Origin of the sequence: Streptomyces sp. NPDC002619, from assembly GCF_042889305.1 — a bacterium.
Taxonomy (GTDB): Bacteria; Actinomycetota; Actinomycetes; order Streptomycetales; family Streptomycetaceae; genus Streptomyces.
Genome location: NZ_JBIAQV010000006.1, coordinates 223,521 through 323,881 on the forward strand (window position 1 = coordinate 223,521; position 100,361 = coordinate 323,881).

At 70.9% G+C, this 100,361-nt stretch carries 92 protein-coding genes and 5 pseudogenes; 37 read left to right on the forward strand and 60 right to left on the reverse strand.

What is annotated here, in order from left to right; translation table 11 throughout:
• Window positions 1-30 precede the first annotated feature (30 nt).
• From ACFYXB_RS13795 to ACFYXB_RS13825, 7 genes and pseudogenes are all read right to left on the reverse strand, one after another.
• Entirely contained in the window at window positions 31-474 is a 444-nt protein-coding gene (locus ACFYXB_RS13795; RefSeq protein WP_351347532.1) for a DUF3574 domain-containing protein, read from the reverse strand.
• Window positions 475-484: 10 nt separating this feature from the next.
• A pseudogene (locus ACFYXB_RS13800) lies at window positions 485-764 on the reverse strand (sugar ABC transporter ATP-binding protein); the annotation flags it as partial.
• An 85-nt stretch (window positions 765-849) separates the two neighbouring features.
• Window positions 850-2,070 carry an MFS transporter gene (locus ACFYXB_RS13805; protein ID WP_389581336.1) on the reverse strand — a complete coding sequence of 407 codons (1,221 nt, stop codon included), beginning with the start codon at window positions 2,068-2,070 and terminating at the stop codon, window positions 850-852.
• Window positions 2,071-2,092: 22 nt separating this feature from the next.
• Window positions 2,093-3,478, reverse strand: coding sequence for a CitMHS family transporter (locus ACFYXB_RS13810; RefSeq protein WP_389581339.1), 1,386 nt, complete (start codon window positions 3,476-3,478; stop codon window positions 2,093-2,095).
• A 121-nt stretch (window positions 3,479-3,599) separates the two neighbouring features.
• Window positions 3,600-5,831: a molybdopterin oxidoreductase family protein gene (locus ACFYXB_RS13815; protein WP_389581342.1), complete on the reverse strand. Its 2,232-nt coding sequence runs from the start codon at window positions 5,829-5,831 to the stop codon at window positions 3,600-3,602.
• A 179-nt stretch (window positions 5,832-6,010) separates the two neighbouring features.
• Window positions 6,011-6,628 carry a TetR family transcriptional regulator gene (locus tag ACFYXB_RS13820; RefSeq protein WP_389581345.1) on the reverse strand — a complete coding sequence of 206 codons (618 nt, stop codon included), beginning with the start codon at window positions 6,626-6,628 and terminating at the stop codon, window positions 6,011-6,013.
• Entirely contained in the window at window positions 6,625-7,239 is a 615-nt protein-coding gene (locus tag ACFYXB_RS13825; RefSeq protein WP_389581347.1) for a hypothetical protein, read from the reverse strand. The genes ACFYXB_RS13820 and ACFYXB_RS13825 overlap by 4 nt, the downstream gene beginning before the upstream one ends.
• 151 nt (window positions 7,240-7,390) lie before the next feature.
• On the opposite strand from ACFYXB_RS13825, the gene hmgA reads away from it, so the two are divergent.
• The 4 genes from hmgA (at window position 7,391) to ACFYXB_RS13845 (ending at window position 12,122) form a co-directional block, all read left to right on the forward strand.
• Entirely contained in the window at window positions 7,391-8,716 is a 1,326-nt protein-coding gene (hmgA, locus tag ACFYXB_RS13830; RefSeq protein ID WP_389581349.1) for a homogentisate 1,2-dioxygenase, read from the forward strand.
• Window positions 8,717-8,930: 214 nt separating this feature from the next.
• Complete coding sequence (locus ACFYXB_RS13835; protein WP_389581351.1) at window positions 8,931-9,680, forward strand: GntR family transcriptional regulator; 750 nt, start codon at window positions 8,931-8,933, stop codon at window positions 9,678-9,680.
• Window positions 9,681-9,705: 25 nt separating this feature from the next.
• Window positions 9,706-10,866, forward strand: a complete 1,161-nt coding sequence (locus ACFYXB_RS13840) for a type ISP restriction/modification enzyme (protein WP_389581353.1) — start codon at window positions 9,706-9,708, stop codon at window positions 10,864-10,866.
• Window positions 10,867-10,925: 59 nt separating this feature from the next.
• Window positions 10,926-12,122 (forward strand): CaiB/BaiF CoA transferase family protein, encoded by a 1,197-nt coding sequence (locus ACFYXB_RS13845; protein WP_388499694.1) that lies wholly within the window; start codon window positions 10,926-10,928, stop codon window positions 12,120-12,122.
• Between the two features lie 24 nt (window positions 12,123-12,146).
• Here ACFYXB_RS13845 and ACFYXB_RS13850 read toward each other — a convergent pair whose 3' ends face one another.
• The 3 genes from ACFYXB_RS13850 to ACFYXB_RS13860 all read right to left on the reverse strand — a co-directional run bounded on the left by ACFYXB_RS13850 (window position 12,147) and on the right by ACFYXB_RS13860 (window position 13,901).
• A complete protein-coding gene (locus tag ACFYXB_RS13850; protein ID WP_351347513.1) occupies window positions 12,147-12,422 on the reverse strand; it encodes a hypothetical protein in 276 nt (91 codons plus the stop codon).
• Between the two features lie 127 nt (window positions 12,423-12,549).
• Entirely contained in the window at window positions 12,550-13,362 is an 813-nt protein-coding gene (locus tag ACFYXB_RS13855; RefSeq protein WP_389581356.1) for an anti-sigma factor domain-containing protein, read from the reverse strand.
• A complete protein-coding gene (locus ACFYXB_RS13860) occupies window positions 13,359-13,901 on the reverse strand; it encodes a sigma-70 family RNA polymerase sigma factor (protein WP_389581359.1) in 543 nt (180 codons plus the stop codon). The genes ACFYXB_RS13855 and ACFYXB_RS13860 overlap by 4 nt, the downstream gene beginning before the upstream one ends.
• A gap of 205 nt (window positions 13,902-14,106) precedes the next feature.
• Here ACFYXB_RS13860 and ACFYXB_RS13865 point away from each other — a divergent pair, with 205 nt between their 5' ends.
• The 4 genes from ACFYXB_RS13865 to ACFYXB_RS13880 all read left to right on the forward strand — a co-directional run bounded on the left by ACFYXB_RS13865 (window position 14,107) and on the right by ACFYXB_RS13880 (window position 20,382).
• Complete coding sequence (locus tag ACFYXB_RS13865; RefSeq protein ID WP_389581361.1) at window positions 14,107-15,648, forward strand: DUF4331 domain-containing protein; 1,542 nt, start codon at window positions 14,107-14,109, stop codon at window positions 15,646-15,648.
• Between the two features lie 118 nt (window positions 15,649-15,766).
• On the forward strand, window positions 15,767-17,206 hold the full coding sequence (locus ACFYXB_RS13870) for a tetratricopeptide repeat protein (RefSeq protein WP_389581363.1): 1,440 nt from the start codon (window positions 15,767-15,769) through the stop codon (window positions 17,204-17,206).
• Window positions 17,203-18,732 (forward strand): nickel transporter, encoded by a 1,530-nt coding sequence (locus ACFYXB_RS13875; RefSeq protein ID WP_389581366.1) that lies wholly within the window; start codon window positions 17,203-17,205, stop codon window positions 18,730-18,732. Before ACFYXB_RS13870 ends, ACFYXB_RS13875 begins: the two co-directional genes overlap by 4 nt.
• 45 nt (window positions 18,733-18,777) lie before the next feature.
• Window positions 18,778-20,382: a serine/threonine-protein kinase gene (locus ACFYXB_RS13880; RefSeq protein WP_389581368.1), complete on the forward strand. Its 1,605-nt coding sequence runs from the start codon at window positions 18,778-18,780 to the stop codon at window positions 20,380-20,382.
• Between the two features lie 4 nt (window positions 20,383-20,386).
• On the opposite strand, the gene ACFYXB_RS13885 is transcribed toward ACFYXB_RS13880, so the two are convergent.
• Complete coding sequence (locus ACFYXB_RS13885) at window positions 20,387-21,184, reverse strand: SGNH/GDSL hydrolase family protein (RefSeq protein WP_389581371.1); 798 nt, start codon at window positions 21,182-21,184, stop codon at window positions 20,387-20,389.
• A gap of 326 nt (window positions 21,185-21,510) precedes the next feature.
• Between ACFYXB_RS13885 and ACFYXB_RS13890 the strand changes: the two are divergent.
• A pseudogene (locus ACFYXB_RS13890) lies at window positions 21,511-22,319 on the forward strand (lipopolysaccharide biosynthesis protein); the annotation flags it as partial.
• Between the two features lie 22 nt (window positions 22,320-22,341).
• Here ACFYXB_RS13890 and ACFYXB_RS13895 read toward each other — a convergent pair.
• Window positions 22,342-23,775 (reverse strand): xylan 1,4-beta-xylosidase, encoded by a 1,434-nt coding sequence (locus ACFYXB_RS13895; RefSeq protein WP_389581374.1) that lies wholly within the window; start codon window positions 23,773-23,775, stop codon window positions 22,342-22,344.
• Window positions 23,776-23,882: 107 nt separating this feature from the next.
• Between ACFYXB_RS13895 and ACFYXB_RS13900 the strand changes: the two genes are divergently transcribed.
• Both ACFYXB_RS13900 and ACFYXB_RS13905 read left to right on the forward strand, forming a co-directional pair.
• Entirely contained in the window at window positions 23,883-24,977 is a 1,095-nt protein-coding gene (locus tag ACFYXB_RS13900) for a DUF5925 domain-containing protein (RefSeq protein WP_389581377.1), read from the forward strand.
• A 15-nt stretch (window positions 24,978-24,992) separates the two neighbouring features.
• Window positions 24,993-25,763, forward strand: coding sequence for a DUF72 domain-containing protein (locus tag ACFYXB_RS13905; RefSeq protein ID WP_389581379.1), 771 nt, complete (start codon window positions 24,993-24,995; stop codon window positions 25,761-25,763).
• A 1-nt stretch (window position 25,764) separates the two neighbouring features.
• Here the strand turns inward: ACFYXB_RS13905 and ACFYXB_RS13910 are convergent, their stop codons facing one another.
• A complete protein-coding gene (locus ACFYXB_RS13910) occupies window positions 25,765-26,142 on the reverse strand; it encodes a GntR family transcriptional regulator (RefSeq protein ID WP_389581383.1) in 378 nt (125 codons plus the stop codon).
• 71 nt (window positions 26,143-26,213) lie between these two features.
• Here ACFYXB_RS13910 and ACFYXB_RS13915 point away from each other — a divergent pair, with 71 nt between their 5' ends.
• Window positions 26,214-27,143: a GNAT family N-acetyltransferase gene (locus ACFYXB_RS13915; RefSeq protein ID WP_389581386.1), complete on the forward strand. Its 930-nt coding sequence runs from the start codon at window positions 26,214-26,216 to the stop codon at window positions 27,141-27,143.
• Entirely contained in the window at window positions 27,124-27,624 is a 501-nt protein-coding gene (locus tag ACFYXB_RS13920) for a DUF402 domain-containing protein (RefSeq protein WP_389581388.1), read from the forward strand. The genes ACFYXB_RS13915 and ACFYXB_RS13920 overlap by 20 nt, the downstream gene beginning before the upstream one ends.
• Window positions 27,625-27,637: 13 nt before the next feature.
• Here the strand turns inward: ACFYXB_RS13920 and ACFYXB_RS13925 are convergent, their stop codons facing one another.
• Entirely contained in the window at window positions 27,638-28,252 is a 615-nt protein-coding gene (locus ACFYXB_RS13925) for a class I SAM-dependent methyltransferase (protein WP_351366943.1), read from the reverse strand.
• Window positions 28,253-28,398: 146 nt separating this feature from the next.
• On the opposite strand from ACFYXB_RS13925, the gene ACFYXB_RS13930 reads away from it, so the two are divergent.
• Complete coding sequence (locus ACFYXB_RS13930; protein ID WP_389581390.1) at window positions 28,399-28,542, forward strand: hypothetical protein; 144 nt, start codon at window positions 28,399-28,401, stop codon at window positions 28,540-28,542.
• Between the two features lie 20 nt (window positions 28,543-28,562).
• Here ACFYXB_RS13930 and ACFYXB_RS13935 read toward each other — a convergent pair whose 3' ends face one another.
• Complete coding sequence (locus ACFYXB_RS13935; protein ID WP_389581393.1) at window positions 28,563-29,012, reverse strand: GNAT family N-acetyltransferase; 450 nt, start codon at window positions 29,010-29,012, stop codon at window positions 28,563-28,565.
• Window positions 29,013-29,283: 271 nt separating this feature from the next.
• Here ACFYXB_RS13935 and ACFYXB_RS13940 point away from each other — a divergent pair, with 271 nt between their 5' ends.
• From ACFYXB_RS13940 to ACFYXB_RS13980, 9 genes are all read left to right on the forward strand, one after another.
• Window positions 29,284-29,421 (forward strand): hypothetical protein, encoded by a 138-nt coding sequence (locus ACFYXB_RS13940; protein ID WP_389581394.1) that lies wholly within the window; start codon window positions 29,284-29,286, stop codon window positions 29,419-29,421.
• A gap of 672 nt (window positions 29,422-30,093) precedes the next feature.
• Window positions 30,094-31,221 carry an alpha/beta fold hydrolase gene (locus ACFYXB_RS13945; RefSeq protein ID WP_389581534.1) on the forward strand — a complete coding sequence of 376 codons (1,128 nt, stop codon included), beginning with the start codon at window positions 30,094-30,096 and terminating at the stop codon, window positions 31,219-31,221.
• The gene (locus ACFYXB_RS13950) at window positions 31,218-31,472 is read left to right on the forward strand and encodes a hypothetical protein (protein WP_389581397.1); all 255 of its coding nucleotides are present in this window, start codon (window positions 31,218-31,220) and stop codon (window positions 31,470-31,472) included. Before ACFYXB_RS13945 ends, ACFYXB_RS13950 begins: the two co-directional genes overlap by 4 nt.
• Window positions 31,473-32,977: 1,505 nt before the next feature.
• Window positions 32,978-33,649, forward strand: a complete 672-nt coding sequence (locus ACFYXB_RS13955; protein ID WP_389581401.1) for an enoyl-CoA hydratase-related protein — start codon at window positions 32,978-32,980, stop codon at window positions 33,647-33,649.
• Between the two features lie 7 nt (window positions 33,650-33,656).
• Entirely contained in the window at window positions 33,657-33,980 is a 324-nt protein-coding gene (locus ACFYXB_RS13960; protein WP_389581403.1) for a redoxin family protein, read from the forward strand.
• A gap of 471 nt (window positions 33,981-34,451) precedes the next feature.
• Window positions 34,452-34,586: a hypothetical protein gene (locus tag ACFYXB_RS13965; protein ID WP_389581406.1), complete on the forward strand. Its 135-nt coding sequence runs from the start codon at window positions 34,452-34,454 to the stop codon at window positions 34,584-34,586.
• Window positions 34,583-34,765 carry a hypothetical protein gene (locus ACFYXB_RS13970; protein WP_389581408.1) on the forward strand — a complete coding sequence of 61 codons (183 nt, stop codon included), beginning with the start codon at window positions 34,583-34,585 and terminating at the stop codon, window positions 34,763-34,765. Before ACFYXB_RS13965 ends, ACFYXB_RS13970 begins: the two co-directional genes overlap by 4 nt.
• Before the next feature lie 76 nt (window positions 34,766-34,841).
• Window positions 34,842-35,018: a hypothetical protein gene (locus ACFYXB_RS13975; RefSeq protein ID WP_389581411.1), complete on the forward strand. Its 177-nt coding sequence runs from the start codon at window positions 34,842-34,844 to the stop codon at window positions 35,016-35,018.
• 468 nt (window positions 35,019-35,486) lie between these two features.
• A complete protein-coding gene (locus ACFYXB_RS13980; protein WP_389581414.1) occupies window positions 35,487-36,665 on the forward strand; it encodes a N(5)-(carboxyethyl)ornithine synthase in 1,179 nt (392 codons plus the stop codon).
• A gap of 393 nt (window positions 36,666-37,058) precedes the next feature.
• Here the strand turns inward: ACFYXB_RS13980 and ACFYXB_RS13985 are convergent, their stop codons facing one another.
• Entirely contained in the window at window positions 37,059-37,322 is a 264-nt protein-coding gene (locus ACFYXB_RS13985) for a hypothetical protein (protein WP_389581417.1), read from the reverse strand.
• The gene (locus ACFYXB_RS13990) at window positions 37,319-37,624 is read right to left on the reverse strand and encodes a DUF6247 family protein (protein WP_389581419.1); all 306 of its coding nucleotides are present in this window, start codon (window positions 37,622-37,624) and stop codon (window positions 37,319-37,321) included. The genes ACFYXB_RS13985 and ACFYXB_RS13990 overlap by 4 nt, the downstream gene beginning before the upstream one ends.
• 72 nt (window positions 37,625-37,696) lie before the next feature.
• On the opposite strand from ACFYXB_RS13990, the pseudogene ACFYXB_RS13995 reads away from it, so the two are divergent.
• Together ACFYXB_RS13995 and ACFYXB_RS14000 are read left to right on the forward strand one after the other, a co-directional pair.
• Window positions 37,697-38,233: pseudogene (locus tag ACFYXB_RS13995) on the forward strand (ISAs1 family transposase); the annotation flags it as partial.
• A gap of 275 nt (window positions 38,234-38,508) precedes the next feature.
• Window positions 38,509-39,438 (forward strand): lytic polysaccharide monooxygenase, encoded by a 930-nt coding sequence (locus tag ACFYXB_RS14000; RefSeq protein WP_389581422.1) that lies wholly within the window; start codon window positions 38,509-38,511, stop codon window positions 39,436-39,438.
• A 66-nt stretch (window positions 39,439-39,504) separates the two neighbouring features.
• On the opposite strand, the gene ACFYXB_RS14005 is transcribed toward ACFYXB_RS14000, so the two are convergent.
• Both ACFYXB_RS14005 and ACFYXB_RS14010 read right to left on the reverse strand, forming a co-directional pair.
• Window positions 39,505-40,365, reverse strand: a complete 861-nt coding sequence (locus tag ACFYXB_RS14005; RefSeq protein ID WP_389581424.1) for an esterase/lipase family protein — start codon at window positions 40,363-40,365, stop codon at window positions 39,505-39,507.
• 170 nt (window positions 40,366-40,535) lie between these two features.
• Window positions 40,536-40,979, reverse strand: a complete 444-nt coding sequence (locus ACFYXB_RS14010) for a MarR family winged helix-turn-helix transcriptional regulator (protein ID WP_389581426.1) — start codon at window positions 40,977-40,979, stop codon at window positions 40,536-40,538.
• Window positions 40,980-41,086: 107 nt separating this feature from the next.
• On the opposite strand from ACFYXB_RS14010, the gene ACFYXB_RS14015 reads away from it, so the two are divergent.
• Window positions 41,087-41,461: a cupin domain-containing protein gene (locus ACFYXB_RS14015; RefSeq protein WP_351359968.1), complete on the forward strand. Its 375-nt coding sequence runs from the start codon at window positions 41,087-41,089 to the stop codon at window positions 41,459-41,461.
• Window positions 41,462-41,478: 17 nt separating this feature from the next.
• Here ACFYXB_RS14015 and ACFYXB_RS14020 read toward each other — a convergent pair whose 3' ends face one another.
• The 11 genes from ACFYXB_RS14020 to ACFYXB_RS14070 all read right to left on the reverse strand — a co-directional run bounded on the left by ACFYXB_RS14020 (window position 41,479) and on the right by ACFYXB_RS14070 (window position 54,553).
• Window positions 41,479-42,447 (reverse strand): hypothetical protein, encoded by a 969-nt coding sequence (locus ACFYXB_RS14020; protein ID WP_389581430.1) that lies wholly within the window; start codon window positions 42,445-42,447, stop codon window positions 41,479-41,481.
• The gene (locus ACFYXB_RS14025) at window positions 42,444-45,884 is read right to left on the reverse strand and encodes a DNA polymerase III subunit alpha (RefSeq protein WP_389581432.1); all 3,441 of its coding nucleotides are present in this window, start codon (window positions 45,882-45,884) and stop codon (window positions 42,444-42,446) included. Before ACFYXB_RS14025 ends, ACFYXB_RS14020 begins: the two co-directional genes overlap by 4 nt.
• A 216-nt stretch (window positions 45,885-46,100) precedes the next feature.
• Window positions 46,101-47,180 (reverse strand): S1 family peptidase, encoded by a 1,080-nt coding sequence (locus tag ACFYXB_RS14030; protein ID WP_389581434.1) that lies wholly within the window; start codon window positions 47,178-47,180, stop codon window positions 46,101-46,103.
• A gap of 232 nt (window positions 47,181-47,412) precedes the next feature.
• A complete protein-coding gene (locus ACFYXB_RS14035; protein WP_389581436.1) occupies window positions 47,413-48,219 on the reverse strand; it encodes a slipin family protein in 807 nt (268 codons plus the stop codon).
• Window positions 48,220-48,368: 149 nt separating this feature from the next.
• Window positions 48,369-49,271, reverse strand: a complete 903-nt coding sequence (locus ACFYXB_RS14040; protein WP_351360613.1) for a S1 family peptidase — start codon at window positions 49,269-49,271, stop codon at window positions 48,369-48,371.
• 240 nt (window positions 49,272-49,511) lie between these two features.
• Entirely contained in the window at window positions 49,512-50,363 is an 852-nt protein-coding gene (locus tag ACFYXB_RS14045; RefSeq protein ID WP_389581440.1) for a S1 family peptidase, read from the reverse strand.
• 208 nt (window positions 50,364-50,571) lie between these two features.
• Window positions 50,572-51,348 carry a DUF1684 domain-containing protein gene (locus ACFYXB_RS14050; RefSeq protein WP_389581442.1) on the reverse strand — a complete coding sequence of 259 codons (777 nt, stop codon included), beginning with the start codon at window positions 51,346-51,348 and terminating at the stop codon, window positions 50,572-50,574.
• A 2-nt stretch (window positions 51,349-51,350) separates the two neighbouring features.
• On the reverse strand, window positions 51,351-52,376 hold the full coding sequence (locus ACFYXB_RS14055) for an LLM class flavin-dependent oxidoreductase (protein WP_389581445.1): 1,026 nt from the start codon (window positions 52,374-52,376) through the stop codon (window positions 51,351-51,353).
• Window positions 52,373-53,350 (reverse strand): LLM class flavin-dependent oxidoreductase, encoded by a 978-nt coding sequence (locus tag ACFYXB_RS14060; protein ID WP_389581446.1) that lies wholly within the window; start codon window positions 53,348-53,350, stop codon window positions 52,373-52,375. The genes ACFYXB_RS14055 and ACFYXB_RS14060 overlap by 4 nt, the downstream gene beginning before the upstream one ends.
• Before the next feature lie 71 nt (window positions 53,351-53,421).
• The gene (locus tag ACFYXB_RS14065; protein WP_389581536.1) at window positions 53,422-53,736 is read right to left on the reverse strand and encodes an ATP-binding cassette domain-containing protein; all 315 of its coding nucleotides are present in this window, start codon (window positions 53,734-53,736) and stop codon (window positions 53,422-53,424) included.
• On the reverse strand, window positions 53,624-54,553 hold the full coding sequence (locus tag ACFYXB_RS14070) for an amino acid ABC transporter permease (protein ID WP_389581448.1): 930 nt from the start codon (window positions 54,551-54,553) through the stop codon (window positions 53,624-53,626). Before ACFYXB_RS14070 ends, ACFYXB_RS14065 begins: the two co-directional genes overlap by 113 nt.
• A gap of 454 nt (window positions 54,554-55,007) precedes the next feature.
• On the opposite strand from ACFYXB_RS14070, the gene ACFYXB_RS14075 reads away from it, so the two are divergent.
• Window positions 55,008-55,496 carry a transporter substrate-binding domain-containing protein gene (locus ACFYXB_RS14075; protein ID WP_389581451.1) on the forward strand — a complete coding sequence of 163 codons (489 nt, stop codon included), beginning with the start codon at window positions 55,008-55,010 and terminating at the stop codon, window positions 55,494-55,496.
• A gap of 3 nt (window positions 55,497-55,499) precedes the next feature.
• Here ACFYXB_RS14075 and ACFYXB_RS14080 read toward each other — a convergent pair whose 3' ends face one another.
• Entirely contained in the window at window positions 55,500-56,582 is a 1,083-nt protein-coding gene (locus ACFYXB_RS14080; protein WP_389581453.1) for a DUF5685 family protein, read from the reverse strand.
• Window positions 56,583-56,894: 312 nt separating this feature from the next.
• Here ACFYXB_RS14080 and ACFYXB_RS14085 point away from each other — a divergent pair, with 312 nt between their 5' ends.
• Window positions 56,895-57,332, forward strand: coding sequence for a cell division protein SepF (locus ACFYXB_RS14085; protein ID WP_351360584.1), 438 nt, complete (start codon window positions 56,895-56,897; stop codon window positions 57,330-57,332).
• 38 nt (window positions 57,333-57,370) lie between these two features.
• Here ACFYXB_RS14085 and ACFYXB_RS14090 read toward each other — a convergent pair whose 3' ends face one another.
• Both ACFYXB_RS14090 and ACFYXB_RS14095 read right to left on the reverse strand, forming a co-directional pair.
• Entirely contained in the window at window positions 57,371-58,561 is a 1,191-nt protein-coding gene (locus ACFYXB_RS14090; protein WP_351360581.1) for an acyl-CoA dehydrogenase family protein, read from the reverse strand.
• A gap of 333 nt (window positions 58,562-58,894) precedes the next feature.
• Window positions 58,895-60,496 (reverse strand): MFS transporter, encoded by a 1,602-nt coding sequence (locus ACFYXB_RS14095; RefSeq protein ID WP_389581456.1) that lies wholly within the window; start codon window positions 60,494-60,496, stop codon window positions 58,895-58,897.
• A gap of 262 nt (window positions 60,497-60,758) precedes the next feature.
• On the opposite strand from ACFYXB_RS14095, the gene ACFYXB_RS14100 reads away from it, so the two are divergent.
• Together ACFYXB_RS14100 and ACFYXB_RS14105 are read left to right on the forward strand one after the other, a co-directional pair.
• Complete coding sequence (locus tag ACFYXB_RS14100; RefSeq protein WP_389581459.1) at window positions 60,759-62,036, forward strand: glycosyltransferase family 39 protein; 1,278 nt, start codon at window positions 60,759-60,761, stop codon at window positions 62,034-62,036.
• A gap of 237 nt (window positions 62,037-62,273) precedes the next feature.
• The gene (locus tag ACFYXB_RS14105) at window positions 62,274-63,296 is read left to right on the forward strand and encodes a phosphatase PAP2 family protein (protein ID WP_389581462.1); all 1,023 of its coding nucleotides are present in this window, start codon (window positions 62,274-62,276) and stop codon (window positions 63,294-63,296) included.
• Between the two features lie 131 nt (window positions 63,297-63,427).
• Here ACFYXB_RS14105 and ACFYXB_RS14110 read toward each other — a convergent pair whose 3' ends face one another.
• On the reverse strand, window positions 63,428-63,643 hold the full coding sequence (locus tag ACFYXB_RS14110; protein WP_389581464.1) for an I78 family peptidase inhibitor: 216 nt from the start codon (window positions 63,641-63,643) through the stop codon (window positions 63,428-63,430).
• Window positions 63,644-64,052: 409 nt separating this feature from the next.
• On the opposite strand from ACFYXB_RS14110, the pseudogene ctaD reads away from it, so the two are divergent.
• Window positions 64,053-65,744, forward strand: a pseudogene (gene ctaD, locus ACFYXB_RS14115) (cytochrome c oxidase subunit I); the annotation flags it as partial.
• Here ctaD and ACFYXB_RS14120 read toward each other — a convergent pair.
• Complete coding sequence (locus ACFYXB_RS14120; protein ID WP_389581466.1) at window positions 65,626-66,666, reverse strand: helix-turn-helix transcriptional regulator; 1,041 nt, start codon at window positions 66,664-66,666, stop codon at window positions 65,626-65,628. The pseudogene ctaD and the gene ACFYXB_RS14120 overlap by 119 nt on opposite strands.
• A gap of 116 nt (window positions 66,667-66,782) precedes the next feature.
• Window positions 66,783-67,496, reverse strand: coding sequence for a transglycosylase family protein (locus ACFYXB_RS14125; RefSeq protein ID WP_389581467.1), 714 nt, complete (start codon window positions 67,494-67,496; stop codon window positions 66,783-66,785).
• Window positions 67,497-68,036: 540 nt separating this feature from the next.
• On the opposite strand from ACFYXB_RS14125, the gene ACFYXB_RS14130 reads away from it, so the two are divergent.
• Window positions 68,037-68,822: a hypothetical protein gene (locus ACFYXB_RS14130; RefSeq protein ID WP_389581469.1), complete on the forward strand. Its 786-nt coding sequence runs from the start codon at window positions 68,037-68,039 to the stop codon at window positions 68,820-68,822.
• 171 nt (window positions 68,823-68,993) lie between these two features.
• Window positions 68,994-69,410, forward strand: coding sequence for a hypothetical protein (locus ACFYXB_RS14135; protein ID WP_389581471.1), 417 nt, complete (start codon window positions 68,994-68,996; stop codon window positions 69,408-69,410).
• 61 nt (window positions 69,411-69,471) lie between these two features.
• Here the strand turns inward: ACFYXB_RS14135 and der are convergent, their stop codons facing one another.
• The 6 genes from der to ACFYXB_RS14165 form a co-directional block, all read right to left on the reverse strand.
• On the reverse strand, window positions 69,472-70,956 hold the full coding sequence (gene der / locus ACFYXB_RS14140; protein WP_351352991.1) for a ribosome biogenesis GTPase Der: 1,485 nt from the start codon (window positions 70,954-70,956) through the stop codon (window positions 69,472-69,474).
• A 77-nt stretch (window positions 70,957-71,033) separates the two neighbouring features.
• Entirely contained in the window at window positions 71,034-71,621 is a 588-nt protein-coding gene (locus ACFYXB_RS14145) for a lysophospholipid acyltransferase family protein (RefSeq protein ID WP_389581539.1), read from the reverse strand.
• Window positions 71,622-71,680: 59 nt separating this feature from the next.
• The gene (gene cmk, locus ACFYXB_RS14150; protein WP_389581473.1) at window positions 71,681-72,367 is read right to left on the reverse strand and encodes a (d)CMP kinase; all 687 of its coding nucleotides are present in this window, start codon (window positions 72,365-72,367) and stop codon (window positions 71,681-71,683) included.
• A 130-nt stretch (window positions 72,368-72,497) separates the two neighbouring features.
• On the reverse strand, window positions 72,498-73,583 hold the full coding sequence (locus tag ACFYXB_RS14155; RefSeq protein ID WP_389581476.1) for a prephenate dehydrogenase: 1,086 nt from the start codon (window positions 73,581-73,583) through the stop codon (window positions 72,498-72,500).
• Window positions 73,580-73,942, reverse strand: a complete 363-nt coding sequence (aroH, locus tag ACFYXB_RS14160) for a chorismate mutase (protein WP_351352982.1) — start codon at window positions 73,940-73,942, stop codon at window positions 73,580-73,582. The genes ACFYXB_RS14155 and aroH overlap by 4 nt, the downstream gene beginning before the upstream one ends.
• Before the next feature lie 120 nt (window positions 73,943-74,062).
• Window positions 74,063-74,455, reverse strand: a complete 393-nt coding sequence (locus ACFYXB_RS14165; RefSeq protein WP_389581480.1) for a YidB family protein — start codon at window positions 74,453-74,455, stop codon at window positions 74,063-74,065.
• 254 nt (window positions 74,456-74,709) lie between these two features.
• Between ACFYXB_RS14165 and ACFYXB_RS14170 the strand changes: the two genes are divergently transcribed.
• Entirely contained in the window at window positions 74,710-75,189 is a 480-nt protein-coding gene (locus tag ACFYXB_RS14170; RefSeq protein ID WP_389581482.1) for a Rieske (2Fe-2S) protein, read from the forward strand.
• A 22-nt stretch (window positions 75,190-75,211) separates the two neighbouring features.
• Window positions 75,212-75,970, forward strand: coding sequence for a DNA polymerase beta superfamily protein (locus ACFYXB_RS14175; RefSeq protein WP_388502391.1), 759 nt, complete (start codon window positions 75,212-75,214; stop codon window positions 75,968-75,970).
• Here the strand turns inward: ACFYXB_RS14175 and ACFYXB_RS14180 are convergent.
• The 15 genes from ACFYXB_RS14180 to ACFYXB_RS14250 all read right to left on the reverse strand — a co-directional run bounded on the left by ACFYXB_RS14180 (window position 75,881) and on the right by ACFYXB_RS14250 (window position 92,828).
• Window positions 75,881-76,648, reverse strand: coding sequence for a DNA polymerase beta superfamily protein (locus tag ACFYXB_RS14180; protein WP_351352970.1), 768 nt, complete (start codon window positions 76,646-76,648; stop codon window positions 75,881-75,883). The two genes, ACFYXB_RS14175 and ACFYXB_RS14180, sit on opposite strands and share 90 nt — an antisense overlap.
• Window positions 76,649-76,651: 3 nt before the next feature.
• The gene (locus tag ACFYXB_RS14185; protein ID WP_389581487.1) at window positions 76,652-77,671 is read right to left on the reverse strand and encodes an ADP-ribosylglycohydrolase family protein; all 1,020 of its coding nucleotides are present in this window, start codon (window positions 77,669-77,671) and stop codon (window positions 76,652-76,654) included.
• Window positions 77,668-78,396, reverse strand: a complete 729-nt coding sequence (locus tag ACFYXB_RS14190; protein WP_389581489.1) for an NUDIX domain-containing protein — start codon at window positions 78,394-78,396, stop codon at window positions 77,668-77,670. Before ACFYXB_RS14190 ends, ACFYXB_RS14185 begins: the two co-directional genes overlap by 4 nt.
• 84 nt (window positions 78,397-78,480) lie before the next feature.
• Entirely contained in the window at window positions 78,481-79,932 is a 1,452-nt protein-coding gene (locus tag ACFYXB_RS14195) for an MFS transporter (RefSeq protein ID WP_389581491.1), read from the reverse strand.
• A 52-nt stretch (window positions 79,933-79,984) separates the two neighbouring features.
• The gene (locus tag ACFYXB_RS14200; protein WP_351352958.1) at window positions 79,985-80,539 is read right to left on the reverse strand and encodes a TIGR03086 family metal-binding protein; all 555 of its coding nucleotides are present in this window, start codon (window positions 80,537-80,539) and stop codon (window positions 79,985-79,987) included.
• On the reverse strand, window positions 80,536-81,501 hold the full coding sequence (locus tag ACFYXB_RS14205) for a sigma-70 family RNA polymerase sigma factor (protein ID WP_389581494.1): 966 nt from the start codon (window positions 81,499-81,501) through the stop codon (window positions 80,536-80,538). The genes ACFYXB_RS14200 and ACFYXB_RS14205 overlap by 4 nt, the downstream gene beginning before the upstream one ends.
• Window positions 81,502-81,605: 104 nt before the next feature.
• A complete protein-coding gene (locus ACFYXB_RS14210; RefSeq protein ID WP_351352952.1) occupies window positions 81,606-82,670 on the reverse strand; it encodes a pseudouridine synthase in 1,065 nt (354 codons plus the stop codon).
• Window positions 82,670-83,344 (reverse strand): SMC-Scp complex subunit ScpB, encoded by a 675-nt coding sequence (gene scpB, locus ACFYXB_RS14215; protein WP_351352949.1) that lies wholly within the window; start codon window positions 83,342-83,344, stop codon window positions 82,670-82,672. The genes ACFYXB_RS14210 and scpB overlap by 1 nt, the downstream gene beginning before the upstream one ends.
• Window positions 83,341-84,282 (reverse strand): segregation and condensation protein A, encoded by a 942-nt coding sequence (locus tag ACFYXB_RS14220; RefSeq protein ID WP_389581541.1) that lies wholly within the window; start codon window positions 84,280-84,282, stop codon window positions 83,341-83,343. The genes scpB and ACFYXB_RS14220 overlap by 4 nt, the downstream gene beginning before the upstream one ends.
• Before the next feature lie 554 nt (window positions 84,283-84,836).
• Window positions 84,837-85,424: a hypothetical protein gene (locus ACFYXB_RS14225; protein WP_351352943.1), complete on the reverse strand. Its 588-nt coding sequence runs from the start codon at window positions 85,422-85,424 to the stop codon at window positions 84,837-84,839.
• Window positions 85,409-86,545 carry a ParA family protein gene (locus tag ACFYXB_RS14230; protein ID WP_389581497.1) on the reverse strand — a complete coding sequence of 379 codons (1,137 nt, stop codon included), beginning with the start codon at window positions 86,543-86,545 and terminating at the stop codon, window positions 85,409-85,411. The genes ACFYXB_RS14225 and ACFYXB_RS14230 overlap by 16 nt, the downstream gene beginning before the upstream one ends.
• A gap of 400 nt (window positions 86,546-86,945) precedes the next feature.
• Window positions 86,946-88,070 carry an alanine dehydrogenase gene (gene ald, locus ACFYXB_RS14235; protein WP_351352937.1) on the reverse strand — a complete coding sequence of 375 codons (1,125 nt, stop codon included), beginning with the start codon at window positions 88,068-88,070 and terminating at the stop codon, window positions 86,946-86,948.
• Window positions 88,071-88,205: 135 nt separating this feature from the next.
• Window positions 88,206-90,275 (reverse strand): tetratricopeptide repeat protein, encoded by a 2,070-nt coding sequence (locus ACFYXB_RS14240; RefSeq protein ID WP_389581500.1) that lies wholly within the window; start codon window positions 90,273-90,275, stop codon window positions 88,206-88,208.
• Window positions 90,276-90,465: 190 nt separating this feature from the next.
• Window positions 90,466-91,092 (reverse strand): NUDIX domain-containing protein, encoded by a 627-nt coding sequence (locus ACFYXB_RS14245; protein ID WP_389581544.1) that lies wholly within the window; start codon window positions 91,090-91,092, stop codon window positions 90,466-90,468.
• 86 nt (window positions 91,093-91,178) lie between these two features.
• Window positions 91,179-92,828 carry a CTP synthase gene (locus tag ACFYXB_RS14250; RefSeq protein ID WP_351352931.1) on the reverse strand — a complete coding sequence of 550 codons (1,650 nt, stop codon included), beginning with the start codon at window positions 92,826-92,828 and terminating at the stop codon, window positions 91,179-91,181.
• Window positions 92,829-93,361: 533 nt separating this feature from the next.
• Here ACFYXB_RS14250 and ACFYXB_RS14255 point away from each other — a divergent pair.
• Window positions 93,362-95,164 (forward strand): glycoside hydrolase family 15 protein, encoded by a 1,803-nt coding sequence (locus tag ACFYXB_RS14255; RefSeq protein WP_351352928.1) that lies wholly within the window; start codon window positions 93,362-93,364, stop codon window positions 95,162-95,164.
• Between the two features lie 23 nt (window positions 95,165-95,187).
• Here the strand turns inward: ACFYXB_RS14255 and ACFYXB_RS14260 are convergent, their stop codons facing one another.
• A complete protein-coding gene (locus tag ACFYXB_RS14260) occupies window positions 95,188-96,057 on the reverse strand; it encodes a LysR family transcriptional regulator (RefSeq protein WP_389581503.1) in 870 nt (289 codons plus the stop codon).
• A 202-nt stretch (window positions 96,058-96,259) separates the two neighbouring features.
• Here ACFYXB_RS14260 and ACFYXB_RS14265 point away from each other — a divergent pair, with 202 nt between their 5' ends.
• The gene (locus tag ACFYXB_RS14265; RefSeq protein WP_389581505.1) at window positions 96,260-97,927 is read left to right on the forward strand and encodes a PucR family transcriptional regulator; all 1,668 of its coding nucleotides are present in this window, start codon (window positions 96,260-96,262) and stop codon (window positions 97,925-97,927) included.
• Here the strand turns inward: ACFYXB_RS14265 and ACFYXB_RS14270 are convergent.
• Complete coding sequence (locus ACFYXB_RS14270; RefSeq protein ID WP_389581508.1) at window positions 97,924-99,057, reverse strand: glycosyltransferase family 4 protein; 1,134 nt, start codon at window positions 99,055-99,057, stop codon at window positions 97,924-97,926. The genes ACFYXB_RS14265 and ACFYXB_RS14270 overlap by 4 nt on opposite strands.
• Before the next feature lie 349 nt (window positions 99,058-99,406).
• Window positions 99,407-99,847 (reverse strand): annotated as a pseudogene (locus ACFYXB_RS14275) (hypothetical protein); the annotation flags it as partial.
• Between the last annotated feature and the right edge of the window lie 514 nt (window positions 99,848-100,361).

Below are 100,361 nucleotides of genomic sequence, written 5' to 3' on the forward strand. Positions count from 1 at the left end.
AGAGGGCTCCGGGCCGAAGCTCCGGGGACGTCAGAAGTCGACCTGCGCCTGTTCGTCCACCCTGCCCACGGACTCCTGCGCGAAAGCCTTCTCGTACGCGCGCCGGATCTCCTCGATCTTCCGGTCGCTCGCATCGGCCCGTGCCACGGGATACAGCAGGATCAGCTCGTACGACCGCTCCTTCTCGATCGCGCCGTGCACGTCCCGCCACTGCCCGCGTCCGCTCTGCACGGTGAGCCCGTCCGGGAAGTCCGGGGTGACCTCCCGGCCGACGAACGACATGAACTGCCGGTCGGTGACGGCCGGGCCGCCGTCCGGCCGTGCGGTGCCGAAGAAGAGACGGGTCTCGACGTACGGGTTCCCGCGCTTCGGGGTCTCCTCGGTGAGGTTGGCATAGGCGGTCGGAGCGGCGGCGGCCAGCAGGACTCCGGCGGCGGTGAGGCCCGCCCGGGTCCGGGTGAGGTGCTTGGTCATGCACCTTTCCCTAGCGCCCCCATTCCTCCAGGTCGGGCAGCCGCGCCGGGGACGGGCAGATGCGTTCGCCGTGCTGGTCGAACACGAACAGGTGGGCGAGGTCGACGAGGAGGGGGGACGTGTATGCCGTGGCGTAGGTGGAGGTCGGGGGTGGTACGCACGACCAGGTCGCCCGGCAGTCGGCCCTCCGGCGGCGCCGGTTCTGGGTCGGCGTCCGCCGGGTGCTCGAGGAGCACCACCGGCCCGGCGCGCAGGGCGCCGGCCTTCTCCCGGAGCCCGTGAGTCACGGAAGTTGACGGAATGTGCCCGGCCGGGGGAAGACACGTGCCGGGCACCCATGACGCTGCTGGTGGGAGGGGAAACGGACGCCGGCGTTCAGCGCCGGGCGCGCGGTCGCGTCGTCCCGGACACGGGTTCCGGCCGCGCGGCCGGCTTCGCCGGTGACCGCACCGCGACACCCGACGACAGCAGCAACAGCACGCCCAGCATCACGAACGGCGCGGCCACGCCCGCCACTCCGGCGACCAGGCCGGCGGCGGCCGGCGCGGCGACCTGGCCGAGGCGGTTGCCGGTGAGACGTAGCGCGAGGGCGGTGGAGCGGGCGCTGTCGGGGGCGGCCTGGACGACGGTCGTCATGGACAGCGGCTGGCCGACGCCCAGGCAGAAGCCGAGGGCGGTGAGCAGCAGGCCGAGCGCCCACACGGGAACCGGCAGCGCGATGCCCGCGCACAGCAGCGCCGCCAGGAAGCAGGTCACGGTGAGCAGCGCGGGCCGGCCGAGCAGCCTGAGCAACGGGGTGAGGACGAGCCGGCAGGCGATGGTGGCCCCGGCGCGCAGGCTGAGCAGGACGCCGATCACCGAGGGAGCGATGCCCCGATGCTCGCCGACCACCGGGAGATAGGCGGTGAGGATGTCGGTGGCGGAGAGCACGGACAGGCTGATCAGCATGCCCGCCGGCACGCCCCGGGCACGCAGGATGCCGCCGACGGCGACCCGTTCACCGGATGCGGTACGGGACGTGACGGCCGTACGGTCCTCGATGCGCCACAGCGAGGTGAACGCGACCGCCGCGCCCGCCCCCGCGACGATCAGCGCGAGCGCGCTGGTGCCGGCCATGTCGGGACCGCCGATCAGAACGCCGGCCGCGATCGGGCCGACGAGCTGGCCGAGGGAGGCGCCGATGGTGAAGTGGCCGAAGTTGCGGTCCTGTTCGTGCGGAGCGGACTGGCGGGCCACCAGCGACTGGGCGCCGATCACGAAGCAGAGGTGGCCGAGCCCCATCACCCCGCTCCACAGGGCCATCGTCCACAGGGAGTCGGCAATGCCGCTGAGCGCGCAGCCGGCGGCGATGAGGACGACGCCGATCGGGAGGAGCGGTGCGCAGCGGCCGTGGTCGATGCGCCGGCCGAGCGGTACGGCGGCGAAGAGCGGCAGCAGCGCGAACACGCCCGCGATGACGCCGACCGCCCGCTCGTCGGCGCCGAGGGCGAGGGCCCGGTAGGAGACGGCGGGGCGGGCCATCGACACCGCCCCCTGCGCGAAGCCGAAGGCGATGACGAGGCGCAGCAGCCAGCCGCGGTTCCTCCCGGGCTCCATGGTGTTGACCTCCGTCGGGTGATCAGATGATGCCGAACAGGATTCCTGCCCCGAGTACGACGAGTGAAGTCAGCGCCGCCCACTTCACCACGAAGCGCGTGTGGTCGCCGAACTCGACCTTGGCCATGCCGACGAGGACGTACACGGCGGGCACGAGCGGGCTGGACATGTGCAGGGGCTGGCCGACGAGCGAGGCGCGGGCGATCTCCAAGGCGGAGACTCCGTGCGCCTGGCCGGCCTCGGCGAGCACCGGCACGATGCCGAAGTAGAAGCCGTCGTTGGACATGAAGTACGTGAGCGGGATGCTCAGTACACCCGTGACGAGGGCCATGTGCGGGCCCATGCCGGCGGGGATGTTGTCCACCAGCCACTTGGCCATGTGGTCGACCATGCCGGTGCCCTGCAGGACGCCCGTGAAGACGGCGGCGGCGAAGACCATGCCGGAGACGTTGAGGACGTTCTCGGCGTGCGCGGCGATGCGGGCCTTCTGATCAGGCATGTGCGGGAAGTTGACGGTGAGCGCGAGCGCGGCGCCGAGCAGGAAGAGCACCGGGATCGGCAGCCACTCCATGATCATGGCGGTGAGCAGGGCGAGGGTGAGCAGCGCGTTGAACCAGTAGAGCTTCGGGCGCAGGGTCTCGCGGTTCGGGTCGAGGCCCCGGAAGCCGTCGTCCTCGGGGAGTTCCGCGTCGGTGCCGGAGCCCGAACCGCCCGTGCGCACAGGGGACTTGCCCGAGCCAGCACCGACCAGCACCGTCTCCGTCTCCTCCACCAACACCTCGTCCAGCGTCAGCACCCCGAGCCGCTTGCGCTCGCGGCGGCCGAGGACGTACGCGAGGGCGAGGACGGCGACGAGGCCCACCGCGAGCGCCGGGATCATCGGCACGAAGATGTCACTCGCGTCGACCTTCAGCGCGGTGGCGGCGCGGGCGGTCGGGCCGCCCCACGGCAGGGTGTTCATCACGCCGTTGGCCATGGCGGCGACACCGGTCATCACGACCAGGGACATCTTCAGGCGCTTGTACAGCGGGTACATCGCCGAGACGGTGATCATGAAGGTGGTCGAGCCGTCGCCGTCCAGGGAGACGATCGCGGCGAGGAGCGCGGTACCGACGACGATGCGCAGCGGGTCGGCCCTGCAGAAGCGCAGGATGGCGCGCACGACCGGGTCGAAGAGGCCGACGTCGATCATCACACCGAAGTAGACGATCGCGAACATGAGCATCGCCGCGGTGGGCGCGAGGCTGGTGACGCCGTCGATGACGTAGTCGCCGAGCTCGGCGCCCTTGCCGACGAACACGCAGAACAGCGCGGGAATCAGCACGAGCGCCGCGATCGGCGACATCTTCTTCAGCATGATCAGGACCAGGAAGGTCGCGATCATGGCGAAGCCGAGGATGGTCAGCATGAATGGATACCTAACGTTCGCCCTTGAACATTCCACCGGGCAGGCGGTGCGACGACGTTAGGTCGCGTCAAACGGCGTTAACAAGACGTTGACGCGCGAGCAATAAGCGCAAAACTCCAGGTCACAGCAGTGCGGTCAGTTCGACGGGGAATCCGTTGAGGACGGCGTTGCCCGACAGCGGGTCGAGGAGGCTGCCGTCGAGGAGCTGGTTGACGTTGACGCCGGGGGTCTCGTGGGCGTGGTTCAGCCGGGTGCCGGGACGGTCGTGGCCCCAGCCGTGCGGCAGGCTCACCACGCCCGGCCGGACGCCGTCGGTGACCTCGGCCGGGGCGGTCACCTCTCCCCCGGCGCCCTTCACACGGACGTCGGCGCCGTCGCGGACGCCGAGGCGCTCGGCGTCGTCCGGGTGGATGTGCAGGGTGCAGCGGTTGGAGCCGCCGGTGAGGGCGGGCACGTTGTGCATCCAGCTGTTGTTGGAGCGCAGATGGCGGCGGCCGACGAGGAGGAGACCGGTGGGGTGCTCCCGCAGGGCGGCCCGCAGCCGGGGCAGGTCGTCGGCGATCGGCTGCGGCAGCAACTCGGCCTTGCCGCTGGGGGTCTTGAGCGGCTGCGGGAGGCGGGGGCGCAGCGGGCCCAGGTCGATGCCGTGCGGGTGGGCCAGGAGTTCGGCCAGGGTCAGTCCGTCGGGTCGTACGCCGAAGCCGTCGCCGTAGGGGCCGAGGCGCAGCATCATGTCGAGCCGCCGTTCGGGGCCGGTGTCGCCGGTGAGCTGCGCGGCGAGTTCCTTCGGGTCGCGGCCGTGGACCGGTGAGTGTGCCTCGCGGACCGCCTTGCCCAGAGTCTGGTCGATCACCATCGCGTCGACGGCGGCCGGGTCGGCGCCGTGCATGCCGGTCGCGGCGAGGATCAGCCGGGCCAGGATCTCGGTCTCGGCCATCCTGCCGGGTTCGAGGGGGACTGCGGGACGTGTGTAACGGACCTGGTTGCGTACGGCGAGGGTGTTGAAGGCGAAGTCGTGGTGCGGACTCTGCGCGGGCGGCGGCGGGGGAAGTACGACGGTGGCGTGCCGCGAGGTCTCGTTCAGGTACGGGTCGACGCTGACCATGAAGTCGAGGGAGTCCAGGGCCTTGTCGAGCCGGTCGCCGTCGGGCGCGGAGAGCACGGGGTTGGCGGCGACGGAGATCAACGCCCGCACCGGCACGCCCTGTTCGGTCGCGGTGTCGATCTCCTCGGCGAGCGCGGCCAGCGGCAACTCGCCCTTGGCCTCGGGGTGCCGGCTCACGCGGGAGTGCCAGCGGCCGAGCGCGAAGCCGTGGCCGGGTCCGGCGGGCCGGGGTGTCCGGTCGGTGGCGGCCTGTGGGAAGAGGGCGCCGCCGGGCCGGTCGAGGTTGCCGGTGAGGATGTTGAGGACGTCCACGAGCCAGTTGGCGAGGGTGCCGTGCGGGACGGTGCAGCTTCCGATGCGGGCGTAGACGGCGGCGGTGGGGGCGGCGGCGAGTTCGCGGGCGAGGGTGCGGATCGTGCCCGCGTCCACGTCGCAGGCTTCGGCGACCGCCTCGGGGGTGAAATCCCGTACAGCCGAGCGCAGTTCGTCGATGCCCTGGACGTGCGGTGCCAACTCGCCCAGGGAAACGAGATCTTCGTCGAACAGCACGTACGCCGTCGCCGCGAGCAGCAGCGCGTCGGCGCCGGGGCGGATCGCGAGGTGCCGGTCGGCGAGACGGGCGGTGCGGGTGCGGCGCGGGTCGATGACGGTGAGGGTGCCGCCGCGGGCCTTGAGCGCCTTGAGCTTGCCCGGGAAGTCCGGAGCGGTGCACAGACTTCCATTGGATTCAAGGGGGTTGGCGCCGATCAGGAGCAGGTGGTCGGTGTGGTCCAGGTCGGGGACCGGTATCGCGTTGGCGTCGCCGTACAGCAGCCCGCTGGAGACGTGCTTGGGCATCTGGTCGACCGTGGAGGCGGTGAACAGGCTGTGGGTGCGCAGCGCGCCGAGCAGCACGGTCGGGTAAAGGGCGCCGGCCATGGTGTGGACGTTGGGGTTGCCGAGGACGACACCGACTGCGTGGGGGCCGTACCGCTCGACGACGGGCCGGATACCGGCGGCCACGGCGTCGAAGGCCTCATCCCAGGTGGCCTCCCGCAGTTCGCCGTCCCTGCGGACGAGCGGGGTGCGCAGCCGGTCGGGGTCGCCGTCGACGGCGCCGAAGGCGGCACCCTTGGGGCAGATGAACCCGTGGCTGAACACGTCGTCGCGGTCGCCGCGGGCGCCGGTGACAGTGGTCCCCTCGATAGTGAGGGTCAGCCCGCAGGTGGCCTCGCACAGGGGGCAGATACGCAGGGCGGTGCGGGACACGGGTCCTCCCGGAGGGCGGCGGCTGCGGTGGTGCTCGGACTGAGGGGGAGCATACCGACCGGTATGGACGGAGGGGAGGGGGCGCCGGGGTTCCGTCGCAAATCCGCCTGTCCGCCTGTGGTCCGCGGGCCGGCCACCACTGGTTATCGGGGCGGCCGCCGATGGTCCTCGTGCTCGGGTCAGTCCAGCACGCGGCCCAGGTACGCGCGCAGCAGCTCCCGGGTCTCCGCGATGATCGCCTCGTCGCCCTGCGGGTCCATCCGGAAGGCCAGGTGCACCAGTGTGTCGGCGGTCTCGACGGCTATCAGGAAGGTGCGCCGCAGCGCGTCGTCGGGCGCGCGGCCGAGGTAGCCGGAGAGCAGTTCGGTGAGCTGGTCGGCGACCCGGTGGTTGGGCTCGGCGTCCCGGGCACCGACCGGAATCTGGTTGCCGAAGTCCACGAGGGAGAAGCCGGGCGCGGTGTGCTTCATCGCCAGGTACTCGTCGAGCACGGCGTCCATGGCCGCCCGCCAGTCGCCCGCTCCCGCACCTGCCAGCCGCTCGGTGACGCGCTCGGTGTACCGCTCCAGGTTGCGCTGGGCGAGCGCGTCGGCCATCGCCCGCTTGTTGCCGAAGAAGCGGTAGACCGAGCCGATGGGCACTCCGGCGCGCACGGCCACGGCCCGGGTGCTCAGGGCGTCGTAGCCGACCTCGTCGAGGAGATCGGCGCAGGCGTCGAGGATCCTGGTCAGCCGTTCTGCACTGCGCCGTTGGACGGGTGCGCGGCGGAGCGATGTGGCGTGGGGCACGGGCTTCATGATGCCTTTCCGGCCGGATCACGTGAACCTCGTCCCACAGTACGGAGGCGGACGACCTGCGCACTCATCGCGCCCGTGCCGCTCCGCCCGGCGGCTGTGCCCGGTGACGACTCCGTCTCCGAGGCGGTGACGTCGGCCGTGCTCTCGACGGGTTTGCCGTGTACGGCCCACACCGTGCCGTCGTCGGCGTACAGGCGGGCGGTGATGTGGTGGGTGCCGTGCGGGACGAGGCGGGCGGCGAGGTGGTACGCCGGGGTGCGCAGCCGGGCGACCGGGTCGCCGTCGACGAAGAGGTGGGCGAGGCCGCGCCCCGCCGTCGCCACCGGTCTCGTGCCGGCCGGTGAGAAGCGGAAGTGGCGGGGCGTCAGCCGGACGTCCCAGCCGCCGGCGCTGTCCGGGGTCACCTCGATGCGGACGGCGGGTGCGCCGTCCTTGGCGACCTGACGGTAGCGCCGCCCGGCGTCGTCCCTCTGGTCGAGGAGCTCGCCCACCGGCGAGGGCGACTTCCCGTCCCTCCGCTCGTGCGCCTCGCCGGTTCCGCACCCCGCGGGCGCGACCAGCAGCAGGACGCAGACCGCGAGCGCGGCACGGAGTCCATGCGTCCACGACATGCCGGGGAGCGTAGAACACGGGTCAGACAGCCGAATCCCCCTGGAGTCGGGTTCTCCTCGTACGTCATGAGGAGCATGCGAGATCCTCTTGCGCCCGGGAAACCGCAATCCTACGGTGTTGCATAGGAATCTGGTTCGCAAGGGAGCGATCATGAGCGGGGACGCGCGGAAGACCGCCGAGGGACTGGTGTATCTCTCCGGGTTCGGCAACGAACACACCTCGGAGGCGGTGCCGGGCGCCCTGCCCGAGGGCCGCAACTCACCGCAGCGCGCGCCGCTCGGGCTGTACGCGGAGCAGCTCAGCGGTTCGGCGTTCACCGAGCCCCGGGCGCACAACCGCCGCTCCTGGCTGTACCGGATCCGCCCGTCGGCCGCGCACCCGGCCTTCACCCGCACCGGCAACGGCACGCTCCGTACGGCCCCCTTCACCCAGACCGCGCCCGACCCGAACCGGCTGCGCTGGAACCCGCTGCCCGGGCCCGCGCCCGAGACGGACTTCCTGGACGGCCTCTGGACGCTGGGCGGCAACGGCGACGCGACCCAGCGCACCGGTATGGCCGTGCACCTCTACCACGCCAATTCCTCGATGGAGCGGGTCTTCAGCGACGCCGACGGTGAGCTGCTGATCGTGCCGGAGCTCGGGGGGCTGCTGCTGCACACGGAGTTCGGGCTGCTGCATGTGGAGCCGGGACATGTGGCGCTCATTCCACGTGGGGTGCGCTTCCGTGTAGAGCTGCTGGACGATTCAGCCCGCGGTTATGTGTGCGAGAACTATGGGGCGCCCTTCCAGCTCCCCGACCTCGGGCCCATCGGCGCCAATGGGCTCGCCAACGCCCGGGACTTCCGGGCGCCGGTCGCCGCTTACGAGGACGTCGAGGGCCCGGTGGAGGTGGTGAACAAGTTCTGCGGCAACCTGTGGCGGGCGACGTACGACCACTCGCCGCTCGATGTCGTCGCCTGGCACGGCAACCATGTGCCTTACATCTATGATCTGCGCCGTTTCAATGTGATCGGCACCATCTCGTACGACCACCCCGACCCGTCGATCTTCACCGTGCTGACGTCGCCGAGCGACACCCCCGGCCTCGCGGGCGTCGACTTCGTGGTGTTCGCGCCGCGCTGGTTGGTGGGCGAGGACACGTTCCGGCCGCCGTACTTCCATCGGAACGTGATGAGCGAGTACATGGGGCTCATCGAGGGGGCGTACGACGCGAAGACGGCCGGAGAAGGGGGTTTCGTGCCGGGCGGGGGCTCGCTGCACAACATGATGTCGGCGCACGGACCGGACCGGGAGACCTTCGACCGGGCGAGCGCCGCCGAGCTGAAGCCGCAGAAGATCGACGACGGCCTGGCGTTCATGTTCGAGACACGCTGGCCCGTCACCCTCACCCCGCACGCGGCACGCGCGCAGCACCTGCAGCACGGGTACGACGACGTGTGGCAGGGCCTCGAACGTAACTACCGCGCGCTTTCATGACTCCGTTCGCCTCCGGGGCGCCGCAGTGCCAGACATGCGGCTACCGCCGCGTGGCGGTGTCGAGAGCCCGACCGTGCTCAGCCCTTCGGGCCTCCGCGCTCCCCCACTCTCGGCTTCGCTCGAGCGGGGGGACCCCCATGCCCCCTCGACACCGGCGCGCCCCTTCGGCTCACTCCGTTGCACTGAACGCTCATACACAGGTACGGATAGCCCCGTGACCTCCTTCGCTCCGGACTCGATCGTCCTGAACCGCAAGCTGCCGCTCTGGTACCAGGTGTCGCAGTCGCTGCGTGCCTCGATACTCGGCCGCTCGGCCCGGGAGCCGCTGCGGCTGCCCACCGAGGAGCAGCTGGCGGAGCACTACGGGGTGAGCGTGCTGACCATGCGACAGGCGCTGAAGGAGCTGGAGGACGAGGGGCTGATCAGCCGGCACCGGCGGCGCGGCACGTTCATCGAGCCGGGGGTGCGGCGCGGCGCTCCCGTGCGGCTCCTCGGCTCGGTGGACGCGATCGTGGCCCAGCAGTCCGGTATGACGACGGAACTGCTCGACCGGGGCCGGGGACCGGTTCCGGCGGAGGTCGCCGAGCACTTCCCGGATCTGGCCGAGGTGGCGACGTACCACCGGCTGCGCTTCGACGAGAAGAGCGGCGAGCCGACCAACCACGCCCACAACTACGTGCGTCCCGCGCTGGCCCGGCGCATCGACCCGGACGATCTGGTGCGCTGGCCGATGACCAAGGTGCTGCGGGACGTCGTGGGCGCGGACATCAGCCGCATCACGGACACCGTGGAGGCCCGGCTGGCCGACCCGGAGACGTCGCGGCTGCTTCAGGTACCGCTGCTCAGCCCGATCCTGCACTACACCGGCGTGACGTACGACGGGGACGGCCGGGTCCTCGACGTGGCCGTCATCCACTACCGCGGTGACCGTTTCTCGTTCACGGTCACGCTCGACGCCACCTGACCCCGGCCCGCCGGCAGGTCGTACGATGCCCAGCGTGACGCACGACGACGCTCCGCTGCTCGCGGACCTCATTCCGTGGTCCGTCGCACCGCTGCGGCCGGGCCGCGCCTGGCCGACGGCGCCCGACGCGGCCTCCCTGAAGGCTCGTTGGGACGCCCTGCTGAAGGCGGACGGACCCGACCGCGAGGCCCTGTTCGAACCGACGCGCGCCCGTACGTTGTACTCGGCGGTCGGCCAGCTGCCCGGCCGGTCCACCGGTACGGAGAAGCTGGTGCGCGCGTCGGGACCGTGCCCGGAGCCGGTGCGCGTGCTGGCGGCGCCCTTCGACGAGCAGTGGCTGATCCCCGACCACCGGCTGATCGACACGGCACGGCCGGAGTTGTGGCGGGTGGCGGAGGAACGGCAGGTGTTCGTGGTGGAGTCCGCGGAGGACGGTCAGGGCCCCCTGCTGCTGGCGACGTCGCTCCTGCCCACGTTCCGCCCCGGCCACATCCGCCCCCTCTTCCGCCGCCCCGGCGGCGCGGAACCCAACCTGGCGCCGGGGCTGCTGGACCACCTGACCGCCCGCCTGGGCCTGTCCCCCACTCCCCTGGACGTCCTGGCCTGGGTCATGGCGACGGTCCGCCTGGGGCTCTCCGTCCCGCTCACCGAGGACCCCGAACTCTGGTCACGGGGAGTCGACTTGGGCCACCGCATCCTGTGGCTGATGCGCCGCGACGGTGAGCGTCCCAAGTTGCCCGGCGGCCGCCGTCCCTACGTCCGAGCCCCACTCCCGTCGCGGCCGCGCACCCTCGACTACGACCGCGACGAGGAGACCCTCCAGGTGGACGAGGGCCGCATCTCACCGGTACCGCCGGAGGCGTGGGACTTCGAGGTGGCGGGGGTCCGGGTCCTGGAGCAGTGGCTCACCGCGCGCACGGCCGAGGCGGCCCCCGGCACCCTGGCGGCGATCCGCCCGGCGACCTGGCCGCAGACCTGGACGTCGGAACTGCTCGAGCTGATCACGGTCCTGGCGCTGCTGGCGGAACTGCGGCCGCGGCAGTCCGAGTTGACCGTCACGTCCGCCATCACCACAGCCGAACTCCGCCGGGCGGGCGTCCTGCCGGTACCGCCCGCCGCCCGGCGCCCGGCATCGGTCCTGGACCACCAGGAAGAGGGTCCGGAGGGCCAGTTCGCCCTCCTGTGAAACGGCGGACGCCTGCCGAAGGCTGACAAAACCGCAGGGTGCGGGTCATGATCCGGTCCATGGACCGACTCCCCCTGCCCCTGGAGGGCATCACCGTCGTCGCCGTCGAACAGGCCGTGGCCGCGCCCTTCGCGACCCGGCAGCTCGCCGATCTGGGCGCCCGGGTCGTCAAGGTCGAGCGGATCGACGGCGGCGACTTCGCGCGCGGCTACGACACCGCGGCCCGCGGCCTCGCCTCGCACTTCGTGTGGTGCAACCGAGGCAAGGAGTCGATCGCGCTCGATCTCAAGGACCCGCGCGGCCTGGACGTCGTACGGCGGCTGGTCGCGGACGCGGACGTGTTCGTGCAGAACCTCGCCCACGGCGCCGCCGCGCGGCTGGGGCTCGACGCGGCCACGCTGTGCGCCGCGCATCCGCGGCTGGTCGCCGTGGACATCTCGGGGTACGGGGCGTCCGGGCCGTACGCAGACAAGCGGGCCTACGACATGCTCGTGCAGTGCGAGGCGGGGCTCGTGTCGGTCACCGGGACGCCGGAACAGCCGGTGAAGGCGGGGATCCCGGCGGCGGACATCGCGGCGGCCATGTACGCCTTCTCGGGCGTTCTTGCGGCGCTCGTGCGGCGCGGGAACACGGGGCGCGGCGGGCCGGTCGAGGTGTCGATGCTGGAGGCCCTGGCCGAGTGGCTGGGTCACCCGCTGCATCATGCGATGCACGGCGGCACTCCCCCGGCGCGCACCGGGCTCGCGCACGCCGTCATCGCGCCGTACGACGCCTACCCGACGGCGGACGGCGGTCGGGTGCTGCTGTCGGTGCAGAACGACCGGGAGTGGGGGCGGCTGGCCGAATGGGTGCTCGGGCGGCCGGAGTTGGGGACGGACCCGGACTTCGCGACGAACGCGGCTCGGGTCGCCCACCGGGAGCGCACCGACGAGCTGGTCGCCGGGGCGCTGGGCGTGCTGGACGCCGACGAGGCGCTGGCACGTCTGGAGGCCGCGGGCATCGCGTGCGCGCGGCTGAGGGACCTGCACGAGCTGGCGGAGCATCCGCAGCTGGCGGCCCGGGACCGGTGGCGGGAGGTGGGGTCGCCGGTCGGACCGCTGCGCGCGCTGCTGCCGCCGATCACCATGCCGGGCGGGGACGAGGCACGGATGGGGGACGTGCCCGCGCTCGGACAGCACACCGGGGCGCTGCTGCGTGCCGTGGGGATGACGGACGACGAGATCGCAGCGTTGCGCCGGGACGGCGTGGCGGCCTGAGCGCGGGCCTTCGGGCCCGAGCTCTCAGTGCTTGTGGTTGCCGCCGAACAGCGAACGGCGCAGCCGACGCAGCGGCGCGAACAGCGAGACGCGGCTCACGCGCGTACCCCTGTCGCTGGGCTCGTGCGTCGTGTCACGCGCGGTCAGCTCACGCATCAGCGAGGTCGCCTCGGCCGTCTTCTGCTCCGGTACGGCGGGACCCGCCAGCACCGCGAGATGGCGGTCGAGGCGCGAACTGCTCGCGCTGCTCCCGTAGGTGATCGCAGGGACCCTCGCCCTGCTCCGCACTATCTGCTCCATGTCACTCCCCACCCGTAACGAGTCCACCCGGCCCGGGCAGGGTAACCCTACCGTCCCATCCGGGCACTCGTGTATCGCCGTCACAGGATTCACCTTCCCCGCAAGGATGTTGACGATTCCTCGATGGTTACTCTCCGAATCCGACCGATTTCAGGGTGAGTTGCGCAATCGGCTGGGTGGTGGGCTGCGCTGACCCTCCGGCGGGCTCGACGGTCACGGCGAGTGACGACGCCGTTTTCCCGAAGCCGGTCGCGACCAGGGGCGTGTCGCCCTCGAACAGACCGAGGGAACGCGGTTGCACATCGGGGCGCATGAGCCAGAGCTGGCGCACATGTCCGCTGGGCGGGGCGTCGTATCCGCTGAGCGTGACGACGGCCTGCCCCTCGGAGACGGAAGCGATCACTCCGATTCCGCGGCCGCGGGCGTCCTTGCTGCTGGTCGCGCGGGCATCGGGGGCGGCCAGAACGTGGGCGATCTCACGCGACTGTGCCCTTTCCGCGTCCAGCCGGTCCTGGGTCTGATTCGCCTGGACCGCAAACAAGGCGGCGACGACCAGCGCCGCCGCGGCCGTCACCGTGGCGAACGGGACGAGGAGAGGGCGCACCCGGGGCGTACGGGTGCGTGCCGGCGGGGGCTCGGTGCCCCAGACGTGCGGCGGCAGTTGGGGCGCGCGCTCACGGGCGGGGGCGGGCTCCTGCGGCATGGTCCGTACGGCGGTCAGCACCCGCTCGCGCAGCGCCGCCGGCGCCGGGGCGGCCGTGGACCAGGCGAGGCGCACCGCGTCCTCGGACAGGGCACGGACCTCGGCGGCACACCGGTCGCAGCCCGCGAGGTGCTTCTCGAACCTGCGCCGCTCGCCCGGTTCCAGGGCGTCCAGCGCATAGGGGGCGGCGAGGGAGTGCGGATCCTCGCGGTTCAGCAGCCGGCCGAGGACGCTCATGCGGCACCTCCCAGGCACTCGCGCAGCCGGGTCAGTCCGTCGCGCATCCTCGTCTTCACCGTGCCCAGCGGCAGGGAGAGCCGCTCGGCCACTTCACGGTACGTGTAGCCGTCGTAGTAGGCGAGGGTCACGGACTGGCGCTGGAGTGCGGTGAGGCGGTCCAGGCAGCGGCGCACCCATTCGCGTTCCAGTCCCGCCTCGACCTCTTCGGACACCTGGTCGAAGGCGGGGCGATGGGCGCGCCGGGCCTCGCGCTCCTCGCGTTCGCCGGCCGCGCGGGCGCTGCGCACCCGGTCGACGGCGCGGCGGTGGGCGAGGTTGAGGATCCAGGAGAGGGCGCTGCCCCGGCCGGGGTCGAACCGCGGGGCGGAGCGCCAGAGTTCGAGCAGCACCTCCTGGGCCACCTCCTCCGACTGGGCCGGATCGCGCACCACGCGGCGCACCAGACCGAACACCGGCCCGGACACCAGCCCGTACAACTCCTCGAATGCCTTCTGGTCGCCGTCTGCCACGAGCACCAGAAGCTCGTCCGCGTCCACGCGGTCCCCCTCTCCCCGGCCGCACCCGGCCCATCCCGTCACACCAGGCATTCGCAACGAACGCACCTCCGGATGGGGTTACGGATCAGCGGTCCGAAAACGCGGGTCGAGCAGCCGCAAAAGAATTTTCCCGACCGACCAATCCGCCCCCCGGCCGGCTCCGAATCCCGGTGCGTCAGGCAAGTTGGCATCGAGGACGGACGGCATGACACCTCACATATCCAGGAGCGGTGCGGGGCGCAAGGGCCTCGTCACCCTCATCTGTGGTGCGCTGGCCGCCGGGGGGCTCGCAGCCGCCGGTGTGGCCACGCTGGAACCGGGGGCGGCCTCCGCCTCCTCCCACCGGGAGGCCCCGCTGATCTCGGGGACCCCCCAGTACGACAACACGGACGTGTACGCGTTCGTCAGCCCGGACAAGCCCGACACGACGACCGTCGTGGCGGACTGGATCCCGTTCGAGGAGCCGGCGGGCGGACCGAACTTCTACACGTTCGCGGACGACGCCCAGTACGACATCCACATCGACAACAACGGTGACGCCCAGGGTGAGCTGCTCTTCCGCTACACCTTCAAGACGCACAGGAAGAACGGGAACACGTTCCTGTTCAACACCGGCCCGGTCACCAGCCTCGACGACCCGGACCTCAACATCACGCAGACGTACGACATCGACCTCATCCGGCTGAAGAACCAGCACGTGGTGTCCACGACGAAGGTCGCGGACGACGTGCCCGTGGCGCCGTCGAACGTGGGCAAGGCGTCGATGCCGGACTACGGCAAGCTGCGTTCGCAGGCCATCCACAGGACGGCGGGCGGCACCACCACCTTCGCCGGTCAGGCCGACGACCCGTTCTTCCTGGACCTGCGCGTCTTCGACCTCCTCTACGGCGGGAACCTGTCCGAGGTCGGCTGGGACACGCTCAAGGGCTACAACGTCAACACGATCGCCCTGCAGGTGCCGAACGACCTGATCACCCAGTCGGCGAAGCAGCCGGTCGTCGGCATCTGGTCGACCACGCAGCGCAAGAACGCGCAGGGTTACTACACGCAGGTCTCGCGCCTGGGCAACCCGCTGGTCAACGAGGTCGTCAACCCGCAGAAGGACAAGGACAAGTTCAACGCGTCCGCGCCGTGGAACGACGGGCAGTTCCTGAAGAACGTCACGAACCCCGAGCTGCCGAAGCTCATCGAGGCGATCTACAAGATCAAGGCGCCCGCCGAGCCCCGCAACGACCTGGTCGACGTCTTCCTCAAGGGCGTCAAGGGCCTCAACCAGCCGCCGAACGTACGTCCGGCGGAGGAGCTGCGGCTCAACACCTCGATCAAGCCGACCGCGAACCCCAAGCGGCTCGGTGTCCTCGACGGTGACAACGCGGGCTTCCCGAACGGCCGCCGGCTGACCGACGACGTCGTGGACGCCTCGCTCCAGGTGGTCGAGGGCGAACTGGTCGGTTCCAAGAACGATCTGGGCGACGCGGTGGACGCCAACGACAAGAAGTTCGAGAAGAGCTTCCCGTACGTGGCACAGCCGACGGCCGGTTCGCGCGGTCCGCTCGCCAAGGGGACGACCAGCGGCGCGGACGTGCGCAACGAGCTGGGTGACGCGCTGAAGCCGGCGGGTGCGTCCTCCGGCGGCTCCGACGACACCGTCCTGATCGCCGGGTCGGCGGCCGCCGGCGCGGCGGGGATCCTGCTGATCGGCACCGCGCTCACCTGGTGGCGCCGGCGGATGCAGCGCCCGTACTGACACACCGACCCCTCGACCGGCGCGGCCCGCTCCCACTTCATCCCCCACGGCGCGGGCCGCGCCTCCCCACGACTTCCAGCACCGACCAGGCGACCGACCATGCGACCGAGGAGAGGCCATGTCCTCCCGCACGAACGACAAGAAGGCCACCGCCCATGTGGCGAACCGACCGGACACCGAACCCGTCCCCGAAGAGCGTGTCGCCGCCGTGCGGAGGGTTTCCACGGCCCGGCGGCTGTGGCGGGTCGCCGGGTGCGCTCTGTTGCTGGCCGTCGCGATGACCGGTGGGGCCATCGCATTGGGGGCCGTACGCGACGGGGGATCGGGGTCCGTGGCGACCGCCTCCAGTGCCGTGCCGCCCGGGCTGCTGGGCGGTGGTGACCTCGATACGAGCATCGCCGCCGTACAGGCCCATCTCCGCACACAGCCCAAGGACTTCGGCGGCTGGGCCACCCTCGGGCTCGCGTACGTCGAGCAGGCGCGGACCAAGGGCGACCCGTCCCGCTACCCGCAGGCGGACAAGGCCCTGGGGCGCTCCCTCGAACTGGCCCCGCACAACGAGCAGGCCCTGTCCGGCCGCGCCGCGCTCGCCGCCGCCCGGCACGACTTCAAGGACGCCCTCACCTACGCGGACGAGGTCCTGCAGCAGAACCCGTACAGCGAACGCGCGCTGTCCTCCCGCATCGACGCCCTGGTCGAACTCGGCCGGTACGCCGAGGCGTCGAAGGCAGCCGACATCGCCGATGAACGCCGCCCCGGCGTCCCGGTCTTCACGCGCTACGCCTACGTCCACGAGCTGCGCGGAGACGTGACCACCGCACAACGCGTTCTGAAGCAGGCGCTGTCCACCGCCACCTCCCCCGGCGATGTGGCGTACGTCGCCGCGGCGCTCGGTCAACTCGCCTGGAACCAGGGCGACTACAAGACCGCGCTCACCTATTACTCCCGCGCCCTCGGCGCCGACGAGGACTACCTCCCTGCCCTCGAGGGACGCGCCCGCGCGCAGGCCGCGACCGGTGACCGGGCCGGCGCGATCAAGGGCATGGAACTCGTCGTCTCCCGCTACCCGTTGCCCGGCCCGCTCGTCGAACTCGGCGAGTTGTACGAGGCGCGTGGCACGGAGGGCGACAGGGCCAAGGCCTCCGACCAGTACGCGCTCGTCGACGCCTGGACCGCCCTCGCCCGCGCCAACGGCGTCAACGCCGACCTGGACACCGCGCTCGCCGCCGCCGACCACGGCGACAAGGCCTCCGCCCTTCGCGCGGCCCGCGCCGAGTGGGCCCGCCGACACACCGTGCACACCGCGGACGCCCTCGCCTGGGCCCTGCATGTCAACGGCCACGACCAGGAGGCTCTCCTCTACGCCCGGCGGGCCACCGCCACCGGCTACCGCAACGCGTCCTTCCTCTATCACCGCGGCATGGTCGAACTCGCCACCGGTCACCGGCAGGACGCCCGCGCCCGGCTCACGGCGGCCCTGAAGCTGAACCCCGGCTTCTCCCCGCTGGGCGCGAGCAAGGCCCGTACGGCACTGAAGAACGTGGAGGCGGCCAAGTGAAAGCCCGTCGATCGCTCGCCTCCGTCACGGCCGTGTTCACGGCCGCCTGCGCGCTCGCGCTCCTCCCCTCCACGAGCGCCGGCGCGCACCCCCTCGGCAACTTCACCGTCAACCGGTACGACGGTCTGGTCGCCGCCCCCGGCGGGCTGCGCCTCGACCACATCGAGGACCTCGCCGAGATCCCGGCGACCCAGGCGCGGCCCGACATCGAACGGCTGGGCATGACCGAATGGGCGCGGCAGCGGTGTGCGGACGCCGCGTCGGGCAGCAGGCTCACCGTCGACGGCCGTACGACCGATCTGACCGTGGCCGGCAGCACCGCGCACCTGCGCCCCGGTCAGGCCGGGCTCCACACGCTCCGCGTCGAGTGCCGGCTCACCGCGCCGCTGCCCGAAGGTGACACCGTCACCATCGGCTTCCACAGCGCGGGCGCGTCCTTTGGGCCCGGCTGGCGGGAGATCACGGCACGTGGTGACCGTACGACGCTCACCACGTCGGACGTCCCGGAGAAGTCCGTCTCGCACGAACTATCCAGCTATCCCCGGGAGTTGCTCTCCTCACCGGCCGACACGGCCACCGCGTCCGTGCGCGTGCGCCCCGGCGGTCCGGCCCTCGCCGAGCAGCGCCAGGACGCCCCGGCCGCCTCCGTACTGCCGCGCGGCGCCGACCGCTGGACCCGCGCCCTGGACGGCCTCGTGGCCCGCCACGACCTCACCCTCGGCTTCGCCGTCCTCGCGCTGGTCATCGCGATCGGCCTCGGTGCCCTGCACGCGCTGGCCCCGGGCCACGGCAAGACCCTGATGGCCGCGACGGCGGCGGCGCGTGGCGGCCGGGTACGGCTGAAGGACGTCCTGCCGCTCGCCGCGTCGGTCACGGTCACGCACACCCTCGGCGTCGTCGCCCTGGGGCTGCTGGTCACGGCCGGCTCGGCGGCGACGCCCTCGGTGATCGCCTGGCTGGGCATCGCGAGCGGCGCCCTGGTGCTCCTGGCGGGCGCGAGTCTCGTACGACGGGCCTGGCACAACCGCACTCATACGCAAGCTCATGTGCGACAGCAGGCACCGGAACGCGAGTTGGCCATGGCGGGCGCCCATACCGGGCACACACACCACCATCACCACGACCACCACCACGCTGTGGAGCACACCCACGGCGGCCACACCCACACCCACCCGACCGCCCCCACCGTCCGCGGCACGATCCTCCTCGGCTTCGCCGGCGGGCTCGTGCCGAGTCCGTCCGCCGTGGTCGTCCTCGTCGGCGCCGCGGCGCTCGGCCAGGCGTGGTTCGGGCTGCTGCTCGTCGTCGCGTACGGCGTCGGGCTGGCCCTGACCCTGACCGCGGCCGGGTTCGCCGTCGTCAAGATCGGTACGGGCATGACCCGGATGATGGACCGGCGTCCGCGCTGGACCACTCACCCGGTGGCAGCCCTGGTGCGTCGGTCGGTTCCGCTGGCGTCCGCGTGTCTCGTCGTGGCACTCGGGGTCGGATTGGTGTTCAAGGGGGCTGCATCCGCACTCGGCTGAGCTACTTTTGTGAGGAATTCGCGCGAGATGCCGTGGGGGGCGCCGGTGTCCGAAGAACAGGGCAGTGAACGAGTGATCGCGGGCCGCTATCGACTCCTGTCCCCGCTCGGCGAGGGTGGCATGGGGACCGTGTGGCGGGCCCGTGACGAGGTGCTGCAACGCGATGTGGCGGTCAAGGAGGTGCGGGCCCCGGCCGGGCTGCCCGCACCTGAGGTCGAGCGGATGTACGCCCGCCTGGAGCGCGAGGCGTGGGCGGCGGCCCGGGTCTCGAACCGGAACGTGGTGACGGTGTACGACGTGGCGGTGGAGGGCGGCCGGCCGTGGATCGTCATGGAGTTGATCCGCGGTCTGTCGCTGGCCGACCTGCTGGAGGCGGAGGGTCCGCTGTCCCCGCAGCGGGCCGCGCACATCGGCGCCGAGGTGCTGGCCGCGCTGCGCGCCGCGCACGGGGCCGGGGTGCTGCACCGGGACGTGAAGCCGGGCAACGTGCTGATGGCGAACGACGGCCGGGTGGTGCTCACGGACTTCGGCATCGCGACGGTCGAGGGCAGCTCCGCGCTGACCATGACCGGCGAGGTCATAGGCTCGCCCGAATTCCTCGCTCCGGAACGGGCGTTGGGGCGTACGCCCGGTCCCGAGTCCGACCTGTGGTCCCTCGGTGTGCTGCTGTACGCGGCCGTCGAGGGCAGCTCGCCGTTCCGTCAGGACACCCCGCTCTCCACCCTGCGTGCCGTGGTCGACGAGGAGTTGCCGCCGCCGCTGCGGGCGGGGCCGCTCGCGCCGGTCATCGAGGGGCTGTTGCGCAAGGACCCGGCCGAGCGGCTGCGGGGTGACGTGGCCGAGCGGGACCTGCGGCTCGTCGCGGCGGGCGGTGCCTTGCGGGCCGGCACCGTGCTGGCGTCGTCGCCGTACACCGCCCGGACAGTCGCGGCCCAGCCCCAACAGCTCTCTCCGACACCGCCGTTGCCGCTGCCGACGCGGGCCGCTGTGCCGCCGGAAACGGCGCCGCAGGAGCGCAACCGCAGGGCCGCGGTGGTCCTGGTGGCGGGCCTGGTCGCCGTCGCGCTCGCGCTGGCCGGGCTGACGTACGCGCTGCTCAACCGCGAGAACGGCAGGGGCGACGGCGGCTCGTACGGCAGCACCCGCGCGACGGGCGGCGCGAGTTCACCCGCGGCGTCGCAGACCACGGAGTCGAACACCGCCTCCCAGCCTGCCGCCCCCGGCACGACCGAGGCCAGCAGCCAGGCGGCCCAGACCGTGCACGTCACGCTGACGGGCGTGCACACGGATTACTCCGGCACGTGTCCGCCGCCGGACGCGCAGGCACCCGCATTCACGGCGACGTTCACCGTGGGGCGGGTGCCGGAGCGGGTCGAGTACCGATGGGTCCTCAGGGACGGGTCGGTCTCCGATCCCGGATGGAAGACGCTGTCGTTCCCGGCCGGTGGCGGGAAGTCGCAGCAGGACAAGGTGACCGTGACGACGTACTCCACCGGCGGGACGGTCGAGAACGCGGTCAGTGTGGAGGTGCGCAGTCCCGTGCGGACGACCTCGGACACGGTTCCGTTCTCGGTGACCTGCGCGACGACAGAGACCCCGACGGAGACCCCGACGGACGGGGCCTCCGCTTCGCCTTCGAACTCGCCCTGAAGACTCAGTCGTTGTTGTTGAGCACCGGCAGGTAGCCGCTGGAGTGACCGGTGGCGGTCGGGTGGTAGGACTCGCCGATGTCCAGCCAGTTGACGCTGTGCAGCCAGGAGGAGCCGGAGCAGATCTCGTGGCCGGTGAACGTGGTGCGCACGTCACCGAAGACGAAGCCACTGGCGGCGACACGGCCCGCGATCGTGCTGTTCAGCAGGTCGGACGCGCTGTTGATCGCGGCGCGCTTGGTGTCGGAGAGACCGATGCAGGTCGTCGACAGTTCGTAGAAGCGGGGGTAACCGAGCACGACCACGCGGGCGCTCGGCGCCTTGGACCGGATCGCCGAGTACACGCTGTCCAGCCGGCCGGGCAGGGTGTTGGAGATGTAGCTGCGCGCGGTGTTGATCCGGGAGATGCACGTGCTGTCGGAGCTCGTCACACAGGTCGTCATGACGTCGGCGAAGCCCGCGTCGTTGCCGCCGATGGTGAGGGAGACGAGGGCGGTCGAGGAACTGAGCGAGCCCAGCTGGTTGTTGATGACGTCCGTCGTCACCGCGCCCGAGCAGGCGTTGAAGGCGAACGAGGACGGGGCGTGCGCGGCGTTCCAGAGGTACGGGTACGCCTTGGTGCTGCGGTCGCAGGAGCCGCTGGAGTCGATGTAGCTGCCTGCGCCGACGCCGGATGAGTAGGAGTCACCGAGGGCCACATAGCCGCCGGTTGCGGCCTGTGCAGTCGCCGCCGCCCCGGTAAGGGCCGCGCTGACGGCGAGGAGGGTTGCTATGACATAAGCCGTAAGTCTGGAACGTCTCATGGAACCTCCCTTTAGCAGGATCACTGCGGCAACCATGGTGACTACTACGCGCGTTGAATGGAAGTGTCCATGCCAAAACTTTTTAGCGATCAACCAAATGGATCGCGGGCCTTGACGGTCCGTTGATTACGTGTTCATGCCATGCCTATTGACGGAACGTCAACTCCCTCTTCACGCCCGCAGCTGGCCGCACATCCGCGCGAGGCCGGTCCGCGTCTTGGCGCCCCCAGCGGCGCTGCGCCACATTGAAGCCCGGCATCCGGGGCTTCAGGGGGCAGGACGAGATGGGCGGCCTGGGCCTGATCTCGGTGCTGCCGCTGCCGACGCTGGTCGGGGCCGCCCTGCTGGCCGCGCTCGCCCTCTTCCCGCGCGTCGGCGTCACCGCCAAGGAGCGCGACAAGGACCGGATCAGCCTGGCCCCGGTGGCCGCACTGATGGCCGGGCTGCTGCTCATGGGCGGTTTCCCGGTGGCCCGGTGGGGCAACGAGCCGTTCGAGCGGATCCGGCCCGGCGAGGTCACCGCGATGGACTACGTGCACGCCCACGACAAGCCGACCGTACGGCTGCTGTGGCTGAGCAACGACACGGTGAACAACGTGACGCCGGCGATGCCGTGGGGCGCGAAGGACATGGAGCAGGTCGACTACGTACCCACTCTGGCGCCGACCGAGCCGGTGCTGGTGTCCGGCCTGGTCAAGGCGCTCAAGGACGCGGGCCCGAACTCGTATCTGATGATCAACAAGAGTCAGGTCACCTACCTCCGGATGGACGTGGGCTACTCGGCGGCCTGGCCGTCCCGGTTGGTCCAGAACCTGGACAGCCGAAAGGGGTTGACGAAGGTCCTGGCCAACGACGACGTCACGATGTACGCGATGCGCGACCAGCCCGCCGGGCCGGTGCCGAGCCGAATCCCGGACCGATCGGGCCGCAGGTGACCTGGACGCCGTGGTCGGTGGTCGGCGGTCTCGCGGCACTCGTGCTGATCCTGCTGCTCACCGCCCGCGAGATGGTCCGGGTCGCGGTACGGCCCGGCGTGCGTCAACTGCGATGGCTGCAGGGCAGGTTCTGGTTCTCGCTGCCCCTGCTGGCGGTGTTGCTCGCCTCCCCGGTGCAACGGTTCCTGACGATGAAGTGAGGTCGGTGAGGTTCGAAGTGGCTCACCTGGTGAGCCACTTCACCTCGTACGCCCGCAGGTCGAACCGCTTCCCGTCGATGTTCACGCTGATCGAACGGTCGAGGGTGTTGACCACCAGGACGATCCTGTCGCTCGCCAGGACCCGCACGTGGGGCACGTCGTCCGCGGCGACGGACACCGTCTCGTACCCGGTCCCCGGCGGGAACGCCTTGCCGAACCGGGAGACCAGGCCGTACATGGGCAGTTCCTCGCCCCCGCCGCCACCGCCGGTCGGCGTCCACAGACAGCCGGCGCAGTCGGTGCCCTTCTCGTTCTCCGGGTTCCAGTAGAAGCCGGAGTCGGCGCCGCCCCTGGCCATGGCGATCATCCCGGCGGCCTGGACGGCGACATGGTGGGGCTCGGACCAGCCCTCGCGCTCGTCCTTTCCGTCGGCCGGCTCGACGTAGTACTCGGCCCACCACAGCGGCAGGTCGCGGGTCTGCCGCCGCACCCACTCGCTGACGGCCGTGAGCTTGTCGGTGGCCGCGAACTCATTGGGCAGCGTCTCGTCGTCGTTGGTGTAGCTGGAGCCGTCGACGACCACGAAATCGGCGCCCACTTTGTGCGAGTTCCAGTAGGAGAAGGCGTCGAGGACCCGCTGGTCCATCGCTCCCCAGGGGCCCTTGAACGTCGTGGAGGCGTTCTCCGTCTGCCGCGGGTCGACGCTGTCCATCACCAGGTACGGCCCGCCGACCATGATGTCCTTGTTCACGTTCTTCAACGCCCGGTAGACGAGGTTGTACAGCTTCGTGTAGCCCTCGTAGTCCCAGCGGGCCTCGGCGTTGTTCCAGAAGCCCTTGAACTCGTTCCAGACGATGAAGTGGCGTACGTCCGGATAGCGCTTGGCAACGGTCGCGGCGAGGTCCGCGAAGTCCTGGTAGTGGTCGGGAGTGGGGGCGGTCTCCAGGGCGGCCCGGCTCCAGTCCGTGTTGTCGACGCCGGCCTTGCCGCCCTTCATCCAGTCCGGGGAGCAGCACAGGGAGATCACCGGGGTGGCGCCGGACGCGCGCATGAAGTCGATGCGCCGATCCAGGGCGCCGAAGTCGTAGCGCCCCTTCACCGGCTCGGGGTTGTCGGCCCCCCAGCCCATGATGTGCTGGTTCTGTGGCAGCCCGCGGCTCGCGGCCAGCCGCTGCTCGACCCGCTCGGTGGCCGCGCCGCTGCCCTCGTCGGCGCTGTACTGGGTGTGGGTGAAGCCCCAGCCCACATACGGCTGCGAACGGCCTCGCGGGGTGGCCGGTGTGCCGTGCACCTTGTCGCCGTCGCGCGAGGTGCCCGCGGTGCTCCCGCCGCCCCCCGAAAGCGTGTTGGTCAGGGTCACCATCAGGGCCAGCGCGGCCACGCCCACACCGAGCAGGGCGGTGAGCCGCCACCGCAGTGTGCCTCCAGCACCCGAATTCCACCCATGACGTCCCATCAAGGACAACAGTAACGGCGATTTTCGTACGGCAGGGAGGTCTTGGACAGGGGAACAACCGGCGGAAATGCTGTGCGCGGAGCGCGTCGGTGACGGATCATGGCGGCATGTCTGCCAACCCGCATGACGCGCTGCCGATCCGGCTGAACGTCGACGACTCCGACTCGCCGTCCGACGTCGTCGACGCGCTGTTCCTCGGCCGCTTCGCGACGGGCGAACAGCCGTACTCGCACGCGGCGAACATCGACCGCGTGCGCTCCGGCGCGACCTTGCTGCCCCAGGGCGCCCGGGTGCTGCGCATCGCCCGTGACGACGACCGCAGCGCGACGCTCGCGGAGGGCGACGGCTGGACCATGCTGATCTCCCGCTGGAACCGGGGCGCCGACGTCACCGTGACCGCGACCAGCGCCGAGCTGGCGAAGAAGGTCCTCGACCAGGCCACCGAGGGCGCGGCGGACGAGCCCGAGCCGCAGCCGGAGAACGTGACGATGGGCTTCTGGTACGTCTCCCCGAGGCGCGGTCCGCACCGCACGACCCGCCAGATCTCCGCGGGTACGTGGGACGAGGTGCGGGCCAACTACACGGCACCGGTGGCCCAGGCGATGGACCGCCTGATGAAGACGACCCCCGAGGACATCGCGGGCCGGCTGCTGCTCCTGCACGGCCCACCGGGCACCGGCAAGACCTCGGCCCTGCGCACGCTGGCCCGCTCCTGGCGCGACTGGTGCCAGGTGGACTGCGTCCTGGACCCGGAGCGGCTGTTCAGCGACGTCGGCTATCTCATGGACATCGCGATCGGCGAGGACGACTCGACCGGCAAGGGCCGCTGGCGGCTTCTCCTGCTCGAGGACTGCGACGAACTGATCCGCGGCGAGGCCAAGCACACGGCAGGCCAGGCCCTCTCCCGGCTGCTGAACCTCACCGACGGCCTGCTCGGCCAGGGCCGCAATGTCCTGGTCGGCGTCACCACCAACGAGGACCTGGAGCGCCTCCACCCCGCCGTGGTCCGCCCCGGCCGCTGCCTGGCCCGCATCGAGGTCGGCCCGCTGACCCGCCGGGAGGCGGTGACATGGCTCGGCAGCGAGGAGGGTGTGGGCCGCGAGGGGGCCACGCTGGCGGAGCTGTACGCGCTGCGCCGGGGCACGTCACCGACGTCGGTGCCGGGGGCGCGGGACGGGGCGGACGCGGGGCTCTACCTGTAGTGCTTTGATGGACGTATGACCCTGTTCGTCGGGACGTCGGGGTGGCAGTACAAGGACTGGCGGGGCGTGCTGTACCCGGCCGACCGTCCGATGCGGCTGTGGCTGGAGGAGTACGCGGCACGCTTCGCCACGGTGGAACTCAACAACGCGTTCTACCGGCTGCCGACGAGGGAGAACTTCGAGGCGTGGGGCGAGCGTGTGCCGCAGGACTTCGTGGTCGCGGTGAAGGCGAGCCGCTATCTCACGCACATCAAGCGCCTGCGTGACCCCGAGGAGCCGGTGCACCGCCTGATGAGCCACGCGGCGGGCCTGGCCGACCGCCTGGGCCCGGTCCTCCTTCAACTCCCCCCGACTCTCCGCGCCGACGCCGGCCTCCTCGACACGTGCCTGTCCTTCTTCCCGCCGGGCACTCGAATCGCGGTGGAACCCCGGCACGACTCATGGTGGACACGCGAGATCCGCGAGGTCCTGACGGCCCGGGGGGCGGCGCTGTGCTGGGCGGACGTCCAGGCCCACCCGGTGACCCCGCTGTGGCGCACGGCCGACTGGGGCTACGTCCGCTTCCACGAGGGCCGAGCCCACCCGTGGCCGCGCTACGGCCGACAGTCCCTGGACACATGGGTGGACCGGATCGCGACGACCTGGTCCGACGGGGAGGACGTGTACGCGTACTTCAACAACGACCCGGGCGGGGCGGCGGTGGAGGACGCGGTGACGTTCGGGGGGAGGGCGAGACGGGCCGGCTTGACGGTGACGCGCACTCCGGAACTCACGGCACAGCGCTGACTCACGTCACGGCATCTCCATAAGCGGCCCGCAGGGCATCCCGAACCGCCACCAACGCCTCCCCCTCGTCCAACCCCAGCCGCCGCACCCTCTCGGCGTAAGCCTGCGCAGCAACAGCCGCCGCACGCTCCGCGGCCGAGCCGGCGGCAGCCACAAACGTTCCGTTGCGCCCCCGTGTCTCGATCACCCCGTCCGTCTCCAGCGCCCGGTACGCCTTGGCCACCGTGTTCACCGCCAGGCCCAGCGACTCGGCGAGCCCCCGCACGGTCGGCAGCCGGTACCCCACCGGCAGCCCCCCGGACCGCGCCTGCTCGGAGATCTGGGCCCGCACCTGCTCGTACGGCGGCGCGCTGTCGTCGATGTGGATCTTCAAAGTCACGGGGTGATTGTCCCGCACCCGCCGGAAAATGAGAGGCATCCCGGCCCGGATCCCGCATAGCGTGCGGCCCCATGACCGTGATCGTGCGGGACCTGCGTCCCGAAGTCCGGGCCGACGTCGAGGGCTTCGCCCGCGTCCGGCATCGCGCCCTCCCGTTCATGCTGTTCACCGCCGACTCCATCGCCTACGACCTCGCACACTCCCATCCGGACGCCCATTCCCGCCTGCTCGTCGCCGAGGAGGACGGTGAGATCATCGGCACGGCCCAGGTCGGCTTCGCGTACGACAGCCCGCAGCCCGGCCAGGGCTACGTGAACGTCTACACGGACCCGGTGACAAGGCGCCGCGGTGCGGGCGCGCTGCTCACGGCCGTGGCCGAGGAGCACCTGGCCGCGAACGGCGCGCGGAAGCTGTTCGCCTGGGTCCTCGACGAGCCCGACAACCGCGCGTTCGCCGAGCGCCGCGGCTACCTCGCGAGCCGCAGCGCACACTTCCTGCGCCTGGACCTGGCACACGGCACCCTGCCCCCGCGCGAACCGCTCCCGCCGGACGTGGAACTCCGGACCGGCGCCGACTTCGCGGACGATCCGCGCCCGCTGTTCGAGCTGGACGCGGGGACGATGTCCGACGAACCGAGTGACATCGCCCACGAGTTCACGGACTACGAGGCCTGGCTGGCGGAGACCTGGCGGCATCCGCTCCTCAGCCACGAACTGACGTCGGTCGCCGTGGTGGACGGCCGCCCCGCCGCGTTCAGCGCCGCCCGCACCGACGGCGGCGCCCGCTACGGCACCGTCATGACCGGCACCGCCCGCGCCTTCCGCGGCCGCGGCCTGGCCAAGCTCGCCAAGAACGACTCCCTGCACCGCGCCCGCGCCGCCGGCTGCACCGAGGCGTTCACCGGCAACGACGCGGGCAACGGTCCGATGCTCGCGATCAACAAGTGGTTCGGGTACGAGATCTGCGCGACGGAGGTGCGCTATGCCCGCGAACTCGGCTGACGAAGCCCGCCAGGTGGACGTGGTCCTGGTGAAAGGCGGCCGTACGAAGATCCGTTATCCGGCCGAGCTGCTCCAGGACGACGGCACCAGGATCGTCGTGCGCGCCGCCTTCGCCGGTGGCACCGTCCGGGATTTCGGGTTCGTACGCTTCGAGCCCGGTGACGTCTTCACCGAGTACTACTGGCGGGATCGCTGGTACGCGGTGATGGAGGTCCGCGATCCCGCAGGCAGTCTCAAGGGGTGGTACTGCGACGTCGCCCGCCCGGCGACCTTCTCCGGCACGGAGCTGGTCGTCGAGGATCTCGACCTGGACCTGTGGCGCTCCGCCGACGGCACGGACGTACGGCGGCTGGACGAGGACGAGTTCGAGGAGAGCGGCCTCAGGGAGTCGGACCCCGAGGCCGCGGCCGCCGCCGAGGTCGCGCTCAACGAGCTGGAGGCACTGGCCCGCGACGGAGGCTTCGACGACCTGCTGGTCTGAACGGAAGCCGGACTCACACGGTCGCGACCACCGCGTACCGCTCGTCCTCGACCTCCCGCCCCCACAGCAGCGCCTCGTCCGACAGCCGCTCCACGCGCACGTGCCCGGCGAGCGGCTCCAGGAGCGCGGTGAGCCGGTCGGCCGGTACGCCGACCGGGCTGACCGTCCCCCACACGCCCTCGACCAGCACGAGCCGGCCTCCCGGCCGCAGCAGGCCCCACCAGTGCCGCAGGACACGGGCGGGGTCGGGCAGCGTCCACAGCACGTGTCGTACCAGCACGACGTCGTAGCGCTCCTCCCCCACCGGCGGCGCCGCCGCGTCACCGACCAGGAACGCCGCGTCACGCCCGGCGAGCTTGGCGCGGGCCCGCTCCACCATCGCCGGGGACAGGTCGACGCCGGTGACGCGGTGTCCGCACTCGGCGGCAAGGAGCGACAGGCTGCCGGTGCCGCAGCCGAGGTCGAGGACATCGGAGGGGTGTTCGGGCAGCCAGGTACGGAGTCTGGCCGCCCAGGCGGCGCGCACTTCGGGGTCGCGCAGACCGTGGTCCGGTTCGTCGTCGAAGGCGGCGGCCTCGGCGTCCCAGTCGACACCCGGCGCGGTCGTACGGTCACTCTCGTAGGTCATGGTGCCAAGAGTGACACCCGCCACTGACAGTCGAATCGTGACAGCCGCCACTGACAGGGCGGCGCCGATGAGTGACCCTCCCCAAAAGGGTCTACCTCCGTGGGAACCGTTGACCACGGAACTCGGTGGCCCTGAAGGAGGCAGCCATGCGCCGCTCGACCGTGCAGAAGCCGCTGAAGAACCTGAAGAAGACGACGGCCCGCCGACTCCGCGAGGAGACCGACGAACGGCTCGCCGAGCGCCCCGAGGTGCGCAAGGACATCGCACGCACCTGGTGGCCTGACGGCTGATCCGACGCGCGTCCGGTCCCTCAGTCCAGCCTCTTGCGGTAGTGGATGCGGTCGTAGGGGCCGTCCACGCGGCGTTCCAGCACCTCGTATCCGTACTTCGGATAGATCTTCTGGTTCTCCCACATCAACGCGTTGGTGTAGAGCCTGACCTCGGTCAGCCCGAGCTCACGCGCGCGTGCGTCCACGAACCGCAGCAGCCGTCCCCCGACGCCCCTGCCGTGCGCGTCGGGGTGGACGGCGATGCTGTCCAGGAAGAGATGATCGGCGCGCGCCCCGATCACCACGAGACCGATCACGGGCTCCCCGGTGACGAACACCTTCCCCGCGGCCACGTTCGCCGTGTGGTCGGCCTCCATGGGCCGCGGCACCACCCCGATGCGCGCGATGTAGGGGCGGTACGCCGCGTCGGTCACCGTCTTCACGGCCGGTACGTCTGCGGCGACGGCCGGTCGGATCCCGTCGTTCGTCATGCCCCGCACGGTACCTATCTGAGCGCAGTCTCAGTGCTCCCTTAACGAGGTCGAAAAGTGCCAACACACCGCGACGCTACGCGACAGGTGGGCGGTCTCAAGGCAGTGGCAGAGGTACTGAGGGCAGGAACAGACTTCGACGGCACCGAGCGCTCGGCGATGCACAATGCGGAAGCGCGGGTCACGCTCGGAGTCGCGACGGCACGTGAGGGCGACCTGGAGCAGGCGCTCACGATGGGGGGAACATGCCCTCGAAGGAGACCGGCAGTCGGTGCCGTCGCTCATCATGACCAGCCGTGAACTCGCTGCCGAGATGCGGCGGCGCTACGCCACAGAACCTGCGGCGCAGGACTACCTCAACCGCCTCCACTCGCTCGCTGAGCAGAAGCCCGGATTCATGCCCCGCTGAGGGGTGTAGGTTCCCCGCGACCGTGGCCAATTGGCCTTGAATGAACTGCGGTTTTGCCGGATCACCTTTGTGGGCGGTGAGCAGATCTTCCGCGTGACGAGGCCACTACTGGCTGGTAGTCATCAGGGCAGTGGTTCCTGTGTCTCCATCAGCCGGACCGTATCTCTTCCTCCGCGTTCTTGCGATCGTCCTTGCTGGTGTGATCGCACGGTAGGCCCAGCAGCAGGCTGCCGGGCCTACCGTCTGTCCGGGCGTCGGTGCCCCCGCGTGTGCCCCACGGGGGCACCGACGCGGGAGGATGCGGGTAGATCCCGGGAGATGGTTCAAGTCGGGCTTCGGGCACCCGCATCCCCGGCGCGTCACCTGTCACAGTGAGGTGGCGGCTCCGTGAGCCCGAAGGGCACCGACGCCTGAGCGGCGGCGCGTGCGCTTCTGTGCCGTATGCCACATGAGTCGTCTTGTGATGAGCCGCACTCGCGCCCAGAAGTGCAGGTCGCGACGGTACTCCGATGTCTCCGGGGCGGATCTGGCCGAGGCGGGGTGTGATGTAGCCAATTCCAACAAATCGACTTGTCGATTTAGATTTCTCCAGCGCGCATGAGGTTACGAGCGCGTTAACCGGCGAGTCGCCGAGGGCGCGTGCGCCCCTGGAGAGGAGTCACTGTGGCGAGCATCCCCCCACAGCCTGGCGAGTGCGCGCAGCTGCGTGTGATCCATAAGTCCATCCCGCGCCAGTACCGGGTCGTGCACGGCCACCGCTGGGCGTTCCGCATGGCCGGCAAGGGCCCGGCCGTGCTGCTGATCCATGGCATCGGTGACTCGTCCGACACCTGGGCCGATCTGATTCCCGAGCTGGCTCGCCACTACACGGTGATCGCTCCCGACCTGCTGGGCCACGGGTCCTCCGACAAACCCCGCGGCGACTACTCGGTGCCCGCCTATGCCAACGGGATGCGGGACCTGCTGTCAGTGCTGGACATCGACAAGGTGACGCTCGTCGGGCACTCCCTGGGCGGCGGGGTGGCCATGCAGTTCGCCTACCAGTTCCCCGAGCGCACCGAGCGGCTGGCACTGGTGAGTACCGGCGGGGTGGGCCGCGGCGTCACCCCGGCGTTGCGCGCGGCCTCGCTGCCCGGAGCCCATCTGGTCCTGTCCTCGCTGCGGCTTCCGACGGTGCGGACGCAGACCGCCATAGCGATCCAGCTGCTGAAACTGCTCGATACCGGGCTCGGCCAGGACGCCCCGGATCTGCTGCGGCTGGTGGACGCGCTGCCCGATGCCGCCTCGCGCGATGCGTTCATCCGCACGCTGCGCGCAGTGGTCGACTGGCGCGGCCAGGTGGTGACCATGCTCGACCGCTGCTATCTGACTGCCGGCATGCCGACCCTGCTGGTCTGGGGCTCGCGCGACCAGGTGGTCCCCGCCCGGCACGCCGAGGTGGCGCACGCGGCGATGCCCGGCAGCCGCCTGGAGGTTTTCGAGGGCGCGGGCCACTTCCCCTTCCACACCGATCCGCAGCGGTTCCTGGCCGTACTGGAGGACTTCATCGCCACGACGGAGCCGGTCACCTGGAGCGCGGAGGAGTGGCGGGAGCTGCTGCGCTCGGGCGGCCCTGATGCAGGGGCGCCGACGCCCCCGCGCACGGCGGTTCCTGCGGCCAGGCGCGAGAGGTCGGCCTCCGCGAGGCTGAGGACCATCCGTATCCCGGTCCAGCGCGGGGAGCCGACGCGCTCCACACCCAGCGCGACCACGCCCGCTTCCTCGTCGACACCAAGAAGGCGCACTACGCGTTCACCGTGAAGAAAAATCAGAAGAAATTTGTACGAGCGGCTGCGGACGCTGCCCTGGGAGAAAGCCACGGCGAGGACACAGCCTTACGCGAGGACGCCTCCAAGATCCGCACCGGACACGGACCGGAGAACATGGCCACCCTCCGCAGCTTCGCCATCAACCAACTCCGCCAAGCCGGACACGCCAACATCGCCGCCGGCCTCCGCAGGATGGCACTCCAGCCCTACGAGCGACCGCTGACCCTCCTCGGCCTCAACTGACCTGGGCCGATCCAAGATCATGAGACTTTGCAATCGCCCTGGACATCACCGGCGCCAACCCCGCACACGACAGCAGGTTCGGGTCATCGAAACGAGCAGAAACAACGTGCGAGACTTGCACATCTACCGGGTGCCCTCCTGAGCGCGGCCAATCGTTGCTTCGACAACACCGATTGTCCTTGCACAGCAGGGCATTCCGGCCCTACGACCGGCGAACGAGCGCACCTCACCGGTGGATCCGGGTTCAGCCACCAGGACGCTGCCTGCCCGACGGCTATCACCGTCGCCAAAGCGGCACCGTAAACCTGGATCAACCGATGCAGACGCACCACCCGCGACTACGAACGCCTCCCCGAACATCACGCCGCCATGGTCCAGTGGTCGATGGTCATCATCATGACCCGACGACTGGCCCGCCAACAGCGCCACCATCATCGGCAGATACCACAACGTCGAGCCGGATAACCAAGTCCTTCAACAGGCTCTTAGTTCAGCAGCTGATCGAGGCCGAGCGTCAGGCCGACTCGACTGGGACGGCTCGAATCGCGATTAGTGTTCCGGCGATGTGCGGCGCTGGGCCTTCGCCCGCGTCGTGACGGATCGTGAGACGTTCGCCGTCGGCGGCAAAGACGGCAGTCAAGTCCCAGGACGTGGTGTAACTCGTCGCCGCTTGCCTGCGGAAGGCCCCCGACGAACGACCAACCCCAGAGGAGCTGTTGCGCGCCCTCACCTCCGGACCCCGGCGCAGCACTGCGTCCCGCATATCGATGCACGCGCTCCGTGCCGTGATGACCCGCTAGCTGCACCGGCGCGTGCCCGCGTGGTTGATGATTTTCACGATCCTGGCATCCGCTGCAGCAGGTATCGCGACTCTGCTCTGCCTCACGAGGCGTGAAACGCAGGACGCGAAACTTCCCCTACCTGATCAAGGCGCGCGCACGGCGCGGGCGCGCGCCGCCTCTGCGGCGCGGCCTGCCTCTGTCTCCGCCCCGGCTGCCCGCGCCCGGCGGCGCGCTACGTGCAGCGGGCGGAGCAGAGAAATCCCGCTGAGGCTGAGGCTGGTCGGCTCCACGGCTTTAGCCACCTCCCCGGTCCGGGTCCCGCGTCAAGCAAGACCAGGGGGCCACTCGTGCACATTGCGGGCAGGTCCAAAGTCAGGTCCACAGTCTGCCCGAGTTGCCAACTAGCGTACGGCCCCCTGATCATGCTCGACCCCAGAGTGGGCAGGCCACCGGCCAATCCCGCTCCGCCGACCTCACGTGAGTGCTGGCGCAACGATCAAACGGCGATTTAATCCACTTTTGAAATGTGCCTGCCGGCAGGCGTCAAGCGTGGGCGGCCACTGCTTCACCGCAAGCGGAAATTGATCGACGGATATGCGTTTGACCGCTGCGGTCACACTGATATGGGCGAATCGATAATTCCGTTCCGCGTCGGAAGCACACAGACTTGATTCATCAAGGTCCGACCTAGACATGAGGTTGGCACAACCTCCAGGAGCGCACATGCCTACCCTTGATCGCCAGGACAACGTCTTCGTGCTCGATCTCGGAGATGGTGAGAACCGCTTCCACCCCGACTGGATCGCGTCTGTCAACACCGCCCTGAATGAGGTGGAGAAGGCAAAAGGGCCGCGTGCCCTCGTGACCGCCGCGACGGGCAAGTTCTACTCCAACGGCCTTGACCTGGAGTGGCTGGGCGCCCACGCCGACCAGGAGGAGAGCTACCGCAGCTCCGTCCATGAGCTCTTCGCCCGCATGCTGTCCCTGCCGGTGATCACCGTGGCGGCCCTGCAGGGGCACACCTTCGCCGCCGGCGCGATGTTCTCCCTCGCGCACGACTTCCGTGTCATGCGCGCGGACCGCGGCTTCTGGTGTCTGCCCGAGGCCGACATCAACATCCCCTTCACGCCCGGCATGTCCGCCCTGATCCGGTCCCGGCTGGCGCCGCAGACCGCGCACGAGGCCATGGTCACCGCCCGCCGCTACGGTGGGTCGGACGCTGAGGACGTCGGCATCGTCGACCGGGCGGTGGACGAGGACGCCGTGCGTTCCACGGCCATAAAGATCGCCGAGACACAGCTCAGCAAGGCCGGCGACACCCTCGGCACCATCAAGGCGCGCATGTACGGCTCGGTCCTGGCCACCCTGCGTGATGCGGCCAACCCGCTCAGCTGACACCGCCGTGCGGCATAACCAGCACGGCCCAAGCCCAGAGCAATCGCGGGACTCCGATGGCGGCGCCACCGCCGAGGCAACCACCGGACTGTCCACCCAGGACACCGGTTACCAGCAGGAAGCCGTTCAGCGGCTCCACCTGCCCTACTCGTTGCTCAGCGATGCGGCCCTGGAACTCATCAGGGCTCTTCGTCTGCCCACCTTCGAAGCCGCCGGACAGACCCGGCTGCGCCGGTTCACGCTCGTGATCAGCAACGGAGTGATCGAGCACACTTTTTTTACCCGGTCTTCCCGCCCGACCGGCACCCCGAGGAAGTACTCGCCTGGCTGAGACAGCACAGCATGGGATGATCCCGGCATGCGCGCTGGGCGTCGCCGAGCTGGTCGACGAGGTGCTCGGCCTGTCCCCGGTCACTGAGACACGCTCCTAGCGTCCGGCCCATCCGGCAGGTCACGGATTCACGAGCGAAGCCGCAGTTCCAAGGCATGTTGCGTGACATCAGTAGCTGACATCAACAGAGGCGTACAACTGCGCACGGTGGCACGCCCGTAATCGGTGGACGAGCCAACAGATTCCAGCAGGCGAGCCGTTCGTGATGGTGCTGCACGCGCCTACGGATCAGGTGGTCGTGGGCGATGCGTGGGCCAACATTAGGAGAGAGGCCCCCGGCGATCAGCCGTGGACCTCTCTCAATGGCCGTACGTCAGCAGGGCACAGCATGCGTTGGGCCGTCTGTGGGCCGTCCGAGGGTGGCCAGCGACGACAGGTAACGACAGACGCCGACGCGCCTACGGGATCTTGATGATGTACCGGCGCCTCGTACGCGAATACGACCACCGCCCCAAGAGCGCGGAGTCCCGCGTGTACTGGGCGATGACCGACGTGATGACGCGTCGGCTGACCGGCACCACCGCCCCGACCTGGCGGGACACATGACCGGTGCCGACGCCGTGAAGCCGCTCCTGGAACGGCTCGACGCCCGCGAGCAGGCCATGACCGACCAGGCCGAGCGGGTGCGGGCACAGATCGAGGAGCTCACCGCGCGACTCGGTGAACTCGACGAGCACCTCGAACACCTACGGATCACCCGCAAGACGATCCTCGCCCTTCGCTGACGAATCCGACACCGGGCAGACCAGGGGCAGTTCACCGGTCCCCGAGCTGCCGGAACACCCCGCCTACCAGCAGATCATGACCGCCTTCGCCGACAGCGACGACCCGCTGCGAGCCCGCGACCTGTGCCTCGCCCTCGACCTGCCCCTGCTGCCCAAGCACACCGAAGGCATCCGCTCCAAGCTCAAACGCCTGGTCAGCCGCGGCATCCTCACGGAGATCGAGCCCGGCCTGTTCGCCCAGCCCCGTCCGTAACCGCGCACCGAACCCCACGAGCAGTAAGCCTTAGCCAACGCCAATCCCGTAACGGATATCAAGCCTCATAACGTCCTCTAACGGGCCTGGCATTGCGTCAGGACCGGGTGGCGGGTTGGCCGGAGTGGGCGGGGGCGGAGCGAACCAGGTGTTCCGCAGCCCGTAGATCCGGACGATCTCGGCGAGGGCGGCGGGCGGGTAGGGCGATTCGGCGGCACTTGCTGCTTGTCCTCGGGGCGCAGCACCGTTCAGGCCCGCGGGCGTCGACCAAGGCCGCACCCGACAGAGCTGACCAGTACTGTGCGACCCGATCGCGCAGAGACCGATGCCGCCGCCCGGAAGTGCCCGGGGCCACGCGGAGTCGCCCGGACCCTGCTCCCGCCCGTGCGCCCGCCCCTGGCCCCGCCCGTCGCGACCGGCTGCCGGACTGCCCCGGTGTGCTAAACAGGGAGCAACCAAAGGGGCATTTTGCAGCAGCTCACGCTCGGAATCATGTCGCAGACCCGCAAGGAAAACGAGCATCGTCTGCCCGTTCACCCCGCTCATTTCGACCGCATCAACGCCGGTCTCCGCAAGCGCATCTACCTCCAGGAAAACTACGGAGAGTATTTCGGCGTCCCAGACAGCCAGCTCGCCCCGCTCGTCGCGGGCTTCCGCACGCGCGAGGAACTCATCGCCGGCTGCGATGTCATCCTGCTGGCCAAACCGCTCCACGAAGACCTGGCGGAACTGCGCGAGGGCCAGGTTTTGTGGGGCTGGCCGCACTGTGTCCAGGACAAGAAGGTCACCCAGACCGCCATCGACCGGCGGCTGACCCTGATCGCCTTCGAGGCGATGAACCACTGGACCCGCAGCGGCGCCTTCAACCTGCATGTCTTCCACAAGAACAACGAGCTGGCCGGGTACTCCTCGGTCCTGCACGCCATGCAGCTGACCGGCGTGACAGGCGACTACGGGCGGCGGCAGCGCGCAGTCGTCATCGGCTTCGGCGCGACCGCCCGCGGCGCAGTGACCGCGCTCAGCGCCCTGGGCGTGCACGACGTCGACGTGCTCACCGCGCGTGGCGTCACCGCCGTCAGCTCCCCCATCCACTCCGCGCGGATCGTCCACTTCGACCACGACAAGGCCGACGACACCCTCAACCCACGACGCAGTGTTGCCCTCACCGAGGACGGCCCGCTGCCGCTGGCCGAGTTCCTCGCCGGGCACAACATCATCGTCAACTGCGTGCTGCAGGACACCGACGCGCCGCTGATGTTCCTGATAGACGAGGACCTGCCCAAGCTGGCCCCCGGCACCCTGGTCATCGACGTCTCCTGCGACGAGGGCATGGGCTTCGACTGGGCCCGGCCCACCACCTTCACCGACCCGATGTTCACCGTCGGCAACCACGTCAGGTACTACGGGGTGGACCACAGCCCCTCCTACCTGTGGAACTCCGCGACCTGGGAGAACAGCGAGGCCCTCCTGCCGTATCTGGACGCCGTGCTTCAGGGCCCCGACGGCTGGGACGCCGACGACACGATCCGGCGCGCCATCGAGATCCGCCGGGGCGTCGTCCAGAACCTCAAGGTGCTCGCCTTCCAGCACCGCACCGCGGAGTACCCGCACGCCCACGAGGAGACCCGGGCGGCGTCGCGGCCCTAGCGGCGGGACATCCGGCGTTCAGTCGTCCTCGGACCACCGTCCTGAGTCGCCGCGCGGCGGGCGCCGGTCGCCTTCCGTGCCCGGCCGCAGCCCAAACACCATGTCGGAGAGTTCGCCCGCACAGGTGCTTGATCTCCAGGTAGGTGCGGTTCCGCTCGGTGACGGCAGCGGCGGGCACCAGCGCGGTGAGTGCCGCGGCGGTGTTGAACGCCTGGGCGTGACCATGTTGGCCAGCAGGTCATGGTTGGCGACCGGACCTGGCCCGCCTCCTCGACCCGTTCCCGTTCGCGTTCGCGTTCTTCGGGGGTGCGCCACCTCAGGACGGTTCCACCGGGCAACTGTCTGCTCACGCCCGATGCCGGGGAACGGGGCGCTGTTCGTACGGGAAGCAGGTCAGCCGAGCCAGACGATGTCCAGGACGGACAGATGCCACAGGGGCCGGTTGACGAAGTAGACGACGGAGAGCTGTCCGACGGATGCGGCCCGGACGTCTTCTCCTTCGGGGTCGCCGGGGTTCCACTGGGGCCAGCCCCACGGGGTACGGGTGGCGATGTTGAGGACGTCGCGGACCATCTCCACCGCGTGCTCTGGGAGTTCTGCGAGCACCTTCGCGGCCTGCGGGGACAGCCGGACCGCCCACGGCGGCGTACCGGTCACTGGCGGGCTCCCAGGATGTCCTCCAGGGCGACGAAGCCGGTCTCGTCACGGCCGGTGTCGACGAACGTGTCCACGGCCGGGGCCGCGGCGAGGCGCAGCTGCCAGGTGCGCACGACGTCGTGCAGCGGGGTGAGGCTGTAGGTGTGGCGGGAGTCTTCCAGGGCCTTGGCCCAGTCCCGCTCGAAGGCCGGCACCCAGGTGTCGGCGCGACGGTCGGCGCGCAGTTCGGTGAGCAGCTCGGCGGCGGCGGTCGGCGCGGGCGCGGCGGGCGGAGCGGAGGCGTGATCGGGCTGGGCGCTCATGGGCTCAGGCTCCTTCAAGCAGGTCTTTCACGTCACGGTACGCCGCCGTTCACAGCGTCAGGGGCGGTTCATGCCGTCCACTGCCAGGGCCTGCGCGGGGCTCGCCGCCCGGACGGCAGCCGCGTGTTCGTACTGTCCGCGGTCCGCCACGGCGACGGCATCACCCTGGCCTCCCGCGAGATCGGCGCGAAGACCAACGAAATCCCCGAGTTCGCATCCCTGCTGGACCAGATCGACGACGCCGACCTGCGCGGCTGCGTAATCACCGTGGACGCCCTGCATGCCCAACGCGCCCACGCCGCCTACGTCGTCGAACAACGCGGCGCCCACTACCTGTTCACCGTCAAGGCCAACCAGAAGAACCTCGCCAAGCAGCTGAGGGACCTGCCCTGGAAGGACATCCCCGTCCTCCACCGCGACGACGCAGCCGGCCATGGCCGCACCGAACAACGCCACATCCAGGTCGTCACCGTCAACAACCTGCTCTTCCCGCACGCGGCCCAGGTCCTGCGGATCCGCCGCAAGCACCACGCTCCCGGCGCGAAGCGGTGGAGCACCGAGACCGTCTACGCGATCACCGACCTGCCCGCCGAGCAGGCGCCCCCGGCCGGGAGCCATTCGGGGAGCCAACCGAGACATCTCACCGCGGACGAACGCGGACTGTCGCGGACAGTTCCGCCGCTCGCCCGCAGGTGAGACAGGGCTACCCAACCGTCCTTCCTGAGCCCCCCGTTAGCCCCGCCTTAACAGCGCCATAAGGATCTCCTCCGCCCGCCTCCAGCAGGCGATTTCACGGTCTCCTGGGGCTAGTTTCTGATCACCCCCACGGGATCCGCCCCTTATGGGATCCGCCTTCACTAGGACCGTTGCGAGGAGTTCCCCCCATGCCCGCACGCCACAAGGCCGTCGCCGTCGCCGTCCTCGGTACGGCGCCGCTCGCCCTGACCGCCCTCGGCGCCGCGCCCGCCGCCGCCCACGGCTCGCCGGGCGACCCGGTCAGCCGCGTGTCGCAGTGCTACGCGGAGGGTCCTGAGCACCCGAGGTCGGCGGCCTGCGGGGCGGCGGTCGCGGCCGGCGGCACCCAGGCGCTCTACGACTGGAATGGCATCCGCATCGGTGACGCCGCCGGCCGGCACCGGGCGCTGATCCCGGACGGCAAGCTGTGCAGCGCGGGCAACGCGGAGTTCAAGGGGCTGGACCTGGCCCGCGCCCACTGGCCGACGACGAGCGTGCGCGGCGGCTCGTACACCTTCAAGTACCGCATGAGTGCCCCGCACAAGGGCACGTTCAAGGTCTACCTCACCAAGCCCGGCTACGACCCGGCGAGGCCACTGGCCTGGGCCGACCTGGACTTGGCGCACCCGGTCGCGACGGCCACCGACCCGGTCGCCGCGGGCGGCTTCTACACGTTCACGGGCACGCTTCCCGAGCGCTCGGGCAGGCAGCTGTTGTATGCGATCTGGCAGCGCTCGGACAGCCCGGAGGCCTTCTGCTCCTGCTCGGACGTCGACTTCGGCGGCGGCGGTACGGCCACTTCTCCGGCCCCGGCTCCCACCGCCTCCGCGCCCGTCGAGCACCACGGTCACGGGGACGACGACGCGAGCACGTCGGTGGAGCCGAGCGGCGGCACGGCGGACACCCCGGCCAACACACCCGAAGCCGCAGGCAGTTCGGCGAACCTCGCCGAGACCGGCAGTGACGGCAGCACGCCGTATCTGGCGATGGGCGGCGCTGCGGTCCTGGCACTGGGCTCCGCCGTGCTGTTCGGCTCGCTGCGGCGGAGCCCGCAGCGTGGCCGCCGCCGCGGGCGGTGACGGGCTCCGGGGCCTGACCGGCGGCTCAGGCCGGTCAGGCCCCGGTGATGTCAGTTGAACACCCTGTCAGCTGAACACCGACGCGCAGGTGGTGGCGGTGGCGTGCGCCGAGTCGAGCGCGTTGGCCACCTCGTGGAAGGCGATGCGGTCGGTGAGTCCGATCGCCAGGTGCTCGGCGAGGTCGAGCGGGCACAGGTCCTGGAGGTGGACGTTGTGGACGTCCGAGCCGCTCAGGTACTGAGTGCGCCACGGCGTGACCACCTCGTCGTACTGGGTGGCGATGACCGTGTAGTGGACTCCGGGGACGGTGTCGCCGCCCGCGTTGAGCTTGGTGAGGAAGGCGGACCCGGTGATCTGGTCGGCGAGACCGGGGGTGGTGGCGTTGAGCAGGTCCTCGGCGCCGGGGAAGTACGGCAGCAGGTTGGTGAAGCCGTTCAGGTCGGTGCCGTGGTTGTCGGGGGCGAGGGCGACGAGGGCGTTCACCTTGGCGGCTCCGCCGAGGAACTTGAGGTAGTAGCGGGGCATCATGCCGCCCTGCGAGTGACCGACGAGGTCGGCCTTGGCGGCGCCGGTCGCGGCGAGCACCTTGTCGACATAGGCGGCGAGTTGCTCTGCCGACTTGTCGATCGGACCGAGACCGTAGAAGAGGGGGACACCGGGCAGCTGCCCGTAGTCGAGGGAGAAGACGCAGTACCCGCGGTCCTTCAGGTACGGCGCGAGGACCAGCCAGTTGTCGACGGAGTTCCCGAACGTCCCGTGGACCAGGACGACGGGGCGGGGGTGGGCGGCCGAGGGCTTGCAGGAGTAGTCGTTCCAACCGCTTGTGGGAGCGGTGGCGGCGTGGGCGGTGGCGGCGGGTACGGTGGCCACGGCGGCGGTCAGAAGCAGCGCGGCGAGGGGTCTGAGCACTCGCTTCCAGGGCAGCATCGTGTGATCTCCTTGCGGCTCAAGGGAGGTGCGACGGCCTTACCCTGTGATCCGGATCACGAGGATGCTGTTCACTCGTCAAGTTACGGACGAGTAGTCGAACTGTGAAGTTACGCGTCAGTAAAAACTTCCAGTGGTAACCAACGGTCCGCTCGATCGCCGACGAACCATCACCAGGCGGGCCTGATCGGACCGTAGGGCGCGATCCGCACCAACCGATCACGCAACGCCCGCACTTCACCCTCGCCCAGCAGTTCGACCCACCCCGCCACAGCCTCGGCGGCAGCCTCCTCCGCCGCACGGGTACAGGCCCACCCACGCTCGGTCAGCACGACCAGCCGGGCACGCGCATCCCCGGGATGCGGCCGCCGCTCGGCATACCCCTTGCGCACGATCTCGTCGACGAGCTGACTGGCGGCCTGCTTGGTGACGCCGAGATGGGCCGCGAGGTCGGTCACCGTCGCACCGTCCGGCGCGAGCCGCGTGAAGGCGAAGCCGTACGCCGGCCGCCCCTCGAATCCACGGGCCACCACACCGTCGTTGATGCGCCGGGTCAGATCGCCCGCGGCGGCGAGCAGGGCGGCGGTCAGGCCCAGGGCCTCGGAGTTCTCCACGCCTGCATTGAAACATCCTTGACGCGAAGGTCAAGTTGCTTGACCATGTAGTCAAGCAGCTTGACTACATGGACCGAAAGAATACCGAAGGAACCCGGAGGTCACCCATGCCCGTCATCCGCTCGTCCGACGCCGTCACCCACGAGATCCACGGCGCCCGCTTCGTCTCGTACGTCACCCCGCGCACCGGCAGCAAGGAGCTGTGCGCCTGGCGCGGGGAGGTCCCGGCAGGGACCAGGGCCCCCGCCCACACCGTCAACCGCGAGGAGGTCATCCATCTGCTCGACGGCGAGCTCCTGGTCACCCTCGACGGACACACCGACCGCGTCCACGCGGGCGACACCGTGCTCGTCAACCCCGGCGCGACCCTCGCCGTGGAGAACCCCACCGACGGCACCGCGGTCACCTGGGTCACCACGTCCATCGGGCTGGAGGCGGACCTGGCCGACGGTACGCGCATCGTGCCGCCGTGGGCCAACTGACCACCACAGAAAAGTAGTTACGCGGCCAGCGCCCCCGGCATCACCGCCCTCGGCCCGAACTTCGCTCGCGCGCGGTCCGCGACCTCCTCGATACGGCGGACCTTCTCGTCCACGGGGTCGAAGGTGAGCTGGTGGGAGGCCTGTTCGGCGGGGGTGAGGCCCTCGGCGCGCAGTACGACCGCGCGGACCCGGGCGCGCTGGAGGCCTAGCGCCTCGTACATGCCGTACGCCGTCCTCGTCAGCGCGCCGGAGTGCGCGGTCGGCTCCTTGAGCGTGCGGCTGCGAGTGGTCGAGGTGCGGTCGGCGTAACGCACGGTGAGGGTCAGGGTGCGGCAGACCTTCTCCAGGGCGCGCAGCCGGGCGCCGATCTCCTCGGCGGCCGACAGCAGGGCGCGGCGGTGCCGGTCGGGGTCCAACTCGTCGAGGTCGAAGGGTCGTTCGGCGGCCAGCGAGCGGGACACCCCGTTCGGTACGACCCGACCGCGGTCGACACCGTTCGCCCTCTCGTGCAGCTCGCGGCCCGCCTTGGCGCCGACCAGGCGCTGGAGTGTGGACAGCGGTGCGGCGGCGACCCGGCCGAGGGTGTCGAGGCCGTACTCGCACAGAGTGCGGGCGGTGGCGGTGCCGACGCCGGGGAGCGCGGCGACGGGCTTGTCGGCGAGGAACTCCGTGACGGCGTCCGCGGGCACCGCGCGGGTCACCCCGGGCCGGGCGTCGCGCAGTGCCATACGTGCCAGCATCGGGCCGGGTCCGGCACCGATCAGACAGTCAACACCGTGCAACGCGAGGGCGCGGACCCGGATCACCGACGCCAGTTCGACGGCGTCGCGCCCGAAGTACCGCTCCGCGCCCCGCAGATCGGCCAGTGCCCCGTCCGGCGGCAGCGCCTCCACGACCGGGGTGAACTCCTCGAGCAGGCCGAGCAGCCCCGGCAGGGCCGCCTCGTACATCGGCGGCAGCTGGAAACGTACACAGAGGATGGTCATCCCGCACTCCCCGGGCTCTGGTGCCACAACTTCCGTACCTGTGAAGGCTCTTGACCCGCCGGACGCAGATCGGCCCACGGGTGCATTTCGTATCCGGTGGGCATCTGGATTCGCCGTCCGCCCGTCGAATCCCCGTTCCCTTCCGGCACCGGCGCCGCGAGCTGGGCCGCCACCTCGTCGAGGCCGCCCTCGGCACGCAGTTCGACCAGTTCGGCGAGGTTCCAGGCGGCGGCGCCCACCACGCTGAGGCTGCGCGGGCCGCGCCGCTGCACCACTCCGCGCACCAGCAGCAGCCAGGAGTGGAAGACGGTGTGCGCGCAGGCGTCGTGGGAGTCGTCGAAGAAGGCGAGGTCGACCAGGCCCGTGCCGTCGTCCAGGGTGGTGAAGATGACCCGCTTGCCGGAGCGGATCGGCGGGGTCTGGGTGGCCACCTTGGTGCCCGCGACGAGGACCACCTCGCCGTGCCGGGTCTCGCGCAGCCGCCGCGCCGACACCACGCCCAACTCCTCCAGGAACTCCCGGTGGTCGTCCATCAGGTTGCGCGAGGCGTCCATGGACAGCACACCCAGTTCGGCACTGAGCTTCTCCGCCGAGGACAGATCCGGCAGCCCGGCCGGCGCGGTCTTCCGGCCCCCGGCCAGGGGGAGTTGGCCACCGCCCGCGCCTCGCGCGCCCCGGTGCAGTTCGGTCAGGTGCAGTTGCAGATCACGGCGGTTGGCGCCGAAGGCGTCCAACGCGCCCACCTGCGCAAGTCGTTGCGCAAGCGGCCGACTCGGGCGGGCCCGTTCCCAGAAGTCCAGCAGGGAGGCGTACGACTGCCCGGCCTCGATCCGCTCCGCCTCGGCCTCACTGATGCCGTGCACGTCGGAGAGGGCCAGGCGCAGTCCCCAGACACTCGGCGACCCCTGTGATTCAGACACCAGTTCGATATGATGGGCGACCGCCGACCGGTTCACATCCAATGGCAGGATCGGCACCCCGCGCCGCCGAGCGTCCGCCAGCAGTAGCCGCTTCGGGTACATCCCGGGGTCGTGGGTGAGCAGCCCGGCGTAGAAGGCGGCCGGATGGTGCGCCTTCAGCCACGCCGACTGGTACGTCGGTACGGCGAAGGCGACCGCGTGCGCCTTGCAGAAGCCGTAACTGCCGAACCCCTCAAGGATCGCCCAGGTCCGCTGAATCGTTTCCGCGTCGTATCCGTTGGCCGCCGCGTGCTGCGCGAACCAGTACCGGATCCGCCCCTGCGACTCCAGGTCCGACAGCCCGCGCCGCACCCGGTCCGCCTCGCCGCGTCCGCAGCCGGTCATGATGGCGACGATGTCGATGATCTGCTCGTGGAAGACGACCACCCCGTAGGTGTCGCGCAGCGGCTCCTCCAGATCGGGGTGCGGATAGCGGACGGGCGCCCGTCCGTGCCGCGCCTCGATGAACGGCCGCACCATGTCGGCGGCGACCGGACCGGGCCTGAAGAGGGAGATGTCGACGACGAGATCGTGGAAAGTGGCCGGCTGGAGTCGCCCGACCAGGTCCCGCTGGCCCGGCGACTCGATCTGGAAGCAGCCCAGTGTCTCGGCGGACTGGACGAGCCCGTACGTCGCCGGGTCGCCCTCCGGCACGGAGTCCAGGTCGAGCCGCTCCCCCGTCGCCCGCTCCACCTCGGCGACCGCGTGCGCCATCGCCGACTGCATCCGCACGCCCAGCACGTCGAGTTTGAGCAGTCCGAGGTCCTCCACGTCCTCCTTGTCGAACTGCGACATGGGAAACCCCTCGCCACTGGTCGGCACGACCGGCGTACGGGAGAGCAGGGAGGCGTCGGACAGGAGCACCCCGCACGGGTGCATGGCGATGCCGCGCGGCAGGGCGTCGAGGGACTCGACCAGCTCCCACAGCCGTTCGTACTTCCCTTTCTCTCCCGCCAGTTGTCTGAGCTCGGGCAGTTCCTCGAGGGCCGCGCGGGCGTCGCGGGCACGGATGTGCGGGAAGGACTTGGCGATGCGGTCGATCTCGGCGGGGTCCATGGACAGGGCGGCGCCGACGTCCCGGACGGCGTGCCGCACGCGGTACGTCTCCGGCATGGAGACGGTCGCGACCCGCTCGGTGCCGAACCGGTCGATGATCGCCCGGTAGACCTCGAGCCGGCGCGCGGACTCCACGTCGATGTCGATGTCGGGCAGCACGACCCGCTCCTTGGACAGGAAGCGCTCCATCAGCAGCCCGTGCTCCAGCGGGTCGGCGTGGGCGATGCCGAGGAGGTGGTTGACGAGGGAGCCCGCGCCGGAGCCGCGCGCGGCGACCCGGATGCCCATCTCCCGTACATCGTCGACCACTTGAGTGACCGTCAGGAAGTAGGAGGCGAAGCCGTGGTGGGCGATGATGTCCAGCTCGTGGTGCATCCGCTCCCAGTACTCCCGCTTTCCGCAGTGGCCGCGCAGCACCATGCCCGCCGCCGCCCGCGAGGCCAGCGCCCGCTGGGCGGTGCGCCGACCGGCACCGACGAGGTGCGGCTCGGGGAAATGGACGGTACCGATGCCGAGGTCGTCCTCGGGGTCGACCAGACACTCGGCGGCCGTCGCCCAGGTCTGCTCCAGCAGGCGGTGGGCGGTGTCGCGCCTGAAGCCCGCGGCCTCCACGATCCGCTCGGCCGCCTGGAGCATGGCGCCCGCGTCCTTGAGCCAGGCCTCGCCGGAGTCCAGCTCCTTGGCCGGGTCGATCGGGACCAGCCGGCGGGCGGCGTCCAGGACGTCGGCGACCTGCCTCTGGCCGGGGTCGGCGTAGCGGACGGCGTTGCTGAGCACCGGCCGGATCCGCTGCTCGGCGGCGAAGCCGACGGTGCGGGCGGCCAGGCGCAGGGAGCCGGGGCCGGTGCCCTTGCGGTCGTGCCAGACGGCTTCGAGGCGCAGCGCGTCGCCGTAGACCTCGCGCCAGGGGGCGAGGAGCTTCGCGGCGCGGTCCGGGCGTCCGGCGGCCAGTGCACGGCCGACGTCGGAGCCGGGGCCGAGCAGGACGGTCAGGCCGTCGCCGTGGTTGCCGGACCAGGGCAGCAGGGGGGTGTCCTCGGCGGTGTGGGCAGCGGTGACCAGGCGGCACAGGTCCGCCCAGCCGCGGGCGCCGTCCCGGGCGAGGTAGGTCACCCGGGGTGTCGACTCATCGATGAAGGCACCGCCGCGCACGGGGATACGGCGCCTCTCCCGGAGTACGGACTCGTCCCGCCGTACGCTCTCCGGCTTGCCCACCGCCAGCTCGACGCCGAACAACGGCCGCACGCCCGCCTTCGCGCAGGCCTTGGCGAAGCGGACCGCGCCGGCGAGGGAGTCGCGGTCGGTGAGGGCGAGGGCGTCCATGCCTCGTTCGGAGGCGCGCTCGGCGAGGCGCTCCGGGTGCGAGGCCCCGTACCGCAGGGAGAACCCGGAGACGGTACGCAGATGCGTGAAGCCCGGCACCCGCACCTCCCGCACTCGTGAGCCCCGATCGACTCTCGAACATCTGTTCCCTACCCGCGACTCCCCACCATACCTCCATTCTCGAACTAGTGTGCGACACCCACCGGGGCGCCTCTCACCTGCATAAACACCGGCCCACCGGTCCACGGGGCCCTGACACACGGAAGTCCCGCCCCTCGCGCGCGGGGCGGGACTCCGTGGACTGTGACGTGATGGTCAGCCGATCTCGGTGCCCGTCGCCGAGAGGGCCTCCGTGACCGGCTGGAAGAAGGTCTCGCCGCCGGAGGTGCAGTCGCCGCTGCCGCCGGAGGTCAGGCCGATCGCGCTGTTGCCGGAGAAGAGGGAGCCGCCGCTGTCACCGGGCTCGGCGCACACGTCCGTCTGGATGAGACCGCTGACCGTGCCCTCCTGGTAGTTCACGGTGGCGTTCAGACCGGTGACCGTGCCGTCGTGCACCTGGGTCGTCGAGCCGCTGCGGGAGACCTGCATGCCGACGGTGGCCTCGGCCGCGCCCGTGATCTGCCGGGCGGAGCCGTTGTAGAGGTCGACCTCGCTCGGGTGGTCGACGTCGGCGGTGTACTTGACCAGGCCGTAGTCGTTGCCCGGGAAGCTGGACTGCTCGTTCTCGCCGATGACGTTGCCCGACGAGTCCGACCAGCTGGAGATGGCCTCGGTGCAGTGTCCGGCGGTCAGGAAGTACGGCTGCCCGTCCTTGACCACGTTGAAGCCGAGCGAGCAGCGCCCGCCCGAGCCGGTGATGGCGTCGCCGCCCGCGATGAAGGGCTTGAACTCCCCCTTCGAGCGTTGGAGTTCGGCCTTGCCGCCGAGCCCGTCGACCACGTCGGTGAGCTTGGCCCACTCGGCCTTCGACACGGTCTTGTCCGCGGTGACGACGACCTTGTTGGTGACCGGGTCGGTCGACCACGAGGTGCCGGCGATGGTCGCGTCCTTCGTCAGCGTCGTCCGGGCGCCGGCGAGTTCGGCGAGGGAGTTCGCAACGACCCTGGCCTTGGCTCCGGCCGCCTCGGCGGTGCTGGCGGCAGCCTCGTCGAGCACATTGACGACGAGGTTCTTCGTCTTCGCGTCGTAGTAGGTGCCCGCCGCGTCCGTTCCGAGGTCCTTGACGAGCGTGGAGGCGAGCTTTCCGGCCGCCGGGACCGACAGGGTCTCGGGTGCGGCGGTCTTCGGCGCCTCGCTGGCGTTCGCACTCTGGAAGGTGACTCCCGCTGCGACCAGTGCGGCGATTCCCGCACCCGCCACGGCGGCCCGCCGCCTGGGTATGCGTCGGTGCTTCAACTCACGTCCTCCTGTGGGGGGTCGGTCCGGGAGGTTGTGGGGACCTCGCGGACCGGAAGGCTGGTTGACGGGCGCCTACTATTCCGAGACCCACAGGGAGCACACAAGGGAGACTTCAGGACGCGCGTACGGCGACGTCACGCGCCCCTCCACCCACGACCGTTCGCTGTCACCCCTGGAAATTCGCACTGCAAACACTACGAGCGAGTAACCGATGGGCGGACAGTGACCTTTAGTCCTGGCCGGAATTCGACTCTCGGGCGGCCGGGGGCAGTTGCTGCTGTTGCGCCTTCTCCAGGAACCGCAGCAGCTCCACCGGGAACGGCAGCACCAGCGTGGAGTTCTTCTCGGCCGCCACCGCCACCACCGTCTGCAGCAGCCGCAGTTGCAGCGCCGCGGGCTGCTCGGACATCTCTTTGGCCGCCTCCGCCAGCTTCTTCGACGCCTGCAACTCGGCGTCGGCGTTGATGACCCGGGCCCGGCGCTCCCGGTCGGCCTCGGCCTGCCGCGCCATCGAGCGCTTCATGGTCTCGGGCAGGGAGACGTCCTTGATCTCGACGCGGTCGATGGTGACGCCCCACTCCACGGCCGGGCTGTCGATCATCAACTCCAGCCCCTGGTTGAGCTTTTCGCGGTTGGACAGCAGGTCGTCCAGCTCGCTCTTGCCGATGATCGAACGCAGCGAGGTCTGCGCCATCTGCGAGACCGCGAACCGGTAGTCCTCGACCCGGACGACGGCCTCGGCCGGTGCGGTCACCTTGAAGTAGACGACGGCGTCCACCCGTACGGTCACGTTGTCGCGGGTGATGCCCTCCTGGGCGGGCACGGGCATCGTGACGATCTGCATGTTCACCTTGCGAAGCTTGTCCACGAACGGGACGATCATGGTGAACCCGGGATCGCGCACCTCGGAGCGGAGTTTGCCGAGCCGGAACACGACGCCCCGCTCGTACTGTTTGACGACCCGCGCCGCCGCCATCACGTACACCGTTCCGGCGGCCACGAGGCTCGCTCCCGCCGCCACCAGCAACTCGACCATGCCGGCCCCCAGGGGTCCGAAGTGGGAGTGTTCGGGAGAGCACTTCCTGTACTTCGAAGGTAACTCCGCGGCCGGACAAGAGGGAGCCCCCGCACGCCGGTTGCGCGCGGGGGCCGCTGCGTGCGGGGACCGATGCCGAGGAGCGGACGTCAGTAGACGTGGACGCCGTAGACGCTCAGCGCCTCGGTGACCGGCTGGAAGAAGGTCGTGCCGCCGGAGGTGCAGTTGCCGCTGCCGCCGGAGGTCAGACCGTAGGCGGTGGTGCCGCCGTACAGCGGGCCGCCGGAGTCGCCGGGCTCGGCGCAGACGGTGGTCTGGATCAGGCCGGAGACGATATCGCCGCCGCCGTAGTTGACCGTCGCGTTGAGCGCGGTGACGCGGCCGCTGTGGGTGCCGGTCGTGGAGCCGCGGCGGAAGACCGTGGTGCCGACGGAGGGCGTGGCGGCGCTGATGATGTCCTGGCTGCCCACGGTGCCCGACTTGGCCACCGAGCTGTTGGTGTAGCGCACGATGCCGTAGTCGTTGCCCGGGAAGGAGGAGCCGGCGGTGGTGCCGAGGGTGGTCGAGTGGGACGAGTTCGACCACCAGGTGCCCGCGCCGTCGGTGCAGTGACCGGCGGTCAGGAAGTAGTAGTTCCCGCTGTTGTCCTGGACGTTGAAGCCCAGCGAGCAGCGCCAGCTACTCGCATAGATGGCGTCGCCGCCGGAGATCAGCTTCTTGAACGTGCCCGGGGTGCGCTTGATGGTGAGCGCGCCGGAGTTGCCGCCCGCCTGCTTCTTGATCTTGGCGATCTCGGCCTGCGAGACGGTGCTGTCGACGGTGACGACGACACGGTTGCTCTTGCTGTCCACCGCCCAGGCCGTGCCGGGTACGTCGGCCTTGAGGACCGAGTTCCGTGCGCTGGTGAGCTGGTTGGCGCTGAACGTCTGGGCGTCGCTGGCGTTCGCGTTGGGGACGGCGAACGCGGCGGCGGCCACGAATCCGGTGGCCACGGCGATCAGCCTGGTCCGTCTCGCGATACCGCTGCGGGGGGTGGTGCGCTTGATCCTCACGTTTCGTTCCCTCCCAGGGGAAGTCGGGGGCCCGCGTGGGGTTGGGGCCCGTGAGGCGCAGCCAGGGGGCACGACCGCCCGGATTCGGATATGCCGTGCCCCTGACAAGCGCTGAGGGGGAGTATTCGGCCGAACGGCCGGTCGGCACAAGGGCGCCTTTCGGCCGTCAACCTTTGAACTACCTTTGCGAGTTGTTGCCCATTTCGTGTCCCCCCACAGCGCGCCGGCGGTGCGGACGGCCTAGTAGATGCTCACGCCGTAGGCGCTCAGCGCCTCGGGGACGGGCTGGTAGAAGGTCGTCCCGCCGCTCGTGCAGTCGCCGCTGCCGCCGGAGGTGATACCGAGGGCCTTCGTGCCGTCGTAGAGCGGGCCGCCGGAGTCGCCGGGCTCGGCGCACACCGTGGTCTGGATCATGCCGCTGACCGTGCCGCCGCCCTGGTAGCGCACGCTGACGTTGAGCGCGGTGACGGTGCCGCTGTGGGTGCCCGTGGTGGAGCCGGTGCGCTTCACGTTCTCGCCGACGACCGCGTTCGCCGCGCTGTAGCCGCCGGGGTGGCTGAGTGCCGTGTTGTCGTAGCGGACAAGGGCGTAGTCGTTGCCGGGGAAGTCGTAGTCGACCGTGGCGCCGATGAGGGTGTTGTGGGCCTGGTCGGTGTACCAGGTCTTGGCGACCTTGCCGCAGTGCCCCGCGGTGAGGAAGTAGTACGTGCTGCCGCTGACCACGTTAAAGCCGAGCGAACAGCGGTACTGGCCGCCGTAGATGGCGTTCCCGGCGGAGAGCAGCGGCCGGAAGACACCGGAGGCGCGCTGGACCCGCACGGCACCGGCGTCGGTGCCCGCGGCCTTCTGGAGACGGGCGATATTCGCCTGGGAGACCGTGCTGTCCGCGGTGACGACGACGCGTCCGGACGCCTGGTCCGTGTACCAGGCGGTGCCGTCGACCCCGGCCCTGGCCACACTGTCCGAAACCTGTGCGAGCCGCGCGGCGTCGCGGGCGGGGGCGTTCGCCGCGCCCGCGGTGGGGGCCATGGCCAGGGCGGCGGCGACGAGACCCGCGGCGACGGCGAGCAGCCGGGTGCGCTTGATTCTCACTGTTCCTCCTCGTGGGAAGCGGAAGGCCCGACGGGGTGGGGGCCCGTGAGACGCTGCCGGAATGGCGTGTTCCTGACATACACCGCAGTGAGAATGACGCCGTGCCCCCGCGCGCGCAAGGGTGCGTGGAAAAGGAAACCCGAGGGCCACGAGAACGCAACGCGCGCCGCCGGCAGGGCCGTCGGCATGCGTCGTCGCGGGCGGGTGGTCAGACCAGGGTGCGCTCCCCCGCCTCGATCGCCACGGCCAGGGTGTTCCCCGGCGGCGGGAAGGGGCAGATGAAGTGGTCGGCGAAGGCACACGGCGGCAGTTGCGCCCGGTTGAAGTCGACCGTCGTACGGCCGTCCGCGTCGGGCGCGGCCGGGTACAGGAAGCGGAACCGGAAGCTGGTGTCGCCGCTGGTGGCGTCGGCGAACACGCCCCACAGCCGCCCGTCGGCCAACTGCGCCACCTGGAGCGTTTGTTCCTGTCCGCCGAGGGTGAAGGCGAGTTCACCGGCGAGGGCGAGCCCGCGCTCGCGTCCGTCCGCGTTCCCGACACGCACGGTGCGCGTCGCGTCGTACGGCGTGAAGCGCCCCGGCACCGACCAGCCCGCCGCGTACGGGGTGGCGTCGATGCCCCGGAACGTTCGGCGGGCCTCGGCCTGCGGGTCGTAGTCCCGCACACCCCACACGCCCTCGCGGACCAGCACGACCAGCCGGCGTTCGCCGAGCGTGACCCGGGCCGCGGGCTCGCTGTCGGCGCCGAGGCGGACCTCGCCGGTGGAGGGCTCCCCGTCCAGGACCAGGCCGTCGGACCCGGTGGCGGTGAGCACGACCGCGTCGCCGTCGACCGTCCAGCTCCCGGGAATGTCCGGAAGTCGCCCCTCCGGATGGTCCTCGATCCAGTGGGTGCCCGCCAGCGCGAGCGGCCCGTAGGCCGCCGAGACCGTCTCCGTGCGGTGCTCGTGCCACCGCTTCCAGTCGTCGGATGCGTCCGTCGTCATGGTCAACCCTTCCCTGCCGGAGCATGCAGCCCGAGATGGGAGCGCAACGTGGCTCCCGTGTATTCCGTGCGGAAGGCGCCGCGCTCCTGGAGCAACGGCACCACCCGGTCGACGAACTCGTCGAGTCCGCCCGGTGCGAGGTACGGGAGCAGGACGAATCCGTCGGCCGCGTCGTCCCGTACGAGCGCGTCGAGTTCGGCGGCGACCGACTCGGGGGTGCCGACGAGGAAGTGGCCGCCGCCCGCCCCGCTCACGGACCGCCGGACGGACAGTTCCCTCTCCCGCGCCCCGGTGGTGGTGTCGCCGAGGACGACGGTGACACCGGCCATGATCTTCAGGTCGTCGGGGGCGCGGCCGTACGTCGCCAGACGCCGCTTCACGTCGGCGTAGAAGGCACGCCCCGCTTCCGGCGAGCCGTGCCGGCCGAGGAGCACGTCGGCCGTGGACGCGGCGAACTCGCGGCACTCGTCCGAGTCCCCGGCGTGGATCACCACCGGGTGGCCCTGTGGTGAGCGCGGCACGCCGAACTCGCCCGCGATGTCGAAGTGCGCGCCCCGGTGCGCGAACGGCCGGGACGCCCCGTCGGGGGTCCACGTGTCCCACAACTCCTGTGCCGTGGCGACGAGTTCGGTGGCCCGGCCGTACCGGTCGGCTTGGTCGCGGGAGGTCGCCACGTGCCAGGCGGCCCGGCCCCCGCTGAGATGGTCGAGGGTGGCAAGGCGGCGAGCGAGGTCGTACGGCTCGGTGCGCGTCGCGTCGACCGTGGCGGCGAGCCCCACCCGCTCGGTCACGGCGGCGAGCGCGCTCAGCACGGTGACCGGCTCGGGCCGCGGTCCCCCGGAGAGGAACAGGAAGTCGAACCTGCCGCGTTCGGCGGTGCGCGCGAGGTGCTCGAAGGCGGGGAGGGCGAGCGGCGACTTCCCGCGCGGACCGGCGTACGTCGCACGCGGACCGGCGTACGCGGTGACGCTGCCGGCGCCGGGGAGGCGCACCGCGAGGCACATCTGTTTCCGGCGCCGTACGGTCATGAGGTTCCCCCGCTCACGGCATACTGGTGGGCCGGCCGGGGCAGGCCCAGGTGCTCGCGCAGTGTGCTGCCCGGGTAGAAGGTGCGGAACAGGCCGCGGTGCTGGAGCAGCGCGACGGTGCCGTTGACGAGCCGTTCCAGGTCACGGCGCGGCTCGACGGGGGTGAGGTGGAAGCCGTCGGCGGTGCCAGCCGCGTGCCAGGAGGCGATCAGCTCGGCGAGGTCGACGGGGCCGCCCCGGTACAGCGGGCCGTGCGGGGTCTGCCGGGGGCCGCCCCCGCCGTGTCCCGGCTCGGCCGCGTGCTCGCCGTCCCCGAGGTCGACGACGAGAGACACCAGGACCCGGAGCGTGTCCGGATTCCTGCCGAACTCGACTGCCTGGCCTCGCAGTTGATCTCGTACGGCGGTCGCCTGCGCGGCGGTCGCGGCGCGCACCAGCGCCACGTCGGCGTACCGGGCCGCCGTCGGCCGGGCCTGTCCCTCGGTGGCGTCGACCACGCGGACGGGGTGGCCCTGCGGGGGCCGGGTCACCTCGTCCTCCCAGCCGTCCCACGACCGCGCCGCCGCGTCGGCGACCTCACCGGCCTCCCGCCACAGCGCGTCGGCGGGCGCGGCGTGCCGGCGGCCGAAGAGTCGGGCCTCACCCTCGCCGGTCGAGACGTCGAGCTGCCATCCGGCGCGGCCGCGGCTGACCCAGTCGAGGGTCGCCACGGCCGCCTGGACGTGGGAGGGCTCGGTGTGGGTGGTGGTCACCGTCGGCACGAGGCCGATGCGGGACGTCTGCGGCGCCACCCGGGACAGCACGGCGAGCGCGTCGGGCCCGGGGCGGGCGAAGCTGTCGCCCAGTGTCACGAAGTCGAGGCCGCCGCTCTCGGCGAGCCGCGCCAGCTCGGCGTACGGGGCGGCGTCGTACGCCGACTGCTGGTCGACGGCCGCGGCCAGGTGCAGCAGCCCCCGGCCGTGCGATGAGGTCATGTGGGGAACCCTTTCGGAGAACCTTCCGGAGGAGCCTTCGGTGAAGCTTTCGGAGAACCTCGGAGAAGCTTTCAGAGAACCTTGGAGAGGAACGCCCGCGTCCGCTCGTGCCGCGGCCGGTCCAGTACGTCACCGGGTGCGCCCTGCTCGACGATCCTTCCGTCGGCCATGAAGACCACCGTGTCGGCGACCTCGCGGGCGAAGCCGATCTCGTGCGTGACGACGATCATCGTGGTGCCCTGGTGGGCCAAGTCCTTGATGACGTCGAGTACTTCACCGACCAGCTCGGGGTCGAGCGCGGAGGTCGGTTCGTCGAACAGCAGCAGCTTCGGCTCCAGGGCGAGGGCCCGCGCTATGGCGACCCGCTGTTGCTGGCCACCGGACAGCTGCCGGGGGTAGGCGTCCGAGCACCGAAGTGACGACGGTGTACCAGAGCGTGGCGACCATCAGCAGCGGGATGACCTGGTAGGTGCGGTGGTAGACGAGCTGCACCGAGAAGAGCAGGTCGCTGACGGCGATGACGCTGACGATGGAGGTGCCCTTGAGGGTGCCGATCAGCATGTTGCCGGCGGGCGGCACGATGGAGCGCATCGCCTGCGGCAGCACGATCCGCCACAGCCGGCGCCACCGGCTCAGCCCGAGTGCCTGCGCGGCCTCGATCTGGCCGCGGTCGACGGAGAGGATGCCACCGCGCACCACCTCGGCGGCGTACGCGGCCTCGTGCAGGGTGAGGCCGACGATCGCGACGGCGACCGGGCTGAGCAGATCGACGGTCCTCACGCCGAAGACGTGCGGGTACAACGCCCCGATGTTGAACCACAGCAGTAGCTGCACCAGGATCGGGATCGACCCGAACAGCCAGACGTACGCCCAACTCACCGCCCGCAGCACGGGGTTGGCGGAGAGCCGGAAGACGGCGAGCAGGGTGCCCAGGGCGAAGCCGAGAACCATGACCACCGCGGTCAGCCACAGCGTGAGCCACAGTCCGCGCAGCATCGAGTCCGAGGTGAAGTAGTCGGCGACGACGTTCCACTGGAACGCCTCGTTGCGCAGGACGGAGTTGACCGCGAATCCGAGCAGGACGAGGACGGCGATGGCGGTCGTCCACTGCCCCAGCCGGCGGTGCGGGACGATCCGGAGGGTGTCCGCGCGCTCGGGTATCTCTGGGGCTGCGGGGACTTTGGCGAGGGTGTCGGATGACATGCGAAGGCTCCGTGGCGTTCGTCGAGCACGGGTGGGTGCCTTCACACGGAGCGCCGCGCGGCGCCGTACGGCCGAGCCCCTCAGCAGGGCCGTCCACCGAGAGTACGTGGGCGTTTCCGCTCGCTGTCAAGGCTGTCCACACTGTGAGCGGTACGTCTCAGGTCAGTTGACGCGGATCCGGAGACCTGTTCCACTTGGCCCATGCATCCACAGCAGTGGCTGGTCACCCGCTCCCACATCGACTTCGGTCGCGTGTGGTCCTGTTCCTGTTGAGCTGACCCACTGCGCGCGCTGCCCACTGCAGGCGCTTCTCTCGTTTTCGCTCGTTCTTCGCATCGCCGCCTTCACACGCGCACCCCTCCCCTCGCGCTCCGCACGCCTCCTGCTCCCAGGAGACAGCTACCCGATGCGTACGCCCACTCGTGCCCGTTATTTTCTTTTTGCACCCTCTGTCATGATCACCTCGGCCGCCCTGCTGCTCACCGGATGTGGCTTCGGGCGACGACTCGTCCGGGGCGGGCGCCGCCGACGTGGCCGCCAGGTCCGACAAGATCCCCACCACGGACGTGGTCTCCGGCATCCCGAAGGACAAGGCGGCCGCCGAACTCCTCTCCCCCCGGGCACGACGCACCTCACCGTCGCGGTCGCTGTCGGCGGCACCCCGCCCGGCACCACCTACCTCGACGACGGCAAGACGCTGACCGGCCAGGACGTCGACTTCACCAAGGCCGTGGCCAACGTCCTCGGCCTCAGGCTCACCGTGGAACAAGCCGGCTTCGAGGCGATCCTGCCCGCGCTCGACAGCGGCAAGTACGACTTCGGCGTGACCGACGAGCGCCGCAAGACGATCGACTTCGTCTACGACAAGATTCTGAGGAAGTGGGGCACGACCGGCTCGGCAATAGCAAAGTCCCAGATCAGCCCACCGGAACTGAAAAACTAAGGCTCACACCCCACAGTCGCAACACTCGCAACATTCACAGCACTCGCAGCACTCACACGCGTCACAGCAGTTGCCGTCACAGTTGCAGCAACCCTCCCGTCGCCGACGAGACCACGGCCCCTCGAACTCATCGGCACAACACACCTTGCACGTACAGCACAGCCCGACGGCAACAGCACACCCCGCCCAGAACCCCCGCTTCTCGAGCCGCGGCGGCTCACCCCCGTAGGGATGCGTGCCGAACGCCCGGTCCACCGACCTCCCCAGCTCATGCGCGAGCAACAGATGCGCCAGCTTGCCGTCGGTGAACTCAACTTCCCGCAACCCCAGCCGAATGCCGCGCAGCGCATCGTCGGCGAGTCGGCGCGCCTCACCGAGGGACGTCCCCGTCGCGGTGAGCGGGTTCCACGCACCCGAGGCGGCGTCAGCTTCCTTGTCCTCCACGGCGTCCAGCAGGTGGGCGAGACGACCGAACAGCCGCCCCACCTCCGCGAGCGGCTCGGCGTTGCCCGGCCGCCCGGCCAGCACCGCGGTGTGCGCGAAGGCGGCGGCCGTCGCGGTCTCGGTCGGCTCTGTGACCGTCAGGATCGGCGTCTCCGGCCCCGCAAGGGCCTCGATGCCGACCTGCCGGTCGACGGCGTCCACGAGAAGCGCCGTGTCGAACCCCACGGCGGAACCGCTCCGCTCGCCCGCCCGGCCCCAGCCGTCCGCGACCCGGCGCGCGGCGAGCGCCACCGGTCTGCGCGCCAGCAGCCCGTCCCCGTCGGCGACATGGTCGCGCACCTTGGCCGAGGCGAGCACCAGCGAGACGGCCGCCGCGAGCCGCGCGCCCTCGCCCTGTGCGACGGACGCGGTGCGCATACCGCGCAACAGACACGGCCCGGCCGTACGCCGCCGCCATCCCGCCCGTTCGGCCTGAGCCTCCATCAGAACCGATATGAGAAGCCCGTCGTAGTTCGTCACGATGCGTGCGAACTGGCCGTGGTCCCCGCGCAGCGCGAGACACAGCCCACACAAATGCGCCATCCACTGGGTCTTGAGATTCTCACCGAGCCGATGGCTGCAGGGCCTGACGATTCCGAACATCACGATCCCCCGTGCTGTGATCCGACGTTGAGCTGCGGCGTCGTATCGACCGACCGTCAGCTCGTATCAATGGTTCCGCTCACCCGGACGCGCCATTCGTCACCCATACGCCGTGAAGAATCATATTTCACTCACAGTCAGCAGCCGTACGTGGTACGACCCTTGGGGGACAAGGGCTCTCGACGGAATGGCTGTGCACCAGTAACGTCACAAACCCCCCGCGCGGCGTCTATCCACTTGGCGCGCAGTCCGCATCATGGATGACCATAGGGGTGCGGAAAGCAAAAAGGACCGCTGTGAGAGGAGGCGTCCATGGGATCGGTACGCAAGGCGAGTGCCTGGCTTGGCCTCGTCGACGACAACGATGACGAGCGCTACTACGACGACGACTACTCCGAAGGGACCGAGCCCAGGGATGCCTGGGTCACGGACCCGCGGGTCAAGGTGGCGTCGGACACCGCCGAGGAGAAGGGCCGCCGCATCGGCACGGTCACCCCGGACAGCTTCCGGGACGCGCGCGCCATCGGCGAACTGTTCCGGGACGGGGTCCCGGTCATCATGAACCTCACCGCCATGGAGGCCGCTGACGCCAAGCGCGTGGTGGACTTCGCGGCCGGGCTCATCTTCGGCCTGCGCGGTTCGATCGAGCGGGTGTCCAACCGGGTGTTCCTGCTGACTCCCGCCGACACCGAGATCATCAGCGGCGACGCGGCCGCGCACCGCTCGGACGGCTTCTTCAACCAGAGCTGAGGCAGGGCCGCTCGCCGGCCCTGCCTCGCTTCTGGGGGTCAGCGGAAGGCGTCGAGCCCGGTGAGCGCCTTGCCCAGCACGAGCTGGTGCATCTCGACGGTCCCCTCGTAGGTGAGCACCGACTCGAGGTTGGTCGCGTGCCGCATCACGGGGTACTCGAGCGAGATCCCGTTGGCACCGAGGATCGTCCGCGCCGTGCGGCAGATCTCGATGGCCTCCCGTACGTTGTTGAGCTTGCCGAAGCTGACCTGCTCGGGACGCAGTCGGCCGGCGTCCATACGCCGCCCCAGGTGATGGGCGAGCAGAATCCCCTTGTGCAGTTCGACCGCCATGTCGGCGAGTTTGGCCTGGGTGAGCTGGAAGCCCCCGATGGGCCGACCGAACTGCTCCCGAGTCTTCGCGTACTCGACGGCCGCCTCGAAGCTGCTGCGGGCCGCGCCCATGGCGCCCCAGACAATGCCGTAGCGGGCGTGGGACAGACAGCTGAGCGGGCCGCGGAGTCCTGTGACGCCGGGGAGTACGGCGTCGGCAGGCAGCCGTACGTCATCCAGGACCAGCTCGCTGGTGACGCTGGCGCGCAGGGACCACTTGTGCTTGATCTCCGGCGCGGAGAAGCCGGGGGTGTCGGTGGGTACGGCGAACCCGCGGATCCCGTCGTCGGTCTGCGCCCAGACGACGGCGACGCCGGCGACGGAACCGTTGGTGATCCACATCTTGCGGCCGTTGAGGACCCAGTCGGTGCCGTCGCGCTTGGCATGGGTGCGCATGTTGGCGGGGTCGGAGCCGTGGTCGGGCTCGGTGAGCCCGAAGCAGCCGATGACGTCGCCGGCGGCCATGCGGGGCAGCCAGTGCTGCTTCTGTTCCTCGCTGCCGAAGCGGTGGATGGCATACATGGCGAGGGAGCCCTGTACGGAGACGAGGGACCTGATGCCGGAGTCCGCGGCCTCGAGTTCGAGGCAGGCGAGGCCGTACTGTACGGCGGAGGCGCCGGCGCAGCCGTAGCCCGTGAGGGACATGCCGAGGGCGCCGATGTCGCCGAGTTCACGGGCGAGTTCTCTGATGCCGGGCAGTTCGCCGTTCTCGTACCACTCGGCGATGTACGGCAGGACGCGGTCCGTCGCCCAGGTCCGCACGGTGTCGCGGATGGCGAGGTCCTCGGGGGCCAGGAGGTCGTCGAGGCCGAGGGGGTCGGCCGGGTCGAACGGGGGTGGCTTCTGGGACGCGGACATGGGGACCCTCCGGCTCCGGCGAGCTAAAACTAGCGGCGCTAGGTACGGCGCGGGGCTGAGGCTACGGGGCGCTGCGCTGTGCGTCCACCCCACTCTCCCACCCCGCCCGCCCGTGATCGCCAGCCGAGAGGCTGGACTTTCCCGTGGGGGTTGCTCGTCGTCGGCAGCTGCGGGACGTTCCCTCGTCGGCGGCGAGCCGTTGGGTGTGCGCTCGGCTTCGGGGCCGCTAGTGGCCACCCGCGACCGGTGGCCGCCGACGGCGATGTAGCCCCACGGGAAAGCTCGGCCTCCTGGCCAAGTCGTACGAGTGGTGCGTGGGTGGGCAGAGGTCGGTTACACCGAGACCCGCGGCCTCGAGGGTTCCCGGGGTGACGGCAGCTCCAGCGGAGCGTCCTCGCACTGCATCACCCGCGGCAGCCGCAGCGCCATCACCGCCCCGAGCAACAACAACCCCGCGCTCACCAGCAACGTGACATGGAGTCCGTGCACGAAGGAATCCCGCGCCGCCCTGCGCAGCGCAGCGCCGGGCGCCCCGCCGAGCCGCGCAGCCACCTCGTACGCCTCGCCCAGCGAATGCCCCGCCGACGCCGACGCCGATGCCGGAACGCCGGGCACGGACGTGAGTCCAGGCGCGTAGGCCGCGTTCATCACGCTTCCGAGGAGCGCGATGCCGATTCCGGCGCCGAGTTGGTACGACGTCTCCCCGATCGCCGCGGCCCCGCCCGACTGTTCGGCCGGTGCCTCGCTCAGCATCGACTCGTACGCGCCGAAGAGCGTCGTCTCCAGGCCGAACCCCAGCAGCACGAACCCGAACAGCAGCAGCCCCGCGTTGTCGTCCCCGCCCATCGCGGTCAGCGTCAGCACCGCCACCGCGGTCAGAGAGAAGCCGAAGCACACCATCCGGCGCGGGCCCAGGCGGCGCAGCATTCGCGCACCCGCCAGCCCCGACGCCATCGCCGCGATCGTCAGCGGCAGCAGGCGCAGGCCCGTCCCCAGGGGGGACAGGCCCAGCACCAGTTGCAGGTACTGTGCCGCGATCAGCTCCAGGCCGACCAGCGCCAGCATCGCCAGCACGATGCACCCCACCGACGTACTGAACGCCCGTCGTCCGAACATCCGCAGGTCCACCAGGGGGTACGGCCGCCGCCGTTGACGCCGTACGAACAACACCAGCAGCAGCGCGCCCAGAAGCAGCGGCACCAGCGTGAACGCGTTGAACACCGGCTCCCCGCCGCCGAGCCGCTTCACACCCAACACCACCCCGAACAGCCCGGCCGCCGCCATCAGCGCGCCGACCACGTCCCAGGGTCCGTTGCGCTCGCCCCGCGACTCGGGCAGCAGCAGCCGCCCGACCGGCAGGCTGACCAGCATCAGCGGGATGTTGACGAGGAAGACCGCGCCCCACCAGAAGTGTTCGAGGAGGAATCCGCCGAGCAGGGGGCCGACGGCCGCGCCCACCGCGGCGACCGCGCTCCAGATGCCGATCGCCAGCGCGCGCTCCCGCCGGTCGGGGAAGACCTGTCGCAGGATCGACAACGTCGCGGGCATGATCATCGCGCCGCCGACACCGAGCAGCGCCCGCGCCAGGATCAGCACCTCGGCGCTCGGCGCGAAGGCCGCCACGGCGGACGCGACGCCGAACAGGGCGTAACCGAGCAGGAGGACACGTCTGCGGCCGACGCGGTCGCCCAGCGTGCCGAACAGGATCAGCAGCGAGGCGCAGACCAGCGGATAGACGTCGACGATCCAGAGCAGCTCTATGGCACCGGGCCTGAGGTCCTCGGTGACGGCGGGCACCGCCACGTGCAGCACGGTCGCGTCAACGGCGACGAGCAGCAGACTGACGCAGAGGACGACGAGGACCACCCAGCGGTTGGTCCCGGCCCCGGCCGCCCGACGGCGCAGCGCAGCGGAGGCCGTGGTCGTCCCGGACATGTACGTACCTCCCAGAAGTTCCCTCGCGTGCGGCGGCTCGGCGGGGTGGGGACGCCCCGTCGTTCGGCCGGAGAGGAGCGGGGTCTCCGGCGTCGTTCGAGACGAACGCGAGTGACACGTCAATGTACGCGAGTTCGTTCCGCCCGCACGTGGCGGACCTCTCACACTCCCCACGGAACTCATGTGGCGTACGCCACTCCTCCATGTCTTGACCACGCCATGGCGAACCAGCCGGTTCCGAGCACCGTCGATAATCGAGCCCGTGACCGATCTTGCGACGCGCGTGGCGCCGTCCCACGCCACCCCTCTGCGCCGGGCGGCCCCGGCCCTCCTCGGGTACGCCGCCGTCCGCGCCCTGGGCCTGGTGGTGCTGGCGGTGTGGAGCGCGGCGCGCGGCACGAGTGCGCACACGCTGCTGACCGCCCGCTGGGACGCGCTGTGGTACACCCGGGTCGCCGGTCTCGGGTACGGCTACGAGGTGCGCCTGCCGAACGGCGACATCCACTCCAACCTCGCCTTCTTCCCGCTGCTGCCCTGGCTCGAGCGGCTGCTGCACGCGCTCACGCCACTGTCGTACGCCGACGCCGGCTTCGTCGTGAGCCTGCTCGCCTCGCTCGCGGCGGCCTGGGGGATCTTCGCGGTCGCGGACCACGTGTACGGGGGCCGGGTCGGCGTCTGCGCGGTCCTGCTGTGGGCCGTACTGCCCGTCGGGATCGTGCAGTCGATGGCGTACAGCGAGTCGCTGTTCACGGCGCTCGCCGCCTGGTCGCTGTACGCGGTGCTGACCGGCCGCTGGGTGAGTGCGGGTGCGCTGGCCGCGCTGGCGGGCCTGACCCGGCCGGTGGGGCTCGCCGTCGTGGCGGCGGTGTGGGTGTCGGGCATTGCCCCGTTCGTGCGAGATCGGCGCACACTCGCATCGCACGGCGCGCGGGACGGCGAACGCGCCCCCGATGCGGCAAGCGCCGCCCACGCCCGGCGCGTTCCGGCAACGGACGGCGCGCGCGGCGAAACACGCGCCCCTTCCGTCACTCTCGGCGCATCCGGTCGGCGCCGCGCCCTCGGCATGCTCATCGCCCCCCTCGGCGCCGCCTCCTATGTCCTGTGGGTCGGCCATCGCACCGGCAAAGGCCCACTGGGTTATCTCGACGTGCAGGCGGGCTGGCGCAACGGCTTCGACGGCGGGTACGCCTTCGCCCGGTTTGTCGCCGACAAGTTCACGTCATTTCCGTCGGCCCTCGCCGGACTGGGGCTGATCATCGGTGTGGGACTGGTGATCTGGCTGTACGTGATCGGCGCACGGCAGCGTCAGCCGCTTCCGCTGCTGGTGTACACAGGTGTCGTCGTCGCTCTCGCCCTGTGCGCGTCAAGCTACTTCGGCTCCAAGCCGCGACTGCTGCAGCCCGCCTTCCCGCTGCTGCTGCCCCTCGCACTCGCCCTGGCCCGGCTGCGCACCTCACGAACGGCCCTGGTCACGGTCGGTGTGGCGGTCGCGTCGGCGGTGTACGGCGCGTTCTGGCTGAATGGCTCCGGTCCACCGTGAGCCCCCTGTACTGCCGGTGAGCGACGGGAGAATTCCACCCCATGTTCCGGTGAACGAATTCATAAGCGCGCTATAACGAACACCCGGCATGATCAAAGGAATTGAAGGGCGCGCCCGCCACGGATTGCGGAATCATGAGAAATTGGAGACCTCCTGAGAGGTTTCCCACATCACATCGTCATCACAAAGCCGGTGATTCGACCGGTTCATGAGCTCACTCGCTGTAACGTCGATTGGGTGCGTACCGAACGAAACCTCGCCCGTCTGGACCGGGTGTTCGTCAGGCTTGACCGTGAGCCGGAACGACCGGCCGACATCGATGTGCCGAAGATGAGCCGACACCGGGTCGTTCTGTTCTCCGGGACCCTGGCTTTCTACTTGGCGATCGTGTGGGCCGTGGTGACCACTTCCTGGCTGGTCCGGCTCGACTGGCAGGTCATGTTCTTCCGCCCCTACCAGCAATGGCCGGAGATCCACGCCTTCCTCGACTACTACGTGGTGCTCGGCCAGCGCGGCCCCACCGCCGTGATGGTCGCGGCCTGGCTGGGCTGGCGCTCCTGGCGGCAGCACACACTCCGCCCGATGCTGACCCTCGGCGCCTCCCTGCTGCTGCTGAACATCACGGTCGGTGCCGCCAAGCTCGGCATGGGCCGGCTCGGACCGCACTACGCCACCGTGATCGGCTCGAACGAGATGGGTCTGGGCGGCGATATATTTCCCAGCGGCCACACCGCCAACGCGGTGGTCACCTGGGGCATTCTGGCCTATCTGGCCTCCAGCCCCGCGGCGCGCCGCTGGCTGTCCGCGGTGTCGGCGGTGACCTCGCTCGGCGTCGGCCTCACCACCGTCTACCTCGGTACGCACTGGCTGAGCGACGTGCTCCTCGGCTGGGCCGCGGGTCTGCTGATCCTGCTGGCGCTGCCGTGGTTCGAGCCGCTGATCGCCAAGGCCGAGATCGCGCTCTTCGACCTGCGCGACCACTGGCGCTCCCGCCGCGGTCGTACGGTGCCCGTACCCGCCGTACCGGTCACGCCCGTTGTGCTCCAGCCGCGCACCACGCACGCCGACGGGGCGGCACCGGCCCGCGAGCCGGTCTCCTCGGTCCGCTCGCCCCGGGCGCCGATCCACCTGGCGCCGGGCCCGCACACCGCCCGCTCGGAGCGCACGCCGGTCACCCCAGCGGGCAGCCGCCGCCCCCCGCACTCGGACCGCGCCCCGCGCGGCACAGCCCCGACGGCCCGCCCCCTGACGGGCGGCTGACGCGGTCACATCAGCGGGGCCGGTACGCACAGACCACCCCGCGAACGTTCGAAGGCCCGGTCCTGGATTCAGGACCGGGCCTTCGCCGTTGTAGGCGTACGACGGGGTACGGGTCGTACGTGGGGGGCGGCTCAGCCCTTCCAGGCGCGGGCCACGCTGCCGTTCCGCACCTCGAAGTTCAGCCGCCCCACGCGGTACTCCATGGTGATGATCGCGCCCGGCGGCAGCGACCGTACCGTCGACCATCCGCGCTCCCGCGCGAGCCGCTCGGCGTGCGCCGCGTCGAGGCCGACGTACCCGTCCGGACTGTCCTGCGGCTCCGGCGGCGGAGTGGGAATCTGTGCCATGCGGCCACGCTAGGCCCTCTTGGGCGAGGGGGGAAGGCAAAGCCGTGGCGGCCGGTCCCGTATGCCTCTCCGGTCACACTTCTGTCACAGGATCACGACATGCGTTTTGGTCGAACTCCGTCACACGACCGGGCGGTTCCGTACGCCTTACCGGCGCATTCGAACGTAGTTTTCGCGTGTTGCGACGCCCCTTCGAAAAGCCCGCTGGAAAGTTCCGGGAGTGCCGCCCGGGGAGGGCCGAGCGACCGCATTCCCGGGCCGAATCCAACGGAAAGCCCGGGAACTGACGTCGCATAAGAATTCACCGCGTCGACACAGAACCCCCGTATGCCCCCTGTCGGGCCCACCGAGAGGCGAGCATCATGGCTGCGGCGGGCCCGGGCGCGACGACCGAAGGGGCGAGCGAGCGATGGGGACCGAGACCGTAGGGACGGCGGTGCGGCCCGTGCCGCGTCCGCGGGGCGGGCGGCTGGTGGTGGACTGGCTCACCACCACCGACCACAAGAAGATCGGCCATCTCTATCTGATCACGTCGTTCGGCTTCTTCCTGGTCGGCGGCGTCATGGCGCTGCTGATGCGGGCCGAACTCGCCCGTCCCGGGCTGCAGATCGTCGACAACAACCAGTTCAACCAGCTGTTCACAATGCACGGCACGATCATGCTGCTGCTGTTCGCGACCCCGAGCTTCGCGGGGTTCGCCAACGAGCTGATGCCGCTGCAGATCGGCGCCCCCGACGTCGCCTTCCCTCGGTTGAACATGCTGTCGTACTGGTTCTTCCTGTTCGGCGGTCTGATCGTGCTCGGCTCGCTCGCCGTGCCCGAGGGACCCGCCGCCTTCGGCTGGTTCGCCTACGCGCCGCTCAACAACGCCGTGCACTCCCCCGGCGTCGGACCCGACCTGTGGATCATGGGGCTCGCGCTGGCCGGCTTCGGGACGATCCTGGGCGCGGTCAACTTCATCACGACGATCATCGGGATGCGCGCGCCCGGCATGACGATGTTCCGGATGCCGATCTTCACCTGGAACACGTTGTTCACGTCGGTCCTGATCCTGATGGCGTTCCCGGTGCTCGCGGCGGCCCTGCTGGTGCTCGAGGCGGACCGGCGGTTCGGCTCCCAGGTGTTCGAGGCCGCCAACGGCGGTGCGCTGCTGTGGCAGCACCTGTTCTGGTTCTTCGGCCATCCCGAGGTGTACATCATCGCGCTGCCGTTCTTCGGGATCATCACGGAGATCATCCCGGTGTTCAGCCGCAAGCCGATCTTCGGCTACCTGACGCTGGTCGCCGCGACGATGACGATCACCGGTCTGTCGATCGTGGTGTGGGCGCACCATATGTTCGCCACGGGTGCGGTGTTGCTGCCGTACTTCTCCTTCATGTCGTTCCTGATCTCGGTGCCGACGGGCGTGAAGTTCTTCAACTGGACCGGGACCATGCTGAAGGGTTCGCTGTCCTTCGAGACGCCGATGCTGTGGGCGAGCGGCTTCCTGGTGACGTTCCTGTTCGGCGGGCTGACCGGGGTGATCCTCGCGTCACCGCCGATGGACTTCCACGTCACGGACTCGTACTTCGTCGTGGCGCACTTCCACTACGTCGTGTTCGGCACCGTCGTCTTCGCGATCTTCGGCGGCTTCTACTTCTGGTGGCCGAAGTTCACGGGGAAGATGCTCGACGAACGGCTCGGGAAGATCCAGTTCTGGACACTGTTCGTGGGTTTCCACACCACGTTCCTGGTGCAGCACTGGCTGGGCGCGGAGGGCATGCCGCGCCGCTACGCCGACTATCTGGCCGCCGACGGCTTCACGGCGCTGAACACCGTCTCGACGATCGGCGCCTTCCTGCTCGGCCTGTCGACGCTGCCGTTCGTCTACAACGTCTGGAAGACCGCCAAGTACGCCGAGAAGGTCGAGGTCGACGACCCCTGGGGCTACGGGCGTTCCCTGGAGTGGGCGACCTCGTGCCCGCCGCCGCGGCACAACTTCATCACGCTGCCCCGGATCCGTTCCGAGGCCCCCGCGTTCGATCTGCATCATCCCGAGTACGCGGCCCTGGAGAGCGAACATCCCGCTCCAGCGCCCGGGACAGCCGGTCCCGGGCCGACCGGATCGCCTCGGTGAGCTCCGAGGGCTCCACCACTTCGAACTCGAAGCCCATCATCATGACGTGGATCACCAGCACGTCGAGCCCGTGCGCCCCGGTGTGCAGCAGACAGGCGTCGTCGCCGTCGGGCTCCAGCGTGCCCGCGGAGGGCGAGATGCGTTCGACGGCCTCGTGCAGGGGCACCAGCAGCCGGACGACGCCGTGGTCGCTGTACGCGCGCGTGGAGACGCCCTTGGATACATAGGCGGCGAGGTCGTCGGCGGGCGGCTCGCGCGGGGTGAAGCGAGGGCCGTGCGGGGGCGTGGGGGTGATGCGGTCGGCCCGGAAGGTACGCCAGTCCTCGCGGTCGGTGTCCCAGGCGACCAGATACCAGCGGCGCTCGGTGCACACCAGACGGTGCGGTTCGACGGTGCGGCGCGTGGTCGTACCGTCGTGGCCGCGGTACTCGAAGCGCAGGCGTTCCGCGTCCCGGCACAGATGGGCGAGTTCCGTCAGGACGGCGGGGTCGACGGGTGAGGGCAGCGGTCCGCGCAGCATCGGCACGGTGAAGGCGTTGAGGGCGGCCACGCGGCGGCGCAGCCGGTGCGGAAGCACGTGCTCCAGCTTGGCCAGGGCGCGTACGGAGGTCTCGCCGATGCCCTCGATGCCCTGCCCGGCGGCGGTGCGCAGGCCCACGGCGACGGCGACCGCCTCGTCGTCGTCCAGGAGCAGCGGCGGCAGTTCGGCGCCGGCGCCCAGCTGGTAGCCGCCGCCGGTGCCGGGGCTGGCGTTGACGGGGTAGCCGAGTTCGCGCAGCCGGTCCACGTCCCGGCGTACGGTGCGCGGCGTGACGCCGAGCCGGTCGGCCAGTTCGGCCCCGGACCACTCGCGGTGGGCCTGGAGGAGCGAGAGCAGGCGCAGCAGTCGTGCCGAGGTCTCCAGCATGAGACCGAGTCTGCCAGCAGTTGCAGACAGCGGCTGTCCTGAACTATCAGGAACGGGCCGGCCCCGCCCGGTCGGGTGACCGGGCGGGGCCGCGTGCCCGGGACAGGGAGAGCGGCTCAGAGCGCGAGGCGCTGTCCGGGCACGATCAGGTCGGGATCACCGCCGATGACGGCCTTGTTGGCGGCGTAGATCCGCTGCCAGGTGGTCCCGTGCCGGGCTGCGATGCCGCTCAGGGTGTCGCCCGTCCGCACGGTGTAGTCGCCGCGGGACGAGCCCCGGGTGGTGTGCCCCGTCGTACGCTCCGGCGCCTTGGCCGGCTTCCGTGGGGTCGCCTTGGTGGTGTTCGTGGTGCTCTTGGGGCTCGCGGTCTTCTTGCCCGCCGTACCGGACGTGGCCGCCGCCGGTGCGGCGCCGTACGCTCCGGCCCGTGCCGAGCAGACCGGCCAGGCGCCCCACCCCTGCGCCTGCTGGACCTTGGTGGCGACGGCGATCTGCTCGGTCCTGCCGGCCCGGTCGGCCCTCGGCGCGTACGCCGTGCCCCCGTACGCGCGCCAGGTGCCGGCGGAGAACTGGAGTCCGCCGTAGTAGCCGTTGCCGGTGTTGATGTGCCAGTTGCCGCCGCTCTCGCACTGGGCGATGCGGTCCCACACTCCGTTGTCGGCCGCCGCGGCGTTGCCGGTCGCGGCCAGCAGTCCGAGCGGGGCGAGCAGCGCCGCGCCGGCGAGGACCGCCGTCGTACGCGCCTTGCGGGCGCCGTCGTGGCGCGCGCTTTCACGGGTGGTGTGTGTGATGTCGGTGGTGGCGGCGTACGTATCGGCACATTCAGACATGTAATTCCCTCTCCACTGACCCGGGATCCCCCAGACCGGAACGCGGGCGCCGCGTATGGACGCGGTGCGTCGCGCTCCTGCCCGTCCGCCTGAGCCGGTGCTGCGTTGGTGCTTGCCTGGTGCGGCCGGCGGACGTACCCGAGCGGTGCTCGTTGCACACGGCGGAGGAATGTAGGGAGCCGAGCGGGTCGATTTCAACCAACTCCCTGTCATTCCAGGCCAGTTCGCAGTTACCCCGGGTATCAGCGATTTTCGGCCACCCATTTCATTCGCCGATTTCAGGATTTGTCGACCAACCGCTCAGTCGATCTGTGACTCACTTCACCGGCCCAATTTCCTTTGCTTTTCAAAGAGTTGACATGGAGTGTCCGATTCCGTACCAGCCGTGACGCTGTGCGGTGGATGGTTCGATTCCGTTCGCCCCCGGGCGTGACTCCCGCCACAGATCACCCGTTGTCTTCTTCATGAGCCCGGAACCCCCGGGGCTCATTGGGCCGGGAGCCACCTGGTCGCACCGCACCGCATCCCGAGGGAGCCACCGTGCCGCGCATGCTCGACGTCAGTGACGCCGTACGCGCCGAGATCGGCGACGAAGAAGCCGACCGGCTGCTCGCCGGAGAGAACGCCCCGGGCAGTTACGACTGCACGTCCTGTCGCACCCCGGGCGACTCCGAGCAGGAGCGCACCAGCACCGTCCTGTTCATCGGGGACGAGACCGCCGTCCTCGCCTTCGCCCACGCCGGCTGCCTGCCCTCACAGGTCGTCCAGGTCACCGAGGAGCAACTGCGGGGCGCCGTCCGCTCCATCAACGGCGACAGCGCCTCCGCCGGCGCCGCGCACCAGCCCGCACCCGAGCAGGCCGTCCTCGGGGTGACCAGCGGACTCGTCCTGATCGCCGGGGAGTTGCACCCGGCACTCGTCGTGGAGCCGACCGCGCCGATCGTGCGCCCCGGCACGACCGGGGCCGGTGACGACTTCCTGCCGCTGCTCATCGAGCAGGGGTTCATGCCGATGACCGAGCTGAGCACGGTGCCGCCGGTGCTGCACGGCTGGTCGGTGCTGCTCGCCGTGGGCCAGCTGCACGCGGTCCTGCAGCCCGGCGGCAACGGCGGGCAGCCGGTCGCCTGGTGGCAGGCCCACCAGCCGCTCCAGGTGACGGACAGCTGGCGCGCCGCGGCCAACAAGCACCAGCAGGTCCTCATGTTCGCGGCGCCGGTCGGGTCCATCGGACGCCAGCCGCGGGAGGATCTGCTGCGGGACGCGCTCGACAAGGCGGCGGCGAACGGGAAGCTGGTGGCCGCGACGTTGCCGTTGGCGGGGACGTGAGCGCCTGATCGGCGTCGGCCTGGGGGCGCGTCGGCGGGTGCGGGCACGTTCCGGTTGCTCGCGCCCACGCGGCGGAGCCGCACGTCAGAAACGGCCCCGCGCCCCTGCGGGGCGCTACTGGCGGGCGCCATGCGCCCGCATCTCTTCACGTATCGGGTCGTTTGGACATACGTGCACGCATACGACGTTTCTCCCCGCCGCCCGTCCTTCACCACCATCCCGTCCGCTCGGGTCGGACTGGACTCCCTGAGTGGGCCATCGGCCACGCCGATCTACGACACGCTCTATGCGGAGTGGGTCAAAGCCTTCCGGACACTGCCGGGTGACCGCACCGGCGAGGAGGAACTGGGGTTCGTGGCCTTCGGGTTCGCCCCGCACAGCACCGGGACGCACGACACGGGCGTGTACGGCTCGACGTCGTACGGGTCGAGTTCGTACAGCGCTTACAGCGCGGGCGCGTACAGCGCCCGGCACGGCACCGGTCAGCAGCAGGTGCAGTGGCAGCGCGTGGGCTCGCTCGGGCGGCAGGACACCGGGATGCACCATGTTCCGGCGGCCCTGCCGCCCGGCCCGCGGCGGGGCATCTGACGTACGGCACGAAAGGGGCGGCCCCTGGCACACAGGGGCCGCCCCTTCGTCTCTGCTACCGCTACTTCTTCTTCGCGCCGCGCTTCTCGCGCACCCGCACCGAGATATGGATCGGCGTCCCCTCGAAGCCGAACTCCTCGCGCAGCCGGCGCTCGATGAAGCGCCGGTAGCCCGCCTCGATGAAGCCGGAGGCGAACAGCACGAAGCGCGGGGGCTTGGTGCCGGCCTGGGTGCCGAACAGGATGCGCGGCTGCTTGCCGCCCCGGACAGGGTGCGGGTGGGCCGAGACCAGCTCGCCGAGGAAGGCGTTCAGCCGGCCGGTCGGGACCCGGGTCTCCCAGCCCGCCAGGGCCGTCTCGATCGCGGGGACCAGCTTCTCCATGTGGCGGCCGGTGTGCGCGGAGACGTTGACGCGGGGCGCCCAGGCGACCTGGCCGAACTCGGTCTCGATCTCCCGCTCGAGGTAGTAACGGCGCTCCTCGTCGAGGGTGTCCCACTTGTTGTAGGCGATGACCATCGCGCGGCCTGCATCGACGGCCATCGTGACGATGCGCTGGTCCTGCACCGAGATGTTCTCGGAGGCGTCGATGAGAATGACGGCCACCTCGGCCTTCTCGACGGCGGCCGCGGTGCGCAGCGAGGCGTAGTAGTCGGCGCCCTGCTGGAGGTGGACGCGCTTGCGGATACCGGCGGTGTCGACGAACTTCCAGGTCACGCCGCCGAGTTCGATGAGCTCGTCGACCGGGTCACGGGTGGTGCCCGCGATTTCGTTGACAACGACCCGCTCCTCGCCGGCCACCTTGTTCAGGAGGGACGACTTGCCGACGTTCGGGCGGCCGATCAGCGCGATGCGGCGCGGGCCGCCGACTCCGGTGCCGCCGAAGGTCTGTTCGGGCGCGGTCGGCAGCACCTCCAGTACGGCGTCCAGCATGTCGCCGGTGCCTCGGCCGTGCAGCGCCGAGACCGGGTGCGGCTCGCCGAGGCCGAGGGACCAGAGGTAGGCCGCGTCCGCCTCGCCGCTCGGGCCGTCGACCTTGTTGGCGGCCAGCACGACCGGCTTGCCGGCCTTGCGCAGCAGCCGTACGACCGCCTCGTCGGTGTCGGTGGCGCCGACCTTGGCGTCGACGACGAAGACCACCGCGTCGGCGGCCTCGATCGCGTACTCGGCCTGCGCGGCCACGGAGGCGTCGATGCCGAGGACGTCCTGCTCCCAGCCGCCGGTGTCGACGACCTTGAAGCGGCGGCCCGCCCACTCGGCCTCGTAGGTCACGCGGTCGCGGGTGACGCCGGGCTTGTCCTCCACGACCGCCTCGCGGCGGCCGATGATCCGGTTGACGAGAGTCGACTTGCCGACGTTGGGGCGGCCGACGACGGCGAGCACGGGCAGCGGACCGTGGCCCGCCGCCTCGATGGCGCCCTCGACGTCCTCGATGTCGAAGCCCTCTTCGGTGGCGAGCTCCATGAAGTCCGCGTACTCGGCGTCGCCGAGCGCCCCGTGGTCGTACTCGTGCTCGGCCGAGCCGTCGGGCTGGATCTGGTCGTTCATGAAGTCCGTACCTCTGCGTTCATCGTGGTGATCGGTGGAACCCCGTATTCACGGGCGGCCCACTACTCGAGTCTCGCCTAGCGCCCAGTGAGGCGCCTGGCGTCTTCCAGGTGGCTGGTGAGCTGCTTCTGGATGCGCTCGGTCGCCTCGTCGAGCGCCTTGCGCGTACGGCGCCCGGAGCCGTCGTCCGCCTGGAACGGGTCACCGAAGACGACGTCGACGCGCGAGCGCAGCGGCGGGAGCGCCTTTATCAACCGTCCCGGCTTGTGGGAGCTTCCCAGCACGGCGACGGGGACGATCGGAGCCCCGCTGCGCACCGCGAAGTAGGCGAGTCCGGCGCGCAGCGAGGCGAAGTCGCCCTCGCCGCGGGTGCCCTCGGGGAAGATGCCGAGCACTCCCCCGGCCTGCAGCACGCCGAGCGCCCGGGTGATCGCCGTACGGTCGGTGGTGTGGCGGTCCACCTCCAGCTGGCCGATGCCCCGCAGGAACGGGTCCAGCGGGCCGACGAACGCCTCCTTCTTGATCAGGAAGTGCGTCGGCCGGGGCGACACGCCCATGACCATCGGGCCGTCGATGTTGTGGGAGTGGTTCACGGCGAGGATCGCCGGGCCACTCGCGGGCACCTTCCAGGCGCCGAGTACGCGCGGCCTCCACAGCCCGTACATCAGGCCGACGCCGATGCGCCGCCCGACCTCGGCGCCCCGCTCCGACGCGACAGGCTCGGTCACTTCGCCGCCCGCTTCTCCTCGACGAGGCTGACGACGCACTCGATGACCTGCGCAAGCGTGAGGTCGGTGGTGTCCACCTCGACCGCGTCGTCCGCCTTGGCGAGCGGCGAGGTCTTGCGGGAGGAGTCGGCCGCGTCGCGCTTGATCAGCGCCTCGCGGGTGGCGTGGACGTCGGAGCCCTTGAGCTCACCGCTGCGGCGGGCGGCGCGGGCCTCCGGGGAGGCGGTGAGGAAGATCTTCAGGTCGGCGTCCGGCAGCACGGTGGTGCCGATGTCCCGGCCCTCGACGACGATGCCGGTCCCGGCCGAGGAGGCCAGCCGACGCTGCAGCTCCGTGATCCGGGTGCGCACCTCGGGCACCGCGCTGACCGCGCTGACGTGGGAGGTGACCTCCTGGGTGCGGATCGGGGCGGCGACGTCGCTGCCGTCGACGGTGATCGTCGGGGCGGCCGGGTCGGTGCCCGAGACGATCTCCGGCTTGCCCGCCACGGCGGCGATCGCGGTCGGGTCGTCCAGGTCGATCGCGTTGTTCACCATCCACCAGGTGATCGCCCGGTACTGGGCGCCGGTGTCCAGGTAGCTGAGGCCGAGCTGCGCGGCGACGGCCTTCGACGTGCTCGACTTGCCGGTGCCGGAGGGGCCGTCTATGGCGACAATCACGGGTCGGGCGGCGCCGTTTTCCACGGAGGGACACCTTCCTGGTGTGCGGTGGCGGGAGTGGGTGGGGCGCGATGGTGCCCTGCACAAGGTTACTGGCTCCGGGTGACGCTTCTGTCCCGGTGGGGCGGCCGGCCCTCCTGGCCCGCGCTCCCGCCTACTGCCGCAAAGCCCACCCGCGCTCCCGAAGCGCGGCCGACAGCACCGGAACCGCCTTCGGCTCCACCATCAGCTGCACCAGACCGGCCTGCTGCCCCGTCGCGTGCTCGATCCGCACGTCCTCGATGTTGACCCCGGCCATCCCCGCGTCCGCGAAGATCCGGGCCAGCTGCCCCGGCTGGTCGTCGATCAGCACCGCGACGGTCTCGTAGACCCGCGGCGCGGACCCGTGCTTGCCGGGCACCCGGACCTGCCCCGCGTTGCCGCGCCGCAGCATGGTCTCGATGCCGGTGCTGCCCTCCTGCCGCTTGGCCTCGTCGGAGGACTGCAGGGCGCGCAGGGCGCGGACGGTCTCGTCGAGGTCGGCGGAGACGTCCGCGAGGAGGTCGGCGACCGGCCCCGGGTTCGCGGAGAGGATGTCGATCCACATCTGGGGGTCGGACGCGGCGATCCGGGTCACGTCGCGGATGCCCTGCCCGGACAGCCGTACGGCCGCCTCCTCGGCGTGCTCCAGGCGGGCGGCGACCATGCTGGAGACCAGGTGGGGCATGTGGGAGACCAGGGCCACCGCGCGGTCGTGAGCGTCGGCGTCCATGACGACCGGTACGGCCCGGCAGTGCGAGACCAGTTCCAGGGCGAGGTTCAGCACCTCGGTGTCGGTGTCCCGGGTGGGTGTCAGCACCCAGGGGCGGCCCTCGAAGAGGTCGCCGCTGGCAGCCAGCGGGCCGGACTTCTCGCGGCCCGACATGGGGTGGGTGCCGATGTACGCGGAGAGGTCCAGGCCCAGGGCCTCCAGTTCGCGGCGCGGGCCGCCCTTGACGCTGGCCACGTCGATGTAGCCGCGGGCCACGCCGCGGCGCATGGCGTCCGCGAGGACGGCGGCCACGTGTGCGGGCGGGGCGGCGACGATCGCCAGGTCGACGGGGCCTTCCGGCGCCTCGTCCGTGCCGGCGCCGAGCGCCGCCGCCGTACGGGCCTGCTGCGGGTCGTGGTCGTCGAGGTGGACGACCACGCCGCGCTGGGACAGGGCGAGGGCGGCGGAGGTGCCGATGAGGCCGGTGCCGATGACGAGTGCGGTCCTCACTGGGCGATGTCCTTGCGCAGCGCGGCCGCGGCACCGAGGTAGACATGGACGATGTCGGCGCGGGGCCGGTCCGACTCGATGTGCGCGAGGACGCGGACCACGCGGGGCATGGCGCCCTCGATGTCGAGTTCCTGGGCGCAGATCAGGGGGACATCGACGATGCCGAGCTTGCGGGCCGCGGCGGCCGGGAAGTCGCTGTGCAGGTCCGGGGTGGCCGTGAACCAGATGCTGATCAGGTCGTCGGCGGTCAGCCCGTTGCGCTCCAGGACGGCCATGAGCAGGGTCCCTACCTGCTCGTCCATGTGACCGGCCTCGTCCCGTTCCAGCTGGACGGCCCCCCGGACCGCTCGTACCGCCACGGTGCTGCTCCTTGCTGAGGTGCTTGTCGGCTCTTGTCCGTCCAGCCTAGTCAGCCCTCGTCCCTACGGTGCGCGGCGCCCGCCCGCTGAGACGTCGGGCGGGCGCGCGGGAGGGGCACCTCACAGGGACTGCTGCTTGATGAGGTCCTCCAGGGAGGTGTCCGAGGGCACCTGGCCGACCGGGGTCAGCGCGTCGGCGGCCCGGTCCGGTGTGACTCCGGCCGGCTGGGCGACGTGCTTGATGGTCTCGTCGGGCAGCGCCTGCTGGATCTGGGCGCCGGTCACGGACTGGTTCCGCCCGGTGCCGACCCAGGAGTCCTGCTGCTCGGCCAGCCCGGACTTGGCGAGCATGTCGATCAGTCCGCCGAGCGGATTGGAGGCGCCGCCGCTCTGGGCGTGGCTCATCGCGGAGAGCAGCTCGCCCAAAATACTGCCGGTGGAGCCGCCGGCCTGACCGCCGCGGCCGAGGAGACCGCCGAGCAGACCGCCGAGATCGTTACCCGCCATCGTCATGCCTTTCGAGTACGGCCGGGGGCTGGTCCGGCTCCGGCCTCGAACCCTGCCAATGTCACCCGGATCACCCTTTTCCGCTACCTGGGGTGAGCGCGTCGGCACGCGCGTGCGTTGCGCCGCCTGACGTATGGAATACACGTTTGGAATGCACGTATTAGTGCACTTCGCCCTTGATTGCCCAGACTTCGGTGGCTTCGGTGCCAGGATGCTGGTGCTCCGCTCGGAGCGATTTCCCCGGCATTGGGAGTTTCGACATGACGGACAGTGCGACGCGACGCGGCGTCCTCGCCACGGGAGCGGCGGCACTCGCCGTGGGCTGCGTGAGCTGCGGCAACGACAGCGGCGGCCAGGCGACGGACAGTGTCAAGGAGACAGAGAGCGCAAGAGAAACCGAAGGCGTCACGGAGAAGGCATCGGCCGCGGCGGCCCCGAGCATGGCCCCCGCCGGGCAGCACCTGGCGCGGACGAGTGATGTGCCGGTCGGCGGCGGCAAGGTCTTCGTGGCCGAGCAGGTCGTGGTGACGCAGCCGGTGAAGGGCGAGTTCAAGGCCTTCTCGGCGATCTGCACCCACCAGAACTGCACAGTGGCCACCGTGGCGAACGGCATGATCAACTGCCCGTGCCACAGCAGTATGTTCCATGTGGCCGACGGCTCGGTGGCCCACGGCCCGGCGATGCAGCCGCTGGCGCCGGCGCACATCACAGTGGACGGAAATTCGATCCGCCTGACGTGAGCGGGCTCGTACGCTCGCGGGCATGCACCCCCACGACCTGGTACGCGACCACACGATCTACGCGTGCGTGATGGGGTCGCGCGCCTTCGGTCTGGCGACGGACGGCAGCGACACCGACCGGCGTGGCGTCTTCCTCGCCCCGACGCCCTTGTTCTGGCGGTTCGAGAAGCCGCCGACGCATGTGGAGGGACCGGCCGAGGAACAGTTCGGCTGGGAGCTGGAGCGCTTTTGCGCGCTGGCCCTGCGCGCCAACCCGAACATTCTGGAGTGCCTGCACTCGCCCCTGGTGGAGCACATCGACGACACGGGCCACGAACTGCTGTCCCTGCGCGGGGCGTTCCTCTCCCGGCAGGTGTACGACACGTTCACGCGCTATGCGCTCGGCCAGCGCAGGAAGCTCGACGCCGACGTCCGTACGCACGGTGCGCCGCGCTGGAAGCACGCCATGCATCTGCTGCGGCTGCTGATGAGCGCCCGGGATCTGCTGAGCACGGGCGAGCTGCGCATCGACGTGGGCGACCGGCGGGAGGCGCTGCTGGAGGTGAAGCGGGGCGACATCCCGTGGCCTGAGGTCGAGGCGCGGATGACCCGGCTGGCCGAGGAGACCGAACGGGCGTCCCGGCGCTCCCCGCTCCCGCCGGAGCCGGACCACGCGCGCGTGGAGGACTTCCTGGTCCGGGTCCGCCGCGCCTCAGCCCTGCGGGCGCAGGCTGTCGAGCCGGACGCGTACGACGAAGTCGTGCAGGGCGTCGTACGCGGTGGGGGCGTCGGGCAGGGCTGAGGCGCCCTGGGCCTCGTCGAGCACGGCGTGCAGCCGCTCCACGTCGGCCTCCACGCGCGCGTGGTCGACATCGGCGGCGTCGTGCTCGCGCCGCGCCTTGGCGGCGATCAGGTCCCGCAGATACGCGGGGGCCGCGTCCGACTCCGCGACGAGCGTGGGCAGATGGGCCTGCACCTGGCCGCTGTGCATCAGATGGATGCCGGTGAGCAGCACGCGGAAGGTGTACAGCAGCGGCTTGAGCTCGCCGGTCTTCTCGAACAGCCGCCACTGCGTCACCGCGAATCCCCTGTAGTGGTGTGCGTGGTGGCTGGTGACGACGCCCGGGGCCAGTGCCGCCAGTTCGCGGTGTGCGTCGCCGGTGTGCACGACCAGGGGCGAGAGGAGCTGCTCGAGGACATAACCGTTGCGCCGCAGCATCAGCCGTACGAACTTGCGCAGGTCGTGGGTGACGAGGTCCATCTCGACGCCGTGCCGCGTCCAGGCCCTGGACCGGGTCTCCTCCGGCTCGCGCAGGCCCAACAGCTCGGCGGCGGGCAGCAGATGGACACCGCGCAGGTCCAGGTCGGAGTCCTCGGACGGGAAGCCGTACAGGTGCGCGCCGGAGACGGTCGCGAAGAGGACGGGGTGCGGCTGCTCGGCGATGACCGGGGTCAGGTCGGTGTCGAGAGGGTCGATCATGGGCTAAGCGTCCCAGAGCGCTCCGAGCGTCATCAGGTCGCCCTGGTACTCGATGCGGTCCGCCCACGGCGTCGGCCAGGCATCCGCGCCCAGGTGCGCGCCCGCGAAGGCGCCGGTCAGACAGGCGATGGAGTCCGAGTCGCCGGAGCTGCAGGCGGCGCGGCGCAGGGCGGTGACCGGTTCGTCGACGAACAGCAGGAAGCACAGCAGGCCGCTCGCCAGGGCCTCCTCGGCGATCCAGCCCTCGCCGGTGGCCAGGCAGGGGTCGGTCTCCGGCGAGGGTGCGCGCAGGGCGTCCTGGAGGCGGTCCAGGGCCGCAAGGCAGTCGTCCCAGCCGCGGGCGATGAACCGCTCGGGCGTGGGGTCGTCGGCGCGGGTCCACAGGTCGCCGAGCCACTCGTGGTGGTAGCGGCCGCGGTTGTCGTAGGCGTACGAGCGAAGCTGTCCGACGAGGCCGGTCGGCTCGGCGCCCTGGGCGAGCAGCCGTACGGCGTGGGCGGTGAGGTCGGAGGCGGCCAGGGCGGTGGGGTGCCCGTGGGTGAGCGCGGACTGCAACTGGGCGGCGCCCGCGCGCTGTTCTTCGCTCAGGCCGGGGGTGAGGCCGATGGGCGCCACGCGCATGTTGGCGCCGCAGCCCTTGGAGCCGATCTGGCTGGCGTCCTGCCAGGCCCGGCCCTCCTCCTTCAGCAGGCTGCACGCTTTGAGGCAGGTGCGGCCCGGGGCCCGGTTGTTCTCCGGCGACTGGTACCAGTCCACGAACTCCTCGCGCACCGGCCGCTCCAGCCGTTTCGGCGCGAGCACGCCCCGGTCCATGGCCGTCCTGAGCCCACGTCCGAGCGCCAGCGTCATCTGGGTGTCGTCGGAGACCACGGCGGGCTTCGGCAACTCCATCTCCCGCCACGGACCGAACTTGGCGAGGATGGACGGCACGTCGTTGAACTCGGTGGGGAAGCCGAGCGCGTCGCCGAGGGCGAGGCCCAGCAGGGAGCCGGTGGCGGCGAGCTTGTTCACCGTGGTGGTCATGCGGGACGTCCTTCCCGGGACGGTCGGAGCAGAGGTGGGTACAGGGTGGTGGCGGTGCCCGCGCGGTAGAGCGCGGCGGGTTTGCCGCGGCCGCCGGTGAGCCGGGCGGCGCCGGGGACAGGTTCGACGAAGCCGGGGGTGGCGAGCACCTTGCGCCGGAAGTTGGGCCGGTCGAGGGGGGTGCCCCACACGGTTTCGTAGACCTGCTGCAGCTCGCCGAGGGTGAACTCGGGCGGGCAGAAGGCGGTGGCGAGACAGGTGTACTCGAGGCGGGCGCCGACGCGGTCGTGGGCGTCGGCCAGGATCCGGTCATGGTCGAAGGCGAGTGGCTTCGCCGTGTCGTACGGCAGCCAGCGCGCCTGGGCCGCGTCACTGCCGGCGTGCGGTTCGGGCGGGTTGGGCAGCAGCGCGGTGTAGGCGACCGAGACGACGCGCATCCGGGGGTCGCGGCCGGGCTCGCTGTAGGTGCGCAGCTGCTCCAGGTGCAGCTCGCGGACGTCCGACAGGCCGGTCTCCTCGGCGAGTTCACGCCGGGCGGCCGTATCGGCGGACTCGTCCGGCAGCACGAAGCCACCGGGCAGCGCCCAGTGGCCGGCGTACGGCTCCTGTCCGCGCTCGACGAGCAGCACGTGCAGGGCGCCCGCGCGCAGGGTGAGGACGGCGAGGTCGACGGTGACGGCGAAGGGTTCGAAGGCGTACTTGTCGTAGCCCGATGGCGTGGTCATGCCCACTCGCCCCCTTCACGGTCGGTATGACTAATAGTCGTTACGACTATAAAGAGGGCGGGCGGGCTTCACAACCCCCGTTCGTCAACCTCCGCTCGTCCACCCCCTGTGCCGCACCTCGACGACCCCGCGCGACGGCGCGAACGCCGCCACCACCGCGCCGAGCGCGGCAGCACCGGCGGTCACCCACAGGGCGGGGCCGCAGCCGTCGGCGAAGGCCCGCGGTGAGGCGTAGCCGCCGTAGGTCGTGAAGACGATCGCGGCGGCGGCGATGCCGAAGACCCCGCCGAGCTCGCGCAGCGCGTTGTTGACGCCGGCCGCGACACCCGCGTCGCCGAGCGGCACGGAGGAGGTCACGGCGTTGGCGACACTCGGGAAGACCAGGGAGATGCCGACGCCCGCGACGATCAGCGGGCCGACGAGATGCCCGTAACCGACGCCGGGTTCGACCTGCCAGGCCAGCAGGCCGAGCCCCACCGCCTGGAGCAGCAGGCCGGTCAGCATGAAGAGCCGGGTGCCGTACCGGTCCGCGAGCGCGCCCGCGACAGGGGCGACCAGCAGTGGCATCGCGTTCCACACGAGGATCCGCACGCCCGCCTGAAGCGGCGAGTAGCCGAGCCCCACCTGGAACAGCTGCGTGATCATGAACAGCGCGCCGAGCAGCGACCCGAACACCAGGAAGGCCGCTGCGTTGGCCGTGGTGAAGCCGCGGTTGCGGAAGTGCCTGAGCGGAAGCATCGGGTACCGGGCGCCCGACCGCTCCCACCACAGGAACGCCGTCACGCACACCACCCCGGCGACGAGCGTCCCGACCACCTCGGCGCTCCCCCAGCCCGCCTCGGGCGCCCGCACCGGCGCCCAGGCCAGTCCGGCCAGGCCCGCGGCGGCCAGCAGCAGCCCCACGACGTCGAGTTGGGGCCGTGGGCCGTGGCTCTCGCGGAGTTTCGTGGCAGCCAGCGGCAGCATGGCGAGCCCGGTCGGCACGTTCAGCCAGAAGATCCACTGCCAGGACAGGCCCTCGGTGACGGCCCCGCCGAGCACGGGTCCGGCCGCCACGCCGAGGCCGGTCACCCCGCCCCACACGCCGATCGCGACGCCCCGCTTCTCGGCCGGGAACGCCTCGCTGATCAGGGTCAGGGTCAGCGGCAGCAGCACGGCGGCTCCGGCGCCCTGCACCATGCGGGCGGCGATCAGCGGGCCGGGGCCGCCGGACAGCGCCGCGCCGGCCGAGGCCAGGGTGAAGACGGCGAGCCCGACGACGTACATGCGCCGCCTGCCGAACCGGTCGCCGAGCGCGGCGCCGGTCAGGGTGAGGCAGGCGAAGACCAGGTTGTAGGCGTTGATCGTCCATTCCAGGTCGGACAGGCTCGCCCCGAAGTCGGCACGCAGCGCGGGCAGCGCGGTGGCGACGACCACGACGTCGAGGGAGCACAGCAGCGCGCCGAGCCCGGCGAGGGCGACGGTCCAGCCGCGGCGCGCTGGAGCCGCGCCGGGGGGTGCCTCGCGGCCGGGGACGCGCACGGTGGTGTCGGTCATGTTCGTTCCTTTCGTGAGGCCCTGAGGGCCGGTCACGAAAGACCGACCCGGCTCACCCAGGAAAGGAATCGCGGCGTCCCAGAAAGCCCAGCAGCCGGACGTCCGGGCGGGCGCACGGCGGCACGGCGAGCGGCGCCGCGAAGCGCACGCCCCGGTCCTGAGCCACGACCACGCACCGTGCGACGGACAGCAGTTCGGCGGCGAGCGCGCCCGGGATGGGACGCCGCTTTCCGCAGGCCTGCGCGACGTCCCAGCCGTGCACGGTGATCTCCACGGCGCCGACGGCGGCCATCACCCGTACGTCCAGCGTCCGTTCGCCCACCAGAACCCGATCTCCGGGCCCGGCCGCCCAGGCGCCGAGCAGGGCGCACGCGCGCGTACGGAAGCCGCACGCCGCGTCGCCGTCCGGGGGCGAGGGGAACGGCCCGATCCGGCCGCCGGTCAGTCCCTCGTGCAGCGCGTCCACCGAGTCGTCCAGGTGACCGAGCAGATCCCCGAGGTCCCACGCGGCGCAGGGCGTGGCCCGCGCCAGGCTGTCGGGCGCCACACCGGCGACGCTGCCCAGCGCGTAGGCGAGCGAACGCTCCAGCAGCTCACCGGCGTTCACGACAGCACCCGCGGAAGGCCGAAGAGGTCGAACAGCCCGGGCTCCAGGAAGGCGGTGATGCGGGCGACGGCCGCCTGCCGCACGGTGAGCACCTGCACCGAGTGCGCGCGGAAGACGCCGTCCCCGTCGCGCAAGTACATGGCGGCGGCCGGCTGCCCGTTCGCGCGCGTGGGCAGCATTCGTGCGCTGCCCGCCCGGTGGTGCGCCCGGGACACAAGGAAGCGCAGCACGTTCTTCCGGCCGCTGAACCACTCCGGGTTGGGCGGCATCTCCAGCTCGACGCCGTCCTGGAGCAGCCCGATCAGCGCGTCCATGTCGGCGTTCTGGAAGGCGGCCATGTAGCGGTCGAGCACCCCGCGGTCCGCCGCGCTCTCCGGCTCGGTGACCAGGTCCTCGTCGGGTGCCAACTCGTCGAGCCGGGCACGCGCGCGTTGCAGCGTGCTCTTCACCGCGACCGGGGAGGTCCCGAGCAGCGCGGCGACCTCGGAGGCCCGCCAGGCGAGCACGTCCCGCAGGATCAGCACGGCCCGCTGCCGCGCCGGCAGATGCTGCAACGCGGCGACCAGCGCGAGCCGCAGACTGCCCCGCGCGGCCACGACGCTCGCCGGGTCGACGAGCGTGTCGGGGAGCGGCTGCAGCCATGGAACGTCCGTCACGGGGCCGCTCAGCGGCTCCTCCGGCACCTCCGAGGGCCCGCCGAGCCCCGAGGGCAGGGGACGCCGCGCCCGGCCCTCCAGCGCCGTCAGACATGTGTTGGTGGCGATCCGGTGCAGCCAGGTCCGCAGACTCGCCCGGCCCTCGTACCCGCCGTACGACCGCCAGGCCCGCAGATATGTCTCCTGCACCAGGTCTTCGGCCTCGTCGGCCGAGCCCAGCATCCGGTAGCAGTGCGCGAGCAGCTCCCGCCGGTACGGGTCGGTCAGCCGTACGAACTCCTCGTGGTCCGTCCCCGTCGCAGCCATGCCCGCTCCCTCCGTCCGTCGGTGATACAGACCGGCGGGAGCGCGAAAAAGCATCGGCCGGCCCCGGACGAATCCGAAAGCCGGCCGACAGCGGAGACCGACCCCTACAGGTCGACCTCCTTCATCAGCATGCCGACCTCGGTGTTCGACAGGCGGCGCAGCCAGCCCGACTTCTGGTCGCCCAGGGTGATCGGGCCGAAGGCGGTGCGCACCAGCTTCTCCACCGGGAAGCCCGCCTCGGCGAGCATGCGCCGGACGATGTGCTTGCGGCCCTCGTGGAGGGTCACCTCGACCAGGTAGTTCTTGCCGGTCTGCTCGACGACCCGGAAGTGGTCCGCGCGCGCGTAGCCGTCCTCCAGCTGGATGCCGTCCTTGAGGCGCTTACCGAGATCGCGCGGGATCGGGCCGACGATGGCGGCGAGGTAGGTCTTCTTCACGCCGTACTTGGGGTGGGTCAGCCGGTGTGCGAGCTCGCCGTGGTTGGTGAGCAGGATGACGCCTTCGGTCTCGGTGTCGAGCCGGCCGACGTGGAAGAGCCGCGTCTCCCGGTTGGTGACGTAGTCGCCGAGGTTCTGGCGGCCCTCGGGGTCCTCCATCGTCGAGACGACACCGGCGGGCTTGTTCAGCGAGAAGAACTGATACGACTGCGTGGCCACGGTCAGGCCGTCGACCTTGACCTCGTCCTTCTCCGGGTCGACCCGCTTGCCCTGCTCGGTGACGATCTCGCCGTTGACCTCGACGCGCGCCTGGTCGATCAGCTCCTCGCAGGAACGCCGCGAGCCGTAGCCCGCGCGGGCGAGGACCTTCTGCAGCCGCTCGCCCTCCTGCTCGGCGCCCGGGAAGGTCTTGGGCGGCTTGATATCCGGCTTGCCGGCATACCGCTCGCGGTTGCGCTCCTCGGCCCGCGCCTCGTACTCGCGGGAGCGCGCGGGAGCCGTACGGCCGCCGCCCTGCTGGGACTGCTTCGGGCCGCCCTTGGCGCCGCCGCGGGCCGAGCCGCCGCGCCCGGACTTGGGGCCGTCCTTCGTGGCTCCGGGGCCCACGTCGTAGCGGCGCTCCTCGGGGCGGGGCTTGCTGGGACGGCCCTGCCCCTGCCGCTCGTCCCTGTTGTTGCCGGCACCGCGGTAGTTACCGCGCCCGCCGCTCTTGCCGCTACCACTGCTTCGCATCAAAGTTCCGTCGTCGTCGTGTCAGGCGTGTACGTCGTGGGACCGTCGTCCGGGTCCGGACCGTCCGGGTCGAACGACGGTACTGCCTCCTGGGTCTCCGCCTCGATCGCCTCCGCCTCCGGGAGGTAGGGCGCGAGCTCCGGGAGTTCGTCCAAGCCGCGCAGGCCCATCCGCTCCAGGAAGTAGTTCGTCGTCCTGTACAGGATCGCACCTGTTTCGGGTTCCGTGCCCGCCTCCTCCACCAGACCGCGCTGCAGGAGGGTGCGCATCACACCGTCACAGTTCACTCCGCGTACGGCTGAGACTCGGCTACGGCTCACCGGCTGACGGTAGGCGACGACGGCCAGCGTCTCCAGTGCTGCCTGGGTGAGCCGGGCCTGCTGGCCGTCCAGGACGAAGCCCTCGACGGCGGCGGCGTACTCGGGGCGGGTGTAGAAACGCCAGCCACCGGCGACCAGCCGCAGCTCGAATCCGCGCCCCTGCACGGTGTACTCGTCGGCCAGCGCGCGCAGGGCGTCGCCGATCCGCCGCTTGGGCCGCTGGAGGATCTTCGCGAGGTGTTCCTCGGTCGCGGGCTCGTCCACGACCATGAGGACCGCCTCCAGGGCGGGCTTGAGGTCCAGGTCGGCGACGGTGCGCAGACCGGCCGGGACCTCCGTGATCTCGTCGCTCACGCCTTCTTCTCCTCCTTGGGCTCCTCGGGGGGCCGGTCGAACTCGTCGGTGACCTGCGGTGTCTCGTCGCCTTCCCCGCCGGTCCAGCGCACGAGCAGCTCGCCCAGGGCCTCCTCCTGGTCGAGGGCCACGGCCTTCTCGCGGTACAGCTCGAGCAGCGCGAGGAATCGCGCCACGACGGTCAGGGTGTCGTCGGTGTCCTCGACGAGCGCTCGGAAGCTGGCCTCGCCGAGCTCCTTCAGCCGGGCGACAACGATCCCGGCCTGCTCCTGCACGCTGACGAGGGGCGCGTGGATGTGGTCGACGTACACCTGCGGCTTGGGCCTGGGCTGCATCGCCTTGACGGCGAGCTTGGCGAACCCTTCCGGGCCGATGCTGATGACGACCTCGGGCAGCAGCTCGGCGTGGTGCGGTTCGAGGCCGACGGTACGGGGGTAGCGACGAGCCTCCTGTTCCAGCCGGTGGTTGAAGATGTCGGCGATCTGCTTGTACGCCCGGTACTGGAGCAGCCGCGCGAACAGCAGGTCCCTCGCCTCCAGAAGCGCCAGGTCGGCCTCGTCCTCGACCTCGGCGGCGGGCAGCAGACGGGCGGCCTTGAGGTCGAGCAGGGTGGCCGCGACGACGAGGAACTCGGTCGTCTGGTCCAGGTCCCAGTCCGGTCCCATGGCCCGGATGTGCGCCATGAACTCGTCGGTGACCTTGGACAGGGCCACCTCGGTGACATCGAGTTTGTGCTTCGAGATGAGCTGGAGCAGCAGATCGAAGGGCCCCTCGAAGTTGGCCAGCCGCACCTTGAAGACACCGTTGGGGGCTTCTTCGGCCTCGTCACCGGGGCGCGGCGCGGGCGTGGCCGAGGTGGCCTGGGAAACCCCGGCGGGAACGGGATCCGCGGGGGCGCCGACGGCGGGCGGCGCGGCCGGCGGCTCCGCCGGCTCCATGAGGGCGACCTCGGGAGCGGCGACCACTGAGGCGGTGACCCCGGGTGCTGCGACCTCGGGCCCGGCGCCCTCAGAGACGGTGTCCGGTGCGGTGGGCATCAGCGGCTCGGGGGCCGCGGACGCGGCGGCCTCGCGTGCTGCGGCCTCGGGCATCGAGTCCGGTGCGGCAGGGACTACCGGTTCGGGGACCTCGGGTGCGGCGGGCTCCGACGCCACAGGCACTGTCGGCTCGGGGGCCCCGGGCGCCGGGACCCGTGCGGCAGGGGCTGTCGGTTCGGGGTCCTCGGGTGCGGCGGGCTCCGACGCCACAGGCACAGCCGGCTCGGGGGCCTCGGGCGCCGGGACCGGTGCGGCAGGGGCTGTCGGTTCGCGGGACTCCGGCGCGGCTTCGGGGGCTTCAGGCGTGACCGGTACCGGCGTCGGCTCGGGCCGCGGAGCGTTCGTGCCCGGGCCGCGGCCCAGGGTGCGTCTGCGGCCGGGCGGGGTGCCGGGGGCGGGTACGTCGTTCGAGGTCATGGCCGTCGCAGGCTATCGTCTGGCGCCCACGGAGCCGACTACCGGCCGCGCAGCCGCCGTACCAGAATGCTCGCGTCCCCTCGGGACTCCAGGTCGGCCAGCACGACAGCGACCGCCTCGCGGACGATCCGCCCCCGGTCCACCGCGAGGCCGTGCTCGCCGCGGAGCACGAGCCGGGCGTGTTCCAGGTCCATCAGTTCCTCGGCCGAGACATACACGGTGATCTTCTCGTCGTGCCGCTCACGACCGCTGGGCCGCCGGGCCGCGGCCCGTCCCCGTTTGCCGCGCTGCTGCGGCTCGCCCTCGGGCGAGCCGTCCGCACCGTCCTGCGCCGCCTGCCGCCGCGCCGGGCGGTCCCCCGTTGCCGGGGCGATGGCGGTACGGCTGCGGGACTCGCCGGCGTCGGCCGGCTCCGCCGCCACGTGCTCCGCCCCGTCGCCGTCCCCGCCCTGCGCCGGTACGGCCTGCGGAGTGTCCTCGGCGGCGGCCCCGTCGCTCTCCCCCGCGGGAGCCGGCACCCGGGCCTCGCCGTTGGCCGGGCGCCGGGGAGTGGACGGCTGGAGCGCCATTCCCCCTGTCGTACGGAACAGTTCGTCGGCCCCCGGCAGACTCACTCGGCGTGACACCGGGCGAGCACCTCCCTGGCGAGCTGGCGATAGGCGGCGGCACCGACGGAGTTGGAGGCGTACGTGGTGATCGGTTCGCCGGCGACCGTGGTCTCCGGGAAGCGGACCGTGCGGCCGATGACCGTGTGGTAGACGTGGTCGTCGAACGCCTCGACGACACGCGCGAGCACCTCACGGCTGTGCACGGTGCGCGAGTCGTACATGGTCGCGAGGATCCCGTCGAGCTCCAGCTCCGGGTTGAGCCGCTCCTGGACCTTCTCGATGGTCTCCGTCAGCAGCGCGACGCCACGCAGCGCGAAGAACTCGCACTCGAGCGGCACGATCACCTTGTGCGCGGCCGTCAGGGCGTTGACGGTGAGCAGGCCGAGCGAGGGCTGACAGTCGATCACGATGTAGTCGTAGTCGTCCATCAGCGGCTTGAGCGCACGCTGCAGCGTGGACTCGCGCGCGACCTCGGAGACCAGCTGGACCTCGGCGGCCGACAGGTCGATGTTGCTCGGGAGCAGGTCCATGTTGGGGACCGCGGTCTTCAGGAGGACGTCGTCCGCCGACATGCCCCGCTCCATGAGCAGGTTGTAGACGGTGAGGTCGAGCTCCATCGGGTTGACGCCGAGGCCGACCGACAGCGCGCCCTGCGGGTCGAAGTCCACGAGCAGCACGCGACGGCCGTACTCCGCGAGCGCGGCACCCAGGTTGATGGTCGACGTCGTCTTGCCGACGCCGCCCTTCTGGTTGCACATCGCGATGATCGTCGCGGGTCCGTGGTGCGTCAGCGGACCCGGGATCGGGAAGTACGGCAGCGGGCGTCCCGTCGGGCCGATGCGCTCGCGGCGCTGGCGGGCAGCGTCGGGCGCGAGCGTGGCCGCGTACTCGGGGTCGGGCTCGTATTCGGCGTCGGGGTCGTAGAAGTGCCCGTCGGGCAGTTCGTCGTAGTCGGCGAACTGGTTGTGGGGCACGCCACTTCCGTCGCCGGCCATGGCGTTCACGTGATGGCCATCCATGCTCTGGTGTGCTGGGTGAGTCACCCCTGGAGTCTGGTGACTCTGGTGGGCTGCGAAGGTGCGCACCGCGACGGAGCCGACAGCCTCGAATCCCGCGGCGCCCTGGCCCCGGACAGGCATTCCTGGTTGACCACCCCCGGGAGAAAATGTCGACTCATTCACAAGTCGTCTTACCTCCTTGGTGACCAGGAAACTTCTAGACAGGTCAGCGTGGCACCATGCCGACGGTTGGCGACTCTATGGCGTGTCGGGCGTCCGCAGCAACACAATCCGCCGGACCCGGCAGGATGTGTCGGCAATGAAACATCCTGCTGTCAAGGGCGTACCGCCGTCGCACAGTAGGTTTCACCGGTGTGCGAATCGGTCGAAGGGTTACGTTCGAGGCGAGTTGACCGAGTGCCGCAAAGTGACCATACACACACCCGGCCGGACCTTGTCGGGCAAGGTCCGGCCGGGTGCGCGCGGTTGACGCACCGTGTTGACGTATCGCCTTCGCGAAAAGGTGACTTAGCCGAGTGACTCAGCCGAGCAGGGTCTCCAGCTCGACGTGCTCGAGGCCGTGAGCCTCGGCGACCTCGCGGTAAACCACCTTGCCGTCATGGGTGTTGAGACCCTTGGCCAGCGCCGGGTCACGGCGCAGTGCCTCGACCCAGCCGCGGTTGGCGAGCTCGACGATGTACGGCAGCGTCGCGTTCGTGAGCGCGTAGGTGGAGGTGTTGGGCACCGCACCGGGCATGTTGGCGACGCAGTAGAAGACCGATTCGTGGACCTTGAAGGTCGGCTCGGCGTGCGTGGTCGGGTGCGAGTCCTCGAAGCAGCCGCCCTGGTCGATCGCGATGTCGACAAGGACACTTCCCGGCTTCATGCGGGAGACCAGCTCGTTGGTGACGAGCTTCGGGGCCTTGGCGCCCGGGATGAGGACGGCGCCGATGACGAGGTCGGCCTCGAGGCAGGCCTTCTCCAGCTCGAAGGCGTTGGAGACGACGGTCTGGATCTTCGAGCCGAAGATCTTGTCCGCCTCCTTGAGCTTGTTGATGTCCTTGTCGAGCAGGGTCACCTGGAAGCCCATGCCGACGGCGATCTGCGCGGCGTTCCAGCCGGAGACACCGCCGCCGATGACGACGGCCTTGGCGGGCAGCACGCCGGGGACACCACCGGGCAGCACACCGCGGCCGCCGGCCGGGCGCATGAGGTGGTAGGCGCCGACCTGCGGGGCCAGCCGGCCCGCGACCTCGGACATCGGGGCGAGCAGCGGCAGGGCGCGGTTCGCCAGCTCGACGGTCTCGTAGGCGATCGCGGTGGTGCCGGACTCGAGGAGGGCGTCCGTGCACTCGCGGGAGGCGGCCAGGTGCAGGTAGGTGAAGAGCGTCTGGTCCTTGCGGAGGCGGTGGTACTCCTCGGCGATGGGCTCCTTGACCTTCAGCAGCAGGTCGGCGGCGGCCCACACCTCGTCGGCCGTCTCCAGGATCTCGGCACCGGCGGCGATGTACTCGTCGTCCGGGATCGACGAGCCGACGCCGGCGGCGCGCTCGATGACGACCTGGTGGCCGTGGCGCACCAGCTCATGTACGCCGGCGGGGGTGATGGCCACCCGGAACTCGTTGTTCTTGACCTCGCGGGGGATGCCGACCTTCACGTCGATCACGGTCCTTGGCTCAGAGGGTGTGGGGGCATAACAAGACATACCCAGGCATGCAGGGCACACCGGGAGACACCGCGGGAGAACGAGCGGCAGAGCCAGTCTAATGAAGGTGTTCCGGCTGTCTAGCCTTTCATTGCATCAATCCTCGTTGGATGTACTGCGGATTTCGCAGGCGTCAGCACCGTGTTCCGGCCCGGGATCGCTGTCGAGGCTCTCTTGAGGCTCCTCCCCCAGCATGCGCTCGGCGGCGCCCCGGTGCAGTCGAGCGGCGGCCGAGTCGCCCAGGTGGTCAAGGGTGTCGGCCAGCCTCAGCTGCAGCGCCGCCTGCAGCCGTACGTCCTCGGCACGGCGCGCCCACTCCACCGCCTCCTGGCAGGTGCGCAGCGATTCCTCGGGGCGTCCGGCGTACTCCTGAACGCGGGCCAGCTCGCTCAACGCCCTTGCCTGGGCGGCGACATCGCCGTCCTTGCGGTACCCGGAGACGGCCGCCCGCCAGTTGCGCAGCGCCTCGCCGTAGCGGCCCGCGTACGTGTGGGCGGTGGCGATACGGCCGTACAGCCGGGCGGCGTCCGCGCGCTCGTCGCGGGCCAGCCGCTCGGCCAGGGCCCGCCCGAACCAGTCGGCGGCCCGGTCGTGGTCCCCGAGCTCCTGGTGCGCACCGCCTACGGATTCCATCGCGCGGCCGGTCGCATAGGGGTCGTTCGCCTCGCGTCCGGCGTCCAGCGCGGCCCGGTAGCGCACCAGCGCGTCGGCCGTGCGACCGGTCCGGGCGTCCAGATCGCCGAGGTTCAGCAGGGCGGCGGCCTTCTCGCGGGGCAGTTTCCGGCGCTCGGCCACGTCCAGGACGAGGCCGTGGATGCCGTACAGATCGGGGGCCGCCGCCTGGGTGCCGACATGCGCCACCATGGTCCTGACCAGCTGGGACATCAGCCGACGGGCCAGTGTGTCCAGCTCCCCGTCGGCGACCGCGAGGCGGGCGGAGGCCAGCAGGGCGGGCCTGCGGACGTCCAGCCACTCGGCCGCCGCGCGGGGATTCGGGAAGCGCAGGGCGCGGGGCAGGCCCTGCAGCTTGTCGCGGGTCTCCGGGTTGTCCGTCTCGGTGATGGCGCGGCAGGACTGCAGCAGCCGTACCGTCCGCTCGAGCATGCGGGCGCGGGCCAGCTGGAGCTCGCCGGGGCGGTCCTGGGTCTCGGCGAGGGAGCGCAGCAGGGCGTGGAGGCAGCCGGGGACCTCGTACTGCTGCGGCAGCGGGGAGGGCACGGCCCGCAGCAGGCCGAGGGCGACGAGGTCGTCCAGGGTCGTGCGCGCGGCGTCGATCGAGCAGCCGGCCAGCGCGGAGGCGGTGTGCGGGTCGGCCAGGCCGGCCGGGGCCAGGGACAGCAGTCGCAGTATCCGGGCGGCCTGGGCGGGCAGCTGGGCGTGGACGAGCCGGAAGACCCGGTCGAGGGGACTCGTCTCGTCACTCTCCGCATGCAGGCGCTTGGCCAGATCGGCGACGGCCGCTTTGGGGCGGGCGGCGAGCCAGCCCCCGGCCAGGGTGAGCGCGGCGGGCTGGGCCTGGCACACCTCGACGAGACTCTCGGCGGCCCGCGGGTCGACGGTGATGCGGACCGAGCCGGTGCGGCGGGTGAGCAGTTCGACGGCGGACTTGGTGTCCATGCCGCCCAGGGTGCACGGGCGGACGTTCGAGATCCCGGTGAGCGGGCCCGCCGACACGGCCACGACCAGGCAGTCCGGCGTGTCCGGCAGCAGCGCGTCGACCTGCTCGGCGCTTGCCGCGTCGTCCAGCAGGAGCAACGCCCGCCGGCCGGCCAGGGCCGCGCGCAGGGCCTCGCTCAGGTCGTCCTCCGAGGCCCCGGGCGGGGTGGGCAGGTCCAGGGCGGTGAGCAGTTCCCGGGCGGCGCGCTCGACCGGTACCGGGGTGCCGTCGGGCTCGCCGAGCCGGACGCGCAGCACCCCGCCGGGGTACTGGCCGGCTACGCGCCGTACAAGTTCCTCGGCGAGCGAGGTGCGGCCCGAGCCGGGCCGGCCCGCGATGAGCAGCACGCGCGCGCGTGGGGCCTTGCGGCCGGCGAGAGTGTCGAGGCCCGCGCGCTCGATGTCGGCGCACAGTTCCTTCAACTCCCTTGCCCGGCCCAGGAACTGACCTTCCGTGGCCGTGTGTCCGGGCGGCTGTCCGCCGCCTGTGTCCACCGCCTGATCCGTCACGGGCCACACTCCCGTCCCACCGCACGCGTACGCCCGCCGGGATTCCGGTTCGGGCGTTGCGCGTTGTTTTCGGCTCGCTCGCGAGGAGCCTAGTTCACGCTCTGCGACGTTTCGGTCGGAGCGCGGCGGGCACGTCGCTCGATCGGATCAGCCGATCGTCACACCACAAGGGGGCTGGTGGCGGGCGGGTTCAGGACTCGAAGGGACGCGCGGGCCACGGCGCGTCGGCCGGGCGCAGCGCGTCTAGGCCGTCGCCGGTGCGCGCGGCGACCAGCGACAGGACGCCCACGACGAGGCAGTTGTTGTGCAGCTCGCCGGCCAGCACCCCGCGCACCAGCTCGTCGACGGGCACGCGCGCGTACTCCAGGTCGATCTCCTCGTCCTCGACGTCGAAGCGCTCGCCGTCGGCCTCGGAGAGGCCCCGGGCGAGGAAGACCCTTACGGCCTCGTCGCAGCCGCCCGGCGTGGTGTACACGTCGGTCAGGACCCGCCAGTCCTCGGCCTTGACGTGCGCCTCCTCGTAAAGCTCGCGCTGGGCCGCGTCCAAGGGGTTCTCGCCGGGCACGTCGAGCAGGCCGGCCGGGATCTCCCACAGCTTCTGCCGGACCGGGTGGCGGTACTGGCGGATCAGCAGGACGCGGTCCTCGTCATCGAGGGCGAGGACGCCCACGGAGCCGGGGTGGACCTGGTAGTCGCGGCGAACCACCGAGCCGTCGGGCATGACGACCTCGTCCGTGCGCACGGAGGTCTTGTTGCCGACGAAGGGGGTCTCCGAAGACCGGATCTCCCACTCCTCGGGGGTGTCCTTGATCGTCATGCCCTGCCGCCCTTTCACGTGCACAAGCGAAACCGGGGTGCTCACCTCTCGAAGGTATGCACCCCGGCCACCGTACAACTGGTGTGTTACTTCGAATTCTTCCGCTGGACCGCGGCCTTCACGAGGCCGGCGAACAGCGGGTGCGGGCGCGTCGGACGCGAGCGCAGCTCCGGATGCGCCTGAGTGGCGACCAGGTAGGGGTGGACGTCACGCGGGTACTCGACGTACTCGACGAGCTTGCCGTCCGGGGAGGTGCCGGAGAACTGGATGCCGGCCTTCTTCTCCAGCTCCGCGCGGTAGGCGTTGTTGACCTCGTAGCGGTGGCGGTGGCGCTCCTCGACGTACTCCTTGCCGTCGTACACCTCGCGCACGATCGAGCCCTCGGCCAGCTTCGCCGGGTACATGCCCAGCCGCATGGTGCCGCCCATGTCGCCCTCGCCGGCGACGATGTCGAGCTGCTCGGCCATGGTGGAGATGACCGGGTGCGCGGTGCCGGAGTCGAACTCGGTGGAGTTGGCGTCCGGGATGTCGAGCAGGCTGCGTGCGGCCTCGATCACGGTGCACTGCAGGCCGAGGCAGAGGCCGAGCAGCGGGATCTTGTTCTCGCGGGCGTAGCGGATCGCGCCGACCTTGCCGAGCACACCGCGGTCGCCGAAGCCGCCCGGGATGCAGACACCGTCCACGTCAGCGAGCTGGGCCTTGGCGCCGGCCGGGGTCTTGCAGTCGTCCGAGGTGACCCACTTGATCTGGACGCGGGCCTTGTTGGCGAAGCCGCCCGCGCGCAGCGCCTCGGTGACCGAGAGGTAGGCGTCGGGCAGGTCGATGTACTTGCCGACCAGGGCGAGGGTGATCTCGTGGTCGGGGTTGTGGACGCGGTCGAGCAGGTCGTCCCAGGTCGTCCAGTCCACGTCGCGGAAGGGCAGGTCGAGCTTGCGGACGACGTAGGCGTCCAGGCCCTCGGTGTGGATGACCTTGGGGATGTCGTAGATCGAGCGGGCGTCGGGGCAGGCCACGACCGCGGACTCGTCGACGTCGCACATCAGCGAGATCTTGCGCTTGATCGCGGTGGGGACCTCGCGGTCGCAGCGCAGCACGATCGCGTCCGGCTGGATACCGATGTTGCGCAGGGCGGCGACCGAGTGCTGGGTCGGCTTGGTCTTCAGCTCGCCGGACGGGCCGATGTAGGGCAGCAGCGAGATGTGCACCACGAAGACGTTGTCCCGGCCGACCTCGTGGCGGACCTGGCGGACGGTCTCCAGGAACGGCAGCGACTCGATGTCGCCGACCGTGCCGCCGACCTCGGTGATGACGACGTCGACCTCGTCGGTGGCCATGCGGCGGATGCGGTGCTTGATCTCGTTGGTGATGTGCGGGATCACCTGCACCGTGTCGCCCAGGTACTCGCCGCGCCGCTCCTTGGCGATGACGGTGGAGTACACCTGGCCTGTAGTGACATTGGCGGTGCCGTCCAGGTCACGGTCGAGGAAACGCTCGTAGTGTCCGATGTCCAGGTCGGTCTCGGCTCCGTCGTTGGTGACGAAGACCTCACCGTGCTGGAACGGGTTCATCGTGCCCGGGTCGACGTTCAGGTACGGGTCGAGCTTCTGCATGACGACGCGCAGTCCCCGGGCCTTGAGCAGCATGCCCAGGCTGGAGGCCGTGAGGCCCTTGCCGAGAGAGGAGGCGACACCCCCGGTGACGAAGATGTGCTTGGTCGTCGTAGATTTCGGCGGCATGGCCAAGAGGGGGCTCCCGTGGTCGCGGTCTGGGTTGCGGTGCGGCTTCGGACCCGGAAGTCTCCGGCGGTGCCGTCGCTGCGGTTCGGGGGGCCCTTTTGTCTTTTTTCCTTCGGGGGGCTCCCACCGGTCCACGGGCTACCAGGGTATCAGCGCCGCGCGGCGATGGCGTTCGGCCACGCTCCGCGCACGCGTCGACACGGGCACGTACCGCTTACCCTCGTCTCACCTGGCGCTCACTCGTTCGGCGTACACGGGTTGCCCGGAGCGGCACGCAGATCATCTACGTGCGTCGTATCCTGCTCGGACATTCGCTGCCGAGCCCGGCCGGCAAAACGGCACACCCCCGCCCGTAACGACCGGAGCAACGAGAGCTCGTCAGTTCGTTGAGTTATGTCTGTCGTTTTGCCCTCCGGGCTCGGCGGCTGCTTTGCTTCACCGCTCAACGATGCACAACAACGAACCCCTTGACCGCACTAGCGACAGCCCCCTGTTCCGCCGGGGGCGACGTGGCCGTTCGACTGGAGTAGCACGTGGCCGGGCGCATCGAAGACTACGCACTCATCGGAGACATGCAGACCGCGGCGCTGGTCTGCCGGGACGGCACGGTGGACTGGCTGTGCCTGCCCCGCTTCGACTCGCACGCCATCTTCGCCGGCCTGCTGGGCACGGAAGAGCACGGCTTCTGGCGTCTCGGTCCCGCCCATGCGGCCGACGCGGAGCCGCCCACCGCGGCCCGGCGTACCTACCGCGGCGACTCGCTGATCCTGGAGTCGGAGTGGGACACCCCGCGCGGCACGGTCCGCGTGACGGATTTCATGCCCCCGCGTGACGGCGCCCCGCAGCTGATCCGCATCGTCGAGGGCGTCACCGGCCGGGTGCCCATGCGCTCGGCCCTCAGGATGCGTTTCTCGTACGGCCGGGTCGTGCCGTGGGTGCACAAGCACGACGGGCGCACCGTGGGCGTCGCGGGCCCGGACTCCGTGTGGTTCGACACATCGGCGGAGACCTACGGCAAGGCGCTGACGACGTACGCGGACTTCACCGTCGCGCCGGGTGACCGGATCGCGTTCACGATCTCCTGGGAGCCCTCGCACAAGCAGCCGCCCGCCCTGCCGGAGCCGGAGCAGTCGCTGGAGGCGACGGAGAACTTCTGGCGCGAGTGGGTCGAGCAGTGCACGTACCACGGGCCCTACCGCGAGGCCGTGGTCCGCTCGCTGATCACGCTGAAGGCGCTGACCTACGCCCCGACCGGCGGGATCGTCGCCGCGCCCACCACCTCCCTGCCGGAGGACATCGGCGGCGTCCGCAACTGGGACTACCGCTACACCTGGCTGCGCGACGCGGCGATCACTCTGTCCTCGCTGCTGCGCACCGGCTACCGCGAGGAGGCCCGCGCCTGGCGCGAGTGGCTGCTGCGCGCGGTCGCCGGTGACCCGGAGAACCTGCAGATCATGTACGGCATCGCGGGCGAGCGCGAGCTGGGCGAGGCCGAGCTGGACTGGCTGCCCGGCTACGAGAAGTCGGCGCCGGTGCGGGTCGGCAACGGCGCCGCGCACCAGCTGCAGCTGGACGTGTACGGCGAGGTCACCGAGGCCCTGCACCTGGCCCACATGACAGGCCTGGCGCGCAACGACTACGCCTCGCTGCTCCAGCTGAAGCTGATCCGCTACCTCGAGGACCACTGGAACGAGCCGGACGAGGGCATCTGGGAGGTGCGTGGACCGCGCCGCCACTTCGTGCACTCCAAGGTCATGGCCTGGGTCGCGGTGGACCGCACGATCAAGCTGATCGAGTCCGGAGACGCGGACGGCCCGCTGGAGCGGTGGCGCGAGCTGCGCGACGACATCCACCGGGACGTGTGCGAGAAGGGCTACGACAAGGAGCGCAACACCTTCACGCAGTCGTACGGCTCGCGGGAGCTGGACGCCTCGCTGCTGCTCATCCCGCAGATGGGTTTCCTGCCGCCGGACGACAAGCGTGTCATCGGCACCATCGAGGCGATCCAGCGCGAGCTGTCCACGACGGACGGCTTCATCCTGCGCTACCCGACCGAGGGCGAGCACGAGGGTGTCGACGGCCTCCCCGGTGACGAGGGCGCCTTCCTGGCCTGCTCGTTCTGGATGGCGGACGACCTCGCGATGATCGGTCGCGTGGACGAGGCCCGCAAGCTGTTCGAGAAGCTGCTGGCGCTGCGCAACGACCTCGGGCTGCTCGCTGAGGAGTGGGACCCGGCCCGCAAGCGCCAGGTCGGCAACTTCCCGCAGGCCTTCAGCCACGTGCCCCTGATCGACACGGCACTGCGGCTGACGGCTTCGGGGGCGTACGGCGGCTGAGTCCGCGCGCTGCCCGGCACGCGTCAGTGGGCTGCCGGCCGGTCCACCCTGTGCGGGTCATCGGAGGGCAGCCAGGCGTCCGGGCCGTGGATCGCCAGGTCGCCGACGCCGTCGCTGAGGGCGTCGACCACGGCGAGGACCGCGGCCCGGGTTTCGTCGCGGCGCCAGGTCAGCGACCAGGTCCAGTGGATCCGCGGGGCGACGACGGCGCGTTTGACGAGGTCGGGGGGCAGTGGCGTGGTCTGGCCCTTGGGCGAGTTGACGACCGGGCGGCCGCTGCGGCGGACGTGGTCGAAGAAGGCCGGGCCGGTGATGCCGCCGTCGGAGACGCGTACCGTGCGCGCGCCGGTGTCTTGTGCCAGGTCCTCGGAGTAGGCGTTCCAGGACGACCAGGACGTGGTGTCGTCGTCCAGGAGGACCGCGGTGTCCCGGGCGGGCACGTCGCTCGAGTCCGGGCCGGTGGACACGGCGTAGAGACGGTCGGCGCCGATGAGCCGTGCGGACAGGCCGAGCCGCTCCAGGTCCTCGGTGCGCACCCAGCACACGGCGAGGTCCAGGCTGCCGTCGGCGACCCGCGCGGCCTGCGTGTGCGAGGGCGCCACCCAGGCGTCGAGATGGAGCTGGGCCACCGCCGATGTTCGGGCGGTGAGGTCCGCGGGGAGCCAGTTGACGTAGCCGAGGCGTACCGGTTCGGAGCCCGAGAGCCGACGCGCGCGGCGCTGGAGGTCGTCGGCCCGCTCCAGCAGGGCCCGGGTGGCCGGGAGCAGGGCCGAGCCGGCCGGGGTGAGGGACACCGAACGGCGGTCGCGGTCGAACAGCCGCACCCCCGGGTCGCGTTCGAGCGACCATGGCTTCCCTCTCGAAGGCGGGGCGGGCCGGGGTGCGGTGAACACCCGGCGGCTTGCCGAGGTGAAGCGGCGGTAGCCCGGAAAGTCGTACGAGCAGTGCCAGGCGGACAGCTGGGCCCGGCCGGTTGCCGGTCATCGCGGTGATCGGCGCGGCGGGCGACGCATTGTCGTGCACAGGGCCGCCGTGATCGTTCCCCTAACCGCGCGGAGATGTCCCGGAAGCATGCGCACGGGTAGCGTCCGCTGCATGGACAGCCGTACGGACAGCAGATTCGACACCGAGGGCGCCGGGATCACCGTGCGGCGGGCCCTCGAGCTGCCCGGGCTGCGCAGCGGGCTCCCGGAGATCCTGGCGGGCGCCGACAGGCTGGGCCGGACCGTCCGCTGGGTGCACGCGGGCGAGGTGCCGAACATCGCCTCGCTGCTCAAGGGCGGAGAGCTGCTGCTCACCACGGGCTACGGCCTCGGCACCCGCCCGGCCGACCAGCGGGCGTTCGTGCGCACCCTCGCCGAGCGCGGTATCGCCGCCCTGGTCGTGGAGCTGGGCCCGCGCTTCACCCGGCTGCCCGCCGCACTCGTGGACACCGCCCGCAGTGCCGGGCTGCCGCTCGTCCAGCTGCACCGTGAGGTGCCGTTCGTTGCGGTCACGGAGGAGATCCACACCGAGATCGTCAACGGCCACTACGCGCTGCTCCAGCGTGCGGAGGAGGTGCACCGGCGCTGTACGCAGGCCCTCCTCGGCGGTGGCGGGGTGCCGCAGGTCCTGGAGATCCTGGCGGGCTTCAGCGACAACCCGGTCTTCCTGGAGACGTCCGAGGGCCAGCTTCTGTACTCCGCCGGGGCCGGGCCCGAAGGGGCGGATCCGCTGCAGGTGTGGGAGGGGCTGCGCGGCCCGCACAAGGACGCGTCGCCGCCCGCCGGTTCGGTGCTGGTGGACGTGCCGGGCGGCGGGCCGGGCACGGGCTCGGTGCGGGCCCGGCTGGTGCTGCTGCCGGTGCGCGCGCCGCTGGCTCCCGTGCACCGCATCGCCGCCGAGCGGGCCGCGGGGATCCTGGCCGTCGTGCTGATGCAGGCCCGCCAGGAGGAGGAGCTGGCGGCACGGGGGCGCGGCGACTTCCTCACCGACTTCGCCGAGGGGCGCGTCGCCGCCGAGGACGCGCCCGCGCAGGCCCGGGTGCTGGGCTTCAAGCCGGGCGACAGCCCGCTGCTGCCCATGGTGATGCGGCTGGGCGACCCGCTCCCGGCGGGCGGCGGCTGGGCGGTCCTGGCACGCGCGGTCGCGGAGGAGCTGGCCTCGGTGGGAGTGCCGGTGCTGCTTGGGGTACGGCCGGTCGAGGGCCGGGTTCCGGTGCTCGTCGGGCTGCGTGCCGAGGCTGAGCGGTCGGCGGTCGCGGGCCGGGTCGCGGCGGCGCTGCGGGCCGGGGTGGAGCGGGCGGGGATGCAGCGGCCCGGCGCCCGGCCGCCGGTCGTGGTCGTCGGGGTGGCCGGCGGCTGGGCGGCCGCGTCGGCGGGGCTCAGGCACGCGGCCGAGACGGCGACCGCCGCGCAGGGCCTCACGGACCGCCCCTGGTACGACGCCCGGCGCCTGGACATCGACCTGCTGCTGTGGCGGCTGCGCGAACACCCGGACCTGGCGGCCTTCGTGGACCGTGCCATTGGCCCGCTGCGCGACCACGACCGCCGTTCCCGGCCGCCGCTGCTGCCCACGCTGGAGACCTATCTGGCCCACGCGGGTCGCAAGGCCGAGACCGCCCGCGAACTCCACCTCAACCGGCAGACGCTCTACAACCGCCTGGCCCGCATCGGGGAGTTGCTGGGCACGGACCTGGACGACCCGCAGACGGTACTGGCACTGAGCCTGGCGTTGCGGGCCCGCAGGCACGTCGCTCAGAGCGGGTACGGCCGGGTCGACTAGAGCGGGGACGGCTGGGTCAACTCGTCGTAGACGCTCAGGACTTGAGCGACGGTCTCGTCCTCCGTCGGCCAACTCGCGGCCTGCCGTGCACCCTGCTTCCTGAGCTGTTCGCATCGCTCGGGATCGCCGAGCAGCCGTACGACGGCGTCCGAGAGCGCCTTCGCGTCGCCGTACGGGACGAGTTCGGCCGCGTCGCCCACGAGGTCGGGGATGCCTCCCACGGCGGTCGCAACCAGCGGAACGCGCGCGTGGAGGGCCTCCTGGGCGAGGACGGAACGGGACTCCCAACGGCTGGGCAGCAGCGCGAGATCGGCGGCGGCGAGCAGTTCACCGGCGTCGTCGCGCCGCCCGATGAGCCGCACCGGCAGCTCTTCGTCCTCGATCCGCCGCTGCAGCTCCGCGCGCAGCGGCCCCTCTCCCGCGATGACGAGCAGCGGCACGGGGTCGAGCCGGCACCAGCCTCGGGAGGCGTCGAGCAGGACGTCGTAGCCGCGGTGCCGGTCCAGGGAGCCGACGGCGATCAGCAACGGACGGCCGGTGGCGCCGAGTTCGGCCCGTGCCTTGGGCCGCAGCCGGTCGGGGTCGTCGTACTCCATGGGCCGTCGCGGGCCGGGCAGGCCGACACCGGCGAGCCGGGCGTCGCGGGCGCCGGCCCCGCGGGCGCGGTCCACGAGGTCCGAGGTGGTGCCGAGCACGACGGCCGCCGCGCGTACGACCCGTCGCTCCAGCAGGCGCAGCAGATGCGCGCGGGCGCCCTCGGCACGGACCCGGTTGTGCCAGGTGACGACCAGCGGGGTACGGCGTCCGCTGAGCGCGAGAACGGCACGGAAGGAGGCGTGCAGACCGTGCGCGTGCACCAGGTCGGCATCCGCGCAGGCCGCTCGCAGCGCCGCCACGGACGCCGGGTCGCTGCTGCGCGGAACGTGGACGTGGTCGGCGCCGACGCCGGTGAAGTCGTGGGCGTGATCGGCTTCGACGGGGGCGCACACCGTGACCCGTACGCCCCTCGCGACGAGCCCCGCGGCCAGGGAACGCACGTGCGCACTGCTGCCGGCGTTGCCTCCGCCGAGCACCTGCACGGTGCGCAGCGGCGACTGACCGTGCGGTGCGTTGCTGCTCACGGGGCTCACGTGGCCGGGGCTCCTGGTTCGGCGTCGGGCGGTCACGACGAAACGTACAGAAGGTATCGGGCGGAGGGGGTTACCGCGCGCGCCTCCCGCACGCACCGCGTTCCCTGCCAAGGATGCCAGCACGTACGGGTGTTCAGGGAACTCCAGGAAGGCTCACGGCAGGGAGCACCCCGGGCAATGCGCCGGAGCGCGTCACCCACACGAGTGAATATAACCCCGGGGCAGCCGAAACGAAGGAGCGCGCATGCGGCATTGCGGGGAGCGCTCAGCACCCTGCGCTCCGGGCGCGCACACCGACGAAGGGGGCGTACGACCGCTGCTGTGTGCCGACGGCACGTCGCACGCGTTCTCACGCCCCTCGCGCCAGTTCGCTCACCGCGTCGCCGTACACCGCCGCCAGGACCACCGCCGCCGCATGCGCGACCAGCCCGGCACGGCCATTGGCCGCGACCACGGCAGTGCCCAGGGCCGCTCCCAGGGCGTGGGCGCCCGTGTCGCCCAGCATCGTGCGTTCGGCAGCGTCGTCGGGGAGGACGGCCGCCGCGGCTCCCATCGCGGCCGCCGCCGGCGCCGCCCCGGGCCCCGAACGCAGCAGACCGGGCGCCCCGAGCGCGAGCACCGCGCCGGCGGCCCGCCCGGGCCGTACGTCCACCAGGTTGACGAAGTGCGCGGCCCCCGCGATCACCACACCCGCGAGCACCTTGTCGAGAAGCCGCTCCTTCAGCACCGCCCCCGCGACCAGCCCGGCCGCCGAGATGCCGAGCAACTTGACCGCCCCGCTGGTGACTTCAGTCAAGCCGTGTTCATGCGGTAATAAGTTCGTTGATCAGGGGGCTGGATGAGGGGTTTCGTACGCCCCGGCCCTGTCCCGCGCCAAGTCCTCGGTGCGGTCGAGGTCGAGTCCGGCGTGCGTCGGGGTCGGCCACTCGTAGGCGTGCGCCGGTTGGCTGATCAGGCACGGTCGCGTGCGGCTTGCCAGGCGAAGAGCGCCTGAAACAATGGCACGGCGATTCCCTTATTCGACCTCACCCTTTCGGGGCGCCGCAAAAGCTGCGACTGCGAGTGTCGAATAGTCCGCAAACCTTCCGTGAGCTATGTCCATAATTCTCTGATAATTTCCGAGACGCCACGACGGAATTGCGTTGGGGCCTTCAGTATTCCGGGCAGCCTGCCATGCTTCAGCAACCGTCTCAACCACCCGGTAAGCTTCTAGTGCTGTGACCGGAAAGGTTCACCGGGGTCGGGAGCAGTGACGGACCGGACGAGCGGTTCAAGGGGTCAGGCAGCCCGTGCACTGGGCGTGA

What these genes read in the sequence shown, in the direction of transcription:
- ACFYXB_RS13905 (WP_389581379.1), top strand. Translation starts at nt 24,993, where the DNA reads ATGACCCTGTTCGTCGGGACGTCGGGGTGGCAGTACAAGGACTGGCGG.
- ACFYXB_RS13930 (WP_389581390.1), top strand. Translation starts at nt 28,399, where the DNA reads ATGCGCCGCTCGACCGTGCAGAAGCCGCTGAAGAACCTGAAGAAGACG.
- ACFYXB_RS13885 (WP_389581371.1), bottom strand. Translation starts at nt 21,184, where the DNA reads ATGAGACGTTCCAGACTTACGGCTTATGTCATAGCAACCCTCCTCGCC.
- ACFYXB_RS14120 (WP_389581466.1), bottom strand. Translation starts at nt 66,666, where the DNA reads ATGCTGGAGACCTCGGCACGACTGCTGCGCCTGCTCTCGCTCCTCCAG.
- ACFYXB_RS14145 (WP_389581539.1), bottom strand. Translation starts at nt 71,621, where the DNA reads ATGTACGGGCTGTGGAGGCCGCGCGTACTCGGCGCCTGGAAGGTGCCC.
- ACFYXB_RS14125 (WP_389581467.1), bottom strand. Translation starts at nt 67,496, where the DNA reads ATGTCTGAATGTGCCGATACGTACGCCGCCACCACCGACATCACACAC.
- ACFYXB_RS13810 (WP_389581339.1), bottom strand. Translation starts at nt 3,478, where the DNA reads ATGCTGACCATCCTCGGCTTCGCCATGATCGCGACCTTCCTGGTCCTG.
- ACFYXB_RS14180 (WP_351352970.1), bottom strand. Translation starts at nt 76,648, where the DNA reads ATGATCGACCCTCTCGACACCGACCTGACCCCGGTCATCGCCGAGCAG.
- ACFYXB_RS13900 (WP_389581377.1), top strand. Translation starts at nt 23,883, where the DNA reads ATGTCTGCCAACCCGCATGACGCGCTGCCGATCCGGCTGAACGTCGAC.
- ACFYXB_RS14250 (WP_351352931.1), bottom strand. Translation starts at nt 92,828, where the DNA reads ATGCCGCCGAAATCTACGACGACCAAGCACATCTTCGTCACCGGGGGT.
- ACFYXB_RS14080 (WP_389581453.1), bottom strand. Translation starts at nt 56,582, where the DNA reads ATGTTCGGAATCGTCAGGCCCTGCAGCCATCGGCTCGGTGAGAATCTC.
- hmgA (WP_389581349.1), top strand. Translation starts at nt 7,391, where the DNA reads ATGAGCGGGGACGCGCGGAAGACCGCCGAGGGACTGGTGTATCTCTCC.
- ACFYXB_RS14190 (WP_389581489.1), bottom strand. Translation starts at nt 78,396, where the DNA reads ATGACCACGCCATCGGGCTACGACAAGTACGCCTTCGAACCCTTCGCC.
- ACFYXB_RS14205 (WP_389581494.1), bottom strand. Translation starts at nt 81,501, where the DNA reads ATGGCTGCGACGGGGACGGACCACGAGGAGTTCGTACGGCTGACCGAC.
- ACFYXB_RS13865 (WP_389581361.1), top strand. Translation starts at nt 14,107, where the DNA reads ATGACACCTCACATATCCAGGAGCGGTGCGGGGCGCAAGGGCCTCGTC.
- ACFYXB_RS14220 (WP_389581541.1), bottom strand. Translation starts at nt 84,282, where the DNA reads ATGGAGCCGGCGGAGCCGCCGGCCGCGCCGCCCGCCGTCGGCGCCCCC.
- ACFYXB_RS14175 (WP_388502391.1), top strand. Translation starts at nt 75,212, where the DNA reads ATGCACCCCCACGACCTGGTACGCGACCACACGATCTACGCGTGCGTG.
- ACFYXB_RS14210 (WP_351352952.1), bottom strand. Translation starts at nt 82,670, where the DNA reads ATGCGAAGCAGTGGTAGCGGCAAGAGCGGCGGGCGCGGTAACTACCGC.
- ACFYXB_RS14095 (WP_389581456.1), bottom strand. Translation starts at nt 60,496, where the DNA reads ATGTCCGGGACGACCACGGCCTCCGCTGCGCTGCGCCGTCGGGCGGCC.
- ACFYXB_RS14020 (WP_389581430.1), bottom strand. Translation starts at nt 42,447, where the DNA reads ATGACCATCCTCTGTGTACGTTTCCAGCTGCCGCCGATGTACGAGGCG.
- ACFYXB_RS14185 (WP_389581487.1), bottom strand. Translation starts at nt 77,671, where the DNA reads ATGACCACCACGGTGAACAAGCTCGCCGCCACCGGCTCCCTGCTGGGC.
- ACFYXB_RS13975 (WP_389581411.1), top strand. Translation starts at nt 34,842, where the DNA reads ATGACCGCCTTCGCCGACAGCGACGACCCGCTGCGAGCCCGCGACCTG.
- ACFYXB_RS14165 (WP_389581480.1), bottom strand. Translation starts at nt 74,455, where the DNA reads ATGACGATGGCGGGTAACGATCTCGGCGGTCTGCTCGGCGGTCTCCTC.
- ACFYXB_RS14085 (WP_351360584.1), top strand. Translation starts at nt 56,895, where the DNA reads ATGGGATCGGTACGCAAGGCGAGTGCCTGGCTTGGCCTCGTCGACGAC.
- ACFYXB_RS14265 (WP_389581505.1), top strand. Translation starts at nt 96,260, where the DNA reads ATGGACAGCCGTACGGACAGCAGATTCGACACCGAGGGCGCCGGGATC.
- ACFYXB_RS14195 (WP_389581491.1), bottom strand. Translation starts at nt 79,932, where the DNA reads ATGACCGACACCACCGTGCGCGTCCCCGGCCGCGAGGCACCCCCCGGC.
- ACFYXB_RS14110 (WP_389581464.1), bottom strand. Translation starts at nt 63,643, where the DNA reads ATGGCACAGATTCCCACTCCGCCGCCGGAGCCGCAGGACAGTCCGGAC.
- ACFYXB_RS14170 (WP_389581482.1), top strand. Translation starts at nt 74,710, where the DNA reads ATGACGGACAGTGCGACGCGACGCGGCGTCCTCGCCACGGGAGCGGCG.
- ACFYXB_RS13955 (WP_389581401.1), top strand. Translation starts at nt 32,978, where the DNA reads ATGCCTACCCTTGATCGCCAGGACAACGTCTTCGTGCTCGATCTCGGA.
- ACFYXB_RS13970 (WP_389581408.1), top strand. Translation starts at nt 34,583, where the DNA reads ATGACCGGTGCCGACGCCGTGAAGCCGCTCCTGGAACGGCTCGACGCC.
- ACFYXB_RS13920 (WP_389581388.1), top strand. Translation starts at nt 27,124, where the DNA reads ATGCCCGCGAACTCGGCTGACGAAGCCCGCCAGGTGGACGTGGTCCTG.
- ACFYXB_RS13825 (WP_389581347.1), bottom strand. Translation starts at nt 7,239, where the DNA reads ATGTCGTGGACGCATGGACTCCGTGCCGCGCTCGCGGTCTGCGTCCTG.
- ACFYXB_RS13965 (WP_389581406.1), top strand. Translation starts at nt 34,452, where the DNA reads ATGATGTACCGGCGCCTCGTACGCGAATACGACCACCGCCCCAAGAGC.
- ACFYXB_RS13850 (WP_351347513.1), bottom strand. Translation starts at nt 12,422, where the DNA reads ATGGAGCAGATAGTGCGGAGCAGGGCGAGGGTCCCTGCGATCACCTAC.
- ACFYXB_RS14000 (WP_389581422.1), top strand. Translation starts at nt 38,509, where the DNA reads ATGCCCGCACGCCACAAGGCCGTCGCCGTCGCCGTCCTCGGTACGGCG.
- ACFYXB_RS13935 (WP_389581393.1), bottom strand. Translation starts at nt 29,012, where the DNA reads ATGACGAACGACGGGATCCGACCGGCCGTCGCCGCAGACGTACCGGCC.
- ACFYXB_RS14245 (WP_389581544.1), bottom strand. Translation starts at nt 91,092, where the DNA reads ATGACGATCAAGGACACCCCCGAGGAGTGGGAGATCCGGTCTTCGGAG.
- ACFYXB_RS14075 (WP_389581451.1), top strand. Translation starts at nt 55,008, where the DNA reads ATGATCACCTCGGCCGCCCTGCTGCTCACCGGATGTGGCTTCGGGCGA.
- ACFYXB_RS14070 (WP_389581448.1), bottom strand. Translation starts at nt 54,553, where the DNA reads ATGTCATCCGACACCCTCGCCAAAGTCCCCGCAGCCCCAGAGATACCC.
- ACFYXB_RS13870 (WP_389581363.1), top strand. Translation starts at nt 15,767, where the DNA reads ATGTCCTCCCGCACGAACGACAAGAAGGCCACCGCCCATGTGGCGAAC.
- ACFYXB_RS14050 (WP_389581442.1), bottom strand. Translation starts at nt 51,348, where the DNA reads ATGACGACGGACGCATCCGACGACTGGAAGCGGTGGCACGAGCACCGC.
- ACFYXB_RS14090 (WP_351360581.1), bottom strand. Translation starts at nt 58,561, where the DNA reads ATGTCCGCGTCCCAGAAGCCACCCCCGTTCGACCCGGCCGACCCCCTC.
- der (WP_351352991.1), bottom strand. Translation starts at nt 70,956, where the DNA reads ATGAACGACCAGATCCAGCCCGACGGCTCGGCCGAGCACGAGTACGAC.
- ACFYXB_RS14005 (WP_389581424.1), bottom strand. Translation starts at nt 40,365, where the DNA reads ATGCTGCCCTGGAAGCGAGTGCTCAGACCCCTCGCCGCGCTGCTTCTG.
- ACFYXB_RS13895 (WP_389581374.1), bottom strand. Translation starts at nt 23,775, where the DNA reads ATGGGACGTCATGGGTGGAATTCGGGTGCTGGAGGCACACTGCGGTGG.
- ACFYXB_RS14055 (WP_389581445.1), bottom strand. Translation starts at nt 52,376, where the DNA reads ATGACCGTACGGCGCCGGAAACAGATGTGCCTCGCGGTGCGCCTCCCC.
- ACFYXB_RS13795 (WP_351347532.1), bottom strand. Translation starts at nt 474, where the DNA reads ATGACCAAGCACCTCACCCGGACCCGGGCGGGCCTCACCGCCGCCGGA.
- ACFYXB_RS13855 (WP_389581356.1), bottom strand. Translation starts at nt 13,362, where the DNA reads ATGAGCGTCCTCGGCCGGCTGCTGAACCGCGAGGATCCGCACTCCCTC.
- ACFYXB_RS13840 (WP_389581353.1), top strand. Translation starts at nt 9,706, where the DNA reads ATGCCCAGCGTGACGCACGACGACGCTCCGCTGCTCGCGGACCTCATT.
- ACFYXB_RS13915 (WP_389581386.1), top strand. Translation starts at nt 26,214, where the DNA reads ATGACCGTGATCGTGCGGGACCTGCGTCCCGAAGTCCGGGCCGACGTC.
- ACFYXB_RS14230 (WP_389581497.1), bottom strand. Translation starts at nt 86,545, where the DNA reads ATGCCTGTCCGGGGCCAGGGCGCCGCGGGATTCGAGGCTGTCGGCTCC.
- ACFYXB_RS14060 (WP_389581446.1), bottom strand. Translation starts at nt 53,350, where the DNA reads ATGACCTCATCGCACGGCCGGGGGCTGCTGCACCTGGCCGCGGCCGTC.
- ACFYXB_RS13845 (WP_388499694.1), top strand. Translation starts at nt 10,926, where the DNA reads ATGGACCGACTCCCCCTGCCCCTGGAGGGCATCACCGTCGTCGCCGTC.
- ACFYXB_RS13925 (WP_351366943.1), bottom strand. Translation starts at nt 28,252, where the DNA reads ATGACCTACGAGAGTGACCGTACGACCGCGCCGGGTGTCGACTGGGAC.
- ACFYXB_RS13990 (WP_389581419.1), bottom strand. Translation starts at nt 37,624, where the DNA reads ATGAGCGCCCAGCCCGATCACGCCTCCGCTCCGCCCGCCGCGCCCGCG.
- ACFYXB_RS13805 (WP_389581336.1), bottom strand. Translation starts at nt 2,070, where the DNA reads ATGGAGCCCGGGAGGAACCGCGGCTGGCTGCTGCGCCTCGTCATCGCC.
- ACFYXB_RS13820 (WP_389581345.1), bottom strand. Translation starts at nt 6,628, where the DNA reads ATGAAGCCCGTGCCCCACGCCACATCGCTCCGCCGCGCACCCGTCCAA.
- ACFYXB_RS14015 (WP_351359968.1), top strand. Translation starts at nt 41,087, where the DNA reads ATGCCCGTCATCCGCTCGTCCGACGCCGTCACCCACGAGATCCACGGC.
- ACFYXB_RS14035 (WP_389581436.1), bottom strand. Translation starts at nt 48,219, where the DNA reads ATGGTCGAGTTGCTGGTGGCGGCGGGAGCGAGCCTCGTGGCCGCCGGA.